General features: G+C 42.1%; 95 protein-coding genes (2 of these 95 only partly in view). 51 read left to right on the forward strand and 44 right to left on the reverse strand.

The features are described 5' to 3' along the window. Nucleotides 1–1,467 carry the 5' portion of an alpha-ketoacid dehydrogenase subunit alpha/beta gene (locus tag N6H18_RS08090; RefSeq protein WP_262311329.1) on the reverse strand. It extends 513 nt beyond the left edge of the window, so the window shows 1,467 of its 1,980 coding nt (coding positions 1–1,467); its start codon is at nt 1,465–1,467; the stop codon falls past the left edge of the window. 249 nt (nt 1,468–1,716) lie between these two features. Between N6H18_RS08090 and N6H18_RS08095 the strand changes: the two genes are divergently transcribed. Continuing rightward, nucleotides 1,717–2,958, forward strand: coding sequence for a M16 family metallopeptidase (locus tag N6H18_RS08095; RefSeq protein WP_262311330.1), 1,242 nt, complete (start codon nt 1,717–1,719; stop codon nt 2,956–2,958). On the opposite strand, the gene N6H18_RS08100 is transcribed toward N6H18_RS08095, so the two are convergent. The 4 genes from N6H18_RS08100 to N6H18_RS08115 all read right to left on the reverse strand — a co-directional run bounded on the left by N6H18_RS08100 (nt 2,955) and on the right by N6H18_RS08115 (nt 7,942). Next, nucleotides 2,955–3,590: a thioredoxin family protein gene (locus N6H18_RS08100; RefSeq protein ID WP_262311331.1), complete on the reverse strand. Its 636-nt coding sequence runs from the start codon at nt 3,588–3,590 to the stop codon at nt 2,955–2,957. The two genes, N6H18_RS08095 and N6H18_RS08100, sit on opposite strands and share 4 nt — an antisense overlap. 14 nt (nt 3,591–3,604) lie before the next feature. Then, complete coding sequence (locus N6H18_RS08105; protein WP_262311332.1) at nt 3,605–4,117, reverse strand: TlpA disulfide reductase family protein; 513 nt, start codon at nt 4,115–4,117, stop codon at nt 3,605–3,607. Nucleotides 4,118–4,385: 268 nt separating this feature from the next. Then, complete coding sequence (locus N6H18_RS08110) at nt 4,386–6,161, reverse strand: chloride channel protein (protein ID WP_262311333.1); 1,776 nt, start codon at nt 6,159–6,161, stop codon at nt 4,386–4,388. 98 nt (nt 6,162–6,259) lie between these two features. Continuing rightward, nucleotides 6,260–7,942, reverse strand: coding sequence for a M61 family metallopeptidase (locus N6H18_RS08115; protein WP_262311334.1), 1,683 nt, complete (start codon nt 7,940–7,942; stop codon nt 6,260–6,262). A 251-nt stretch (nt 7,943–8,193) separates the two neighbouring features. On the opposite strand from N6H18_RS08115, the gene rpmH reads away from it, so the two are divergent. The 7 genes from rpmH (at nt 8,194) to N6H18_RS08150 (ending at nt 13,519) form a co-directional block, all read left to right on the forward strand. Then, the gene (rpmH, locus tag N6H18_RS08120; protein WP_262311335.1) at nt 8,194–8,352 is read left to right on the forward strand and encodes a 50S ribosomal protein L34; all 159 of its coding nucleotides are present in this window, start codon (nt 8,194–8,196) and stop codon (nt 8,350–8,352) included. A gap of 30 nt (nt 8,353–8,382) precedes the next feature. After that, complete coding sequence (gene rnpA / locus N6H18_RS08125) at nt 8,383–8,781, forward strand: ribonuclease P protein component (protein ID WP_262311336.1); 399 nt, start codon at nt 8,383–8,385, stop codon at nt 8,779–8,781. After that, nucleotides 8,782–10,425, forward strand: coding sequence for a S41 family peptidase (locus tag N6H18_RS08130; RefSeq protein ID WP_262311337.1), 1,644 nt, complete (start codon nt 8,782–8,784; stop codon nt 10,423–10,425). Nucleotides 10,426–10,437: 12 nt separating this feature from the next. After that, nucleotides 10,438–11,115, forward strand: coding sequence for a tRNA (adenosine(37)-N6)-threonylcarbamoyltransferase complex dimerization subunit type 1 TsaB (tsaB, locus tag N6H18_RS08135; RefSeq protein ID WP_262311338.1), 678 nt, complete (start codon nt 10,438–10,440; stop codon nt 11,113–11,115). Then, nucleotides 11,115–11,633 (forward strand): DUF2480 family protein, encoded by a 519-nt coding sequence (locus N6H18_RS08140; protein ID WP_262311339.1) that lies wholly within the window; start codon nt 11,115–11,117, stop codon nt 11,631–11,633. Before tsaB ends, N6H18_RS08140 begins: the two co-directional genes overlap by 1 nt. Before the next feature lie 72 nt (nt 11,634–11,705). Further along, nucleotides 11,706–12,455, forward strand: coding sequence for a segregation and condensation protein A (locus tag N6H18_RS08145; RefSeq protein ID WP_262311340.1), 750 nt, complete (start codon nt 11,706–11,708; stop codon nt 12,453–12,455). Beyond that, nucleotides 12,419–13,519: a lysylphosphatidylglycerol synthase transmembrane domain-containing protein gene (locus N6H18_RS08150; protein ID WP_316044842.1), complete on the forward strand. Its 1,101-nt coding sequence runs from the start codon at nt 12,419–12,421 to the stop codon at nt 13,517–13,519. Before N6H18_RS08145 ends, N6H18_RS08150 begins: the two co-directional genes overlap by 37 nt. A 219-nt stretch (nt 13,520–13,738) precedes the next feature. Here the strand turns inward: N6H18_RS08150 and N6H18_RS08155 are convergent, their stop codons facing one another. Further along, nucleotides 13,739–14,158 (reverse strand): nucleoside-diphosphate kinase, encoded by a 420-nt coding sequence (locus tag N6H18_RS08155; RefSeq protein ID WP_262311341.1) that lies wholly within the window; start codon nt 14,156–14,158, stop codon nt 13,739–13,741. A 154-nt stretch (nt 14,159–14,312) separates the two neighbouring features. Between N6H18_RS08155 and N6H18_RS08160 the strand changes: the two genes are divergently transcribed. Genes N6H18_RS08160 through N6H18_RS08180 form a run of 5 tightly spaced genes read left to right on the forward strand, consistent with a single transcriptional unit; the run spans nt 14,313 to nt 18,376 of the window. After that, entirely contained in the window at nt 14,313–15,326 is a 1,014-nt protein-coding gene (locus N6H18_RS08160; protein WP_262311342.1) for a DHH family phosphoesterase, read from the forward strand. Next, on the forward strand, nt 15,316–16,209 hold the full coding sequence (locus N6H18_RS08165; protein ID WP_262311343.1) for an FKBP-type peptidyl-prolyl cis-trans isomerase: 894 nt from the start codon (nt 15,316–15,318) through the stop codon (nt 16,207–16,209). Before N6H18_RS08160 ends, N6H18_RS08165 begins: the two co-directional genes overlap by 11 nt. A gap of 5 nt (nt 16,210–16,214) precedes the next feature. Continuing rightward, nucleotides 16,215–17,078 (forward strand): FKBP-type peptidyl-prolyl cis-trans isomerase, encoded by an 864-nt coding sequence (locus N6H18_RS08170; RefSeq protein WP_262311344.1) that lies wholly within the window; start codon nt 16,215–16,217, stop codon nt 17,076–17,078. Next, entirely contained in the window at nt 17,078–17,794 is a 717-nt protein-coding gene (locus tag N6H18_RS08175) for an FKBP-type peptidyl-prolyl cis-trans isomerase (RefSeq protein ID WP_262311345.1), read from the forward strand. Before N6H18_RS08170 ends, N6H18_RS08175 begins: the two co-directional genes overlap by 1 nt. Nucleotides 17,795–17,797: 3 nt before the next feature. Further along, complete coding sequence (locus N6H18_RS08180; protein ID WP_262311346.1) at nt 17,798–18,376, forward strand: non-canonical purine NTP diphosphatase; 579 nt, start codon at nt 17,798–17,800, stop codon at nt 18,374–18,376. On the opposite strand, the gene N6H18_RS08185 is transcribed toward N6H18_RS08180, so the two are convergent. From N6H18_RS08185 to N6H18_RS18745, 4 genes are all read right to left on the reverse strand, one after another. Beyond that, complete coding sequence (locus N6H18_RS08185) at nt 18,373–18,843, reverse strand: nucleoside deaminase (RefSeq protein WP_262311347.1); 471 nt, start codon at nt 18,841–18,843, stop codon at nt 18,373–18,375. The two genes, N6H18_RS08180 and N6H18_RS08185, sit on opposite strands and share 4 nt — an antisense overlap. A 66-nt stretch (nt 18,844–18,909) precedes the next feature. After that, a complete protein-coding gene (locus N6H18_RS08190) occupies nt 18,910–19,650 on the reverse strand; it encodes an EcsC family protein (protein ID WP_262311348.1) in 741 nt (246 codons plus the stop codon). Between the two features lie 174 nt (nt 19,651–19,824). Continuing rightward, on the reverse strand, nt 19,825–20,331 hold the full coding sequence (locus tag N6H18_RS08195; protein ID WP_262311349.1) for a cupin domain-containing protein: 507 nt from the start codon (nt 20,329–20,331) through the stop codon (nt 19,825–19,827). 110 nt (nt 20,332–20,441) lie between these two features. Continuing rightward, nucleotides 20,442–20,633 (reverse strand): DUF4372 domain-containing protein, encoded by a 192-nt coding sequence (locus tag N6H18_RS18745; RefSeq protein ID WP_262311350.1) that lies wholly within the window; start codon nt 20,631–20,633, stop codon nt 20,442–20,444. 122 nt (nt 20,634–20,755) lie between these two features. Here N6H18_RS18745 and N6H18_RS08205 point away from each other — a divergent pair, with 122 nt between their 5' ends. Continuing rightward, nucleotides 20,756–21,124, forward strand: a complete 369-nt coding sequence (locus N6H18_RS08205) for a hypothetical protein (protein WP_262311351.1) — start codon at nt 20,756–20,758, stop codon at nt 21,122–21,124. A 381-nt stretch (nt 21,125–21,505) separates the two neighbouring features. Here the strand turns inward: N6H18_RS08205 and lysS are convergent, their stop codons facing one another. Next, nucleotides 21,506–23,251, reverse strand: a complete 1,746-nt coding sequence (gene lysS / locus N6H18_RS08210) for a lysine--tRNA ligase (RefSeq protein ID WP_262311352.1) — start codon at nt 23,249–23,251, stop codon at nt 21,506–21,508. Nucleotides 23,252–23,719: 468 nt separating this feature from the next. Between lysS and N6H18_RS08215 the strand changes: the two genes are divergently transcribed. The 3 genes from N6H18_RS08215 (at nt 23,720) to N6H18_RS08225 (ending at nt 28,688) form a co-directional block, all read left to right on the forward strand. Next, nucleotides 23,720–24,247, forward strand: coding sequence for a DUF1697 domain-containing protein (locus N6H18_RS08215; RefSeq protein ID WP_262311353.1), 528 nt, complete (start codon nt 23,720–23,722; stop codon nt 24,245–24,247). Nucleotides 24,248–24,377: 130 nt separating this feature from the next. After that, nucleotides 24,378–27,374: an amidohydrolase family protein gene (locus tag N6H18_RS08220; RefSeq protein ID WP_262311354.1), complete on the forward strand. Its 2,997-nt coding sequence runs from the start codon at nt 24,378–24,380 to the stop codon at nt 27,372–27,374. A gap of 27 nt (nt 27,375–27,401) precedes the next feature. Continuing rightward, nucleotides 27,402–28,688: an amidohydrolase family protein gene (locus N6H18_RS08225; RefSeq protein WP_262311355.1), complete on the forward strand. Its 1,287-nt coding sequence runs from the start codon at nt 27,402–27,404 to the stop codon at nt 28,686–28,688. Nucleotides 28,689–28,761: 73 nt separating this feature from the next. On the opposite strand, the gene N6H18_RS08230 is transcribed toward N6H18_RS08225, so the two are convergent. The 5 genes from N6H18_RS08230 to N6H18_RS08250 all read right to left on the reverse strand — a co-directional run bounded on the left by N6H18_RS08230 (nt 28,762) and on the right by N6H18_RS08250 (nt 33,805). Continuing rightward, nucleotides 28,762–29,475, reverse strand: coding sequence for a LytR/AlgR family response regulator transcription factor (locus N6H18_RS08230; protein WP_262311356.1), 714 nt, complete (start codon nt 29,473–29,475; stop codon nt 28,762–28,764). Continuing rightward, entirely contained in the window at nt 29,472–30,521 is a 1,050-nt protein-coding gene (locus tag N6H18_RS08235; RefSeq protein ID WP_262311357.1) for a sensor histidine kinase, read from the reverse strand. Before N6H18_RS08235 ends, N6H18_RS08230 begins: the two co-directional genes overlap by 4 nt. Nucleotides 30,522–30,550: 29 nt before the next feature. Then, a complete protein-coding gene (locus N6H18_RS08240) occupies nt 30,551–31,099 on the reverse strand; it encodes a DUF7010 family protein (protein ID WP_262311358.1) in 549 nt (182 codons plus the stop codon). Between the two features lie 47 nt (nt 31,100–31,146). After that, entirely contained in the window at nt 31,147–32,055 is a 909-nt protein-coding gene (locus tag N6H18_RS08245) for an alpha/beta fold hydrolase (protein WP_262311359.1), read from the reverse strand. Between the two features lie 94 nt (nt 32,056–32,149). Continuing rightward, nucleotides 32,150–33,805 carry a VRR-NUC domain-containing protein gene (locus N6H18_RS08250; protein WP_262311360.1) on the reverse strand — a complete coding sequence of 552 codons (1,656 nt, stop codon included), beginning with the start codon at nt 33,803–33,805 and terminating at the stop codon, nt 32,150–32,152. A 92-nt stretch (nt 33,806–33,897) separates the two neighbouring features. Here N6H18_RS08250 and N6H18_RS08255 point away from each other — a divergent pair, with 92 nt between their 5' ends. The 4 genes from N6H18_RS08255 to N6H18_RS08270 all read left to right on the forward strand — a co-directional run bounded on the left by N6H18_RS08255 (nt 33,898) and on the right by N6H18_RS08270 (nt 40,076). Beyond that, on the forward strand, nt 33,898–35,052 hold the full coding sequence (locus tag N6H18_RS08255; RefSeq protein WP_262311361.1) for a J domain-containing protein: 1,155 nt from the start codon (nt 33,898–33,900) through the stop codon (nt 35,050–35,052). A 62-nt stretch (nt 35,053–35,114) separates the two neighbouring features. Further along, the gene (locus N6H18_RS08260) at nt 35,115–36,686 is read left to right on the forward strand and encodes a M1 family metallopeptidase (RefSeq protein WP_262311362.1); all 1,572 of its coding nucleotides are present in this window, start codon (nt 35,115–35,117) and stop codon (nt 36,684–36,686) included. A 112-nt stretch (nt 36,687–36,798) separates the two neighbouring features. After that, entirely contained in the window at nt 36,799–38,634 is a 1,836-nt protein-coding gene (locus tag N6H18_RS08265; RefSeq protein WP_262311363.1) for a M61 family metallopeptidase, read from the forward strand. Between the two features lie 95 nt (nt 38,635–38,729). Further along, nucleotides 38,730–40,076, forward strand: coding sequence for a PhoH family protein (locus tag N6H18_RS08270; protein WP_262311364.1), 1,347 nt, complete (start codon nt 38,730–38,732; stop codon nt 40,074–40,076). Here the strand turns inward: N6H18_RS08270 and N6H18_RS08275 are convergent. Continuing rightward, on the reverse strand, nt 40,018–40,263 hold the full coding sequence (locus N6H18_RS08275) for a hypothetical protein (protein WP_262311365.1): 246 nt from the start codon (nt 40,261–40,263) through the stop codon (nt 40,018–40,020). The genes N6H18_RS08270 and N6H18_RS08275 overlap by 59 nt on opposite strands. Before the next feature lie 112 nt (nt 40,264–40,375). Then, nucleotides 40,376–42,154 (reverse strand): 7TM diverse intracellular signaling domain-containing protein, encoded by a 1,779-nt coding sequence (locus N6H18_RS08280; RefSeq protein ID WP_262311366.1) that lies wholly within the window; start codon nt 42,152–42,154, stop codon nt 40,376–40,378. Between the two features lie 411 nt (nt 42,155–42,565). On the opposite strand from N6H18_RS08280, the gene N6H18_RS08285 reads away from it, so the two are divergent. The 5 genes from N6H18_RS08285 (at nt 42,566) to N6H18_RS08305 (ending at nt 56,887) form a co-directional block, all read left to right on the forward strand. Then, nucleotides 42,566–53,218, forward strand: a complete 10,653-nt coding sequence (locus N6H18_RS08285; protein WP_262311367.1) for a LamG-like jellyroll fold domain-containing protein — start codon at nt 42,566–42,568, stop codon at nt 53,216–53,218. Between the two features lie 3 nt (nt 53,219–53,221). Beyond that, nucleotides 53,222–54,517 (forward strand): T9SS type B sorting domain-containing protein, encoded by a 1,296-nt coding sequence (locus N6H18_RS08290; protein ID WP_262311368.1) that lies wholly within the window; start codon nt 53,222–53,224, stop codon nt 54,515–54,517. 3 nt (nt 54,518–54,520) lie between these two features. Then, nucleotides 54,521–55,432, forward strand: coding sequence for a type IX secretion system membrane protein PorP/SprF (locus tag N6H18_RS08295; protein WP_262311369.1), 912 nt, complete (start codon nt 54,521–54,523; stop codon nt 55,430–55,432). Nucleotides 55,433–55,640: 208 nt separating this feature from the next. Beyond that, entirely contained in the window at nt 55,641–56,057 is a 417-nt protein-coding gene (locus tag N6H18_RS08300; protein ID WP_262311370.1) for a DUF1330 domain-containing protein, read from the forward strand. Between the two features lie 179 nt (nt 56,058–56,236). Then, nucleotides 56,237–56,887: a peroxiredoxin-like family protein gene (locus tag N6H18_RS08305; protein ID WP_262311371.1), complete on the forward strand. Its 651-nt coding sequence runs from the start codon at nt 56,237–56,239 to the stop codon at nt 56,885–56,887. Between the two features lie 151 nt (nt 56,888–57,038). Here the strand turns inward: N6H18_RS08305 and N6H18_RS08310 are convergent, their stop codons facing one another. Then, on the reverse strand, nt 57,039–57,974 hold the full coding sequence (locus N6H18_RS08310) for an ABC transporter ATP-binding protein (RefSeq protein ID WP_262311372.1): 936 nt from the start codon (nt 57,972–57,974) through the stop codon (nt 57,039–57,041). Between the two features lie 85 nt (nt 57,975–58,059). On the opposite strand from N6H18_RS08310, the gene N6H18_RS08315 reads away from it, so the two are divergent. The 3 genes from N6H18_RS08315 (at nt 58,060) to N6H18_RS08325 (ending at nt 59,540) form a co-directional block, all read left to right on the forward strand. Further along, on the forward strand, nt 58,060–58,575 hold the full coding sequence (locus N6H18_RS08315; protein WP_262311373.1) for a hypothetical protein: 516 nt from the start codon (nt 58,060–58,062) through the stop codon (nt 58,573–58,575). Between the two features lie 83 nt (nt 58,576–58,658). After that, nucleotides 58,659–59,111 (forward strand): hypothetical protein, encoded by a 453-nt coding sequence (locus tag N6H18_RS08320; RefSeq protein ID WP_262311374.1) that lies wholly within the window; start codon nt 58,659–58,661, stop codon nt 59,109–59,111. An 18-nt stretch (nt 59,112–59,129) separates the two neighbouring features. Further along, a complete protein-coding gene (locus N6H18_RS08325) occupies nt 59,130–59,540 on the forward strand; it encodes a GNAT family N-acetyltransferase (RefSeq protein ID WP_262311375.1) in 411 nt (136 codons plus the stop codon). 26 nt (nt 59,541–59,566) lie between these two features. On the opposite strand, the gene N6H18_RS08330 is transcribed toward N6H18_RS08325, so the two are convergent. Next, nucleotides 59,567–62,251, reverse strand: a complete 2,685-nt coding sequence (locus N6H18_RS08330; RefSeq protein ID WP_262311376.1) for a triple tyrosine motif-containing protein — start codon at nt 62,249–62,251, stop codon at nt 59,567–59,569. 288 nt (nt 62,252–62,539) lie between these two features. Here N6H18_RS08330 and N6H18_RS08335 point away from each other — a divergent pair, with 288 nt between their 5' ends. Beyond that, a complete protein-coding gene (locus N6H18_RS08335) occupies nt 62,540–63,397 on the forward strand; it encodes a bestrophin family protein (protein ID WP_262311377.1) in 858 nt (285 codons plus the stop codon). A gap of 146 nt (nt 63,398–63,543) precedes the next feature. Here N6H18_RS08335 and N6H18_RS08340 read toward each other — a convergent pair whose 3' ends face one another. From N6H18_RS08340 to N6H18_RS08360, 5 genes are all read right to left on the reverse strand, one after another. Beyond that, nucleotides 63,544–64,011 carry a Spy/CpxP family protein refolding chaperone gene (locus N6H18_RS08340; RefSeq protein WP_262311378.1) on the reverse strand — a complete coding sequence of 156 codons (468 nt, stop codon included), beginning with the start codon at nt 64,009–64,011 and terminating at the stop codon, nt 63,544–63,546. A 12-nt stretch (nt 64,012–64,023) separates the two neighbouring features. Next, nucleotides 64,024–64,317: a hypothetical protein gene (locus tag N6H18_RS08345; protein ID WP_262311379.1), complete on the reverse strand. Its 294-nt coding sequence runs from the start codon at nt 64,315–64,317 to the stop codon at nt 64,024–64,026. Next, entirely contained in the window at nt 64,314–64,877 is a 564-nt protein-coding gene (locus N6H18_RS08350; protein WP_262311380.1) for an RNA polymerase sigma factor, read from the reverse strand. Before N6H18_RS08350 ends, N6H18_RS08345 begins: the two co-directional genes overlap by 4 nt. Nucleotides 64,878–64,941: 64 nt before the next feature. Next, nucleotides 64,942–65,409: a Spy/CpxP family protein refolding chaperone gene (locus N6H18_RS08355; protein WP_262311381.1), complete on the reverse strand. Its 468-nt coding sequence runs from the start codon at nt 65,407–65,409 to the stop codon at nt 64,942–64,944. A 70-nt stretch (nt 65,410–65,479) separates the two neighbouring features. Beyond that, on the reverse strand, nt 65,480–66,679 hold the full coding sequence (locus N6H18_RS08360) for an S-adenosylmethionine:tRNA ribosyltransferase-isomerase (protein WP_262311382.1): 1,200 nt from the start codon (nt 66,677–66,679) through the stop codon (nt 65,480–65,482). Nucleotides 66,680–66,774: 95 nt separating this feature from the next. Here N6H18_RS08360 and N6H18_RS08365 point away from each other — a divergent pair, with 95 nt between their 5' ends. Further along, on the forward strand, nt 66,775–67,863 hold the full coding sequence (locus tag N6H18_RS08365) for an o-succinylbenzoate synthase (RefSeq protein ID WP_262311383.1): 1,089 nt from the start codon (nt 66,775–66,777) through the stop codon (nt 67,861–67,863). Between the two features lie 113 nt (nt 67,864–67,976). Here N6H18_RS08365 and N6H18_RS08370 read toward each other — a convergent pair whose 3' ends face one another. From N6H18_RS08370 to N6H18_RS08385, 4 genes are read right to left on the reverse strand one after another with little or no spacing between them, the layout of a single operon-like run. Continuing rightward, nucleotides 67,977–68,774, reverse strand: a complete 798-nt coding sequence (locus N6H18_RS08370) for a queuosine precursor transporter (RefSeq protein WP_262311384.1) — start codon at nt 68,772–68,774, stop codon at nt 67,977–67,979. Nucleotide 68,775: 1 nt separating this feature from the next. After that, nucleotides 68,776–69,690 carry a ribonuclease Z gene (locus N6H18_RS08375; protein WP_262311385.1) on the reverse strand — a complete coding sequence of 305 codons (915 nt, stop codon included), beginning with the start codon at nt 69,688–69,690 and terminating at the stop codon, nt 68,776–68,778. Between the two features lie 29 nt (nt 69,691–69,719). After that, nucleotides 69,720–70,094 (reverse strand): STAS domain-containing protein, encoded by a 375-nt coding sequence (locus N6H18_RS08380; protein ID WP_262311386.1) that lies wholly within the window; start codon nt 70,092–70,094, stop codon nt 69,720–69,722. 20 nt (nt 70,095–70,114) lie between these two features. After that, the gene (locus tag N6H18_RS08385; protein ID WP_262311387.1) at nt 70,115–71,059 is read right to left on the reverse strand and encodes a phosphoribosylaminoimidazolesuccinocarboxamide synthase; all 945 of its coding nucleotides are present in this window, start codon (nt 71,057–71,059) and stop codon (nt 70,115–70,117) included. A 198-nt stretch (nt 71,060–71,257) separates the two neighbouring features. Here N6H18_RS08385 and N6H18_RS08390 point away from each other — a divergent pair, with 198 nt between their 5' ends. Further along, a complete protein-coding gene (locus N6H18_RS08390) occupies nt 71,258–71,884 on the forward strand; it encodes a carbonic anhydrase (RefSeq protein WP_262311388.1) in 627 nt (208 codons plus the stop codon). A 317-nt stretch (nt 71,885–72,201) separates the two neighbouring features. Here N6H18_RS08390 and N6H18_RS08395 read toward each other — a convergent pair whose 3' ends face one another. From N6H18_RS08395 to N6H18_RS08425, 7 genes are all read right to left on the reverse strand, one after another. After that, nucleotides 72,202–72,600, reverse strand: coding sequence for a hypothetical protein (locus N6H18_RS08395; protein WP_262311389.1), 399 nt, complete (start codon nt 72,598–72,600; stop codon nt 72,202–72,204). 143 nt (nt 72,601–72,743) lie between these two features. Next, complete coding sequence (locus N6H18_RS08400) at nt 72,744–74,006, reverse strand: sensor histidine kinase (RefSeq protein WP_262311390.1); 1,263 nt, start codon at nt 74,004–74,006, stop codon at nt 72,744–72,746. Continuing rightward, on the reverse strand, nt 74,003–74,680 hold the full coding sequence (locus tag N6H18_RS08405; RefSeq protein ID WP_262311391.1) for a response regulator transcription factor: 678 nt from the start codon (nt 74,678–74,680) through the stop codon (nt 74,003–74,005). Before N6H18_RS08405 ends, N6H18_RS08400 begins: the two co-directional genes overlap by 4 nt. A gap of 19 nt (nt 74,681–74,699) precedes the next feature. Then, nucleotides 74,700–75,434, reverse strand: a complete 735-nt coding sequence (locus N6H18_RS08410; protein WP_262311392.1) for a hypothetical protein — start codon at nt 75,432–75,434, stop codon at nt 74,700–74,702. Between the two features lie 79 nt (nt 75,435–75,513). Further along, a complete protein-coding gene (locus tag N6H18_RS08415) occupies nt 75,514–76,827 on the reverse strand; it encodes a toxin-antitoxin system YwqK family antitoxin (protein ID WP_262311393.1) in 1,314 nt (437 codons plus the stop codon). 105 nt (nt 76,828–76,932) lie between these two features. Further along, nucleotides 76,933–78,111 (reverse strand): acetyl-CoA C-acyltransferase, encoded by a 1,179-nt coding sequence (locus tag N6H18_RS08420; protein WP_262311394.1) that lies wholly within the window; start codon nt 78,109–78,111, stop codon nt 76,933–76,935. A 45-nt stretch (nt 78,112–78,156) separates the two neighbouring features. After that, on the reverse strand, nt 78,157–79,701 hold the full coding sequence (locus N6H18_RS08425) for a hypothetical protein (RefSeq protein ID WP_262311395.1): 1,545 nt from the start codon (nt 79,699–79,701) through the stop codon (nt 78,157–78,159). A 146-nt stretch (nt 79,702–79,847) separates the two neighbouring features. Between N6H18_RS08425 and N6H18_RS08430 the strand changes: the two genes are divergently transcribed. From N6H18_RS08430 to N6H18_RS08485, 12 genes are all read left to right on the forward strand, one after another. Further along, entirely contained in the window at nt 79,848–81,005 is a 1,158-nt protein-coding gene (locus N6H18_RS08430) for a 2-isopropylmalate synthase (protein WP_262311396.1), read from the forward strand. Nucleotides 81,006–81,013: 8 nt separating this feature from the next. Further along, nucleotides 81,014–81,178, forward strand: coding sequence for a hypothetical protein (locus N6H18_RS08435; protein ID WP_262311397.1), 165 nt, complete (start codon nt 81,014–81,016; stop codon nt 81,176–81,178). 508 nt (nt 81,179–81,686) lie between these two features. Continuing rightward, a complete protein-coding gene (locus N6H18_RS08440; protein WP_262311398.1) occupies nt 81,687–82,577 on the forward strand; it encodes a branched-chain amino acid transaminase in 891 nt (296 codons plus the stop codon). 33 nt (nt 82,578–82,610) lie between these two features. Further along, nucleotides 82,611–84,281 (forward strand): dihydroxy-acid dehydratase, encoded by a 1,671-nt coding sequence (gene ilvD, locus N6H18_RS08445; RefSeq protein WP_262311399.1) that lies wholly within the window; start codon nt 82,611–82,613, stop codon nt 84,279–84,281. A gap of 10 nt (nt 84,282–84,291) precedes the next feature. Further along, nucleotides 84,292–86,025, forward strand: a complete 1,734-nt coding sequence (ilvB, locus tag N6H18_RS08450; protein ID WP_262311400.1) for a biosynthetic-type acetolactate synthase large subunit — start codon at nt 84,292–84,294, stop codon at nt 86,023–86,025. Between the two features lie 14 nt (nt 86,026–86,039). Then, nucleotides 86,040–86,594 (forward strand): acetolactate synthase small subunit, encoded by a 555-nt coding sequence (gene ilvN, locus N6H18_RS08455; RefSeq protein WP_262311401.1) that lies wholly within the window; start codon nt 86,040–86,042, stop codon nt 86,592–86,594. A gap of 79 nt (nt 86,595–86,673) precedes the next feature. Then, nucleotides 86,674–88,008: a pyridoxal phosphate-dependent aminotransferase gene (locus N6H18_RS08460; protein ID WP_262311402.1), complete on the forward strand. Its 1,335-nt coding sequence runs from the start codon at nt 86,674–86,676 to the stop codon at nt 88,006–88,008. Then, entirely contained in the window at nt 88,008–89,276 is a 1,269-nt protein-coding gene (gene ilvA / locus N6H18_RS08465) for a threonine ammonia-lyase IlvA (protein WP_262311403.1), read from the forward strand. The genes N6H18_RS08460 and ilvA overlap by 1 nt, the downstream gene beginning before the upstream one ends. Nucleotides 89,277–89,534: 258 nt before the next feature. Beyond that, complete coding sequence (gene thrA / locus N6H18_RS08470) at nt 89,535–91,979, forward strand: bifunctional aspartate kinase/homoserine dehydrogenase I (protein ID WP_262311404.1); 2,445 nt, start codon at nt 89,535–89,537, stop codon at nt 91,977–91,979. Between the two features lie 17 nt (nt 91,980–91,996). Beyond that, nucleotides 91,997–92,920, forward strand: coding sequence for a homoserine kinase (locus tag N6H18_RS08475; protein WP_262311405.1), 924 nt, complete (start codon nt 91,997–91,999; stop codon nt 92,918–92,920). Nucleotides 92,921–93,050: 130 nt separating this feature from the next. After that, nucleotides 93,051–94,346 carry a threonine synthase gene (thrC, locus tag N6H18_RS08480; protein ID WP_262311406.1) on the forward strand — a complete coding sequence of 432 codons (1,296 nt, stop codon included), beginning with the start codon at nt 93,051–93,053 and terminating at the stop codon, nt 94,344–94,346. 413 nt (nt 94,347–94,759) lie between these two features. Continuing rightward, entirely contained in the window at nt 94,760–95,245 is a 486-nt protein-coding gene (locus N6H18_RS08485; protein WP_262311407.1) for a hypothetical protein, read from the forward strand. Nucleotides 95,246–95,514: 269 nt separating this feature from the next. Here N6H18_RS08485 and N6H18_RS08490 read toward each other — a convergent pair whose 3' ends face one another. Together N6H18_RS08490 and N6H18_RS08495 are read right to left on the reverse strand one after the other, a co-directional pair. After that, complete coding sequence (locus N6H18_RS08490) at nt 95,515–99,090, reverse strand: M1 family aminopeptidase (protein ID WP_262311408.1); 3,576 nt, start codon at nt 99,088–99,090, stop codon at nt 95,515–95,517. Between the two features lie 12 nt (nt 99,091–99,102). Then, a complete protein-coding gene (locus N6H18_RS08495; protein ID WP_262311409.1) occupies nt 99,103–99,987 on the reverse strand; it encodes an ABC transporter ATP-binding protein in 885 nt (294 codons plus the stop codon). A gap of 89 nt (nt 99,988–100,076) precedes the next feature. Here N6H18_RS08495 and N6H18_RS08500 point away from each other — a divergent pair, with 89 nt between their 5' ends. Continuing rightward, nucleotides 100,077–100,262 (forward strand): hypothetical protein, encoded by a 186-nt coding sequence (locus N6H18_RS08500; RefSeq protein WP_262311410.1) that lies wholly within the window; start codon nt 100,077–100,079, stop codon nt 100,260–100,262. Nucleotides 100,263–100,441: 179 nt separating this feature from the next. On the opposite strand, the gene N6H18_RS08505 is transcribed toward N6H18_RS08500, so the two are convergent. After that, on the reverse strand, nt 100,442–102,349 hold the full coding sequence (locus N6H18_RS08505) for an ATP-binding protein (protein WP_262311411.1): 1,908 nt from the start codon (nt 102,347–102,349) through the stop codon (nt 100,442–100,444). Between the two features lie 14 nt (nt 102,350–102,363). Then, nucleotides 102,364–102,741, reverse strand: a complete 378-nt coding sequence (locus N6H18_RS08510; RefSeq protein WP_262311412.1) for a hypothetical protein — start codon at nt 102,739–102,741, stop codon at nt 102,364–102,366. 389 nt (nt 102,742–103,130) lie between these two features. Here N6H18_RS08510 and N6H18_RS08515 point away from each other — a divergent pair, with 389 nt between their 5' ends. Together N6H18_RS08515 and N6H18_RS08520 are read left to right on the forward strand one after the other, a co-directional pair. Further along, complete coding sequence (locus N6H18_RS08515) at nt 103,131–103,421, forward strand: FtsB family cell division protein (protein ID WP_262311413.1); 291 nt, start codon at nt 103,131–103,133, stop codon at nt 103,419–103,421. 29 nt (nt 103,422–103,450) lie between these two features. After that, entirely contained in the window at nt 103,451–104,008 is a 558-nt protein-coding gene (locus N6H18_RS08520; protein WP_262311414.1) for a hypothetical protein, read from the forward strand. A 5-nt stretch (nt 104,009–104,013) separates the two neighbouring features. On the opposite strand, the gene N6H18_RS08525 is transcribed toward N6H18_RS08520, so the two are convergent. The 4 genes from N6H18_RS08525 to N6H18_RS08540 form a co-directional block, all read right to left on the reverse strand. After that, a complete protein-coding gene (locus N6H18_RS08525; protein ID WP_262311415.1) occupies nt 104,014–104,775 on the reverse strand; it encodes an NRDE family protein in 762 nt (253 codons plus the stop codon). A 173-nt stretch (nt 104,776–104,948) separates the two neighbouring features. Next, nucleotides 104,949–105,587 (reverse strand): LolA family protein, encoded by a 639-nt coding sequence (locus N6H18_RS08530; protein WP_262311416.1) that lies wholly within the window; start codon nt 105,585–105,587, stop codon nt 104,949–104,951. A gap of 25 nt (nt 105,588–105,612) precedes the next feature. After that, on the reverse strand, nt 105,613–108,150 hold the full coding sequence (locus N6H18_RS08535) for an FtsK/SpoIIIE family DNA translocase (protein WP_262311417.1): 2,538 nt from the start codon (nt 108,148–108,150) through the stop codon (nt 105,613–105,615). 77 nt (nt 108,151–108,227) lie between these two features. Next, nucleotides 108,228–109,250: a quinone-dependent dihydroorotate dehydrogenase gene (locus tag N6H18_RS08540; RefSeq protein ID WP_262311418.1), complete on the reverse strand. Its 1,023-nt coding sequence runs from the start codon at nt 109,248–109,250 to the stop codon at nt 108,228–108,230. A 131-nt stretch (nt 109,251–109,381) separates the two neighbouring features. Here N6H18_RS08540 and N6H18_RS08545 point away from each other — a divergent pair, with 131 nt between their 5' ends. The 4 genes from N6H18_RS08545 to N6H18_RS08560 all read left to right on the forward strand — a co-directional run. After that, a complete protein-coding gene (locus N6H18_RS08545; protein ID WP_262311419.1) occupies nt 109,382–112,528 on the forward strand; it encodes a PAS domain-containing protein in 3,147 nt (1,048 codons plus the stop codon). Between the two features lie 174 nt (nt 112,529–112,702). After that, nucleotides 112,703–114,040 carry a hypothetical protein gene (locus N6H18_RS08550; RefSeq protein ID WP_262311420.1) on the forward strand — a complete coding sequence of 446 codons (1,338 nt, stop codon included), beginning with the start codon at nt 112,703–112,705 and terminating at the stop codon, nt 114,038–114,040. A 148-nt stretch (nt 114,041–114,188) separates the two neighbouring features. Then, the gene (locus tag N6H18_RS08555) at nt 114,189–114,890 is read left to right on the forward strand and encodes a LytR/AlgR family response regulator transcription factor (RefSeq protein WP_262311421.1); all 702 of its coding nucleotides are present in this window, start codon (nt 114,189–114,191) and stop codon (nt 114,888–114,890) included. A 258-nt stretch (nt 114,891–115,148) separates the two neighbouring features. Continuing rightward, a protein-coding gene (locus N6H18_RS08560; RefSeq protein ID WP_262311422.1) for a choice-of-anchor L domain-containing protein crosses the window boundary here: on the forward strand, nt 115,149–115,343 show its 5' end (the start). Its footprint extends 7,728 nt past the window's final position; 195 of the gene's 7,923 nt are visible here — the first part of the coding sequence; the start codon lies at nt 115,149–115,151; the stop codon falls past the right edge of the window.

Consider the following 115,343-nt stretch of genomic DNA (forward strand, 5'->3'; position numbering starts at 1 on the left):
ATCATAAGGAGTCGAAGGATAGACAATTTTGAGCCCAGGAGTGTGAAAGAACCATGCTTCGTTGGACTGGGAGTGAAAGGGGCCAGCACCGACACCTGCTCCCGTGGGCATTCGGATCACGACATCTGCGTGTTGTTCCCAGCGGTAGTGACTCTTGGCTAGATTGTTGACGATTTGGTTGAAGCCACAGGTGACAAAGTCTGCAAACTGCATCTCTACCACACTTTTCATTCCATGTATGGACAAGCCCAAAGCTGTGCCGATGATGGCAGACTCCGAAATTGGTGTATTGCGGATACGGTCTTTGCCAAACTCAGCGACCATGCCTTCTGTGACCTTGAAAACTCCCCCATATTCTGCGATGTCTTGGCCCATGATGATGAGTTCGGGGAATTTGTGCATAGACTGGCGCAGAGACTCAGAGATAGCATCCACAAACCTCAAGGTGTTTTTTCTTCGAGACTTAGGGATAGTAATTTTTTGTTTGAAAGGGGCATACACATCATGTGTCTCTACTGAAACATGCGCGTGGATGGCTTCTTCATTTTCTGCTATTTTTAGTCCTTCGTTGATTTGCTGATTGAGCTCACTGTGGATGTTTTCCCTCGTTTCGTCATCGAGTATTTTGTTTACCCTTAGGAAAGTTTCATAGCAGCTGATGGGGTCTTTCTTTTGCCACTCCTCGATGATGCCTTCTGGATAATATTTGGTGCCGCTGGCTTCTTCATGCCCCCTGATTCTAAAAGTCATGCACTCGATCAGGATTGGTTGGTTTTCTTTTTTGATGAGTTCAGAGGCCTTTTGTACGGCATGATAGACTTCTAGGATGTTGTTGCCATCGACTTGCATGGTTTGTATACCATAGCCAGGTCCCTTGAGTGTGAAGGAATCAAAATTGAATTGCTCATTGCTAGGTGTAGACAGTCCCCAACAATTGTTTTCAATCATAAAGATGACTGGCAATTTCCATACTGAGGCGACATTGAGCGCTTCATGAAAGTCCCCCTCACTGGCCCCACCGTCTCCAGTGAAAACCATCGTCACTTTGTTTTCTTTTTTTAGCTGATGGGCAAGAGCAATGCCGTCTGCTACCCCGAGTTGTGGGCCGAGATGAGAAATCATTCCCACGATGTGGTGCGCTTTGGATCCGAAATGAAAAGACCTGTCTCTGCCTTTGGTGAATCCCCCTGCTTTGCCTTGGAACTGTGCAAATAGGCGATGAAGCGGAATGCGCCGAGTAGTGAATATCCCTAAGTTGCGGTGCATGGGCAGGATGTATTCGTCATCATCCATCGCAAGTGCGGCACCTACCGAAATAGCCTCCTGACCATAGCCCGAAAACCACTTGCTGATTTTACCTTGGCGCAGGAGGATGAGCATTTTGTCTTCTATGAGTCGTGGCAATAGCAGCCAAGTGTACATAGCAAGCAAATCGGATGGCTTTAGTTTTTTGATGTCAAATTTCATCAGAATCTTGTCGAAGCGGTTGGGGTGTCAGACAGCAAATCTAATGAGAGCATCTTGAAATATACGTTTTGCTCCCTGCATGTTGATCACCGTTTTTTCACAGAAGACGCTTTTTTGTGTGTAGTATTTAGCGTTTAGTTTGTATAATCATTCAAAAAGTTAGCTATTTCCAAGAGTTTTTATCATAAAATATAGAATGATGCCGATTACTCAAAATGGCTTCTATTTTTGTAGCTATAAGATTGATTTATGGAATACCAGAGTTTTGTACTTGAGAATGGATTAAAGGTGATTGTGCATGAGGATCACGCGACGAAAATTGCTGTGTTGAACCTGATGTATGATGTGGGATCGAGAGATGAGACTCCAGACAAAACTGGCTTTGCTCATTTGTTTGAACATTTGATGTTTGGCGGGTCAAAACATATCGGGTCTTTTGACGAGCCTTTGCAAAAAGTCGGTGGCACGAACAATGCCTTCACCAGTCCAGATATGACCAACTACTATATGACGGTACCATCCAACAACCTGGAGACTGCGTTTTGGTTGGAGTCTGATCGCATGAATGCCCTGTCTTTTGATCCTCATGTCCTAGAAGTACAGCGCAAAGTCGTGATTGAGGAATTTAATCAGCGCTACCTCAATCAGCCCTATGGCGATGTGTGGTTGAAACTGAGACCTTTGGTCTATGAGCAGCATCCATACCGCTGGGCTACAATTGGGAAAGAAATTTCTCACATCGAAAATGCTACCATGGAGGATGTAAAAGCCTTCTTTTATAAATATTACATCCCCAATAATGCGATTTTGGTGGTGGCTGGTGATGTGACACTACAGCAGGTTCGAGAACTCGCAGAAAAATGGTTTGGCCCTATTCCTGCAGGCAAGCCATACAGGAGAGACTTGCCATTGGAATCCCAGCAGAATACGGAAAAGACTTTACATGTCGAGGGGAATGTGCCTTTGGATGTTTTTTATCGCGCCTACCACATGGATGATCGTTTGGGGGCAGATTACTACAGTACCGATCTGTTGGGGGATGTATTGAGTAGGGGCAAATCCTCACGCTTGTACAATTCCTTGGTGAAGGAAAAACAGCTGCTCAGCTCTGTGTCTGGTCATATCACAGGTTCAATAGATGCAGGATTGTTGGTGTTGTCGGGTAAATTGAAGGAGGGCGTGACCTTTGAAGAAGTAGATGCGCAATTGGATTTGGAAATCGACAAAATACAGAAAGAAGGAGTGACAGAAGAGGAACTTATGAGAGTGAAAATGCACGCAGAGTCTTCGCATGTGTTTTCAGAGGTAGAGTTACTCAATAGGGCAATTAATCTGGCGTTTTTTACGATGCTGGGAGACACCCGTCTCATGGATCAGGAACTGCCAAAGCTCAATGCAGTGACTAGAGAACATGTAATGGCTGTGTCAAAAAAAGTGTTGAACAAATCCAATTGCTCAACACTTTATTATCATGCGAAAGCTAAGAATTAGGCTTGTTTCCACTTGATGGTACAACCTATTGCCTTGGTTGTGGTTGTTTTGACAGGTTTGCCCTCAAGCAAACTGTTGACCGCATCTTCGACATAGAACACGTCAGCACTTTTTGCTTCTCTGGGATTGTTGTCTATCGCACCGATGTAGGCCACTTTAAGATCCGCACCTTGCTTTTCTAATACATAGACGTGAGGAGTTTTTGTTGCGCCATAGCTTTTGGCAATCTCTTGCGAGGTGTCTTGCAGGTATGGAAATGAATACTTGCTGGACTTGGCCAGTTTGACCATTTCATCATAAGAGTCCCCAGGTTGTACCACAGGATCGTTGGAATTGATGGCAAGTACTGGATAACCTTTGTCAGCATACTTCAAATTCAATGCGTCAATTCTGCTTTCATACAATTTTGAATAAGGGCAAGTGTTGCAAGTAAATACCACAATGAAACCTTTTGCAGATTTGTAATCTGCGGGGCTTACAAATTTGCCGTCTACATTCTTGAGTTTAAACGAGGTGGCAGTATCGCCTACTTTGTACCCCTCATCTGATGACTTGGGAGCAAAGGCTGTGCTGACCATAATCATGAAGAGCATGGTCAGCTCAATGGTGATGATTGATAGGATTTTTTTCATGTTTACTGGTTTGATTATTTAATAAAATTAAGGTAAGAATTTTCTAATTCACCTTCCTTAAACTCTTTCTCAAAAAATATTCTTTTGTTTTTGCGCGAGTCAACAATCAGTGTAGCTGGTATGGCACCACTCCAAGTGGGATCTATCTTGTCGATAAAGGAATTGTAGTCCGTTTCGTTGAGTAAATAGAGTTTGGATTTTAGGGACTTTTTGAGGGCGAATTTCTTCACTTTATCGTCCAGATTCTCTACAAAATCCATACTGACCAAGATCACTTCCATATTTTGGCTTTTGTACTTTTCGTATAATGCTTCAAACTGAGGGAGCTCTTTGATGCAGGGTGCACACCATGTTGCCCAAAAGTTGATCACTCGTATAGGTGCGTCCTTTTCGGTGATGATGGTGTTGAGTTGATCGAATTGAATCACTTCAACCTTTTGAGCACTGACTGTGGATAACTTTGCTCCAAGAATCAAGAAGAGTGTTAAGGCTAAGGTTTTCTGATAGTTAAGGCTTGATACTTTCATAGTAGCTATAAAGTTAATTCCTTTTGTGGATAATTCCATTTAGGGTTAAATCAATAAAGTGTAGTTATGGCATGTTTTATAGATATAGTACAATAAAAGTATTTCTATCTATTTGTCCACAATTTTGGAAGTTATCCACATGCTGAGATTTATTATGTTCCTATTTGATTTTTTAGAGCTTGGAACAAAAAATATTTTTTTGAATTTGTGGATAAAATAATTCAATAATGATTTGCTCTAATTAATTTATTAGAAAAATCCTAAAACACTACTCTTTGTCATGAGAGATAAGACGGGTGCGGTAGGCATTGAAAATCCTTGATTTGGACAAGAAACCAATGTATTTTCCGTCTTCAATGACTGGTAGATTCCATGCTTGAGTGATTTCAAACTTGTTCATGACGTCTTCCATGGAGTCACTCGGCTTCACCTTGGCAGGAGGCATCTGCATTACTTGTTTGACGATGATGTTTTTACGCTCCTCTTCGTCGAACATGCGCTCTCTGATATCGTCTAGTGTGACGATACCCTCTAGGCCACCTTCGTAGTTGAGTACGGGAAAAATATTCCGATTGGATTTTTTTACGAGGACGATGAGGTCTTCCAATGTTTCGTCATATTTAATAGTCAGCAAATCAGACTCAATGAGCTTACTCAAATTCATCTCGCTCAAGACCTGCCTGTCTTTGTCATGTTGGATGAGATCTCCTTTTTCTATCAGTGGCTTGGTGTACAAAGAGTACTCTTCAAAATAACTGATGGTGGTAAAGGCAATGGCTGATACGAGCATCAATGGCACAAAGAGTGCATAGCCTCCCGTGATCTCCGCAATCAAAAAGATGGCAGTCAGTGGTGCGTGCATCACGCCACTCATCACCCCACACATGCCTACCAAAGTGAAATGACTGGTATTGATATGGACGGGTAAAATGTAGTTGATTGTGCGAGCAAATAAGTACCCACCGATACCTCCCATAAAAAGTGAGGGAGCGAAGATACCGCCGCTTCCACCTGAACCAATCGTGAGCGCAGACGCAATCGGTTTGATCACCAGTATGGCAAATAGCAAAACGATGACGATCAATGTTTTGTCAGACTCACCATAGATCAGGCTTTGATCAAAAATGATAGAGTCGTTCCCATTCAATAATTGCAGGATCACATTGTAACCCTCGCCATAGATAGGAGGAAAAGCAAAAATAATAATAGCCAGACCCAGTCCTCCCAAGAGTGCTCGATTGATGTCGTTTTTTACTTTCTCGATAGAGTCTTCTATCAGATAGGTCAGTCGGGTAAAATGAACCGAAATAATACCGCAAGCCACCCCTAGCAAAATATAGTAATGAATGTGCTCAGGTTTGAATGCGTCGGTAAGTTTGAAAGAGAAAAGCAACTCCCTACCCAGAAACACATAGGATACCATCGATCCTACGACCGAAGAAATCAAAATAGGGATGAACTTGTTGATAGTGACGTCTGTGAGGATGACCTCTATGGCAAAAATCACACCTGCTATAGGAGAGTTGAATATCGCTGAGATAGCGCCTGAAGCTCCACATGCGATCAATAATGTCCGTTTCTTATAGTTGAGATGCGTGAGCCTGCCTAAGTTTGACCCAATGGCAGATCCAGTCACTACGATAGGTGCCTCTAGTCCTACAGATCCCCCAAATCCTACCGTGATCGCACTAGTAATCATGCGAGAGTAAGTGAGCGTTCGTTTGACCTTGCTCGAATGCTTGGATATATAGTAGAGAATCTGCGTGATACCATGTCCTGGCTTGGATTTCAAGATGTATTTAGAAACGATCACTGTGATTAATATCCCAATGATCGGATAGATCATGTACAAGAAATTATATCCACTGGCTTCTTTGATGTGCAATAACTGATGCTGAATGAAATGAACAGTACTTTTTAGGGTTACCGCCGCAATGCCAGACACAAGGCCAACGATTCCACTCAGAATAAGTATGAAATTGTTGCTACTGATGTGCTTTAGCCTCCAAACCAGAAACTTTACTAACAAGTTTCTAAAATTCATTTCGCATCTTGTTTATTTTCAACATGATTATTTCAGGAGGGGATCAAGTGTGCAAAGCTACTGTTTTAGATGTTTAGCAAGAAAGATAACATTCAAAATTAACAATTGATCCATGCTTTTTTGAATTTGTCTTGATCGGCATTTGTGTTTTGGACGGGTAGCACACGGTAGTAGGAATAATAAGTATGCTCTCCTTTTGAGATCAAGTGTTGTCTTTCTTTCCCGTTTCGGAGGAAAGAAATTTGGTAGGGAGAGGCTATTTCTTTTGTGGAATCATAGTCTTGCCCATTGATTTGTAGGATTTGATCTCCGATCGAAAAATATTGAGAACTGGGGCTATTGGGGGCTAGATCCATGATTTGGTTGCCATCTAGTAGCAATCCCGTGTCAGAGGTGAGTTGATTGCAATGCTCAGTTACTTCTAGTTGACAACCGACTATTGCTAGGGTTTCTTTCAATATTGGGTCTAGCGGAGCGGTTGTTTCTACCAACACCCGAGCCAGATCTACCATTTTGATTCCTCCGATACTTTCTATGATGTGATAGATATCCTGAGTAGAATATCCACCTAGTGAGTAGGTATGTTTTTCATAGAGTTGTTTGATGACATCAATCAAGGCATGTTGATTGTTTGATTGTTTTCGCAATTGAATATCCAGAATCAGAGATACCAGAGCTCCCTTGATATAGATAGAGACTTTTTTGGAGGGCAAGCTGTTGTGGTAGCCATCCACCCATAGATTTAGGGACGATTGGATCAAACTGCTTTCGAATCGTCCATAGTTCTGAAAATGCCTCTGCAATAGCGTATTGATCTCATTGTAATACTCTTGCTCGGACAATACGCCCGATGTTTTGAGAAACAAATCGCCATAGTAGGTGGTGAATCCCTCTGCTACAAAACCAGTTTCAAAAAGCGTTTCCTTAGCAAAATCATAGGGAGACATTTCATTGGGTCTGATTCTGCACACGTTCCAAGCGTGGAATAGTTCATGCGATGCTACGCCGAGCAGCATCTCTCTGTATTTTTCTTGATTATCGGTATCGTTTGGGCCCAGCACTAGTACAGTTGAATTTTGGTGTTCTACACCATGGTAGTGTTTGTAATGCAACGATTGAATCAGGAAATAATAGTCTTTACAGGGAAAGGAGCCCATGGTATCTACTTGCGCACGGGTAAACTTTTCGAAATCTGCTAATATCAATTTTTCATCCAAGGGATGCTTGCCCATGAATACAAGATGAAAGTTGTGGTCACCTACTTGATAGGAGATGGTGTTCAATATTCCAGAGGCGATCAGCGGAGAATCGACTAATTGATAGTAATCTTCGCTCTCAATACTGGAAGTATTGCCTAGCGCACAAGCTATGGTGTAATCGGAGGGGATATCAAGTTTGAGTTGATGTGGGCTGCCCAAAGAAGAAGAGTGGAAGAAAAGGCAATTGATAAAGTTGATGTAAATCTGCTCTTCATCCACCAGAGAATTGCCCGCATCCATTTTGTACGCATAGTACTCGTACCTCAGAGTGATGTCTTGTGTCTTGGGGTTATCGATGGACCAGACATTGGGCGCTGATTTTTTCCAGTTTATCTGTTGATCGTTGGAACTAAACGCTTGAAAATCATAAATATTGTTAGCGAAAGGTGCAAGCTCGTAGCGTCCTGGTCTCCACGCTGGCAAAGTGAAATTTTGTGTCCCGACGGAGAGTGAGGAGAAGGTCATCGTGACATGGATTCGGTGGTTGAGTGGATTAGGGAATTGGAGTAGACAGGAAACCATAAGTGTTCGTTTGGGCAAATATTAGTTGAGAACAGGCAAATAATCAATGAAATCAGCGTTAATCCTTTATTTTTAATGACTTGGAGCAATAAAGAATGAAATACTTATTTGCTTTTAGATAAAAGCTACTTATTTTTGCACTCCATTTTTCAGAGAGGCTCTGCGTGAGCACTTTGGTGGAAATGAAGAAATTGCCAAAAGAAGGGACAGAATAGTTGTCTGATTCCTATTCAAGATAAAAAAGAAAAAAAATGAAAAGAACGTTTCAACCTTCGCAGAGAAAAAGAAAAAACAAGCACGGTTTCAAAGCTAGAATGGCAGATGCTAATGGTAGAGCTGTACTTGCAAGAAGAAGAGCAAAAGGCAGAAAAAAATTGACTGTATCTGACGAAAGAGCAGGTAAGAAGTAAGATTCTGGCTAATTTTGTTCCTTCAAGTATATGAAGGAAGTTACAAACTCGCAGAAATTGCACGGTTTTTCCAAAGAGGAGAGACTTCATAGCAAAAAAGAAATTGATGCTCTTTTTACAAAGGGAGCATCTTTTTATTTATACCCGTTTAGTGTCAGGTTTCTACCTCGCGAATCTGCCCCTTCCTGTCACCAGGTGCTTATATCTGTGTCCAAGCGCAATTTCAAACGAGCTGTAGATAGAAACCGCATCAAGCGTCTCATCCGAGAATCATATCGACTCAACAAGCAACTACTCTCAGATGTCGATCCATATTTATCAATTGCTTATATTTACACTGCAAAAGACATTCTTACCTTTGCCTTGATTGAGAAAAAACTAATTGCCTCCCTCAAGCGTTTATTGTCCGAGAAAGAAAAACTAGTGTAAATGAAAAGATTCATCATAGGAATAGTAGGTGGCGCGGTGCTCGTTGGGATGTTTTCTTTTACGCTTCTCGATGACCACTACTTCGAGATCACCAGAAACCTCAACATCTTCGCGACTCTTTATAGAGAACTCAATACGCACTATGTGGACCAACTCCACGATGAAGAAATGGTGACCAAAGGCATAGATGCCATGCTAGAGTCTCTTGATCCATACACTGATTACATTCCAGAAAGTGAATTGGAGAGTTACCGCACCAGCACCACTGGTGAGTATGGCGGTATCGGTGCTATCGTTGGGAAAAGAAATGGAGTCAATACCGTACTCATGCCATATACAGGCTTCCCTGCCTACAAAGCTGGATTACAAATCGGTGATCAAATCACGCATATAGATGGCAAGCAACTCAAGGATCTTCCTTCGGATGAAATCAGCGAAATGCTCAAAGGCCTACCCGGTACCGAGCTTCACCTCATTGTCAACCGATATGGCAAAACCGACCCAATTCTCATCACCATCATTCGTGACAAAATTGTCATTAGCAATGTGGCTTATCATGGGATGATCCAAAAGGACATCGGTTACATCTTGTTGAGTGACTTTACAACGCATGCTAGCGAGGAGACCAAACAGGCACTGAATGCATTGAAAGCCAAGGGGGCAAAAAAAATTGTACTGGATTTGCGCGACAATCCTGGGGGACTCCTAGACGAAGCAGTCAAAGTAGCCAACGTGTTTATTCCTAAAGGAAAAGAAGTAGTACATACCAAAGGAAAAAAGGAGTCTTGGAACAAAACCTATACAGCACCCAACCAGAGTACAGATGAGCAAATACCGCTTGTTGTATTGACTAGCAGTGGCACGGCCTCTGCGGCGGAGATTGTGTCTGGTGTGATCCAAGATTATGACAGAGGGGTGTTGATTGGAAAGAAAACCTATGGAAAAGGATTGGTACAAGCGACACGACCTTTGCCCTACAATGCCCAATTGAAAATCACTACAGCCAAGTATTACATTCCAAGTGGACGTTGCATTCAGGCCATAGACTATTCTCACCGCAACGCTGATGGCAGTGTGGGCAAAATACCAGACTCTCTCAAGGTGGCTTTCAAAACCAGCAAAGGTAGAGTAGTCTATGACGGAGGAGGAATCGATCCTGATATAGATGTAGATGCCAAAAAATATTCACACCTACTGTTCAACATTGTCAACAACAATTTTATGTTTGACTATGCGACCATGTACCATGCAGAGCATCCAGAGATCACAGCCCCCAGAGAGTTTGAACTCTCAGATGCGGAGTACAACAAGTTTGTGAAATGGATCGAATCCAAAGATTTGAGTTTCTCATCACAAATAGATGAGGCGATAGAGGGATTAGTTGCCATGTCCAAAGAAGAAAAATACTATGAAGATCTCAAGCCGTTGATTCAAGAGTTGAAAAACAAAGTCTCTGCGATCAAAAAAAATTATCTCGTGGATTACAAATCAGAAGTGAGGTTTATGTTGGAGGAAGAGATTATCAGTCGATATTATCTTCAGGACGGTATGATCGAAGCAGCTTTGGATCATGATCCAGTGATACTCAAAGCACAAGAGGTGCTCAACAACCCTACTCGATACAACAAAATTTTATCAAACTAAACGAATTGTAGTTTGGCTATTATCTTAAGCATAGACACATCGACCAAAAGTGGGTCGGTAGCGCTGGTGCAAAATCAGCAAGTCATAGGTTCACAACAATACAATATAGACAAGTCTCATTCATCTCTCTTGCATGTGATGATCGATCAATTGATGACCAATACTGGCATCAGTCTCAAGGAAGTGGATGCGATTGCGATTTCAGAAGGACCCGGTTCCTATACGGGTTTGCGGATTGGTACATCAGCAGCCAAGGGGTTGTGCTATTCGTTGGATATTCCGCTGGTTGCAGTCAACACGCTGGAGGGCATGGCGTATCAGGTGCATAAGTATGCGCCACAAGTGGATATGTATGCGCCGATGATAGATGCCAGACGGATGGAAGTCTACACCGCGCTGTTCAATGCGAAATTTGAATGCGTGAGTGAAACCGAACCCATGATCATCAATGAGACTTCTTTTGCCAAGGAATTGGAAGGAAATAAGATCTTGTTTTTTGGAGATGGGGCAGCCAAGTGTCAAGCGTCGATCCAGCATCCCAATGCACTATTTATTGGAGATGTACATCCTTGTGCTGTGGATATGGGGATATTGGGAGAGCGAAAGTACGACCAATCTTTGTTTGAAAACGTAGTAAGTTTTGAGCCTTTTTATTTGAAGGAGTTTAGGTTGGCTACAGCTAAGAAATAATGGAAGGAGAAATCATCAATAAGGTTGCGGAAAGTTCTTTGATCAATTTTGATCTAGAAAAGTACTACGACCAATCACCACGGGTTCAGTTCGATATCAAAGACAACTTGTTCAACGAATTGGTCTTGAAGGAAAAGGATTTTAGGGAGTTTGTCAAGACCCATGACTGGGCGCAGTATGCGGGCAAGCATGTCGCAATATTTTGTAGTGTAGATGCCATTGTACCGACCTGGGCGTACATGTTGCTTTCTTCGGTGCTGGAGCCAGTTGCCAAGACGGTTGTCTTTGGCGACCTGAGTCATTTAGAAAATTATTTGTTCCAGTCTGCATTGAATCGCGTCAATTTGGAGGATTTCCGTGACGGCAAGGTAATCATCAAAGGGTGCGGTAGATTTCCTGTGCCTGAGTTTGCATATGTAGAGATTACCAAATTGCTCAGACCAGTAGTGGCGAGCCTGATGTATGGCGAGGCATGCAGTGCTGTTCCTATCTACAAGCGACCAAAGGTGAATTCTTAAAGAAACATATATGATTCTGATTTTGCCAAAAGCAGGAATCATATACCTTTGAGTGCTTAACACACAGACAATTTGAAATTTGAAGTAAAACTTCCGCTTTTTGAAGGTCCTTTTGACCTTTTGCTCTTTTTCATCGAAAGAGACGAGTTGGATATTTACGACATTCCTATTTTTCAAATCACCGAAAACTTCTTAGAGTACGTTCATCAGCTCGAAAAGCTCAATATAGAGGTGGCAAGCGAGTTTATTTTGGTAGCTGCGACACTCATGCGGATCAAAGCAAAGATGCTGTTGCCAAGGCCTGTGATCGATGAGGAGGGCAATGAACTCGACCCGCGGGAGGAATTGATCCGTCACCTGCTAGAGTACAAGCGCTACAAGTCTGTGATTGCTGAACTTGTACAATTAGAAACGGACCGCCTGGATCGAGAGCGACGAGGCAACATAGCCAAGGAGATCAAGCATCTGGCCGAGACGACCAATGTAGAGGCCGAATTGCAAAACTTAGATTTATTCAAACTCCTAAAAGTCTATCAGAAAGTCATGAGCCGATATGAGCTCGAAAAAAATAAAGTAGTACATCAGGTAGTCCAATACCCATATACTATATCCAACCAAAAATCGTACATTCTTGATAGTCTACAGTCTACTGGCCGCATGGCTTTTACGGATTTGATTCAGGAAAAACCTGAGAAAATCTACGTCATATTCAATTTCTTGGCCATTTTGGAGCTTTTGCAGTTGCAGTTAATTAGACTACATCTAGGTGAGGGGTATAATAATTTTTGGATCGAAAGACAGGAGGAAGTAGCCGTAGATTGATGGATATAGACAAGAAGAAAATTTTTAAAGTACTAGACCCTAACAGGATATGGATTCCTATTTTGCTGGGGTTGGGAATAGTTTTTTACCTCTTTTATAGCGATCCCAACATTACTGCTGACAATCTCCATCTCATTTTTGATGCCAAGCTTTCCTCTGTATTGGTGGCTTTTTTGGTGTTGCTGGCGAGAGACGCAGGCTATGCCTATCGGATCAGGGTGCTATCTGATCATGAATTGAATTGGTCAAAAAGTATCGTTATCATCATTCTGTGGGAGTTCTCTTCGGCAGTGACGCCTTCTGTCGTGGGAGGTACTGCAGTGGCAGTGTTTATATTCATGGCGGAGGGAATCAATGTAGGCAAGTCCTTGGCATACGTGATGTTGACTGCCATCATGGACAATCTGTTTTTCGTGATAGCAGCGCCGCTGGTCATGTTGTTTACCCATGGGTTGATATTTCCTGAAGTCAGTGCCATGGATATTCAGTATGGCTCTAGTTTGCAATTTTTCTTCTTTCTGAGTTATGCCTTGATTGCGGTTTACACATTGATCATGTCTTATGCACTTTTTGTGAGGCCTAGGGCATTCAAGTGGTTTCTGCTCAAAATGACTAGTCTGAAGTATTTGAAAAAATGGAAGGAAAAGGCCAATCAATATGGAGATGAAATCATACTGGCGTCTAGCGGGCTGAAAGGAAAGGCCACATCCTATTGGGTGAAAATATCTGCTGCAACAGTATTTATTTGGAGCGCACGATACCTGATGCTCAACAGTCTCGTAGAGGCCTATCACACCTTGACAATATCAGAGCATATGGTCGTGTTCTCACGGCAGGTGATCATGTGGATCGTGATGCTGATATCTCCCACTCCTGGTAGCTCAGGTACAGCAGAGTATTTCTTCAACCAGTTTTTTTATGAATATTTGGGAGACTACACCTTTGTGTCCAGTATCTTTTGGAGGTTGATGTCTTACTATCCCTATTTGATCTTGGGAGCGATTTTTCTTCCTCGTTGGGTGAGGAGCAAGTTCTTTAAGAAAGATAAAAAAGCCACTTCTTAAAGAGAGTAGTCAGGGGTCATTTTTTACTTTCTCAGCTTCTTACTGGTTTTAGCGTCTGCTATTTGTATTCGAACCGAGGTTTTTATCTACATGAATGGAGTCTAGCTGACTACACCATGATTGTTGAGGCAATTCTGTGAGATCTATTGTTACAAAAAGTACGGTCTACTTTAAGAAACAGACCGTATTTTTTTGAGAAAAAGTACGGTCTGTTTGTTATTATATTTTTTCTAGCTCAGAGAAGTAAAAAGAGCCTTCGATGGCTGCATTTTCATCAGAGTCTGATCCGTGTACTGCATTTGCTTCGAGAGATTTGGCAAACAATTTTCTGATTGTACCTTCAGCTGCGTCAGCAGGGTTGGTGGCGCCTATAAGCGTTCTGAAGTCCGCCACTGCATTGTCTTTTTCCAAAATCGCTGCGACGATAGGTCCTTTGGACATGTAGGCACACAATTCACCATAAAATGGCCTGGCACTGTGTACTGCATAAAACTTGCCTGCATCTTCTGCAGATAGTTTTACGGTCTTTATTGCTTTGATTTTGAATCCTGCTTCTTCGATCATTTTTAGGATTGCTCCTGTATGCCCATCTGCAAATGCATCTGGTTTTATCATTGTAAAGGTTTTATTGTTTGCCATTACCGTTATTAATATTTGAAATTTTAAAAGTCCCGCAAAGCTACGTGTATTGGCTAGGATATAAAAGCAAACTTTTTGATTGATAAGGAGATATGCAGATGCTTTTGGTTTTAATCTAAAATTTGTCAATTTTGCACACTCTTTATCAATGTAAATGCAGAATCTAGCAGCTTTAAAAGAAAAACTAAACCTTCCTAAGCGCATAGTAATCACCACACACATCAAACCAGATGCCGATGCATTGGGTTCGTCGTTGGGTTTGGCGGGTTATCTGTTGAAGCTGGGTCACCAAGTATGTGTGATCACACCGACAGATTATCCTGATTTTCTTGCGTGGATGGATGGTAATGAAGATGTGATGGTTTTTGAGGGAAACGAAGAAAAGGCACAATATCTAGTAGAAAATGCAGATTTGGTCTTTTGTTTGGATTTTTCAAGCCTGTCACGCATCGGCGAGCTAGGTGAAATGGTGAGAAAGTCAGAAGCTGAAAAGGTACTCATCGACCACCATTTGAATCCAGAGACATTTGCCCAGTATGTATTGTGGAGTACAGAAGCTGCTGCGACAGCAGAGTTAGTTTTTGACCTCATAGAGATGTTGGGTGATGTCGACAAAATCACCAAGGCAATGGCTGAAGCCCTGTATGCGGGGCTCATGACTGATACCGGCAATTTCAAGCTACCCTCGACGACTCCTCATGTACACAACATCGTGGCGGCACTCATGGAGCTCGGAGCTGATGTATCCAAAGTGAGCCACTATGTATATGACGACAACTCATTGGATAGAATGAAAATGCTTGGGTTTGTCTTGTTGGAGAGGCTAGAAGTAATAGAAGGCAGCAGTGTCGCATTCTTTTATCTGACACTCGAAGACAAAAAGCGATTCAATTACCAGACGGGTGATTCTGAGGGATTGGTCAACTATGGCTTGGCAGTCAAGGGGGTCAATGTTTCTGCCATTTTTATTGAAGAAGAAGACAAAGTAAAGATTTCATTTCGTTCGTTTGGAGACATTCCAATCAACGAGCTTTCAAGAAAATATTTCAACGGTGGAGGACATAAAAACGCGGCGGGCGGTACTTCATTTGATGATCTCAAAACCACAATAAACAAATTTAAAGAATTGGTTCAAGGCCAAATTAAAGAATTAAACTATGAAGCTTAACACCCTAATGTTATTGTCCCTCGTCGTATTGACGACCCTATTCTGTTCATGTGAAGATACCGTTACAACCAAATCGGGTACTGTAGTGTCTTATCAAAAGCGTGGAAACGAAGCGTTCAAGGATAGCAGTGTTTTATTGATCAACATGAAGTATGTGACCGAAGCTGGAGCAGACTTGTTCAACTCTGACGAAAGAGGTGGGCCAATCACTCTTCCATACTATGCATCGCAGTGGGATACTGCCAGAGTATTTTATGAAGTATTGAGCACTTGCAAGGTGGGTGATAGCATCAGCTTCAAAATCAATGCGACAGAGCTTTATTTGAAAACATTTGGCACTCCTGTTCCAGATTCTATCGGAGCTGAGTCCAATATTCAGTTCTATGTAGGAGTTCAGGATCAAATGACCTTTGATGAGTTCCAAGATTACAGAGTAGCAAGAATGGAAAAAGAACAAGCCAAAATGATGGAAGAGGAAAAAGAAAGAACAACTGAACAAGGTGTTGAGATCGACGCTTTTCTATCTGAAAATGGAATCGAAGAAGTAGTCGTGACTGAGTCTGGGTTGAGATATGTAGTGACCCAAGAGGGTGACGGCCCAAAACCTACTACAGGTGATGTCGTGATTGTACACTACAATGGCACACTTATGGATAGCACAAAATTTGATTCTTCTTACGACAGAAATCAGCCTTTCGAATTCCCATTGGGCCAAGGAAGAGTAATTCCAGGATGGGACGAAGGTATTGCTTTGTTGAACGTAGGATCTAAAGCTACTCTTTTTGTACCTAGTGCACTGGCATATGGCCCTAGAGGTGCTGGAGGAATCATCAAACCAAACGCTATCCTAAAATTCGAAGTTGAATTGATAGGTATTAAATAAGAAATATGAAAAACAACATGATCGCCTCGGCGATGTTGGTACTTGCCGTCATCTTTACATCTTGTAAAGATGACGATGGTGTACCGGCCCCAAGAGGAACAATAGAGGAGTATGTAGTAGCCAACGATGTGTCAGAGTTTACCCAAAAAGATTCGGGCATTTATTTTCGATTGGATACTGATGTGGAGGGAGATTTGTTAGCAGGCGATGATGTTGTCAGATTTTATACGTCGATCTATTCGATGGAGGATGATTTGCTCTATGATGGTTTTACCAATTCGGACGAATGGATTACCTCTCTTGACTCACTGTCCATAGTAGTGTCAGGAATGAAAGAGGCGCTCCAAATGATGAGTTTAGGAGATGTAGCCACTGTCTTAATACCGAATGAATTGGCCTATGGAGGCTATGGCGTCTTAGATGGGAAAAAATATGTCATTAATCCATACGAAGATATAAAAGTGGTGATCAAACCAGTCAAGGTTGAAATGACAGTTCAAGAGTATGTGGATTCACTGGGCATTCAAGATTATCAAACTGGGGACGATGGATTGATCTATACGATTGAAGATGGAGAAGGTACTGGTGATTTACCTGTCAATGGTCAGACGATGTCTGTTCACTACACGGGAATGACTTTCGAAAGAGATACATTCGATACTTCATTGGACAATAATGTGCCGCTGACATTCACTGTTGGGGCAGGTTACTATATTAAAGGATGGGAATCAGGCTTGATGCACTTTAAGAAAGGGCAGAAAGGAACTTTGTATCTTCCTTATTATTTGGCGTATGGCAATCAGTCCAATGGTAGTCTCGCTCCATATGAAAATTTAATTTTTGACATAGAGGTCATAGATATTAAGTGATGATAGATAAGAAAGTAAGGGCGTTTGTTTTTTGGTCGGTTTTGGTCATGGTAGGTTTGATGGCCTCATGTAGTAACCCTGTCAAGGACGAAGAGGAGGAGATCGAAAGGGCATACCAGGATTCACTTGCTCAGGCAGCAATCGATGACGAGATCATCGAAAATTATCTTGACGCACAAGGCTACTCTGGAGTAGAATCTACTGATGATGGCATCAGGTATGTAGTTACACAGTCTGGCAATGGCTCTTTTCCTAAGATCAACGACATAGTTTCTGTGGACTTTGTAGGGAAGTTGCCCAATGGTGACGTATTTGACACTACTGTGAAAGAGGTAGCCATTACAACGGACAGTGCTGCTTGGGTAGCGGCTGGGGTGGATGTGAGTGGATTGATGACTGATACTGGACAATCCATAGATGTTCTGATCGATTCTCTGCAATACTATGATGGGTCATTGGATTACAATGTCTTTTCTATCCTTAAAAATTATGTGCCACTTACCTATAACTATACTTCAAGTGGGAGCGGCATACCGTCTGGTTATATTACAGGGTTTAAAACAGGATTACGTTTGCTTACACCCCAGATTGATAAGGAATCAGAATCTATGACTATTTTTCCTTCTGCGGTGGGGTATGCCACAGTAGATAATGTTCGCATACCTGCCAACAGCGTATTGATATTTGAGTTTACCTTGACCAATATCCGTCCATAATTCATGAAGATTTGCTTCGCTACCCACAACGAAAATAAACTCAGAGAAGTCAGACAGATATTGGGAGATCAGTATGAGGTCGTAGGTCTCAACGATATCGGATGTCTGGAGGAAATTCCAGAAGACGGTTTGACTTTGGACGAAAACTCAAAAATCAAAGCGGATTTTGTTGCCAATAATTACCATATTTCATGTTTTGCGGATGATACAGGCTTGGAGGTAGATGCTTTGAATGGAGAGCCTGGAGTTTATTCAGCTCGTTATGCGGGAGACCAAAAAGACAATCAGGACAATATTGCCTTACTCTTGGAGAAAATGGAGGGTAAAACGAACAGAAAGGCTCGTTTTAGAACTGTAATTACATTGATTTTGGAGGGTGCTGTGCATCAATTTGAGGGAGAGGTAAAGGGACAAATTATTGCTGACTTGAAAGGCTCTGAAGGTTTTGGATACGACCCGGTCTTTGTGCCAGAGGGTTATGAGGAGACCTTTGCAGAGATGGATGCCGCACTAAAAAACAGTATTTCTCACCGTGGACGAGCCGTAGCGGCATTGGTGGCTTTCCTACAAGCCAGCAATTAATATTCTGTCTTATCTTCTTTATTAGTCCAAGTTTGGAAAATGGATAGTGCCTGATCTTGCATGTGCTGCGTACTGGGTATTTTCCTTTCTGCTGGGGCAATATCTAACTCGTCGTAAATGAACTGGTCATCAAATCCAGCATTGGCAGCATCTTGCTTAGAACAACCATAGTAGATCGCTTTGGGTCTCGCCCAATAGATTGCACCTAGGCACATAGGGCAAGGTTCACAACTCGTATAGATTTCACAGTCGCTAAGTTGAAAAGCTTGCAGATGGTTGCAGGCATCTCTGATGGCATTGACCTCAGCGTGAGCAGTGGGATCAAAAGAGGAGGTGACGGTGTTATGTCCTCGACCGACAATGCGTCCATTTCTTACGATCACAGCAGCAAAGGGACCACCATTGTTTTGAATCGATTCGAGCGCTAAATCAATCGCCATTTGCATGTGTTTTGGATCAAAAGCCATGATGCTAATTTAGGGTCTTTACGCTGAACACAAACTGCTGAGTGTAAAACGAATTGTTTTTTATACTTAATTAGCGATGGCTAGACCTTGTTCATTCATAATCCTGAGGCGGTAAGCGTTCATCGCTGTTTTGCCGAGTCGGTAGGTGAGTTTGTGGTTGATGCATGCACCTACGACTGCACCGATACCAGGGATGAGTTGAAATATTTTGATCAGATCTACATCATCTCTGTACTCCATTTGAAATTTTTTCCAATCAAATGAGTGTATGTCATTTGGTAGGCTAGCAGATTGCTCATCCCAATGTTCTATCACATGATAAATTTTTGCTCTCCGAGTAGGGTTGGCAAAGGCCAGTTGAAAGACATGAAGAATAAACAATCGCTCTTTGAAATCCCTGGTATCAAATCCATAGTGGCCAGCGATTTCGAATAGCATTTTCATTTTGATGCTCAGCCATAGAGGAAAGTCCGCAATGCTGCTGAATATACCGCCTAAGCCCGTAAATGCCCCTTGAGCCGCTGCAGAAGAAGCATAAAACCAAATTGTTTCGTGGATCATTTCTTCAGCATTGTGGATTTCTAATTTAAAATCCCGTTTGGGTGTGGTGTATTCTGCCCCAAACAGTGCTGCACGAGTCGTCTCTTTGATTGCTTTGGTGATCAACGCATGAACCCGACAGGGAATCATACGGTTGATTCTGCGTTGAAAACGCTTGATGGTTCTGTGCTTGGGCTGGATAGGTGTGTCAATAGCAACCTTCCACTGCGCCAACTCAGAGTTAATTTTATCTTGATACAAATTCATCCAAATGCTGCTTTATGTCCAGGGTAGGTTGGAGATAAAATAGGATGTTTGGTTCTTATAGTTTAGACGGGGTTGATTGGTACAGGAGGGATATTCGTTTTTCTCGAATACAAAGAAAGGTATTGCAACACGAGTATCTGTGAGTGACTACACCTAAATCACTAGGGAAAACGCTTAAATTCGTGTAAATGCAGAGATTAATTCTGCATGCAGCGTAAATTTATCTTGTAATTCTTGCCGTTTTCCTAATTCAAAATCCATAAAATCAAAACCTGGTGAGACCGTGCAACCTGCCAAACTGTACACGCCAGATTTAGAAACTTTGGCGGCAAACCATACTCCTCCAGGTACTACATACTGAGGAACTTGGCCAGCAGCTATATCCGACCCTATCTGAATCAATGTATGTACACCAGCCTCGTCAATTGTATGCAGGTCGATGGGGTCTCCTTGATAGAAATGCCATATTTCGTCCTGTTTGATTCTATGAAAAGCAGAGAAGGTGTCCGCTGTGAGTAGATAATAAATCGCCGTGCTCTGGTTGCGATTTCCTTCATAGGGCTGTCCTAGCTCGGTTTGGCTAATTAAGCCTGCGCTTCTGTAGGTTTCTTTGAAGTAGCCACCTTCGGGGTGAGGGGCTAGGTCTAGTGAGGTGATGAGGGATTGAATCTTGTCGGTCATTATTCTTTGAGTTTTGGCGGCTATATCTCAAGATACTGTCTTTGATCAATACCGCATTTACAAAATGCTTTCTGCTTCTAAATGATAAGAAGGCGTAGTGAATACTACGCCTAGTGGAGTCCGTTGGAAATATCCCTTACCGAAGTGCTTTTGGCAAAATGGCAGAACAACATAGAAACCAAATGTGTCCAACTGTCAAATCCCTTACAGCCTTTGTCGGTTTGCTTTTCTTCGACCAGCTTCTTGAAAATTGAACGGTCAATCTTTTTAATAATCTGTGATAACAATGTAATATTACTCATGAGAGGTCTGACGTTTTGGTGCAAACCCAAAATAACTATTTTGGGCAAAAAATAGGACCTCTCATTTTCTTATTTAGGACGCTATTGTGGACTTTTTAATTATTCTAACTATGAAATCTAGCATGAACAGTATATTATTTTTTATTCTTCTAATTTTAATACATGTGGGCTTTTCTAGTTGTGTTAGTAAGCAATCGTTATGTGATGAAACTAGAGAAGCGTTGAATGAAAAGATAGAGGGGGTGGTAATTGAGGCATACTTGAATGAATTCAATCATGCGAAGACAATTTTGTATTGTAGTGGGTATGATACGTTGAGTTCGTTATTTTTTGTAAATGAAAGATCGCACGTGTTTAGCCAATTACAAGCTGGTGATAGTATTCTAAAAATAAAAGGGACCTTGGATTTTTATTGGATTAGAGATGGTAATAAGAGTTATGAAAGGTTGGATTATGGATGCAATGACAATGTAAAAAAAAGAGAGGAGTAGATTACTAGATTTCATACGATGCAGTCGCAATGCAATTGCGACTGCATCGTATGAGGTATATAATATGCCTAATCCAATAAATCAATACTCATCGCACTTTTTTGTCCTGCGTAATTCCTGGTACTGCTATAGAGAAAATCTTCAGGACTGCTCACAAACGCATGAACGATCAAGCCCTTTTCTTTTTGACAATACTGTAGTGAATCAATGATGCAATCGCGATAGGCATTGCGAACAAACAAATCCACCCAGCCTATAACTGTGAAAGTAACAAAATACAGTAGAAGGGTCTTTTTTTTGCTTTGAACTTCTTTTGGAAAGGTATAAAAAAGCGACAAACCTCTCGGCTGTCGCTTTGCTTTGTCTTGATGAAATACTGGATTAAGCTTCGGTTGCTTTTGCTATCCAGCCTTGTACTTCTTCCAAACTTGGATTTTTCACCTCGTTGAGTTTCATCTTTTTCTTGTTGCCGCATACGTCTTGGTGTAGTTTGGCGTCTTTTGCTTCTGCAAACTGTTGCTTGGTCACCATGCCGATCTTTTGCAGGATCTGAACGAGGTCTTTGGCTACTCCTAATTCCTCGTACTGCGCAGCGGTCAATGCCACGATTTTCTTCTCAGGCTTCATCTGTGGGAAGAACAGTACATCTTGGATCGAATTGGAGTTGGTCATCATCATCGATAATCGATCGATACCGACTCCCAAACCAGCCGTCGGAGGCATGCCGTACTCTAGCGCTCTGAGGAAGTCCTCGTCTAGCACCATCGCTTCGTCATCACCGCGCTTGCCTAGCTCCAACTGCTCCTCGAATCTTGCACGTTGATCAACTGGGTCATTCAGCTCAGAGAATGCATTACAGATTTCTTTGCCGTTGGCTATCGCTTCGAAACGCTCCACCAATCCTGGCTTGTTTTTGTGCTTCTTGGCCAATGGAGACATCTCCACCGGATAGTCAGTAATGAAAGTAGGCTGGATCAATTGACCTTCACATTTCTCTCCGAATATCTCGTCGATGAGTTTACCCTTGCCCATGGTTTCGTCTATTGGCACATTTAGTTTTTTGGCAGTCTCACGCAAGCCTGCCTCGTCCATTTCTGAGATGTCGACGCCTGTGAAGTGCTCGATTGCCTCAAACATCGTGTATCGCTTCCATGGACGCTGGAAGTTGATGATGTTTTTGCCCACTTGTACTTCGGTGGTGCCGTGTAGATCCATGGCGACTTTCTCGACCATTTCTTCTACGAGGTTCATCATCCATTCGTAATCTTTGTAGGCCACATAGAGCTCTACTTGGGTGAACTCAGGATTGTGAAAACGAGACATGCCTTCGTTACGAAAATCCTTTGAGAATTCGAATACGCCATCGTATCCACCTACGATCAATCTCTTGAGATACAGTTCATTGGCGATACGCAGGTACAGTGTCATGTCTAGCGTATTGTGGTGAGTCTTGAACGGACGGGCTGCCGCTCCACCATAAATTGGCTGTAGGATTGGCGTTTCTACTTCGAGGTAGCCTCTGTCTGCCAAATAGCCTCTCATCGAGTTGACAAGTTGTGTTCTTTTGACGAATGTCTCTCTGACCTCTGGGTTGACGATCATGTCCACATAACGCTGTCTGTATCTCATCTCTGGATCGGTGAAGGCGTCAAAAGTCTTCATGTTGCCATCGGCATCTTTTGCTTCCTTCACGATAGGCAAAGGTTTGAGCGACTTAGTCAATAGCTTGAGGGAAGTCACGTGGATAGAGATCTCGCCGACTTCTGTGGTGAATACATAGCCTTTGATACCGATGATGTCACCGATATCCATCATTTTTTTGAAGACGTTGTTGTAGAGGCTCTTGTCCTCGCCAGGGCAAAGGTCGTCTCTTCTCAGATAGATTTGGATACGGCCTGAGGCATCTTGTAACTCTGCGAAAGATGCCGATCCCATGATTCTACGGCTCATGAGTCTACCAGCGATGGAAATGTCCTTGTAATCTGTCTTTCGTTTCTCATAGTTTTGGTGAATATCTTTTGTAGATACGTTCACCTCGAAAGTGTCAGATGGATAAGGGTCAATACCTGATTGGATCAATTGCTCTCTGGTTTGACGTCTAATTATTTCCTGTTCGCTTAGAATCATTGTATTAAGTAAAAAAATTGAGCGGCAAAATTAATTTATTCAGGGGATTGTGGGTAGGGAATGTGGAATAATATTAACCCGAGTTCGATTCTTAAAGAGGGCTGATCCACAATAGGGCAAAATTAAAATAACCTTTGATAAAAGGTGCAGAAAACCCTTCAAGGGTTCTCTTCCTAGGTCATGGACAAAACGAATGGTACACTATATCCTCCAAAAAGACTCTTGACGGGATATTCAAAATCAAACTCTGGTTATAGGGAGGGTAGATTTGTTCTTGATGTAATTGGCTAATTAGAGGAAAATGGGTCTTGTTGGTACGAATAACCTGAGCGATCAACAGAAGGGGATAGATGTTTCGGAATTGATTGTCGTTTTGTCTAGTGCTCCGAAGGCATGAATAAGAGCCTGCCTACAATTTTTTTGATTTTCTGCTTGGTTCTCCTTGCCACTAATCCATATCTTCATCGGATGAAAAAATACGTAGCACTTCTGAGGGGAATCAATGTGAGTGGACAAAAGAAGATCAAAATGACCGAGCTCAAGTCTGCATTGGTGGCTGCTGGATTGACGACTGTGGAGACTTATATCCAAAGTGGTAATCTAGTTTTTGAGACGGAATTGAGTGAAGAGGAGAGTACACAGTTGATAGAAAGAGTGATTCTTGAGGATTTTGGTTTTGAAGTGCCGACCTTGGTGTTGGAGCAATCGTATTTTCGTTTTGTGCTAGACAACAATCCTTTTTTGCAGCGTGGTGAGGACAACAAAAAACTCTATGTATGCTTTATGATGGACATACCCACCGAAGAGAGCAAGTTGACACTGGCAGAGACAGATCTCAAAGGAGATGAATACCATATCATAGATCAGCTGATCTATACTTGCTATCATCAGGGTGCGGGGAAGACCAAAATGGACAACAATCTACTAGAGCGCAAGCTGAAAGTCAGAGCGACCTCTAGGAATTGGAATACAGTTGGCAAGTTGGGGGAGATGTAGCTCAGTAATTTTAACCCCAACCATTCATCCCATTTATACACCAAGCGTGTAATTTGCATTTAGTCATGGGTGTCGTCTTTTTCGTTTTCCTAATTTTAGTCTCGAAAATTGAATGCATAACCCAAAAATCATGATGAAACGCGTGAAGCTGCTGGTACTGATAGGTCTAGCAACAGCAAGAATCTCTTTTGCACAAGAGACATTTCCTATCAATGGAATCAAAGACGAGAGGAGTGATATATATGCGCTGATTGGTGCTAAAGTACATGTGTCCTGGGATCAAAGTATAGAAGGAGCAACTCTCCTGATTAAGAAGGATAAAGTTTTGGCAGTGGGTAAGAATATTAGCATTCCTGCCAATGCTATTCGCATGGATGTGAGTGGTATGGATATTTATCCATCCTTTTTGGATCCCTACTCGGATTATGGTATGCCAGAGGTAAAAAAGGCCAGTTCATTTGATCCACAGGCCGAGTCTAATACGAAAGGAGCATACAACTGGAATCAAGCGATTAAAGCAGAGTTTAGTGCAGCAAAGACGTTTCGGGTGGATAAGGAAAAAGCCAAATCTTTGAGAAAGGAAGGTTTTGGAGCATTGGTTATTTTGCATAAGGACGGTATCGTTCGTGGACAATCTGCCTTGGTGAGTTTGGTAGGCAAAAGTGAGCAAGAAGATATACTCGTATCATCGGTATCTATGCAATTGTCCCTTGACAAGGGGTCTTCTACTCAGAACTATCCCACGTCTATGATGGGGGCGATAGCTTTGTTGAGACAGACTTACTTGGATGCCAAATGGTATGCGGATCAAAAAAATCCTGGTTTTGAAGATTTGACTTTGAGAAGTTTTTCTGAGGGTTTGAAATTGCCTCAGGTGATAGAATCAACAGATAAGCTCACTTCTTTGCGAGTGGATCATATCGGCGATGAGCTGGGTTATCAATACATCATCATGGGTTCGGGGGATGAATATCAGCGATTAGATGAGATTGCTGCTACTGCTGCGGATTTCATCCTTCCAGTCAGTTTTCCCAAGCCGTATGATGTGGAAGACCCATATGCAGCTTTAGATATTGATTTAGAAGACTTAAGACATTGGGAGCGAGCACCAGCCAATGCAGGGATGTTGGCCAGCAAAGGGATAGATTTTGCTTTTACTCCAGCAGGTTTGAAGGATGCTTCGGAATTCCTCCCCAATATTCGCAAAGCTATAAAGTATGGTTTGACCAAAGAGATCGCTCTGAAGGCACTGACCTCAGCTCCTGCCAAAATGCTAGGACTGGATGGTCAGATTGGTTCTCTTAATAAAGACAAGTATGCCAATTTCTTGATTGTAAAGGGAGATTTGTTTGAGGAGGATGCCGTGATTCTGGAGAACTGGATAGGAGGCAATCGTTTTGTAATTCAAGACAAAGAAACTGTTGCTTTGAATGGACAATATGAGCTGAATGTGAATAATGAGGATTACGGAATCATGAATGTCTCAGGACTACCCACAGCACCGAAAATGTCAATCTACGGAAAGGATACGCTCAAAGGGAGTTTAGCATTCAAAGATGGCTTGGTGACTATTCTGGTTCAGAAGGATTCTTTGACCAAGCAACAATTGTCAGGATATGTTGAAGGAAAGAATCTATCAGGTATGTTAAGCAAAGCAGATGGGGATAGACAAAAGTGGACAGCTATATATAAGGGTGATACTACGACCAGTAAGCAAAAGAAAAAAGAAGAGGAAATAGAATTTTCTTCTAAAATGACCTATCCTTTTGTTGCGTTTGGTTGGGAAGAAAAGCCCACGACCCAAGCGATGCTTTTTACCCACGTAACACTTTGGACCAATGATGATGAAGGCATTTTGGAGAATTACGATGTGCGGATAGAAAATGGGAAGATTGTTGCCATCGGACAAGGTCTTTCTGCAGATGGAGCAGTAGTAATAGACGGTAGTGGCAAGCATTTGACCAGTGGTATCATAGATGAGCATTCGCACATAGCTATTAGCAAGGGCGTAAATGAGGCGGGTCAGGCAGTATCTGCTGAAGTGAGGGTGGAAGATGTGATTAACTCTGAAGACATCAATATCTATCGTCAGTTGGCTGGAGGAGTGACTGCCTCTCAACTACTTCATGGTTCGGCCAATCCGATTGGTGGACAATCTGCATTAGTCAAACTTCGATGGGGTCAAGATCCCGAATCGATGAAAATTAAAGACGCTGATGGATTTATCAAATTTGCATTGGGTGAAAATGTGAAACAATCTAATTGGGGAGATAGATTTAAAGAAAGATTTCCACAGACGAGGATGGGAGTCGAGCAAGTGTTTCGAGATGGATTCAACAGAGCACTGGAATATCAGGAAAGCTGGAAAACCTATGATGGACTGACCGGCAAAGCCAAACGAAATACAACAGCCCCTCGACGTGATTTAGAACTAGAAACGCTATTGGAGATTATCAACTCGCAGCGTTTTGTGACTTGCCATTCTTACATTCAATCCGAAATAAATATGCTGATGCATGTCGCAGAGGACTATGACTTTAGAATCAATACATTCACTCACATCCTCGAAGGGTATAAAGTAGCAGACAAGATGAAGGCTCACGGGGTGGGCGCTTCTACCTTTTCAGATTGGTGGGCATACAAATTCGAAGTGAGGGAAGCAATACCCTACAATGCCACACTGATGAGTGGTCAAGGAGTTGTGACTGCCATCAATTCTGATGATGCAGAGATGGGGAGAAGATTGAATCAGGAGGCTGCCAAGTCTTTGAAGTATGGAGGAATGTCCGAAGAGGATGCTTGGAAAATGGTGACTTTAAATCCCGCCAAACTCTTGCATCTAGATGATAAAATGGGATCAGTAACTGTGGGCAAGGATGCGGATTTGGTCTTGTGGTCAGGACACCCTCTGTCGATCTATTCCAAGGCAGAAAAAACCATGGTAGATGGAATTGTCTATTTTGATATCGAAAAGGACAAAGAACTGCAACAGGAGATTCAATTAGAACGTGCCGCATTGATTCAAAAACTGTTGGCCGAGAAAAAATCAGGAGCTAAAACAGTGCCCGTTTCTAAAAAGGAGGAGAAGCTCTATCACTGTGATGACATAGACTTTCATTTCAATTAATCCATGAGAATCCTAAAGAAAAATAACATGAAAACTGTATATAAAATATCTCTTGCCGTGTGTATGATGATGGTAAGTTTAGGCATTCATGCACAATTAATTACTCCAGCACCAGCTCAATCTAGTCCAATAGCTTTGGTCAAAGGTACTGCACACCTAGGCAATGGTGAGGTGATTCACGAAGCATTGATCACCTTCGTGGAAGGAAAAATAGAAAAGGTGATGAGCTATGATGCAGCTCCATCCTTGTCAGGATATGACGTGATTGATGTCAGTGGCCAGCATATTTATCCAGGGTTGATCTTGCCCAACACAGATTTGGGGCTGACCGAGGTGGCAGCAGTGCGCGCTACTAACGATAATGATGAGGTTGGGACGATCAATCCCAGTGTGCGCTCCTTGGTTGCTTTTAATACAGAGTCTGATTTGATCCCACCAGTGAGATTCAACGGGGTATTATTGGCGCAAGTCACGCCACAAGGAGGATTGGTGTCAGGGACATCATCTGTGGTGCAGCTGGACGCATGGAATTGGGAGGATGCCGCCTACAGCATAGATGATGCTGTACACTTCAATTGGCCGTCTAAGATGCTCAAGACAGGATGGTGGGCAGAGCCTGGCAAACCGAAAGCGAATGAAAAGTATGATGCGCAAGTTCAAGAAATCAAGAAACTGTTACAAGACGCTAAGTTTGATAAGGCAGAAAAAAACCTGAAACTGAAAGCGATGAAAGGTGTATTTGATGGGACTAGAAGTATTCATGTACATGTCGACGGTGCGCAAGAAATGATGACCGCAGTATTGGCTATGAAACAGGCAGGCGTAGCAAAAATTGTAATTGTGGGTGGTGAAGATGCATGGCTGATCAAAGACTTTTTGAAAGAGCACCAGATAGCAGTGATTTTATCTAATGTTCACCGTCTGCCCAATCGCAAGCATGAGGACATCGATATGCCATACAAATTGGCGGCTATGTTACAAGCAGAAGGAGTATTAGTTGGACTTAGTTACTCGGATGCGAGTAATGCACGTAACCTGCCCTTTTTCGCAGGAACCAATGCGGCCTATGGTTTGAATCCTGAGACTGCATTGAAACTAGTGACTAGCAATACAGCCGAAATCCTTGGAATAGCAGATAAAACGGGGATGCTAAAGGTCGGGCTAGATGCCAATATTGTCGTGTCCGAAGGTGATATCTTGGATATGAGAAGCAATCAAATTAGCTATGCTTACATTCAAGGACGACTCTTGGAGATGAAAGGAAAGCAACAACAGCTTTACGAAAAGTACAAGGCAAAGTATGAAGTAAAATAGATAGCTCTTGTTTTTTGCTTTTATAACAAATCAGTATCAGCGAGTCTAGTGATACTCGTTGATACGCTACGGCTTAAAAACTCATCAGCTCTTTAAACTTCAGCGTTTGGCGTCTGGAGACTTCTACGATGGTGGTATCTTTGAGGTGAATGCGGATGCTGCCGCTGAACCATGGTTCTACCTTTTGAATCCATTTCATGTTGATAATCTGCTGACGATTGGCTCGAAAAAATATCAAAGGATCGAGTCGCTTTTCCATGTAATTCAGGGTTTTGGGGATCAGCGGAGACTGGTCTTTGAAATGGATTTTGGTATAAGTATCACTGATTTCAAATAGACTGATGTCTTTTAGCTCTACAAACCAGCAGTTTTCGCTTTCTTTCACAAAGACCTGATCATTTTCAGAAAGGAGGTCTCGTTTGGCAGAAGTCTTTTGTAGCAGTCGTTCTCTTACTTTGTGAAGTGCATTGAGCAGACGGTCTTCCTTGAGGGGTTTTTGCAGGTAGTCGAGCGCATTGTAGTCAAATGCTTTGTGAGCGTATTCGTTGTAAGCAGTGATGAAAATAACCTCAGGGAGGTAGTCCAGGCTTTCGAGCAATTCGAATCCATCTTTTCCAGGCATCTGGATGTCCAAAAAAATCAAATCGGGTTGATGGGATTCGATGAGCTCAATTGCTTCTTCGGCATGGGCGGCTTCTGCCACTATTTCTACATCTTCTACACCCCGAAGAAGGTGCTTCAGTTCTTGTCTTGCCAGTCGGGTGTCGTCTATGATGATCGCTTTCATGTCTGCTGAGGGATGGTCAAAGTGGCAACTACAAAGGACTCTTGTTGTTTTAGCTCAAAAGAGGGTTTTGTGTCCAGTAGAATTTCTATGCGTTCCAGTGCATTTTTGATCCCAATTCCAGTACTCTTCGTTCCTTCTTTGATTTGCCCTGTGTTGTTTACTTGGATGATTAGGTTGCTATTTATGATTTGAATCGAGATGGAAATTTCTCCTTTTTGGGTGTACTGTGAGATGCCGTGTTTGATTGCGTTTTCCACTATGGTTTGAACGATCATGGGCGGGATGATACTGTCTTTAGCGTCTGCTTGGATTTGGATGTCATATTCTAGCCGGGAATCATATTGGATGCTTTCTAGTTGCAGATATTGCTCTACGATTTCGATTTCTTCAGCGACTGTCACCTTTTCTTGTTTGTTGAATTCGATGGAGTAGCGCAGTAGGTCTGATAGATTGGTGATCATGGTTCTGGCCAGTGTAGGGTCTTCGAGTACCAGCGCACGAATGTTGTTGAGTGAGTTGAATAGGAAGTGAGGATTGATCTGTGCTTTGAGGGCAACCAGTTCAGCTTCTTTTCTAGATGCATTGGCAGCCAATTGATCGAGTTTTGCCTCTTTGGTACGCTCGCTAGATTGATAACTGATGTAAATGACAGACCAGACACAGAGCAGCACGCACAGGTTAATGGTGTAAATGGGTACTTCTGACCAATCAATCGGACGAACGGTATTTTGCCAATCTAGCATGACGATCATGAGAATATGGATGATGGCAATGGCAGTGATGGCAGCTACAGCAATCAGCACCAACAGTCTGGGAGCCAAACTGCGAATCTCCAAATCCAACCAGTCGTAGCGCCTGATGACTAGGCGAATGGTATGCGAACTCATCATAGCGGTAAACCCGATGATGAATTGAAGTAATATGACTTTGTTTTGAGTCAAAGGAGTAGAAGCGTAGCGGAGGCCAAAAAAAATAAGCACCGCTACGTAAATTCCCCATCCTAGGAATTGACAAGCCCAATAAACATACGACTTAGATATTCTCATCTGAAGGTCAAGTTAATCGTTTTCGAAATTTATGGTAACTTTCTTTTGTGTAAAATGATCAGCGTCAAGATATAAACCACGACGATCGCAAACGGAATAGTAACGAAGCGCAACTCTGGAAAAACATACCAAAGCACGACGATCAATATTGTGCGAAGAATTGCATGAAAGAGCCCCACCCAGTGTTTGATGATCCAAGAGAAGGGAATCCACATCGAGCCAGTTAGGATCCCGACGGTCAGCGGCAGGGAAGTATAATCCTGTAGGAAGAAAGGAATCGCTATCGAATATATCAAAAATGCTTGACCTACCGTGAAGAAGAAGAGGTTGTCAAAGGCATTTTTGGTTTTTTTCTTGTCAATAAAGTTCTCCCCTGTGAACCGAGATAGGAACATAGCAAGATAAACAATACTCCCTGTGCCAATGAAAAGGATCCATACGGCCCAAGTAGGAGGGAGCATCATTCCTCCGATTCCAATGCCCAGCCAGATGATGAGTCCGGCAAGGGGCGTGGCTAAAAATTTGCGTTGCGAAAACGCTATTCTTTGTTCTTCTAGAGATAGTTCGATTTGGTTCATGATTGTAAAGTTACGGATCAGAAAAGTGAAGATTGCTTGATTTCAACTTAGCCTTTTTTGTCCACCAAGAATTCCGTGGTTTGCTTCATGAAAAACTCAGGATCGTCCCACATGATGAAGTGTTTGCCTTTGTCAGATAGGACGATTTTCACTCCGTCTAGATTCTTGAATTGATTTTCAAAGTTGGTCATGGTCATCTCTTTGGTCACGCCATAATCTTTGTAGGCAATATATGCACCTAAGACCAAAACTGGTTTTTTGATCACGGCGATATCATCACGCAGATCCGTAGTGTAGAGTTCATACATGGCCTGGTTGACTGTGGTACGATCGCTTGCCATGCCCCACTCCATCGCTTGGTCGATGTTGGTTTCATCTGTGATCATCGAGTGGAGATACATGCGTTGCTGCTCGGCATATTGCTCGGCTGGGATGTTTTGATTGGCGGCGATCATATTTTTGGCAGCTTCTTTCATGGATTCTTCGGTGGCGTAGGGATTTTGGATCGTTGCGAGGAAAGGTAAGCCATCGACAATAACTGCTTTCGAAAATAGTTCGGGAGCTGTACTCATCAGATCAAGTGCCAAAAATCCTCCCAAACTGTGTCCGATCAGAATCGACTCTTTGAGTTTTTTGTCTTTGACATACTGGATGATTTCGTCTCGCATTTTAGGGGTAAAACCGTCAGTCACATCGATGGGTGTTTGTCCAGCAAAACCAGGTAGTGTGATGACATGACAGGTGTAGTCTTTGTTTAATGAAGCTACTGCGTCATTCCATACAGCACCATCACAGGTAAGTCCCGGGATTAGGATGATACTCTGCTTTCCTTTGCCACTTTGGTCGATTCTGAACGAATAGCTTTGTCCTTTGCTACTTACGCTGATGGCGGTCAAGAGAGCGATTGCGATGGCAATCCAGTTGAGGTTCGAGTTGCAAAATTTTATTCTTTTCATGGTCTTTAGTTTTTGTTATGATTCAAAACTAGCCCATGACATAGTGTTTTCTAAGTCGATTTCAGGGAGCGGCTCTTCAGACCATTGAACGGATTTACCCCCACCTGACTAACACGATCTCAGCATTGATCTTTTGCTGGTCAAAGTGCTCCAGCCAGAAGAGTTGCTTCTCAGAGAGGTGGTCGGTAGGAGACTTGACTTCATAGAAGTGATACTCTGTTTCGTTCCAGACGAAGAGGTCTGGAAATCCCGAAGAGCGAGTTTTGGGGTCAAGGGCTATCACTAGTAAGGTATTTTTGATTTGTTTCAAACTCAAAAATGTCACCAATCTGATGGAGGCTTCCATGATGGCTTCTTCCCAATTGACAAACATGCTGGCGACTCCATGATTCTGATCGTAGTTGGTTTGCATGCACTTTATGATTTGCTTTTTGTTTTTGAGCAGTGTCAGACGCTGATGGAGTGCTTCTTTTCGGTTTTTGTAGAAGTCTCTGCCGTAGAGGTCTGTGGGGTTGCGCTGTAGAGGTTGATGCAGGGTATTGTACTGCGGGTCAAAAATTTCTTCCCAAAACACCAATCCAAATATACTGCGCCAAATGCTGTTCTCTGAATGAACCCCATGATAACCCTGTGCTGAAAAGTATGCCAATGCACCTTCTTCTACCCTGTATTGGTATGCTGGAGAGAGTGAAATCTCAATCCCTGACTTTTGTCTGAGGGTAGTGGACTTTAGTTTTTGACTGGATTTGTTGATGACATCTTGTGCGATGTAGTACTCTTTGTTGTCGTTAGGAGCGAGGAGGATTTCTTGTGCCAATTGCCGTGCTGATGTCAGGTTTTTTTGTTTGTTGTAGATTCTGATCTGTCGTTCGCGCATGGGCGAGGCTGTGCTATGTTGGTAGATGAAAAGTGCCTCGGGATAGTATTTGTTTTTCTCCAAATGATAGCCGACACGATGGATGAGTTTGTCTGCATTGCTTTTAGCTTTTTCGAGAGACAGGAAGTATCGGATGTCAAGGCTTTCAAACCATTGGAGAATCAGGTCTGCCTCACCATTTTCTTCCAGAATCATAAAATCCCTGCTATGGTTGTATAGCTGCATGATGGCCTCTGCTTCTGCTCTGGTATCAAAGGACAGTCCGAGCTTGGACTCATCGATATCTATGAATCTGGCATGCCCGATGTCCCTGATCACAAAGTCCGACATGTCGCCATGGTTGTGTCCAAAGAAAAATAATTTGATCATAGCCCATTCTTCCTCTTTGCCTTGCGTGATGAGATCGTCACCATCATAGAAGTATCCTAGAATAGCCTCTTGCGAAACAGTTTCTATGATCTGTAAGATCAATTCTGTTTTTGGGAGTTTCCAGTCGATAGCAACTGTTTCACCTTTGAGTTTTTGGGTAATTTCTGGTTTGGTGTAGGCATTGATCAACCCGTAGGCCTCTTCGATACTGAGGACATGCGGTACGTGGCAATATCCCGCTGCGAGGAGGTCACTATGAGCGGCAAGCAGGTCGCTTATCTCAGGGTAGTGGAGTTTGGAGCGTCTGAAAAATTTGCCTTTGCGGTTGTTAATTCGGACATAGAGACATTGGGCATCCTCTGATAATTTTTCAAATTCCTCGATAAATTTCGTTTCACGCTCATCTAGGAGTGTAGCGTATTTGCTTTTGACAAAACTTAGAAGGTAGCGGAAGTAGTCCAGATAATACTTTTCGGGCAGTATGATTTTGTCGTGTTCGCTCATCTATGTTGACAAAGTTAAAATCTCTGCATACCAATACTTCTTTGTCTCCGTTTTTAGTTAAAATTATAAAGTCTTACATAAGCCCAATCTCTGTGTTCAACTATTATGATCTTTTGGGAGTACCTGTCCACGCGACCAAAGCGGAGATCAGGGCAGCTTACAAAGCCAAGGCATGGCAGTATCATCCTGATAGACATTTTGGAGATCAAAAGATGGAAGAAATCTTCAAGTTGCTCAACGAGGCTCACCAGACCCTCACGGACGATAAAGCACGATTTCATTATGACGTGATGTTGAGCTACCTGTCTGAAACTACCGCTGAGACAACTCCCGAACCAAGGTATGTCCCACCTCCAGTCTATGCACGACCCAAGACAGTCGCCATGAGCTCTATGGAAAACCTGAGAGCTACTGCCTATGCTTTTCTTTTTGCTTTTGGAATCGCGTTGCTGATCAAACTGAGTATATATTTTTATGAAGACTTCAAAGCCAAAGAATACGCCGAGCTATTGCTGCAAAGGAGAGAGTTGTTTGAAGAAATTCAGTCTAAAACACAATCGGGTGATTTAGAAGGGAGTCTAAAGGGGCTTTTGGAGCTGGGTCACTTCTATGCAGAGGAGAAGGATGTCAAGCAGTACAAAGAAGACCTCTTGTATGAAATCCGCAAACGAGGAGACAACCATTTGAAAGCAGCAGAATATGAGCAGGCATTGTCCATGTACCAGTTGCTCAAGGACGATCCCATCTCTGCCTCGACTTATTTTATGAAGAATATGGCCATGGCCTATAAGGGAGCTGGAGATATCAAGAGCGCAATTGACATCTACAGGACTTTGCACTTGTATGGCTATGAGTCGATGGATTTTTATTGGGAAATGGGACAGCTCTATGAGGAAGGTTTGGAGGATTACGAACAAGCCCTCAGGTACTATCAGATTGGAGCAAGCATGGCCGTGTCTAGCTACGAACAGAGCATAGGCAAGGCTTATTCGATAGTCATCAATGCAGACCTAGTACCCAAAAAGCACTACGACGTTTATATGAAAGTAGCCGAAATGCATTACGCCTCGCAGCATTATACAGAAGCAATCAACTCCATATCTTGGACCAAAGAAATATGGCCTGACAGTATCTTTCAGTACCAAATAGAAGCCAAGAGTCGTCAGCAATTGGGTCAGATAGAAGAAATGAATGCTGTGATCGCATTCGCTAAAACCCTAAATCCTGATTTTACAGTTGAGCAATAATTCCTTAATATTTTGCTAACCATGAAATAAGTTTATTTTTGATAATCACTTAGCCAAAAAAAATGAGATTCTTTTTCTTCCTGCCTTTTTTCATAGTCTTTTTAGGGATTGACCTGTCTTACGCCCAGAGTGGAAAGATGGACGTCCTGCACTACAAGTTTTCCGTCGACCTCAGTGATTCTTCAGATATCGTGATCGGCCAGGCCGACTTGACTATTCAAATACCCAGTCAATTGGATTCGATCGTACTCGATTTTAGTGACCAAATGCACATTCAGCGTGTGTTGATTGGTACCACGCATGTCGCCTTTGTACATGGCAAAGGTTTGATCAGAATCCCCATATTGCCAGCATACCTTGGTCAATCTGTGGCTGTCAACATCAAATACACGGGTATGCCTAGAGATGGCCTGATTATATCTCAGAACAAGTATGGTCAGCGTACTTTTTTCACAGACCACTGGCCTACGAGAGCGAGTGAGTGGCTACCTGTCGTAGATCACCCTACAGACAAGGCGACTTGCGAGTTTGTGGTGACTGCACCAGCTCACTATCAAGTAGTATCTAATGGACACCTCGTGAGTGAGAAAACTTTGGCATCAGGAAAAAAAATGACACATTGGAAAATGGACAAGGTCATCCCTACCAAAGTGATGGCCATGGGTGCCGCCGAATTTCATGTGACCAAATTGGACAGTATGTCTCATGTATGGTTGTACAAGCACCATGCCCAGCATGGACATAGGGATTTTGGTGATGCTCCTGAGATTCTTCGGTTTATGGAGGAGAAAATCGGACCTTATCCTTTTGAAAAACTCGATCATGTTGAGTCCACTACGGTATTTGGCGGGATGGAAAATGCCAGCTGTATCTTCTACAGTGAGCGGGCGATAGCTGGCAAGAAAAATCTGAACACCTTGATAGCTCATGAGGTTGCGCATCAGTGGTTTGGCAACAGTGCCAGTGAGGCCAAATGGGGTGATGTTTGGTTGAGTGAAGGATTCGCTACCTATTTTGAATTGCTTTACCTCACAGAAAAATATGGATTGGATAGTTTGAAGAAAAATGCTGCGCTAGATGAGAAGAAAATAATTGAGTATGAACAGGCTCACCCACAGACTGCCATTGTGCAAACGGATTCTAGCAACTTGAATGGCTATCTCAATACTTTGACTTATGAAAAGGGAGCCTGGGTGCTGAGATTGCTCAATCAGCGTCTGGGACAGAAAGTTTTTGATCAAATTATCCGAACATACTATGAGCGCTATGCATATTCCAATGCTACATCTGAGGATTTTATAGCTGTGGCACAGGAGATTTCAGGAAAAGATTTGAGTTATTTTTTCAACCAATGGTTGTATGTGCCAGGTAGTCCTAGGATCAACTATTCTTGGAAGTTGAAGAGAAATAGTCTGGAATTGAACTTCGAACAATTGACAGATCATACCTACCAATTGATAATAGACGTACCGATCAAGACAAGCAATAATTCATTCGAGATCAGAAAAGTGATGCTTACCCAAAAGAAGCAACAAATATCTTTGGATAACATCAGGTCAGACCTACAAGGCCACATTGTTTTGGATCCTCTCAATATTATCTGTGGGACATTCAATGCGGTCAAAGCAAAATAATTGAAAACCAAATCCTAACAAGAGCTGTTGGGAGCATTTGACCACTCATCACAATCTCGTTTTGCTGTTGATTGGGAATGATTAGATTGCTCACAACATAGAATTATCAAATATGAAAAAGAATATTCCTGTATTAGTAGCCTGTATGTTTGCGCTGATAGCGCAGACTTTTGCACAAGATAAATATGCTGTCACCATTGATCTCAACCGTGTCGTTGACGACAAGATTCAAGTGACCTACCAGCTTCCTAAAGTGGATCAAGATACGATCGAGTTTCAAATTCCCAAGATCGTACCAGGCACCTACTCCATTTATGATTTTGGTCGTTTTTTGGAGGATTTCAAAGCCTATGATGCTACAGGTAGAGAGCTGTCCGTCAAGCAAATCACCGACAATAGATTCGCTATCGGACAAGCAAGCACTTTGGCATCCCTATCGTATTGGGTAGAAGATACCTATGACACAGACAAAGGCAATGTGATATTTGAGCCTGCTGGCTCAAATATTCAGCAGGATACCAGTTTTGTAGTCAATACATTTACAATGGTTGGCTATTTACAAGGCATGAAAGATTTGCCGTACGAAGTGACGGTCAACAAACCCTCCGCACTCTTTGGTGCATCTGCCCTTGATAAAAAAGCGATCAATGATTCCACGGATTTGTTTACTACGAACAATTATTTTGATTTGGCAGATGGCCCGATTATGTACAGTGTGCCAGATACAGTGACATTCACCGTAGGTGGAGCCAAGATTTTGATTTCAGTTTATTCTCCAGGAGGAATCTTGACGTCTGCTTTTGTCAGAGACCAGATCGAACCTACGCTGGAGGCACAGAAAGCCTACATGGGGGGGCAATTGCCCGTCGACAATTATGCGTTTTTGATTTACCTCTTCCAAGGTGGTAGTTTGTCAGGAGGGTATGGCGCTTTAGAGCACTCCTACTCTTCTATGTATAATTTGCCAGAGGCAGATCCTAATTATCTCGCGCAAGTCATCAGAGATGTGGCAGCACATGAGTTTTTTCATATCGTGACTCCTTTAAATATTCACTCTGAGGAGATTGGCGATTTTGATTTTATCAATCCCAAAATGTCCAAACACCTATGGTTGTATGAGGGGATGACGGAGTATGCTGCTGGTTTGGCACAAGTCAAATACGGAGAGATGAGTACGGAAGAATACCTAAAGGTAATCAATGACAAAATTACTCAGTCTAAGAAATTTCAAGACAACCTACCATTCACGGAGATGAGTGAGAACTGTCTGGACGAAACGAAAGAGCAATACTACAATGTGTATCAAAAGGGAGCATTGATCGGGATGTCACTCGATATCAAACTGCGTCAGTTGTCTGGAGGAGAATATGGTGTGGAGCAGATGATGATTGATTTGTCCAAGGAGTTTGGGAAAGAAAAATCTTTCCAAGATGAAGCACTTTTTGATATCATTACCAAAATGACCTATCCAGAGGTGAGAGGGTTCTTTGCCAAATATGTGGAGGGGACAGAGTCTATTCCCTACGAAGATTTCTTGTATATGGTAGGGGTCAAATACTCGCCAGGCGTGACCAGCAAAGAACTGTCAGTAGGCAATATTAGCTTTGGAGTCAAAGACTCATTGTTGACTATCAACTCTACTGCACAGGTCAACGTCTTTGGAGAAGAGATGGGGTACCAGGATGGAGATGTACTCTATGAGTTTGATAAGAAAATCATAGACATCGGAAATTACAAAGAAGTACTGACCGCATACAAAGAAGGTCATCAAGAAGGTGATATGATCAGCGCCGTAGTCTTGAGAGACAATGGAAAAGGAAAGCTGAAGAAAGTAAAATTGAAGGCCAAAGCCATAGCGGTGGATGTCAAAAAACCAGGAGTGATGGAGCTGATGGAGAATGCCAGTTCGGAGCAGTTGGCACTTCGAAAGTCTTGGATCAACAAATAGCGGACTTTCCGAAAAAAGTGAAAAACCATTGGTGGTTTTTGTTGTAGTTGTACTGATTTTTATACAGTTTAACGAAAGCAAAAACCACCAATTCTATGGCGAAAAAAGGCAGCAAAAAAAAGATCTTTGTTCTTGACACCTCTGTAATTTTGTTCTCTCATGATTCGATCATGAACTTTGCTGAGCATGACGTAGGGATTCCCATTACGGTGCTCGAAGAACTCGACAATTTTAAGAAAGGAAACGACACCCTCAATTTTGAAGCACGAGAATTTGCTCGTCTGCTCGATAATTTGGCGGAGGATCATATGCTCCAAGATTGGATCCCACTACCAGGCAAAGGTCGTGGAAAACTCAAGGTACTGATGTACTCTGATACCAAGACGGAGTTTGATGCGGAGAAGATTTTTGGAGACAAGAAAAATGATCACAAGATCATCAACTCTGCACTCAAGCTACAAAAAGAAGAACCAGACAAGAAGGTCGTATTGGTATCCAAAGACATCAATCTTCGACTCAAGGCCAAGTCCCTAGAACTATCTGCTGAGGATTATGAGACTGGCAAAATCAAGAACGTGGACTCAATGGCAACTCTGGGCAAGAGCGAGATCAACAGAGTGCCAGCTACCACCATCGACGATCTATACAAGAATGGCGAGGTAGATGCCAAAAAAGCACTGGGCAAGATAGAGCCTATCAACAATTGCTACTACATCCTCAAGAGCACCAAGAGCTCGGCACTTTCGTTTTACAATCCTGTCACCAAAAATATTGGTCATGTCGAGAAGCGTGCGGTCTATGGGATCAAACCTAAAAATGCCGAGCAAGCCTTTGCCATCCATGCAATGATGAATCCTGAGGTCAAACTGGTAGCGATCACTGGCGTAGCTGGCACGGGAAAAACATTGATGGCGCTGGCGTCAGCATTGCAGCAGCGACGTGATTTCAAGCAGATCTACATTGCTCGACCTATCGTGCCATTGAGCAACAAAGACATAGGTTACTTGCCTGGAGATATCAAGTCTAAACTGAACCCCTACATGGAGCCACTGTGGGACAACTTAAAGTTCATCCAAAATCAATGGAAGGAAACAGAGAAGGAGCACAGCGTGCTGACCGAGATGGTCGCGCAGGAAAAGGTACTGATCACACCATTGGCATATATCAGGGGTAGGAGTTTGTCCAATATTTATTTTATCGTGGATGAGGCACAAAACTTGACACCACATGAGGTCAAGACCATCATCACCCGGGCAGGAGAAAATTGCAAGATTGTCTTCACTGGAGATGTCAATCAGATCGATACACCCTATTTGGATTCACAGAGTAATGGACTTTCTTATCTAGTAGATAGGCTACAAGGGCAATCGATTTTTGCACACATCACCCTGGAAAAAGGTGAGAGATCTGAATTGGCAAATATTGCCAACGAACTGTTGTAATGCGGTTGCTAGGAGTGCCTGAAGTGACGATGATACAGGTTTGGATATCATCAATAAACCAAGCTGGATCGGTGTGTTGCACACTTTGATAAGTGGTTTTTGTTTCAGGATTGAGCCAGTTGGTCTGCAAGTAGGCCAACTGGATAGTCAGCAGGAGCAGCACAAAGGCAGCGAATAGCTTTTTCATGGTTTGTTAGTTTTAGATGTCAGCTATAAGATTCACCTCGACTTCATTTGGTTGCACATCATGGCGATTTTTTTTCTTTGGGGGGAATATTTACTAGAAGCAAGTGTTGTACTTAAATTTCCATAAGATTCTTTTGCAGCGTGTCTTGCAGATATTCTAGTAAATCATCGTCAGTCTCTAAACCAATCTTTTTTCGCATTCTGCGTTTGCTTTGTTCTACGGCTTTTTTAGTAACATTTAGGATTTGAGCTATTTCCTTGTTAGAAAGTTTCATTTTCATGAAAGCACAAATTTTCAGATCATTTTGTGATAAAATTGGAAATCTACTTTCTATTTTCTCAAAAAAGCCCTTGTGCACATTCTCAAAGTGAATTTTGAAAGAAGACCACTGATTCTCAAAATTTTCGATGTCTTCTATTTGTCGGATGATTTCTTTATAAAGTGGTTTGTCTTTTTCCTTTAATCCTTCCTTTACTTTTTTCTTTAGCACGATGAGTTGTTCGGTAAGGTTGAGCCATTGTACCGAAGAGGAAGTAAGTGTACGGGACTTTTTTTCTATTTCTATCTCCAATTTGGCCTTGAGATCTAGTTCATATTCTATTCTCTCTCGCTGGAGTTGGTTCTTGACTCGCATGAGATAGAGTTCTTTCTTGGTTACTTTTTGCTTGATAGCCACCGCAAATGAAAACAGGATGACTTCCAGCATCAAAGCCAAAATACAGAGAGAGGACATCTTGACCAAAGCAATGAATCCAAGTAAAGACATGAGTTGAAGTAGACCTACTGAGATGAGTAAAACATTGCCCGCCAAAAAATACCTGACATAGGTGTGCTCACGTGCTCTGATCCATGAGGCATAGAGTATAGTGATAAATATAGGAGGCATCAGTAAGGTAAAAATGACAAATACCAGATCGAAGTAGGAGCATAATATCCCCACCAGCATAAGTGGAAACGCCCATAATATATAGCGGAGAAATTTATACAAGCCTAGGTTTAGCTTTTTTAAATCAAGAAAGGAGATGGCAAAAAGCATGTAGACTGCAATGCCAATAATTGCAGGGACGAATCTTAAATTTCTTTCAAAATCAAAAGGCGTCACCCAGCCTAGTTCAATATGTAGATTAGATAAATTGAGCCCCAACGAAACAAAACAAAAATTGTACATCGAAAAAAGGATGTACTCTCGATAATGTGTGCTGACGGCTATGCCTAGGTTATAAAAAGACATCATAAGTACTCCTCCAAAGAAAAAGAAGAGTAATGATTTGGGTAGGCGGTATTCAGTTTTGAAGCTCTCACTTGAGTACACTTTTTCACAGTTCGTCATGAAATAACTAGACAGTTTTTGTGAGTTTCTGGTATGAGAAATCAGCCCTAGTAAATAGGTTTTATGTGATAGAGGAGGTTGGTAAAATGGGATGGTAGCATTCCATTTTTTTGCTTGATAGTATTGAGGAAGATAACCCGTCGAGTTGATCAGTTGTGAGTTGGCTTCTTCATCTATTTCATATAGTCTCACTTCATCATAAAATTTGCAGTTGATATGAAGTGAGTCACCATTTGTTTGATTGTTGACTATGGAAAACATGATCCAGATGCCCTTTGTGTCCGAATTGGGAGATGATAGCTCATAAGTTTTGAATTGACCATCTGACAGGATACGGGCAACATCTGTGACTGTATCTGCTCTGAGTTGGTACAAACTAGTGTTCTCTAGGCAAGCCCAATCATCGATGCTGTCCAGTTGAATTGGAGTAATGGAGTCTAGACTAAAACATGGGTTGGAGAGGAGTAAAAACAGGTATAGTCTCTTTCTGAAAAATGCACTGATCATCTCAATATTAGGTTGCTGATTGTCTCCTGTTAGGTTCTGCGAAACTAGGGTCACGAGAAGAAGAAATGTTGTTCTCTGAGTTAAGTTACCATTAAATAATAGCTGATAACCTTTGATTTGAAACATAGTAAAGCATTAGCAGAGATAGGGCGCTTATGGTGGAGTTTTGTACCCATGCGGAGGTGGCCTTGAGGTATAGCCTACTCTAGCGTATGTCATTGTCTGCCCATACGTATGGCATTGCTCACCCATACGTATGGGTGCTACTAGCACAGGGTATTGGACAAATAGGGGAGTAAATGAGACGCTACTAGAGGGGTGGTGATCTAGAAGGTAAAGCAGAATGTAGGGTGTTTGAAGCTACGTGCAGCACCTACTGTAGGGTGTTTGTAGTGTGGTAGGTTGGTGTATGGGGTAGAGGTGCGGTCTACATTTGCGCCCTCAACTAATCAGTATAATTATACTATGGACACTTTACTCACCAAACTAAAGATAGCTTTAGTAGGACTATTTTTTCTTGTGTTTGTTTCCAATCTAAAAGCGCAAGATGGAAGTGAATTTTCTTATGATGATTGTAAGAATCAAATAACCTTTAGACTTCAAATTGCCCATCAAGAGGAAGAAAATGGAGTCGGTAGTTGTGCAAGTGATTTTGCAAACAATTATCATGATGGAACTGTCGAAATACGACAAGGATCAGAAAGTAAGAAAATATTTGATCTGTCATATGAAGCTGGACACCATACCAAGTCTGGTTGGCAGCACTTCCACATAAATGGTCAGAAGAGTGATAGGACTATATACTTTAAAAAGTCGGAGGGTATTTCTGCAACTGTAGGTGGCTATGATACAGACAAAAATGACTTTAAATGTACTGGTCTCAATGCTCAAACGAATCATGAATGGAAGACCTATGTAGATATAACTATCGATGTTCCTAGTGATATGACAGGTGAGGGACAAAAGATTAAAGCTTTCGTAGGTGGAAACTGGGATTCAAACAGTAATTACCGATCATGGAGTTCTAGCGAGGTGACTACTCCAGATATTCCACGGATAGTTGGGCCACTAGAGTTAGAACCACTGTGTGATGGAGTAGAGTTGGAATGGGGTAAACCGAGTTTCTTTTGTACTAATGCGTCGTTTGTTATATATCGTGATGGAGTCTATATAACGGCTGTATCCTTCAATACTCTAAAATGGAAAGATACTAATGTAACGTATGATAATGCTTCGGATCATAAATATGAAGTACTAGTACGTCATAATTCAGAAGTCAGTGATTTGGGGTTGCCGATTTCTGTGGAGGGTAACCCCGTCAAAAATTTCAACAGTTCTGATTACTTTGAATCCGTTTCCCTCAATACAACCAATTTTTGTAACCAAGCCGTTCGTTTGCAGTGGGAGATAGATGATCAGGTAGATATAGATTATTTCGAAGTAGAGCGAGATGTCACGGATCAATTCCTTAGCCCAATTGTGAATACTGTGACGCAGACATTTGGTACAATCTCATATGATGAAACTGGTGTACCTGTCAATCAAGATTTTTACTACAGAATCAAAGCCTATGATGATTGTAATAATGAAACCTATATTGATGAGGCGGATATTCAACACGTGATGTTTGAGGGACCTCCCTCCAAGCCAATAATCACCAAGATAGAACCAGCTACCGACGGCACAGATCAGGCTACCATTACCTGGAGCTATCCGGATGATGGTACAAGTGTCAATTCCTATCGTGTCTATCGTGATGGGTCTGATCGATCAGGTAAGCTACCTGCTGGCACGACTTCTTTTGTAGATGAGGGCTTGAGCAACTGTTTGGAGTATGAATACATGGTAATAGCAGAGAAGGATTGCTTCGATGACGCCAATTCTATGAGGGTACAACAAATGATCTCTTTCAATACAGATCTAAATGGCTTTGATGATTTTTCTGCATCCAAATACTATTATAATGATCGTGTAAGCCTGAAATGGGCTGTGAGTGAAAACAATGGAGCTAGTGAGATTGTCGTGTACAGGAAAAGAGATGGGTCTGAAGATAACCCTGAAATTGTCAAAAGGTTTGATATCAATTCATCAACTTTTGATGATTATGACACGGAACCAGGAGTACTATATGAATATGGAATTCTAGCCATATCATGTTCGGAATACAAGCCGTCCAAAGATGAGATAGCACTGATGACTAAAGATGTAGGAGTAAGATCCGAAACGGGTATTATCAATGGGAAGATTACTTATCAAGGAGGCAATGCTGTGAAAGGTGTACGTGTACTCGCTACTCCTTCGGATGGAGAAAACAGAGGGGTCAGCTTGAATATGGCAGGAAATCAATTGACTATTCCTTTAGAAAAGAATGAAGAGAATTGGTTTCCTGATAGCTGGACTCTTTCCTTTTGGTTTAGAATGAATGACAATTCGGCTGGGTCGTCCATATTGGAAGTGACCGATGCTGGAGATTATTTAAAGATCAATTCTAATTCAGAGGGACAGACCGAGTTTTATGAAATAGACTATAGAGAAGAGTCCGCTATCGTGGGTATTGAGGACGAGCTAGTCGGCTACCAAGATGCCAATGGAGAGGTACTGTCGCTAAAAGATAAAACAATCCTTGGGAGAATTGATGGCGAGAATTTTACAGAGTATCAGAAGGTTGAAATTGCAGGCTTGGCTTCAGGCGATACTCTTTATGATTTTGCTTCACACAAACCATGGTTGCTCAAGCAGGGGAATGAATGGTTTGAATTGACTAAAAACACCACTTCAATAGCTATAGCAGATTCGTTGTTTGGTTATTTGCAAGGGGATACTGTATATGAGGCTTTTGACAGTGACTTTGTATTGGCATTCATAGACAGTGATCAGCTGCGATTAGCCAATCATTTTAACATCTCTTACCAGTTGGGAGTAGCATATGCCAGTATCAAGAACAACGAGATGATCTTTGCGGATGATACTACGGTCAGGGCAGACATTATAGATGACATCATTTATTCTGAAGAAGGGGAACCCATACATATGATCGTAGGTAGTAATCTGTACTATGTATACAAGGATGAGCTCAACGGCAAATTGGTCAGAGGAAAGAGATTTGCTCGGAAAATGCCCAATGAAACCGATCCAAATGTCAGTTTTGATATCTTTCTTCTTGAAAAAACGATCACTGAGGAAATACAAAAAGGAGAGCTATTGGGGATAGTCAGTACGGATCGTACCAAGGTGTTTGAGGCTGGAGGAATGGGGTTGACCAAGTATCTGATAGATACCAAGGGTGTAATTCATTCTGCAGTATATACAGAGGCCGAGATTTATGAACCTGCGATTTCCTACAGTTATGGTACAGAAGGACATACCTTGGTAGATGCCTCTTCAAGTCGGGAAGAGTATTTATTCAATGGCGAAGAGGATACACTCTATCGTATCAGTATAAGACAGGGTGTCATCGATGAATCGGGATTTGTACAGGATCCATTGACGGATGAATATCTTTTCTTCTTGGGGAGTGAATTGGACGAAGAACGTCAGGTCTTTAAGGCCATTGGCGAGCAGGTCGATTACATACAGCAAGATACGCTCAGTACCTATACGAAAGAAGCCTATCAAGCACAGCTGAGGATAAAAGCAGGAGATTTGTCTAGTGAGCAACTCTTGGTGACTCCAGAACTCTACATGGGAGAGTTCAATAACATACTGATGACCTATGATGGGAGTCAGCTGATCTACTATATAAATGGAAAAAGCATAGACACGTTGCAAGTCACCGGGCTCACCAATCTTTTCAAAGCAGATGATCAGGAAATCCGTTTTGGGGGGTACAATGGTGTACAGGATGAAACACTCTTGTGGTCGGAAGCCAAAGATTCTACTAAGGTTAAACAGGACTTTAATCGGTATCTCTCAGGAGGAGAATCCAACTTGATGGGTTATTGGAGATTGGATGAAAAAGTCTCAACCAATTCCTTCGATGCTTCATACTCACTGGACAATACAGGTAAGAAAGTGTTCAATGCCCACCATGCTCAGGTTGATCAGGCTCTTTGGTCTAATATCGTGCCAGAGCAGGAGGATCTTTCTTTTACGGCTTTTACAGACGGTGATGGCAATTACTCTATTCAGTCAATCATATACTCTGGCAGCGGAAATAATTTCAAACTAGTTCCTATTTTAGGGACACATGGATTTGAACCTTCCAATAAGATTTTATTTGTGGGGCCATCGCAACAGATTCAGAATGACAAAAATTTTACAGATAATTCTGCATTCAGGGTGACTGGGACTGTAAAGTATGATCCTAGAATCTTGGGATTTGAGACAACAGATGATCCAGATGCTCCGAATTGCTACGTAGAGGGAGTCAAACTGTATGTTGATGATCAACCAGTTGTCGAAGGGACGAATTTTGTCACAACAGATAAGAATGGGCGCTTTGAAATAGACGTCCCTATCGGAAAACACCAAATCAAGGTTGCCAAAGATAACCATACCTATGCAATGGCTACATGGCCTCCTGAAGGGACATACAATTTCCAAGATGGAGTAAACGACTTGGTGTTTTATGACAATACAACCAGAAAACTGATAGGTAAAGTTGTGGGAGGTACAACAGAAGCCTCGAAAGTATCTGGCAGTGCTGAGTCAATCAATAATATCGGTGTAGCAGAGATTACGCTCAAGTCTATCGGTAAAACTTGCTACGAAACAGTAATCAGTACCAACCCCACAACAGGTGAATTTCAGGTTGACCTGCCTCCTTTCAGATACAATGTCGTCGATCTGAGGATCCCTTCACAAACGACTAATTTTAATCGAAACCTTAAGAAGTTAGCAGAATCCTCCATTGACCTATCTAGAGATGATCTTGAATTGGATGCTGTGGCATGTACAGGTTCTACCTGTGGTATGGATTCGACTTTTTTCCATTTGAATAGAGATTTTATTTATCGTACACCAGCACAGTTTACAGTCAAGCAGTATCGAGAACTATCTGGTGAGTTAATAGAGGTACCAGCATTATTGGGTGCGGAGAGCTATCAGGTGGGAGAGATGACATTGGATTTTAGGAATTCACCATTTCAATATGAAGTATTCACGCCTGGTGATTATATATGGGGTATTACGCTTTCCGAAGAATATGAAAATCATGATGAGTATATTTTAGATCCGATTCACAATGAGATTTTCTATTACAACGATACGATTAGATCGGGAGAAATATTGATTGACAATGAGATTGCCGATCACACTGTAAGCATGAGTTTAGGCAATGGAGAAGTCATTTATAAATTTTTGACTGGTGAGCCATCATTATTAATGGATCGGCAGAATCCCGAACAGAGTTTTACAAAGACGGTTCAAATCATTGGTTCGACAACCTCATGGAGGGATACTGACCTATTTAGAGGGATTTTATTAGGTACATCAAAAGATGACTCTCAGAAGAGCTTTTATACTGTCTCTCAAGAGCAATATCAGGTAGTGGATATGGTATTGAGAGATCCCCCAGGTAGTCAGAGTTACACAGAGTTTTTGCAAAAATCTAAGTTTACCAAAGTTAGATCCTCTTCTTATAAAAGAGGCGTACAGCAACAGGGGTCTTTGAAGGTAGGAACATTTATTAAATGGACAAACCCCTTCACCGGAATAGAAGAGATAAACCTAAAGAATACGATTGGGTTTGTAGAAAATACCAATCAATATAGAGAAGCAAAAGAGACCTCTGTTATTTCATTCACAGAAGGGATCAAATTGACTACTTCTAAGGAAAATAAGAATACAGGAGCTGGTAGTGACATCTTTGTAGGAAATGCCCTTAATATATTTTATTCTCCAAGCTACAATTTGGATATTGTACCAATTGATTCTTGTGGTGGAGCCAACGAGTGTTATGCAAGTAGTTTTTTCTCAGAAGGGAAAGAATATGCTTTTTCTAGATCTCAGTCTATTTCTTTTGGACTTCAAGAGGCAACACTTTTCTATTATACCCAGAGACAAATTGAACAGCTTATTGCTGATTTAGAGAAGAACTTAGCGTCAGTTTCAGATCCTATTGATCAAAATAAACTCAGAAATCAGATCAGAATATGGAAGTCTGCCATTGCTCAGAATGAGTATGATAAACTTATGGCGAAGCATGCTGTTTCTAGAAACGAGACAGGCTATAGGACTGAAAATATTACGTTTGGTTACGGTACGGAGGTAGAAAGGTCTTATGAATTAGGCGTGACTAATGATTTTCAATACAGCCAACAATATAGCTGGTACACCGCTTTGGATATACATATTGAGACGGCTTTTAAAGGGTTTTATCAAAACTTTGATTTTCAAATAGGTAATGCAGTGTATGTAGATCAGGCAGATAAAGCAGAAGGAAGTGATAATCAATCAACCACAATACATTTTCAAGATAATAATCCAGGAGATCAGTATGCTGTAGATTTGATTCTAAGTGGTGCCAATTACGCTACAGACAGTGCTGTGATCAGTATGAATGATCTATATACTCAATTCGATCAAGGTTTAGCTGCCATACCCGCTAGTGCTGGTAGTATCAAAGATGCCGACACGAATTTCAAGTATCAAATACCAGCTAAGACTGATTATATCAATCCTGTTTTTATAACCAAAGGAGGACGTACATCATGCCCCTACGAGCCAGAGGAAAAGGCAAAGTATCTTGAATTCTTGCATCCCAATTTACTAGAGGAGCTGAAATCAAAGAGTATTATATCAGATTATTCGCCACACTCTCTAGACCAATATAGGTACGTGATTGCACAAAGCTCCAATCAAGACTATGTGCTTAATTATGGAACTTTCCAGCGAGATCAGCCTGGGTTCAGGATTGAGCCTCGTGTGCTGCGGGACATTCCATGGGATCAAAACAACCGAGCCACTTTCGATCTCATCTTGGAGAATCACAATGCTGAAGATACTATCCGTACATACAATCTAGTAGTAGATCAGCGTACAACTGGCGCAGGACCTACGATGAGACTGGACGGAGAGCGATTCATCAAAGGGACCGATATTCCACTCTATGGCGGAGAGCAACTCCAAAAAAAGATCACAATCAGACCCGTAGAGAATGTCTATGATTATGAAAACATTGTTGTCTACTTAGTGGCTGGTTGCCAGTTTGACTTTGGTCAGGATCTGGATTTTCAAGAGGACATCTATGCACGAGATACATTATCGGTGTATTTCACTCCCGCCTGTCCACAGGCTACTGTGATCACGCCGACAGAAGGATGGATTATCAATAACCAAACCGAGACAAAACTGTCGGTAGAAATCCAAGAGCAGAGTTATTACTTTGTGAATCACAACAAGGTCAAGCTCCAATTTAAAGCAACTTACCAAACCGATGAGGATTGGGTAGATGCGGCAGTTTGGAGTCGGGACTCTACAGAAGTAGACGAACAGGTCGCCATCGGAGAAGATTATTTCTATTTCCCTGTAGACAACAATTACATTGTGTACGATTTGGATATAGAGGGCTATAATTTGCCTGATGGTACTTATCAAATTCGGTGGGTATATTATTGTACCAATGGTCTGGAATCATTCTCTGCCCCAGTGTCAGGGGTTATCGACCGAACCAGTCCGCATGCCTTTGGTCGACCTTCACCTGCAGATGGAGTGCTGTCTCCCAATGATGAAATTGTCCTTACGCTGAACGAGCCTATTGAAGCAGGCTTGGTGGATAGGGATTTTATCTCAGTCAAAGGAAAAATCAACGGAACAACACTTGTTCACCCTACCAGCGTCAGGTTCTCAGACAGCAAGACGGACCAGGTGGTCATAGATCATGTCCAGCTCAAGAATACAGCCATCACGGTAGAAATGTGGGTCAGGATGGATCAGGAATTTGCGAATCGAGAGCAGGTCATATTCTCTCATGCAGAGTCAGGAGGTACGACTTTGAGGCTGGGCTTGCAGTCTGATGGACGGTTGAAGCTTTCTCTCAACGATCAAGAGCTGGTGTCTGATCAGACAGTGTCTTTGGATACATGGTCACATCTTGCCTTTAGCCTTGATCCTAGTGAAAACAAAGCCTCGCTGTATCACAATGGGTCCTTAATTGGTTTCAATGAGACTTTTGCTGCTCTGCATTATGCGAATGCATCGATTGTCATAGGAGGCGAAAATGAGCAATCATTCACTGGCAATATCCATGAATTCAGACTCTGGGGCAAATATATGAACGCTGCGGATCTGGTGGAGAATTATTATACAGACCTGACGGGTCGTGAGATTGGATTGCTAGGATATTGGCCATTAAACGAAGGACGTGGTACGATATCACAGGATGTCGTGCAGGGACGAAATGCTCAGGTCAATGCTAATTGGTGGTCCGAACCTTCATCGCTTTCTTTTGATTTTGATGGCAGCAACTATGTAGAGCTACCTTCTCAGGCTTTTGATGATGACGCGGACTTTACGATTGAGTTTTGGTTCAAGGCTGCAGGGACAAGTATTGCAGATACAATGACGCTGGTGAGTACAGGGAATATAGATGGGTTGGATTGGGAAATCAATATCAATCTCATGGGACAAATTACCCTTGTTCATAATGGGCAGAATTTCATACTGGTCAGTCAAAGCGTCTTGGATCAGAAATGGCACCACTTGGCTTTGGTAGTCAATCGTGTCGGATATACTACGACTTATTATGACACAGTACTCAAGTCGACGCATTCTTCAGAATTGTTTGCAGGATTGGGAGGTCCAAATGTGCTGCTTGGAGCTAGGTTGGTGATGAGTCCATCCGTTCCAAAATCTATTCATGACCTTTTTGTGGGTCAAATGGATGAATTTAGGATATGGCGCATGGCCAAACGTGCGGAGCAGATCGGTCGCATGGCCAATTACAAACTAGAAGGTACTGAGTTTGGCATGGTTTGTTATCTGCCATTTGAAACCTACGATGATTTCCTGCGAATCTCGACTGGATCAATACAGATTTGGGACGAATACGCATCTGGTATGGTGGCAACATCTGCTCTGTCGCAGTATTCTCTCGAGCAGCCAGGGATTTCACTCAAACCTTACGAAACGCCAGTTTTCTTTAACTATTCGGTGAGTGGGGACAAGATGATCATCACGCTAGATGATGAGAATCCTGCCTCAGTAGAAAATTGCACGCTGGATATCTCTGTAAGAAATCTAGTAGACAAAAATGGAAACGTCATGAAGTCTCCCGTGACTTGGTCGGTCTATGTAGATCGCAATCAGGTGAAGTGGAAGGACAGGAAAGTGGCCTTCGAGAAATTCGTCAACGAACCTTTGAGCTTTACGAGAAGTATTGTGAATGAAGGGGGGGAGAACCAAAATTTCATCATAGACAATCTGCCTACTTGGCTCAGTGCCAATCCATCATCTGGGGTGATTGGGCCAGGCAACGAGGAAGATATCACCTTTGTCGTCAATACGGGATTGAATATTGGGGAATACCAAGAACCACTCCATCTCAGAACCAGCTTTGGTTTTGACGAGACTTTGTTGTTGTCTCTCAAAGTCTCTCAACAACTCCCTGCTGATTGGACATTTGTACCAGAGGATTTTCAGTATTCTATGAGTTTTATCGGTCAGATCATGATCTCCGATGAGTATTCGACGGATGAGGAAGATGTTATTGCCGTATTTGTCAATGACTCTTTGCGTGGCATGGCCAGCCTAGGTTACCAAGAAGTATATGACAATTACCAAGCTTTCATGTCGGTATATAGTAACAGGCTCTCTGGAGAAACATTGGAGTTTAGGATTTGGGATGCAAGCAAAGGGAAAGTGCTCAATGATATCGATATACCAGAGATAGCACAGAGTCCAATTGGTTTCGTTCAGAACCAAATCTATGGAAGACCTTCTGCGCCTGTTTCTTTCCGTTCTGACAATCATGTCATCTCCAAGTTTGACATTCCTAAGGGTTGGAAGTGGGTGTCGTTTAATCTTGAGTCTGATGATTTGCTAAGAACCAGAAATATATTCCAAGCTGGGATGAACGTAGACGGAGATCGCATTATCTCTATGGATGCCATAGATATCTACGATCAAGACAATGGTCTCTGGATAGGTAGTTTGGCAGGAGATAATTTGCCTCCCAATACAGGAGGGTTACTAGTAGAAAACTCCTACAGGATCCATTCTTCCCAAGCTCAGGAGCTGACCATATCAGGTCTGCCTGTGGAAACCCAAAGCCGACCTGTGTCTCTCTACTCTCCGACTAGTGCGATACGTCCAAAAATGTGGAACTGGATAGGATTCAGTGCGCAGGACAATATGGAGGTCAACGAGGCACTTTCGTCTCTCAATCCAAGTGACGGAGATATCATCAAGAGTCAGTATGCCTTTGCGATATACGATCCAGTACTCAAGTGGGTAGGCAACTTGGAATACATGTCTCCAGGGCAAGGATACATGATCCAAGTAGCCAATGACCAGCAGCTGACTTTCCCTCGATCGGGTCTGATCAACGCATCTTCTAGGAGGAATGAAGTATTGGATACCTATAGCCAAACCAATTTCAATCCCCACCTCTACTTGGACAACATGTCTATGGTCGTCAGGGTGATAGGCTTGGATTTGGGAGCAGAGACACCATATCTGGAGGTGTATCACGAAGACCAGCTCAGAGGTGTCTCATCAGCCAGAGAGGTGGATGGTCAAAGTCTCTACTATCTGTCAGCTTTTGGCAATGCAGATGAAGAGCTTGTGTTTAAACTCCGATTCGAAAATGCTGCTTATCCTTTAGATGAAAGTCGACAGTTTTTGGTATCAGCCATAGAGGGTAGTATCAATGATCCCGTGATTTTCAACTTCCAGCTTGATGAAGATGTTCATCTGGGATCTAATGTTTTCCCTAATCCATTCGAAGATGAAGTGACCTTTGTGTTTGCACTGGACGAAAGAGGGTTCTCCCAGCTGAGAGTTATCTCTATGGATGGCAGGATTTTGATCGATCGTGAGTTCATCGGAGATCGAGAAGAGGTTATCAAGTTTGAATGGAACGGAATGGATGACCATGGGCAGATGCTCAAACCTGGTATTTATCTATTTGATATCCAATCGTCCAACTACCAGAAGCAACAACTACTGATTAAAGAATAAGAAGTGAAGAGAATAGGAAAGTTAATTGTAGGGTTGTACATCATGTCTGTGTGTCAGGTGGTAAAGGGACAAGACCCTGAATGGAGTGTGGACTATAGTCAGTTTCAGTTCAGGATGTCTGTGAGTGCCATGCTGGAGTTGGAGGGTATTTTTCTCCAGCAGGGAGAAAACAAAGTCGCGGCATTTGTAGGAGGAGAAATCAGAGGTTTAGGGTATGCCAATTTGTTTCATGAGCCGACAGGTAGATATTTGGCTGTGTTTCAGATTGGTAGCAATCTACCGACAGGTGAAGAGGTAGTATTTCAACTCTATGGAGAGGTTGACGCTACTGTAGTAGAGGCTAGGAAGAAAATCAGTTTTGAAGCAGACAAACTACTTGGGAGTATTGGGACTCCCTATATCATCTCTGACAACAGACATCCCACTGCTGTCAGTGTATCTTCTACCACTTTGGAGGAGGAAATGAGGACAGGACAAATCATTTCGGAGATATCAGTGGCAGATGAGGATGACGATGCGCATGTTTTTACTTTGTCAGGTTTTGAACCCGAGGAGGCAGCGGCTTTGATTCAAATAGATGGCTCAAATATAGTGGTAGCGCAAGCGGCCAATTATGAGGAGCTAAACAGTTTTGCCGTGGTACTGACTGCCACCGACCCCTTGGGGGCGGTGTTCTCTTCCGAGATTGATTTTACGATCACGGAGAGGTTCGAAGTACCCAACGTGACTCCTGTTCTGGATGATCACACATTTAAGGTACATGAGGACGCAACAGAAGGTACGGTGCTAGGGAAAGTAGTCGCATATGATGAAGACGTAGACCAGCATCTAAGCTACGAGATCATTGATCACGAAGAGCAAATTTTCACCATCTCTGCGTCGGACGGAGAGATGGTGCTGAATCATTCGGACGTGCTGGATTATGAGCAGACTGCCTTCTACCTGCTCAAGGTGGTGGTCAGTGATGATGGCGTGCCCAGTCTTAGCGACACGGCCATGGTGCAGATTGCAGTGCAAGATGTACAGGACAAGGAGCTATTGATCCGCAACTACATCTCTCCCAATGGTGATGGCTTCAATGACTTTCTGACCATAGAGAATGTAGAAATCTATCCAGGTTTTGAGCTGAAAATCCTCAATAGCCGTGGTGTCACTCTGTATCACAGAGTAAATTATGACAATACTTGGGATGGGTACTACAGAGGAGATGTATTGCCCACAGGAGTATATTATTACCTATTCGAAAACTCAGAAAGCCACGTGCAGTACGCAGGGAAACTTTACATTAAAGACAGATAATAGATGAAAAGATCGCTACTCATAATACTGATTTTGTGTGGATATGTACTTGCTGGTAGGGCACAGCAGTATCCCGAGACGAGTTTGTACAGCATCAATCCCTACTTGATCAACCCTGGTTTTACAGGATACTTGTCCGATTTGTCTGGCTATGTCAGTGCCAGGAGTCCACTGTCTGTACAGGAGAATGAGATCAGGAGCTATCGCGTCGGTCTCAATCAAGCCATAGAGAAATCAAACATTGGCATAGGAGGCAAACTGACCTATGACCAGCGGGACTTCTTCGAATCGGTGTACGTCGACTTTAGCTTTGCCTACAAAATAGTAATGGGGAACAAGCGAGTCTTTAGCTTAGGTACTGATATTGGGATCGTCAACCGTAGTTATAATTTGGATAATCTATCTTCTACTGTGGATTTGACTGATCCTACCTTGTCTTCAGATTATTATTACAAGACCAATTTCAAAATGGGAATAGGACTAGCGTATTACTCGACGCACATAGAGGCAGGTATAGCTATGCCCTATATGCTGGAGGGCTCAGAGAATCTGACTACCTATTTCAATGCCTACTTGGCGTACAAACATTACTTTTCACATGACGAATGGCTACTCAAACCCAATCTCTATTGGGTGACTTATCCTGATGCCACCGATATGTTGAACGTGAGTCTGATGGTAGAGCGCCGAGACAAGTTTTGGGGACAACTGGGAGCAACTACGACCAAAGAGCTGCTGTTTGCGATGGGGTTCAAATTCCAGATCTACGAACTGTCATATAGTTATGCACACAACATCGAGGGCAATCAACCGCCCTACAAGAGCAGTAACGAGATCATGCTGAGAATTCACTATGGGAAGTCCAACAAGGTGATCGCTCACATCGCCACCAAGCAAAATCGCAAGGGGTATTAGAATGATGTATTGAAGACCTCATAGGATTGATGTAAGCTGATTATTACATAAGTGCTCTAAACTTGAACTTTTAGTTTCTCATCTTAGAATCTCAGAGCGAAGAGAAAGATGAAAAAACAGAGTGTTTGATCCACTCTATAGATTTGGCTATCTTGTAGTCCAAACTTAAACCAAATCATGCGCTATATAGGGGCATGGACAATTCAAAATGGGTAAATACATTGAAGCAACTGCTGAAGCAGGAAAGGAATTTTATCAGAATTTCCATGACAAAGGAAAGGTGGTAATGTTGAACTTGCTGAAGTTTAGAGCAACAGCTGACTACACCAACCTAGAAGAATTAAAACCTGGAAATGAAATCAGTGGTGAAGAGGCTTACCAATTGTATATGGACAACACATTACCAGAATTAAAGAAAGCAGGAAGCCGAATTATCTATTTTGGAAAGGCTCGAAATTTTCTTATTGGCCCCAACTCAGAAAAGTGGGATGCAGTTTTGTTGGTAGAACACGAGTCCGTGTTGAAGTTTATGGAATTTGCCCAAAACCCAGAATATCTAAAAAGAGCAGGGCACCGAATAGCCGCATTAGAAGATTCTAGATTATTACCAACCTATGAAATATAAAACCATCCCTAATAGCGCCTACAATAGGATAGTTGAACGGCAGGTAGCCAGATTTTTTAAACAGGGGAGACAGAAATACGTCTATAAATAGGATACTGCTTTCAAATAATAATCTCAGACGTCGAAATTTGTGGGAGATATAAAAAACCTAAGCTAAACACTATAGTATAACTAAGGGTATGAAGAAATTAAAGGAATTGACTGATGCTAAAATTGAATCAGGAAGACAAGCCAATCCTGAGTTTATGCGTAGGGTTGATGAAATTATTAAAAAGGAAAAGGAATTTGAGCAAGGGAAAAATGCAATTAAAATTGGACAAAAGGCTCCTAGCTTTGAACTTCCAAACCCTGAAGGAAAACCAATCTCATTAGATGTTTTGTTAGAGAATGGACCTGTTGTTGTTACTTTTTATAGAGGTAGTTGGTGTCCATACTGCAATCTTCAACTACGAGCTTTGCAGGCTAAACTAGATGACATCCATGCATTAGGAGCTACATTGGTTGCCATTAGTCCACAAGTGCCAGATGGATCATTGACAAAAGATGAAATTAGCAATATGGACTTTACGGTGTTGTCTGACCAAGATGCAAAAGTTGCTCAGCAATATGGGGTTGCATGGGAAGTGCCAGCATTTTTAGCAGAACATATGCGGGTAGATCGCAATCTTGATTTGGAAAAAATTAATAATGGTAACGGGGATATATTGCCGATCCCAGCTACTTTCATATTAGGACAGGACGGAGTAGTCAAATGGAGCTATGTCAATGTGGACTATAGAACTCGCTCAGAGCCTGATGAGATTATTGAAGCCTTGAAAAATCTGTCTTAAGAAAGTATAGTCTATCTTCATTTCAGAAGCTGAATTTTGTTTGCCACAAACAAAATTCAATAAGATGTAAACAATCGACTCTGTGTTGGTTCAGGGAGATAGCATCTTTTACATGCTACGTTTCTATGCCAAGCGTTCTTGATTGCGATTTTCAAACATGCTCAAATTGTATGCTATCTCCAATCGGGTAGCTACATGAGCTGTACAATAGAATGACCCTATCTGATGCAGCACAATCTACACTCACATGGTAGTGCATCCCCATAAATATGGATTTGATCACTGTGCCAGCAAATTGTCCATTGGGAGTGATTCGTAGTTTTTCTGGACGGATGCCTAGGGTTTCTTTCCCTACCTTTAGATAATTCATCGGGCCAAGAAATTTAGCAGCATAGGGGGAACTAGGATTTTCGTAGAGGACTTGTGGCGTATCGATTTGAGAGATTTGGCCGCTTTCTAAGATGATCACACGGTCTGCGATGGACATGGCGTCAATGGGATCATGACTCACCAGTATGACCGTGACTTCTGCCTTTCGCAGTATCTCCACGATCTCTTCGCGGATCTGGGTCTTCATGTTGACATCCAAGTTGCTGAATGGCTCATCCATCAGGAGGAGGAAGGGGTCATCGGCGAGTGCCATCGCAATGGCAACTCGCTGTTGCTGTCCACCTGAGAGTTCTCTAGGGTAAGCTTTCGATTTGTCGGTCAACTTGCAGAGTACCAGCAAGTCATTGACCTTGGTTTCTCTCTCTTGATCTGGCAGGTAGGAGATCACCGATGAGATGTTGTCCCAAACGGTACGAAATGGTTCTAGTCTGAAACTCTGGGATACAAAATTGATGAAATCAAATCCAGGGACTAGGTTATGGGCAGGTCCTGTGATTTCTTCTTCCTCGACTACAATGGAGCCCTCATCCGCATCTTCCAAGCCACCGATCATCCGCAGCAGAGTACTCTTGCCCGAGCCACTCTCTCCCAAGATACAAATGATCTCGCCTTCTTCTACACTGAATGAGACGCCTTTGATGACGGGATTGTCTAGAAATGATTTGCTGACTTGACTGACTTGAACTAGTGTACTCATAAACAAGGCGAAATTAATCTTATTTTTTTGCCTCGGTCGGTTGATTGCCTTATTTTGAATAAACTTGCCAAAATTCAGATTCCTTATGACTCGTATTCTTCTAGTCTTTTTTTTGTTTGTGTTTTCATCTGTCTGCTGCTTTGCCCAAAAAAAGTTGGTTTTTCAAAATGACCAATTACATGAGACCATTGAGATCAAAGAAGGTGACTATGTCAAACTGCGCTACAAGGGCTATCTCAATCAAGAAGCAGAGGTGGAAAATTTCGTTCTTGAAATCAACGATGCGACGATCAATTTTCATTATGCTGGTAAGAAGAATCGTTACCGTGATGATAGGATGGTTTTGCTCTCTGATGTGACTGGTTTTAGACGTATGTCGAAGATGAAGCCTTTTTTGGCTCCTTTGACCAGTATTGGAGTAGGTGTGGGGATATACTATGCTTTTGGTAATGATGAGGTGTTTAACAATACACAGCAATTATTTTATTCATTGGGAGCGTCCCTAGGCACCTCCTTGTTGATCAATTGGGTTTTCAAGTCCGAAATCAAGCTCAAGATGTCGGATGGTTGGTACATACGGGTGGTAAGTCCTTCTTTTTAGCTGGGTAATTCTGCGATTGAGCTTATTATTTAGGTTCTGAATAGTCTTTGGATTTGATTTACGGATCTAAAAACAATGTATCTATGAAAACTAAATTATCCTTATTGAGCCTAGCATGGGTGTGTAGCCTGCTGTCATGTGAGTCAACTGTCAACAATCCTCTTACGGGTACTTGGGTGTTGCAAAGTGGCATGGTTGTCCGTGGCAATGACACGACCTTCACCGACTATACCCAAGACTTGAGGTTCATCAAAATCATCAATGCCACCCATTTTGCCTTCTTGAAGCATGATCTAAACGGAGGAAAGGATTCGACCACAGCTACGTACGTAGCAGGTGGAGGTACCTATCAACTGATCGATGATCAGTACACAGAGCACTTGGAGTTTTTGAACTACCGAGAGTGGGAGGGAAATGATTTTGAGTTTACGGTTTCATTTGTCGGGGACACCATGGTACAGCAAGGAATTGAGAAAATTGAATCCCTAGGCATTGAACAATTCAATATAGAAAAGTACATTCGCAGCGTTGATTGATCAACGAAATTACTTTCTATGAAAATAGCTACTGTGCCCCTCGCTACTGTATGGGATATGCGCCATCAAATTATGTATCCAGCAGAGCCTTTTGATTTTGTGAAGGTGGAAAATGACACTGAGGGAGAGCATTATGGTATCTATGATGGAGATCAAGTGATCTCTGTTATTTCCCTTTTTTTTGATGGGAGTCGAATGCAGTTTAGGAAATTTTGTACTCATATAGCCTACCAAGGTCAAGGTCATGGGAGTCAATTGCTTAAGTATATCTTTGAATTAGCCGAATTGAGGAAGGTGGACTTGGTTTGGTGCAATGCCAGGGTAAACGCCAGTGCATTGTATGAGCGCTTTGGAATGTACAAAACAGACAAGGTCAGTTACATGGCTGGTTTTGATTTTGTAATCATGGAAAAACCTCTCCCTAGCTAAGACAGTAGTTGTTGATAGACTTGTGTTTAAGCTTTGACTGTTTTGTTCTTTTTTTTGAATGGAGCCTTGAATAAATCCGTGATTCCCATACCTGACAGCCCGGGCCCTTTCTGCTCCGCTTTCATGTATTTTTTGAGGAATTGCTCTAGCGGAAATACACAGAGTGCTATCCCGACATTGATTCCAAAATCTACCACAGGAGAACTTTCGATACTCAAATAACCTGAGGCAACAGACTGCAAAAACTCAATAACCAAGACGATAGTAAGGATCGTGAGCCCCTCGGTCAGTATGATGTTTTTGGTCTTGGAGCGTCTATTCATGATCACAGACCCTACCACCAACAGTGACATGATTAGAATTTGTAACGCACCGAACCACCAAGTCTGCCAGTACGGGGGGTGGATCACGAAACGGATGTCTTGCGACTCTTGAATGTTGTCAAAGGAGTCACGAGATCTTACCTTGAGTTCGTAGATGCCTGGTTGTAGGTAATTGAAATCTATGCGGTTATTTTCTCTCCACATCGACCAGTCGTTGTTGAGGCCCTTGAGTCGGTACTGGTATTCTGCCTTCAATAGCCCGCGATAGTCAGGTCGAGACATTTCTATGTGCAGGGTGTTTTCGTTGTATTCAAACGCCATATTTTCTCGGATTTTGACATCCCCCATGTTGGAAGTGACTTTTCTGAAAAACATCTTGTTGCTGGTAATGAGCGAATCTGAAATGGCAGGCTCATATTGCAGGATTTCCTCTGAGTCATTGAGCAACCACAACCTGTCTCCGTAGGTAGAGATATAATTCATGTCAGGGAATAGACGGAATTTGTCATGCTTGTCTAGTGTTTTATCCTTGTTGATGCGGTACCAGTTTTCTCCATTGTACACCCAAATCGTTCCATTTCTCTCCTGTAGATGTTTGACCGCTAGGCCGATTTGATTGGTAATAGTCGTATCAGAGACTATCTTTTTCAATGTCGTGTTCAGGTAGTAGTAGCCCTGACTGTTGATAAGATAAAGCTGCTTGTCTATATAGGTTAGTTTGACTTTGTCCACAAAGGGGTTGTTGAACTCATAGGTATGGTAATCTGGGTTTTCGGAACTGAGTACGTTGAACTCATACAGTGATCCCGCTGTAATAAACCACGTACGACCACTCGCATCGTTGAGTGTGTTGAGTATGATATTGCCATGGAGATCGATTTCATCCGAAATCACCCATATATCGTCTTCTAGTTCGTAGAGTTTGATTTCGTTGAAGTGGGTACCGATAATCAAGCGGTTGGTTTTACGCTCTTGTTCGATCAGTCTGACAGGTTCGTGAATGACTAATTCTCCTGCACCGTCTTTGATCTCATACACGCCGTTGGTGCCCGCTGCGAGAAGCTTCCCTTTGTAGACTATGAATTTTTCTATTTTAGCATGAATGCCTTCGACTGGTTTGAATAAGTATTTTGAGTGAAGAAATTCCTTTCTGATTCTTTTTTCGTACTGTTTTTTGTCTGACTTCTGTATGTGTTGAGGATTGGTATAGCGCTCATTATTGCCAAAGAGTGACCATTTCTTTTTCTTCTCTTGCACTGGTGATGAGTTGGTGGATTTACTTGATTTTTTTTCCACATAGTAGACCGTGTTTTTAAATACATCTTCTTTGTCTAGGTAGTAGACTCCTTCACTGGTAGCGGCATAGAGTGTCCTTTCGTAGAAATATACCTCGGAGATATTACCATGTAGTCCCTGAAAATTGGAGAAACTTCTGAAGGGTATACTGATTTCCATTCTGCTCAACCCATAGGCGTGAGAGATCCATAGTCCTTCTTCTTTGTCTGCTCCCAAGGTGTAGATTTGGTTGTCGGGGAGTCCTTTGCTCTGGTTGATGATTTCTTTGATTTCGGACTTTTTATTATCATAGAGGATGCAGCCATCTTCTAGCGTACTGAGGGCGAAATAGCGGTCATTCACCCATTTCCCATCCTTGACAAAGGACTCATGCTCCTCCAGAAATTCTGAAATTTTACATTCGTAGAAATGAGGTGCTCTGTATATGAACGTGCGGTTGTCTGTGGTACCGATCACGTACTTGTCTTCTTTAGGATGCTTGTCTACAAAAAGAAATTTGGCATGAGGAGGGACATTCCAATCGTGGTAAGAAAGGGAGTCATTGTCATAGCGCAAAAGCGTATCATTGGTTTGGATCAAAATGTTCCCATCGATTTCAAACATGTTGGTGAAGTAATCAGCCTCATCCTTGAGATAGATGAGGTTGGATTTTTTTTGCACAGTATGGTAGCGCTGTACGTTGTTTTCACTCATGAAGTAGACAGAGGAATCCTTGTAGAGGGTTTGGTTATAGAGTCCATGATCACGTTTGTTGGGATTGAGAGAGATGAATTGATATTCATTGTCTTGGTAATCTACAGTCCCAAAGTCCCCTACACAGCCTACATACAGGTTGTCATGGAGGTCAAAAGTAATGGACAGTGCAGTGCTAGGGGTAGAGACAAAGTCCCATTTTTGTCCGTCATAAAATAAAATACCCGATCTATTGGCGATACAGAGCTGCCCTTTGCTGTTGGAGGCAATGTCAAAGTTGAGATTGTCCATCCCATCAATGTCCAAAGTGTGATGAGTCAAGAACAAATCCCCTTGTTGTGCAAAAGAATTAAAACCGACGAAGTAGGTAACTAGAGCAGCTAAAATGTACTTTATCATGATAGGTTTTCACTTATAGGGGATGAGTCAAATTGTCAGACGAAAGATAGCAAGAAGTTGTATTTTGATCTACTATAGAGCTGTGAAAAGTAATTTTTGATCCGTATTAATACTGATTTGCTCCATGGCTAGAAATATAAAATAGGGGTATTTTTTTTTATTATTGTTCTTTGAGCAATCTTTGGCGAACGACAGGATTGGTAGCTAATTGGCTTTGCTTCTGAGATCATAAAAGGTGGTCATAGCGACCTGATACCAAACCTAAAAAAAGAATCGAATCCACTTACTATGATAAAATATAACCCCAAAAATTGGCTTGTTTTTAATTTTTATAGCCGTTTTGTATTTAGAAGGTTGCTCCCTATGCTGATAGGAATGTCTGCCTTTACAGTATTGTTGGAATATGTGGTCTTGGACATATTCAAGTTGCATTATCCTGGGATTTTGGCGTTTCATTCTATTTTGGGGATTTTCTTGGGTTTGTTTTTGGTATTGCGCACCAATACAGCCTACGATCGATGGTGGGAAGGCCGAAAACTCTGGGGACAATTGGTCAATGATACGCGTAACCTGGCTATTAAGATCAATACATTCACCAACAACAAAGAAACCAAAGCATTTTTCGCAGAAATGATCCCGAATATCACGATTGCGATGAAAGAACAGCTGAGAGACAGTCACATCATTGGAGAAATGGAGTTTAGTGATGAGAAGGTCAAAGATGCCGTGATCAAAAGTCATCACAGAACCAACTACATCAACGGTCTACTGTATGCAAAGGCACAGGAAATGAACAAAGGGGGTGAGATAACGGATTTTGAGTACATGATGATGGACAAAGAACTAAAGGGCTTTACCGATATCATAGGTGCTTGTGAGAGAATCCATACTACCCCAATCCCTCACTCATACAGTACCTTTATCAAGAAATTTGTCTTCTTCTACATCTTTACTTTACCCTTTGGTTTGGTATGGCAGTTTGGCTATTGGACGACATTGATTGTGCTGCCTGTCTATTATTTTCTGTTGAGTTTGGAGTTTATAGCTGAGGAGATAGAGGATCCTTTTGGCAAGGATATCAATGACTTGCCGCTGGATGGCCTGACTACTAAGATCAAGGCCAATGTTTCTGAGATTCTTGCTTGAAGACTGATGGCTGTGCCGATGATAGAGTGATCTATGTCTGCACTATATGGTAGCAGTGTTTCGGGACAACCATGATACTTTCGGATCCTCACGGAACTCACCTGAAATGATGGTTTGCTACGTGAGTTGAGTACAGCGTATAGATTTTATTTGTCTAATTTCTTCTTTGGGTTTTTAAGAAACATCTCTTTCATGGTTTTGTCAAAGGATTCGTATTGATCTGGACGACAAATGGACTTGAGTTCACGAAAATGCTCAAAGGCCATTTTGTCCAGTTCTTTTTGTATGCTGGCCGTTTTTTGACTGTATGCATCTATGTCAAAGGTATCATTGTCGAGGTTGTCCAATATTCCTTTTCTCATCTCGTGCATTTCTTTCATTTTGGAACGCAATTCTTTTTGATGACTCTCTTTTAGAGATTTGAATGCTTCAATTTGTTGCTGATCCAACCCGATTTTTTTCTCCAAAAGATGCCCAGCAAACATACCGTTGCGGTCATTATGTTTGTCACGAAAATCAGGCTTGCTGAATATGATCCAGATACATCCAATGTTCAGCAAAACGAGCAAAACTAGGGTGATGTTCTTTAGTTGGTCGTATGTTGTAGGTTTCATAGTTCGAAAAATTTAATAGTTGTAGTAGTCGTTGCTATTCCAGTTGTAGTTGCTTGCCATCTCTTCCACAATTGAGGCTTCTGAGGCGACTTGTTCTTGGTTTTTGCTGTATTGATAGACGCCAATCAGGTTGATCAGGAGGATGGCAATTGCTGCGGCATATTGCCATAGAGATAGGGAAGTTTGGGCTTTTTTTGCCTCCATCGCTTTCATCCAGTCGCCAAATAGATGCTCAGGCACCTCTACCTTCTGAGTAGGCTTGATGGCTTCCAGCCAGCTGTCAAATGTTTCTTTGTTCTCTTTCATGATGATATCAGGTTGAGGGTAGAAAGTTTCTTTTTTAAATTGGTCTTGGCTCGGAACATCAGGGACTCTACAGATGATAAACTAAGATCCATGATTTCAGATATTTCTTTATAAGTCAATCCTTCCATGTGATAGAGTGTAAAAGCTGTTCGTTGATTCTCTGCCAGTCCATGAAGTTCCTTTTGAATCAAGGTGGCTTTGTCTAGATTTTCTGCTTCGATCCCTGGATGGTCAATGAGCAAATCTCCTTGTACCTCATGGTCATCCACGGAGACAAAGAAAGCAAATCTCTTTTTGCGTTTGGCTTTTCTAAGGTGTTCCAATGACTTGTTGCATGCGATACGGTAAATCCAAGTTTTGAGAGATGATTTACCTTCAAAATGGTGGATTTGGGCGTTGATCTCCATAAATACATCTTGGGTGACCTCTTCGGCATCTTCCTGTACTTGCAAAAAATTCAAGCAAGTATTGTACACCATCTTGGCGTAGGTATCAAAGAGCACCTTAAACGCCGCAGTGTTTTGCTGTACCAGTTGATCGATGAGCAGTGTGTCTTCCAATTGAGTAGTTAATGATGAAGGAGAACAAATTCGGCGAACCGATATGTTCTCCTAAATATAGTGATTATGATTTGTGCTGCCCTTTGTTTCTGTCTTTGTGCTGTTGCATTCTGTCAAATTTCATTTTTTGCTCGTCATCGAGCAGTGACCTGACTTTTACTTTGCTCATGGTCATGTTGATAAATACCTCACCTTTCAAACTACTGATCTGGTCAGCTACCTTTTTAATTTCTTTGCTGTCAGGCATGTCAGAGGTAGTGAGCGTATTCATTCTTGCATCCAGTTCGTTGATTTTGTTTTGTAGCGGCTGATTCTTTTTTGCCATCTCCAAGTGAATCGCTTTGATCTGTGATTGTTGTGCATCGGTCAGATCGAGTGCTTCACTCATCCTATCGATTGGGTTTTTCATTTCATGGCCTCTTTCTTTTTGACCTCCTCTAGGCTCGTGTCTGTCTGCGGGTGATTGTGCCATGATGCTGCCTGCCACTAGACCTAGTGAGAGAGCTGCTGTTAGAATTGTCTTTTTCATCATTTTTCTGTTTTGTTCTTAAATTTTAATCCTTAGATGTCTTACAAAACAGAAACTTGCGCTGACTTGTCAATTATTTTTGCCTGAGCAAAAATGAAGTGTCACCATAGCTGAGGAAGCGGTAATCTTGCTGCAAGGCTTGATTGTATATTTCTCTCCAATCATCTCCGACAAAGGCAGCTACCAATAGTACCAAGGTAGAACTAGGCATGTGAAAATTGGTGAATAAGCCCTCAACCACTCTAAATTCATAACTAGGATAGATGAAAATTTCGGTCTCCCCATGCAAGTTATCGACCTGCTCTTGATCCATTTTGTGTAGAATGGCCTGTATTGAGTCGTGGAGTGAGATACCAGACAATGCTGGGTTGTAGGCTGTGTCTTTAAGGATATGAAAGTTGGAATGGGGGTTTTGGGTCAACATGGTACCATACCAATAGGTGCTCTCTAGGGTGCGCATGGCCGTGGTTCCTACGGCAATGATTGGTCCTGAGCTGTGGAGGATATTCGTCAGATTGTGACGGTGGATGATGATGCGCTCATTGTGCATGTCATGCTCCCGAAAATCTTCGGTTTTGATGGGACGAAAAGTTCCCGCACTGACATGCAGCGTCAGTCGATCTATCGTGTGTCCATGATCTGTCAGAGAATCCAAAGTGGCTTGTGTAAAATGCAGTCCTGCAGTAGGAGCCGCTACAGCGCCTTCTTTCTCAGAGAAGACGGTTTGGTAGCGTTCTTTGTCCGCAGCTATCTCCTCACGGTTGAGATAGGGAGGTAGTGGGACATGACCTGCTGCCTCGATGATGCTCAAAAATTCATCTTCTGTGTTCCAAGCAAATTCCACCAATCCAGCAATGCGATCTATCAGTTTGGCATGGAGTGAAATATGATCAAGCTGTAGATGAATGGAAGTATCTTCTTTCCATTTTTTGAGATTGCCAATCATACATTTCCAAGTACAGCGATTTTTTACTTTCAGTGCTTGTTGGAATTCTGTTTCTGGTGAGTTGGGTTCAGTCAAGAACACTTCTATTTTGGCTCCTGTGTCTTTTTGGAAGTAAAGTCTGGCCGCTATGACCTTGGTATTGTTGAGGAAAATGGTCGAATGAGCCGGGATGTGATCCAGTAGGTTTTTGAAATAATCGTGTTGGATTTTATTTTGCTTGTAGACCAGCAATTTGGACGCATCTCTGTTTTCGAGTGGATGTTTGGCAATCTTTTCGTCTGGCAACTCAAAAAGATATTTCTCCAGCTTTGTATTTTCGTTTGACATGTTCATTTCAACTTCACTGCCAAAATTCTTCTTTTATCCTTATAATCTCATGTGATTCTCCGATTTTATTGTAAAATTAGAGTCAACATATCTCTATGATTTTAGATTTTAAGAAACACACCTTAGACTTCAAATTTGAAGCAGGAACCTCCCGGGGAGTCCTCAAAACCAAAGACGCTTGGATCCTTAGAATGATGGATAAAAGTAATCCAATAATACATGGATATGGTGAGGTCAGTACAATTGAGCGATTAAGTTATGACTACCATTTGGAATTTGAAAAGGAACTGGAGCATCTGGCCAAGGAACTCAAGCATTACCATCTCCCTGCTACAGAAGAGGGGATTTACAAGCTGGTGGTAGAGCTGGTAGAGGTGACCAAACCAGCTCTTAGGTTTGGTTTGGAGACTGCTATGTTAGACCTGTTTCATGGAGGAGGATTCAAGATTTTTGACAATTCATTTTACAATGATCAACAGCCTATTCCGATCAATGGCTTGATTTGGATGGGTGAGGAGGACTTTATGTTGAATCAAATCGAGGAGAAGATCAAGTTGGGATTCAAATGCCTCAAAATGAAAATTGGCGCCATTGATTTTGATACCGAATTGAGGATATTGCAATCGATCAGAGATAGATTTGATGCGGAACAGTTGATTTTGAGGGTTGATGCCAATGGTGCTTTCAAAACACAAGATGTACTTGTCAAGCTAGATACCTTGTCACAGTTTGATCTGCACTCTATCGAGCAGCCCATCATGCCGAGACAGTTTCATGCGATGCAGCTTACTTGCAAGCGCTCTCCTGTGCCTGTCGCTTTGGACGAGGAGTTGATTGGGGTTTTTGATCTGAAAGACAAAAGAGACTTGCTCAAGGGGATCCAGCCACCGTACATTATTCTCAAACCATCTCTTTTGGGTGGATTCAAGGCTACCGCAGAGTGGATTAGATTGGCCGAAGAATTAAAAATTGGATGGTGGATCACCTCTGCATTGGAGAGCAATATTGGACTGAATGCCATTTGTCAGTTCACGGCGCAATATCCAAACCTGTCCTACCAAGGGTTGGGGACGGGACAATTGTATGACAATAATTTTTATTCTCCATTGACCTTAGATGCTGATCGCATTAGCTATCATCCTAACCTGTCGTGGGATCTTTCCCACCTCAAATTTGGGCAGTAGTCTAGTGATCAAGCACATTGATCGAAAAATATTGAAGACAGGTGATTTTTGAAACAGTTTTACCTCAAGTAAAGCGAATAAAGATTCGTTATTACTCTTTTCAAAATTGTCAATTACAATAAGTTTTTGCTGGACTCTGCGGCTTCCTCAGCCAAGAGTTCAGCATTTTTTTTGCCTAGATACAGGTCAATGCCCATGTGTCCGACATAGAGTAGGGGTGTCAGTACGATGGCAATGCTGAATTTATAGATGTAGTTGATTACCCCCACTGCCAAGACTTGCTGGATGGGCCAGTTGCCCCAGAAATAAAAAGCGATGAATAGTACGACAAAACTGTCTATGAATTGCGAAACTAGAGTGCTGCCAGTTGCTCTGAGCCAAATCATTTTTTGCCCCGTGATCTTCCTTAGTTTTTGAAAGACAAACACATCTAAAAGTTGGCCAACGAGAAATGCGAATAAAGAACCCACCATAATCCCCAAACCTTGCTGAAAGATAAGGTTGTAGGCATAATCAATGTTGAACGGATTACCTTTAGCATCTTGATTATTGTAATCTAGCCAAAAGTCGGCAGGCGGGAGAATCGTGATCACGTAGATCAACAGGAATGCAAAGGCGATGAGTCCTACGGTGATAAAACTGATTTTTCTTACCCCTTTTTTGCCGAAATACTCATTGATAATGTCGGTCGTCAGAAAGACTGCTGGCCATAGAATCACTCCAGCGGTGAGGTTGAAGTCTAAGGTCAGTTGTCCAAAAAAGCTGATTTGCGCAGGAGGTATTTGCAGCAGTTTTTCCAAAGAGAAAATCTTCACACCTAAAATTTCAGCGAGTAGGGCATTCATGATGAAGAACCCCGCCAAAACAAGGAAAAGGTTGTTCTTTTTCTCTTGATAGTTTGACGCTGACATCTTACTCTTCTTTGTATTCGTGTCCTTCTAGTGCCAACTCGGTGTTTTCAAAAATGCTTTTAGATTCAGCCAGCATTGGGAGCAATTCCTTGTAGCGAGTAGAAAAATGTCCAATCAGCAGTCTTTTTACCTCCGCTTTTAGTGCAATAGTTGCTGCGTCCAGAGTAGTCGAGTGGAAGGTCTGGGCTGCTCGCTCTTTCATATCCTCCATGAAGGTTGCCTCATGATAGAGAATGTCTACATTTTTGATGTAGGGCAGGATGTTTTCATCATACTTGGTGTCCGAGCAAAAAGCATAAGACCTGCTCTCTGCTGGAGGTAAGGTGAGTTCATCGTTTTGGTAAGAAATTTTGGTGCGCTCGTCAAATATATCTTCTCCATTCTTGAGCTGAATGATCTTGGAAGGCGGGAGATCAAATGTCAGCCTGCGTTTGTCAATTCTGCGTTTTTTTGGTCTTTCTCTGAATACAAACCCCGAACAAGGAATGCGATGATTGAGAGGGAAAGAGTGTACGGTCAGGTTCTGGTTCTCAAACAACAGCTGATGGCGACCATACTCCCACTCAGTGAGGTTGATTTGATAGTTGAGGTGAGTTTGAGAATGTTTTAAATTGATAGAGATGATTTCCTTGAGCCCTGGAGGGCCGTAGATATTCAAGTCTTTTTTCCTCCCATAGAGATGGAGAGACGATATCAGTCCAATCAGACCATAATAGTGATCTCCATGTAGATGGCTGATAAAAATATGATCAATTTTTTGCGCCTTGACTTTGTTTTTTTTGAGTTGTAGCTGCGTGCCTTCGCCACAGTCGATCAAAAATGGAATCTGCATCATCGTGAGCAATTGCGACGTTTGGTTCCTGTTGTGTGCAGGAACAGATGCATTGGATCCGAGTATTATGACGCTAAATGGCAAATGAAATGATCAAAATGAGATGATGGTGATTAAGACTCCTCTTCGAATCCGCGCTCTAGTTCGTTCATGAATACTAGGTCGACAGCTTCTTCTACTGTAGGTAGGATTTCTAGCACCTTGTCTAGTTGAGATATTTTGATGAGTTTCATCGCATGATCTGATACACCACTTAGGATAAATGAGCCACCAGCGTCGTTGAATACTCGGTTGCCTACCAATAGTGCGCTGAGCCCTGATGAGTCGATGTACTTGACGTCAGAGAGGTCGACGATCATATTGCCCACACCTTGACCTTGAAAAGCCAAAAACTCAGTTTTTAATTCTGCTGAAATCGTAGAGTCAAGTTTTTCTTCGTTGAACTTGATGATGTTGTATTTTTCTTGTCTGTCTAGTGTGAATTTCATAGTGTCTTTTTCTCCTCTTCTTATTGTAAAGTAATCGATTTCTCGATGTTTTCTTTGATTCTATTGTAAATATCTGAAGTATCAACACGATCGAATCTGTCACCAGTGATCTTTTCGTATAGCTCGATGTAGCGTTCCGAAATCGAGTTGACTTTTTCTGGGGACATGTCTGGAATCTTCTGTCCATCCTTGCCTTGGAAACCCTCAGAGATTAACCATTGACGTACAAACTCTTTGGAAAGTTGTCTTTGGGCTTCTCCTTTTTGTTGCAATTCGGCGTAAGTGTCAGAGTAGAAGTATCTTGACGAATCAGGCGTATGAATTTCATCAATGAGGATGACTTTGCCCTCGTATAGACCAAATTCATATTTGGTATCTACTAGGATCAATCCTCTGTCGGCAGCCATCTCTGTACCTCGCTGAAAGAGTCTACGGGTGTAGTCTTCTAGTTGGAGGTAAAGTGATTCTTCTACTATGCCCTGTTTTAGGATTTCCTCTCTAGAGATATCTTCATCATGACCTTCGGCAGCTTTGGTGGTAGGCGTGATGATAGGTGTAGGGAGTTTGTCATTTTCTTTGAGACCTTCTGGCAGTGCAACCCCACAGAGGAGTCTCTTGCCTGCCTTGTACTCTCTGGCAGCATGACCTGCTAGATAGCCTCTGATTACCATTTCTACCTTGAATGGTTCACATTTTTTGCCAATGGTGACGTTGGGGTCAGGCACTGATTCTACCCAGTTGGGGACGATGTCTGAGGTAGCTTCCAAAAATCTCGATGCAATTTGGTTCAAAACCTGCCCTTTATAGGGGATTGCTTCTGGTAGGACTACATCAAAGGCAGAGATCCTATCACTGGCGACCATAGCGAGGAGATTTTCAAACTCATAAACATCACGAACTTTGCCGGTGTACTTTTTAGTCTGTCCCGGAAAGTGGTAATCGGTAGATTTTAGACCTGTATTCATGGCGCAAATCTAAGCGATTGTTCGAAAATACAGGGAACTAGGCTTGATAATTAGACAAGTAGTTTGAGTCAGACCATACCAGAAAATTAAATAGGTATAAGTATCAGGAAAGTTTCGATATTTAAGCTTTGTTACCGAGATGAATTTCTACTTACATAGTAAGGAAGCATCAACGATTAGCCTAAAACAAAATATAGTATGGAAATAGAACAGATTTTTAAAAACAATAAAAACTGGGTTCAAGAAAAATTGAGTCGCGATTCAAACTATTTTAAGAACCTTTCAGAAGGGCAAAATCCAAGTATTCTTTACATTGGATGCTCGGATAGTCGCGTGACAGCAGAGGAGCTCATGGGGATTTCACCTGGAGAAGCTTTCGTGCATAGAAATATAGCCAACATGGTTCCGAATACTGATTTGAGTTCCATGTCTGTCATAGATTATGCTGTACTGCACCTCAAGGTGGATCACGTCGTAGTTTGCGGTCATTATTATTGTGGTGGAGTCAAAGCTGCCATGCAATCCAAGGACTTAGGGATATTGAATCCTTGGTTGAGAAACATTCGCGATGTTTATCGAATCCATAAGAATGAATTGGATGGAATCAAAGATGAAGAGGCACGCTACAAGAGACTCGTCGAATTGAACGTGCAAGAACAATGCATCAATGTAATCAAGACCGCAGAAGTACAGAGGGCCTATCGAGAACGTGGGATGACAGTACATGGCTGGGTGTTTGACGTTCACTCTGGTCAGCTCATTGATTTGAAAATAGACTTTTCAAAAATCTTGAAAAACGTCATGGAGATTTACAGACTGGATTGATGGTCAAAAATAGTATTTGATGGATGAAATTTGGAAGGTAAGAAGGGATCGAATGTATCCAAATGAAAAGGTGCCATTCTCAACTTTATGAGAATGACACCCGATACAGGTAAATAAGGGTTGTCTTAGTTAAAGCCGCGAGTCGATCCGTTGCTTTAATGGGTTACCCCTGAATTTTGTAGCGGCGAACAGCTCACCCTGCCAGATATGAAGAAACATACTCTCTTGTCATCTTGATAGCATCCGACTGCTACCTGATCGACAAGAGGTTCCAAAAAGAATCACTGAATCTGAATTAAATCTGTACATCATTGAGTTTATGAGATTTTCTTTTCGGAGACTAGATTGCCCGTTTTATCATAGATGGCTCGCATCAGGATGCTTTGTCTTCTAAACAAAATATAGTAGGTGGCTTTGGGATTTGTGATGGAATGATAGATGGAAACGATCGAGCAACCCGTGTGATTTTTGGAGATTTGATGGCGGATGTTGGGAGAGAGTGAGCTTGACAAGAGACTTTCTAGTTTGTTGAGGATTTTTCCACTCCATAGAGACAAGACCAAAAAATCTTTCTGATCCTGATCAAAGTAAATGGAGATGTTTTCTCTGGAAAGAATGCAATATTTCAGTTTGAGATGATCAAAATGTTTGGAGATCTCTCTGAGATATTGTTTGGGGATGTCTTCTTTTTTGACGGCTATCTCGTGATTTCCCATCCAAACTAATAGCAAGTTTTTCCACCAGTTGAGCAATCTCAGGTGATGCAAAGAGGGGGATACAATCTCTATGGTAGCTGGTATGGACACAGCACAAACCAAGGTGTAAAATCTGAAGAAATTCTGAATAAGAAAGTGATTGCTCAGAATTTGAGTTCTATTCTGTGCAGGTTGCCAGGATTGGAGTATTTGATTTCTATATGATAGATGTCACAGATTTTTTTGATTAGTGCCAGTCCGAGTCCTGACGAATCCATGGCATTGCTGTCTTTTTTGAATCGCCGAAAATAATTTTCAGGACTGTGTTCCAGTGTATTGCCGCTGTTTTCGAAAATGATAAAGTCAACATCTACGGTGATTTGTAAAAAGCCTCCTTGGATATTGTGCTTGATGGCATTGCTGATCAGGTTATTGATCAAAATGTAGGTCAGCGTATTGTTGAGAATTAGGGTTGGTTTGTTTCTAAAGGTTTTGTTGATTTTAATTTTTTTCAGTTTGATCAGCTCCATGAAATAGCTGAGTGTTTTCTCTATGAATGGCACTATTTGGATAGGTTCTACCTCATTGAACTGATTGTTTTCCATTTTGGACAACATAGAAAGCCCATTTTTTAATTTGGACAAGCGAGTAGTAGCATCATAGATTTTGCTGATATCTTCTATTTGTCCCTGATCTAGACGGCTGTCTTGGAGGAGGTTTTCTGCCCTAGACTTGATGATGGCGAGTGGTGTTTGGATTTCGTGAGAGGCGTTTTCGGTAAATTCCTTGAGGTTCTTGTAGTCGTTCTTGCTTTTGATAATCATGGACATGATCACTCGATTGAGTTCGTTGAACTCATAGATTTTAACTTGATCAAAGAATACTTCTGCATCTTGGGTGATTTCGTATTTCTCTAGCTTGGAGATTGTGTAGTAGAATGGTGCCCATAGTTTTTTGGATATCTGTCTGGTGACAAAGGACAAGGCAATGATCAAGAAAATCGTCAATAGGAGCATGATTTCACCTATTCCGGTGATCAGGTCTTCGGTGGGTAGGAGAGATTTGGTGATGACGATTTTGTAGTTGACTTGGTTGAGCTGATCCGAAAATGAAAGTGTCCTAAAGGGCAGTATCCTGTTTTCATAATTGTCCCACATCAGTGTATCGCTCAGTACGGTCGGTATGAAAATGCCCTGCTCTATGGAGTCAATTTTGATCCTGTCGCCTACATTGAGATAAAAGACATCTTGCAGGTTGTCAAAGTTGTGCCATTCAAATAGAAATTGTTCTTTGTCAGCAAACAACTTTTCATTGAACTCGTGATTGATGATGTTTTTGAGAATGTAGTAGCTCACAAAACCACCAATAATCAAGATGAGAATGATGGCGGCAAAGTTGTAGCGGCTAGTGAGACTGAGTAATTTCAAAACTGAGTAAATTTATATCCAACGCCATAGACAGTTTGAATATAATCATTGCCTCCCAGTTTTATGATTTTCTTTCTCAGGTTTTTGAGGTGAGCATAGATGAAGTCGTAGGAGTCTGCCATGTCCATGTAGTCGCCCCAGAGATGCTCGGCAATCGAATTTTTGGTAATGACTCTGTTTTGGTTGGAGATAAAGTAGATGAGCAAGTCGTACTCTTTTTTAGTCAGACTCAAAGGTGCTCCATTGATTTTTACTAGTCTTTCTTCCGTACAAACTGTGATTTCTTTGAATATTATTTCGTTGTTACCGTCAAAATTTCTGCGTCTGATGACGGACTTAATTCTGGCGTTGAGTTCAGAGAGGTCAAAGGGTTTGGCAAGGTAGTCGTCAGCGCCCACGTCTAGCCCTTTGATCTTGTCGTCCACCGAATTTTTGGCTGAGATAATGATGATGCCAGAGGTGGATTTTACTTTTTTGAGCTGTTCTACTATGTTCATACCACTACCATCTGGTAGGGTGATGTCTACCAAGATACAATCATAGGTGTAGAGGTGTGTTTTTTCGGAAGCCTCCTTGTAGCTGTTGGCCCACTCACAGTGATATCCTTCTTGATTGAGGTATTTTATGACTGATTCTGCTAGATCTTTCTCGTCTTCAATAATTAATAAATTCATCTACACACTTTTTGACAGCCTAATTGGATGATAAAGGTGCAATGTTTTTTTCTTTTTCTTGGTAATGCCCACAGTAGGAACATTCATAGTGCTTCCTTAGTTTTCCAGATTGTGTATCTGTAGGTTCAGCAATGATGGATTCGTTGATTTCTTTGAGTGTTCTAAAGTTGCAGTTCTCGCAGATCAGCAGATGGATATTGCCTTTGTATTTTTCAATCTTTTTGTATCCTGACTCATCGTCTATCCACACATCATACTCATAGGCAGAGATGTGCTCATGGTGAATCATCTCCTCTGTGAGGTGTAGATCTTCTTCGTGTTCGGTGAGCAGTCTCATTTCATTGCCTGTAGGAGATAGTCTTTTTTGGAACCGTATGTCGTGCAGTTTTTTCTCCATCTTGGATGGATAGAATACAGTGAGGTATTGATTGATGGTATAGCCAATGGCAAAACCTATGATCAGCGATACAAAAGTCTTGGCTATGAGGACAAAATCAGAAGTGGTCGAGTGCGTACTGATCATCAGGGAGTTGATGAAGAAGGTAATACTGATGCACAAGGCCAATGCAGTGTACCAGAAGTATTTGATCTCATGTGTGATGATGAACTCATACTTGTCTGTTGGACTTTTTCGGGTGGTCAGCAGCAGTAGGTAATAGAAAAAAAGCAATCCAGCACAGGCAAGTGCTATTTGGGACCACACCATGGCAATCTGATGCCAGTAATCCACGAAGGTTTCGAATGGCTTATTCATGTCGGTTTTTTGAAAACAAGCTTAGGATTGAATTCTGAATAAATTCCGAATTTCTGGATTTTTTCGAAAAAACTGGGGCTTATTGTTGCATTTGCCCCATTTTATAAGTTTCGGTTTTGGTCAATTCTCCCTTTTTGTCGTAGTATTTCCAATCACCACTTTTTTTATTTCGAGTGTAATAGCCTTCGATTTCTATGTCTCCAGATTTGCTGTATTTGACATAGTTTCCATCCAGTCTGTCAAACTTATAATCCTTCTTTTCTTGGATCTTTCCATTCGGGTAATAGGCAATTTCTTCTCCATGTTTTTTGCCTTTTTCATAATTTTCCTTACGTAGCACTTTGCCTTTTTCGTTGTAGAGGATTCTGCTACCTTCTAGTTTGCCCAAATCGTATTTTTCTTCGATATCAAGTTCACCTTTTTGTGTGTAGTATTTCCATGTGCCAGTTTTGAACTCGTCTTTAAATTTTCGGGTAGCGATGAGTGTACCATGCTCGTTGTATTCTTCTTCACTATTGTCTTTCTCCAAGTTGCTGTAGTTGCTCTTGACTTTAATCTGTCCATTAGGGAAATAGACGAGGTTGACTCCAGCTCTTTTGCCGTTGCTTAGGTTGAGCTCTTGCTTGATACTGCCGTTTGGATAGTAGGAGGTGATTTTGCCATTGAGCTGTCCATTGACGTAGGTGCCAGAGGTTTCTAACTGCCCATTTTCATAGTATTTTTTGTAACTACCTTCAGTTGAGCCGTTTTTTTGATAGGTTTCGGTACTGATTTGTCCATTAGGAAAATACCCGAGCACTTGACCGTCAATCACGCCGTTTTTGTAGTTGGTCTTGGACTTGATGACTCCCGTGTCGTAGTAGGTGGTGTTGAGTCCATGTTGCTTGCCTCCTAGGTAGGTAATCTCCTCTTTCAATTGTCCGTTGGGCCAATACTCTTTGACCAGTCCGTCTGGCTTTCCTTTTTTAAACTCCGTTTCATTCTTGATTTTCCCGTCTGGATAGTAGGAATTTAATACGCCCACAAGGGTGTCATTTTTGAAGGTGCCTGATTGGAGTAGGTTGCCAGCTTCATCAAAAACCTCGGTTGTGCCTTGTCTCATTCCTTGGTCGTAGGTAGTGGTTCGCTGAATCTGCCCATTCTCGTAGTAGTTGATGAACTCCCCGTTTCTCTTGCCTTTGTCATAGTGGCCAGTGATGAATACATACCCCTCAAAACCATACATTCTGTAGGGTCCGTCGACCACTGTGGTGTCCAGCTCTATGGTGTAATATTCTTCTTTGATCGGGTATTTTCCATCTATTTCATAATCGTATCGTGTGGTGACTTTGGTCTGTCCCAGGAGTGATAGGACGGGAAACAAAAGGAGTGCAACGATGAATATTTTTCTCATATACTGTAGTAAAAAAGACTTTACACTTGTCTCAATATGCAAATGTAAAGTCTTTGAAGAAATTACGGTTGATCCTCCAATTCGTTGGGTGAATAGATCAATATTTTAACATCTCTGGATTACTATCGCCGAAGCGCCACCTCCACCATTGCAGATGCCTGCTACACCGATTTTTCCTTTTTTCTGATCCAAAACAGAGGTCAAGGTCGTGATGATTCGAGCTCCAGAGGCTCCTAGTGGATGTCCCAGTGAGACTGCACCTCCGAGCACGTTGACAGTGTCGGCTTTCAGTCCGAGTTCTTTGATATTAGCCAGTGCCACCACCGAAAATGCTTCGTTGATCTCATAGTAATCTACTTCGGAAGCTGTGATTCCAGCATTTTTGATCGCTTTTGGGATGGCCAAAGCTGGTGCTGTAGTAAACCATATCGGTTCTCTAGCGGCATCCGCAAAACCGAGTATTTTGGCGATGGGTTTGAGTCCCAACTCCTCCATTTTTTCCTTGCTCATGATGATGAGAGCAGAGGCACCATCATTGATGGTAGAGGCATTGGCAGCTGTCACAGTGCCATCTGGATTGAATACCGGTCTCAGAGAAGGGATCTTCTCAAAGGCTACTTTTTTGTATTCTTCATCCTCTGAGATGAGGATGGGGTCTCCTTTTCGTTGAGGGACTTCTACAGGCACGATTTCATGCTTGAATGCTCCGTTTGTGGAGGAAGCTGTGGTTTTTTTGTAGGATGAGATGGCGTATTCATCCTGCTCCTCACGGCTGATTTTCATTTCTTTGGCGGTGTTGTCCGCACAACTGCCCATTGGGAATTTGTGATAGGGTTCCCATAGTCCATCGTGCAAGAGTCCATCGAGCATTTGTCCATGACCATAGCCATAGCCATAACGCGCTTTTGGGACATAGTATGGGATGTTGGACATGCTTTCCATGCCACCTGCGACGATTACATCTGCTTGTCCTAGCATGATGGATTGGGCTGCTAGCATGACGGCTTTCATACCTGATGCACAGACTTTATTGACTGTCGTGCAAGGCACGTTGTACCCGATACCTGCACCTATCGAGGCTTGGCGTGCGGGAGCTTGTCCTAGGCCAGCCGAGATGACATTGCCTATGAATACCTCGTCCACTAGTTCTGCTTTGATACCAGCCCTGTCCAAGGCTCCTTTGGTAGCTGCGGAACCTAGTTGGGTGGCAGACAGTGAAGACAGGCTACCTCCAAAACTCCCGATGGGTGTTCGGACGGCGGATATGATATATGCTTCTTTCATTATCGTGTTTTTTTGGGTTGTTTGAGATCAAATGTAATCAATGCCTTAGTCCATAGTTAAACGAACAGAGGCTTTTTCTTGGATGATATCTTGTACAGGACGATTTTCTATTTTGGATTCTAGCCAAGAGATAATGTCAAAATAGAGGAAGGCACGTTTCTCATAGGGATCCTTGGACAGCATCAGTAGGTTGTCTCGCAATGTTTCGAAGCGTTTTTTCAGTTCCTGCTCGGTGATGTTGGTTTTCAATCTTACGAGGAAGTTGAGGATGTATTTTTGAAACTGGTGTAGGTCTTCTTTTTTCAAGAGAAATCGATAAGTCGATCTGACGTAGTATTCGATCAGCTCCATGTTGCCTAGTTCATAATGGCTGATCAGGTTGACAATCCGTGCAAACCCGTGAATGTCCTCTCTTACATCCACTTCGTGAGAGTTGATGATTTTGTTGAGCCAGATGATTGCAGTTTTAAAGTCGTTGTTTCCAAAATATAGACAGGCGGTTTTGAAATACATGATCACCCTAGAGTGAGGGTCTAGCTGCAAGGCAAAGTGCTCGATACCTGGCATGATTCGATCCATCAAATCCACACCTCTTTGGAAGTCACCCTTCATAAATAGCCGGTTAAACTCATGCACAAAGGTGTACTTCTGCAATTTCAGCCTGATGTTTTCATTGAGATAGGCGGAGGGAAGGTTGTTGAGGGCTCGGAGTTCTCTGGTGGTGTTTTGAAACTCACGGTACCTCAATAGCTTGTTTTGAGCAATCAATAAGTGGTTGAGACTAGAAATATAGGTTTCCAATCTAGACTGAATCAGTGTTTTGTTACCTGTGAAAAGTGCAACGAGCTTGTTGGCATACTCATAGCCTCGTTCAAAATCTTGGATAAAAAAGTAATATCCTATGTAGAGATTGTAAAGGCTTATTTTTTCACTGACAGAAAACGTTGATTTATCGAATTGGGGAAGATTGGCAGTGAATACAGCATTGATTTCGTTGAAGTCATTTTCGTGTCGGATGAATCCGATTTTCTTGTACATCGCTTGCAGCTTGTACTGTAGGTTGGAAAACGAATTGATGTGGTTGATGCGGGTAGTCGTTTCTTCTGTTTCTCTAATGATTTTGTTGGTGCGTTCGAGCCCTCCTTTGGTAGAATGGGTGAGCATCTGTTTTTCCCATTTCAGTATCTCTAGTTGCATCTCCAAGTTGTCACTTTTGATGGCCAATTTCTTGGCTTTTTTGATGATGTCAGCACATTGGGTGTATAAGCTTTTGTTGAATAAAATCTCAGCATGATCTACCATGTCACGGATGCGGATATTAGGCAAAGTACTTGAGTTATAATCTCTTAAAGTGTCAAGTATTTTGGTGTACAAATGCGCCTTGAGGTTGGACAACTGCTGTGGTTTGAGTTCTGGGTCTTTGGTCAAAATCTCTTCATCATCAAAGTGTTTTTGTTGGTCAATGATGCTAAACAATCTGGAATATTTGGCATCATCGGTACCTTCGTTGGAAAGTTTGAAGTAGCGTTTCTCACTTTTTTTGAGAGACTTGATGAGAAGAAATAATGAGTCAGATCTTTCTTTAGACATTGTAATTAAAATTTACTCTAACAACGTGATATGACGTATTATGTTTGTTTTATTCAGTTTAGAGATCGTAATTAAATGAAACAAAGGTATTTTTTAGCGATAATTCGCTAATTAATTTTGGAGGATTACAATTTTAAAGTACAACTATGGACAATCGCATTTACATATTCGATACGACGCTAAGAGATGGAGAACAAGTGCCTGGCTGCAGACTAGACACCAGAGACAAGTTGCTGATAGCTGAAGAATTGGAGTTGTTGGGTGTTGATGTCATAGAAGCAGGATTCCCTATCTCAAGCCCAGGTGACTTTGAGTCCGTATCTGAGATTGCAAAGCTAGTCAAAAATGTGACGGTTTGTGGATTGACCAGAGCGGTACAAAAGGATATCGAAGTAGCAGCTGAGGCTTTGAAGCATGCCAAGTTTCCTAGAATCCACACTGGAATCGGGACTTCTGATCAGCATGTATTCACTAAAATCAAAACTACCCGTGAAGATATCCTAGAGAGAAGCAAGCAAGCTGTCAAATGGGCTAAGAAATATGTAGAGGATGTAGAATTCTACGCTGAGGATGCAGGACGCACAGACAATGTCTTCTTGGCACAGGTGGTAGAAGCAGTGATCGCTGCTGGAGCTACTGTAGTCAATATTCCTGACACAACAGGCTACTGCCTTCCAGAAGAATACGGTGCTAAAATCAAGTACCTCAAAGAAAATGTCAAAGGCATAGAGAAGGCCATCTTGTCAACACATTGTCACAATGATCTCGGTTTGGCGACTGCCAACTCAATAGCAGGTGTGCAAAATGGTGCCAGACAAATCGAATGTACCATCAATGGTATCGGAGAGAGAGCAGGTAATACCTCTCTCGAAGAAGTCGTGATGATCATGCGCAAGCACAACTGGATGAAGTGTGATACCAAAATCGATGCAAAGAGACTCAATGCCATGAGTAGATTGGTCTCCGAAAAAATGAGAATGCCAGTGCAGCCCAACAAAGCGATCGTAGGATCCAATGCGTTTGCTCACTCATCGGGGATTCATCAGGATGGTGTGATCAAGAATAGAGACAATTATGAGATCATCGACCCAGCAGAAGTGGGAGTGAATGAGTCTTCGATCATCCTGACTGCCAGAAGCGGTCGTGCAGCCTTGAACTATAGATTGGAAAACATTGGGGTGAAGTTGTCCAAAGAGGAATTGGAAATAGCTTACAATGCTTTCTTGACTGTAGCAGATACACACAACGTCGTAGATGAAACCTTGCTAAGAGAACTGGTCAGTAGTTTGGCCATCAATGCATAAGCATGAATATGAAAGACAAAATAAATGATACTAAGTCTAGCGTTTTGACTCAGAAGAGTAAGAACAAAGACAATGTACGTCAGGAATTGGAATTGACCAGTCGGGTGTTTTTGGCTTCAAGCCATTGCCGTGGCACCAGTGACAATTACCTGTTTGCATTTGGGGCAGAGTAATACTCTGCTATGAGGATTGACGAAATCGCAGAAGGTGATTTTTGGAGGATGATGAGAGAGTGTCAAAGCTTGATTCATCTTAGGTTGCATTTTGTTAGCATGTAGAGTAGGTAGAGGATGAGCTTCTATTTTTTTAAAAAGCGTACATTTTTTTTGGATGTGAATTTTAAAATGATCTACTTTGGCAATAATTGATAGAAATGAAAAGAATTATTGTCATAGCATTAACGATTGTAGCGGTGGTCACAGTGGCCATGGATCGGGAATGATATATCAATAATTTTAAAAATATTTGAAGCGTCATTCCCACAAAGAATGACGCTTTTTTATTGCCCAAACAACAAAGACATCAAAGTGATAACAATTATTGACATATTAACTATTGTCACTGTGGCTGTGCTATACAGTTGCTGAGAGAGGTATATAGATGAAAAATCAGAAGCCTTTCTCTTTGCAGTGAAAGGCTTTTTTGTGATCAAAGGGATTTAAAATAAAACTGAAATAGACAATGTATTACAACGAAAATTCGATTCTTTACCTAGATGGCAAATGGGTAAAAGCTGCTGAAGCAAAGGTCGATTTGTACAGCCAAACCATGCACCATGGCAATGGCGTATTCGAAGGGATACGGTCTTATGGCAGTGCTGCTGGACCCAACATTTTTCGTGCAAAACAACACTTCGAAAGATTGAAGTATTCGGCAGAAAGAATGGCTATCAAGTTTCCCTACTCAGTGGACGAACTCGTAAAAATTGCCTACGAGTTGATAGAAAAAAATAACATAGACAATGCCTACATCCGCCCGTTGATTTATCTCGGAGCAAACATGAAGTTGATCACCTGCGGTGAGACGCACATCATGATGGCAGCATGGGAGTGGCCCCCCTATTTGGGAGATGAAGCACTCAAAGTCATGATTAGCTCATACCAAAGGCCCAACCCGAAATCTATTCCGATAGACGCCAAGGTGACGGGTAACTATACCAACTCGATCCTCGCAACCAATGAGGCTAAGAAAAATGGTTTTGACGAAGCATTGCTTTTGGATTCGGATGGTTATGTATCTGAAGGTTCGGGACAAAACTTCTTTTATGTAAAGGATGGAGTGATTTACACCCCGCCGCTGGGAAATATCCTACCCGGAATCACCAGAGCTACTATCATCGAGTATGCGATGGAGCTAGGTTACCCTGTGGTAGAAAAGCTTTTTGTCCCAGAAGATATGAGAGGTGCCGAAGTAGCATTTTTCACAGGCACCGCGACGGAGATCGCAAGCATTGCTTCCATTGACGACATGGAGTTCAAAAAAGATTGGAAAGAAACGATAGCCTACGAGTTGTTTCAGATGTACAGGGCGAGAGTCACCAATGAGGAGTTGAGTGAGTCAGCAGTAGGATAAATTAGAACTAGGATTAGAAATTAGATTATATAAATGGAACTTAACAAACACAGTAAGACGATCACGCAAGATCCTTCGCAGCCTGGCTCTCAGGCACAATTGTATGCGACAGGACTGACTGAAGCTGACATGAGCAAAGCTCAAGTGGGTATAGTCAGTACCGGTTTTGAAGGAAACCCATGTAACATGCACCTCAATATTTTGGCTCACCAAGTCAAAAAGGGTGTCAAGGAAGCTGATCTTGTCGGTTTGATATTCCATACCATAGGTGTCAGTGATGGTATATCCAATGGTACAGTTGGGATGAAATATTCTTTGGTATCAAGAGACATCATCGCAGACTCTATCGAAACGGTGGTCAATGCTCAGTTTTATGATGCAGTGGTTCCAGTCGTGGGGTGTGACAAAAATATGCCCGGTGCTATCATGGCTTTGGGTCGATTGAATAGACCAGGATTGATGGTTTATGGTGGGTCGGTCAAGCCTGGCAAATGGAAAGGAGAAGACCTTAATATTGTGTCAGCATTCGAAGCTTATGGACAGAAACTGGGTAACAACATCTCAGATGAGGACTTCAAAGGAATCATCAAAAATGCGATCCCAGGACCGGGTGCTTGCGGAGGAATGTACACCGCTAATACCTTGGCATCAGCAATCGAAGCTATGGGAATGAGTCTGCCTGCTTCGTCTTCCAACCCTGCCGAAAGTGAGGATAAAAAACAAGAGACTTTTAGAGTAGGGCAGGCTGTGCGACACTTGCTGGTCGAAGACATACGTCCGAGTGATATCATGACCAAAAAAGCATTTGAGAATGCAATTCGATTGGTGATGATTACTGGAGGATCTACCAATGCAGTACTACACCTGATAGCTATGGCCAAGTCGGTAGATGTTCCCTTGGATTTGCAAGACTTCCAAAGATTGTCTGACTCTACGCCATTTTTGGCGGATTTGAAACCAAGTGGTAAGTACCTCATGGAAGACCTTCATAATGTAGGAGGTATCCCAGGCGTAATGAAAGTCTTGTTGAAAGAAGGATACCTACATGGAGATTGTATGACTGTGACAGGAAAGACCCTAGCAGAAAATATCGAAATGGGTCCATCCTTGAAAGCAGATCAGAAGGTGATTCACTCCTTTGGTGATCCCATCAAGAAGTCAGGTCACTTGCAAATCTTGTATGGCAACTTAGCTCCGACAGGTGCTGTTGCTAAAATCACAGGAAAAGAAGGAGAGTATTTCGAGGGACCAGCGAGATGCTATGACGATGAGTTTGCAGCGATCAAGGGTATCGGAGAAGAAGTACAAAAAGGAGAAGTGATTGTCATCAGGTACTCAGGACCAAAAGGCGGACCTGGTATGCCAGAAATGCTAAAGCCAACAGGAGCCGTGATGGGTGCTGGATTGGGCAAAGATGTGGCATTGATCACAGATGGTCGATTCTCAGGTGGATCACATGGTTTCGTGGTGGGACATATCACGCCAGAAGCACAAGAAGGAGGACCCTTGGCGATGGTTCAGGACGGAGATATCATTGCTATCGATGCGGTCAACAATAAGCTGGAACTGAAAATCTCTGACGAAGAGATGGAAAAAAGAAGAAAGGCTTGGGTGCAGCCTCCATACAAGGCGACCAAAGGAATATTGAAAAAATACATTAATCAAGTAAAGTCTGCATCTGAAGGGTGCGTTACAGACGAATAAAATAGGGGATATGGAAACTTCCACATTAGAACAAGAACAGAAGACGATGGCGACAACTGAACGTATGACAGGCTCTGAGGCCTTGTTGAAATGCCTTTTAGAAGAAGGTGTCGAGACGATTTTCGGTTATCCCGGAGGGGCTATCATGCCTATCTATGACTTGCTATACAAGTACATGGACAGACTAGATCACATCTTAGTGAGACACGAGCAAGGTGCATCGCACGCTGCACAAGGCTATGCACGTGTCACAGGCAAAACGGGTGTCTGCTTCGCTACATCAGGCCCAGGCGCAACCAACTTGATTACAGGTATTGCTGATGCACAGATAGATTCTACACCTATGGTTTGCATCACAGGGCAGGTGGCGTCTCATCTACTAGGCACAGATGCATTTCAGGAAACTGACGTGGTAGGAATCTCCATGCCAGTGACCAAATGGAATATTCAGGTGACCAAAGCATCTGAAATCCCAGAAGCAGTAGCCAAGGCATTTTATATCGCGAATACAGGCCGTCCAGGTCCTGTATTGATTGACATCACCAAAGACGCGCAGATTGAAGAGTTTGACTATTCTTATCAAAAATGTGAGCGAATCAGAAGTTACCACCCTTACCCAATCTTGGATGAGACCAAGGTGACTGCTGCAGCCAAATTGATAGATGAAGCCAAAAAACCAATGATCTTGGTAGGACATGGTGTCATCATCTCCAAGGCGCAAAGTGAATTGTTGGCATTGGCTGAGAAGACTGGGATTCCAATGGCTTCTACCCTATTAGGACTGTCGGCAGTACCTACAGCCCACCCTTTGTATGTCGGATATTTGGGTATGCACGGCAACTATGGGCCGAATGTCAAGACCAATGAGTGTGATCTATTGATTGCGATTGGGATGAGATTCGATGACCGTGTGACTGGAGATTTGAAACGATATGCCAAACAAGCCAAGGTTATTCATATCGAAATCGACCCAGCAGAGATTGATAAGAATGTGAAGACCAATGTAGCAATTGTTTCTGATGCCAAGGCGGCTCTGTTGAACTTGCTTCCTAAGGTAAGTGAAAACAAGCACGAAGCTTGGATGCAAGAATTTAAAGATTGTGACAAGATCGAGTACGAAAAGGTGATCAAGGATGATTTTTTCCCGAAAGGGGAAGAGCTCAAAATGTCTGAGGTGATCAAAGCAATATCTGACAAAACGGAAGGAAAGGCGATATTGGTCACTGACGTAGGGCAGCACCAGATGATCGCGACGAGATATTATGAGTTTTCAGAGACTCGTCTCAACGTAACCTCTGGCGGCTTGGGTACCATGGGATTTGCATTGCCTGCCGCAATGGGAGCCAAAAAAGGTCGTCCAGAGAAAGAGGTAATCGCGGTGATCGGTGACGGTGGTTTTCAGATGACGATCCAAGAGCTGGGTACCATTTTCCAAAGTAAGATTGGTGTCAAAATATTGATTTTGAATAACAATTTCCTAGGCATGGTTCGTCAGTGGCAACAACTCTTTTTTGACAGCAGGTATTCATTTACAGAGATGATCAACCCAGATTTTCAGAAGATATCCGAGGGTTATGGCATTCCGTGTAGCCGATTGGAAAAGAGAGAAAATTTGGAAGAGGCTTTGAATACATTCTTGAATCACGAAGGGCCATACCTCCTAGAAGTAATGGTTGAAAAAGAGGGAAATGTATTCCCGATGGTTCCAACTGGGGCTTCTGTTTCTGAAATGAGGTTGGACTAAAAACTAGATTGAAAGTGGAAAAACAACATACACTGTCAGTATTGACAGAAGATAAGGCAGGTTTACTGAACCAAATCACGATCATCTTCACGAGAAGAAAGATCAATATTGAGAGTTTGAATGTCTCTGCTACGGAGGTGCCAGGCATTAGTCGTTTTACGATTGTGATCACTTCTACACAGGACATTGCAGAGAAGACTGTCAAGCAGATTCGCAAGATCGTGGATGTATTGGGTGCTTTTTTATATGAAGAAGACCAAATTTATTATCAGGAGATTGCGCTATACAAAGTGCCAACCAAAATATTCTTGAATGGACAGAGTATTGAGAAACTGGTCCGTGAAAATGGAGCAAGAATTCTCGTCATCGAGGAAGATCATATCATCCTTGAAAAAACTGGATTGAAAGACGAGACACATGCTCTCTATCAAAAACTTGTTCCTCTGGGACTCTTAGAGTTTGTGAGGTCAGGGAGAGTGGCTCTTTCTAAATCCAAGCGAAGAACCGAAGACTATATCAAGGAGTTGGAAAATTCGAAGGAAAATTTATTGACTATAAAGGATTTTTAATATCAGACACTAGATCACGGACGCTAGATTTTAGACTTATTGTCTAATGTCTAACGTCTAAAATCTAACTTCTAAAAAAATGAGACAAGTACTACTACATGAGGGTTCGCGACAGCTTGACTATGAGATCAGAGATATCGTCAAGAAAGCAGAGGCTTTACAGAGTCACGGACAAAAAATTTTTTGGGAAAATATCGGTGATCCGATTCTCAAGCATGCCGTAGTACCTGCCTGGATCAAGGAGATTTTGACCGAATTGGTCAATGAGAATGCTACCTATGGCTACTGCCATTCTAAAGGGGTTTTGGAGACCAGGCAATATGTGGCACAGAAAAACAATGCCCGTGGTGGTGTGCAAATCACCGCTGATGACGTGTTGTTTTTCAATGGTTTGGGAGATGCGATTGGCAAATTGTACCAATTTTTGAATCCCTACTCTAGGGTGATTGGTCCATCACCAGCCTACTCTACACACTCCGCGTTGGAGGCGGCACATTCCAACAAAGAGCCACTAACTTACAATCTAGACCCGGAAAATTTCTGGTATCCAGATTTGGCTGATTTACGACTCAAGGTGAAATACAATCCCAACATTGTAGGGATTTTGATCATCAATCCAGACAATCCGACAGGGATGGTTTATCCTGTGGAGATTTTGGAACAGATCGTACAGATCGCCAAGGAATTCAATCTGTTTTTGATTAGCGATGAAATTTATACCAACATCATTTACAATGGTGTAACCACCAAATCATTGTCCGAAGTATTGGGCGATGTACCGGGTATCGCGATGAAGGGAATTTCTAAGGATACCCCATGGCCAGGATCGCGCTGTGGCTGGATGGAGTTTTACAACCGCAAGGCAGATCCGCAGTTTGATGCTTATTGTTCGACTTTGGAAAATGCCAAAATGGTAGAGGTATGCTCCACGACTTTGCCTCAGAAGGCATTGCCGAGAATCCAAGAGCACCCAAAGTTTAAAGAATATTTGGCGGAGCGAAGACAAGAAATTGCCGATAGAAGTGAAATTATCTCAAAGTTATTGAGTGGCATCCCATATATCACGTTCAACAAAACAAATGGTGCATTTTACAATACCATCGTATTCAAAGACGGAGCGATCAATGACAAGCAATCACTAAAAATAGCAGATGCAAAGATCAAACAGTTGGCTGAAGAATGGGTGGAAAAAGTAGATGCTCCCGACAAACGTTTCGTCTATTATCTCTTGGCTGCCAAGGGAGTTTGTGTAGTGCCTTTGTCTTCCTTTCAGTCCGAATTAAGAGGATTTAGAATTACGCTACTCGAAGAAAACAAGGAAGTATTGCAAGAGACCTTTGGCAAAATAGCCGATGCAATCAATGAATTTTGTACTTCAGATGTCAATGAAGAAGTAGAAGCCCACATCTCTTGATGGAGTCTGAATTGAAAGAAATGGATCAGCCCACTCTGGTAGGAGTGATGAAGGCCAGCAAGGGGTTGGAAGGGATTGCTTTCCATACACCATTGATGCCGAATGTCAATTACTCTGATAAATATGGTGCTGATGTTCATTTCAAGCGAGAAGACTTGCAAGTCGTCAGATCTTACAAACTCCGTGGAGCTTATAATAAAATAGTGAGCTTGAATCCTGCCGAGCAAGCCAAGGGAATCGTCTGCGCCAGTGCTGGGAATCACGCACAGGGTGTAGCTTATTCTTGTCAGAAACTGAGCATCAAAGGGACGATCTTCATGCCAAGTGTGACCCCCAAACAAAAGATCAAGCAGGTCAAAATGTTTGGGAAGGATATGGTGGAGGTTGTACTCACCGGAGATACTTTTGACGATGCTTACCAAGCAGCGATGGCATATTGCGAGGAACATCAGGCGACTTTCGTACATCCATTCAACGATCCCAAGATCATAGAGGGTCAAGGAACGGTTGGACTGGAAATCATCAACGATACTACAGCTCCCATTGATTACCTCTTTGTACCGATTGGAGGTGGTGGATTGGCTGCCGGGATTATCACGGTATTCAAAGAACTTTCGCCTCAGACCCAAATCATAGGAGTCGAGCCTGCAGGAGCACCTGCCATGCGTGATTCTATCCAAGCAGGTAAAAATATTGTACTAGAAGAAATCGATACTTTCGTCGATGGAGCTGCGGTGCGAGCAGTTGGGACAGAAACATTGAAGATTTGTAAGGATTATTTGTCCGATATTATCTTGGTACCTGAGGGTAAAATTTGCACAACGATACTACAACTCTACAACGAGGAGGCCATTGTGGTAGAGCCAGCTGGTGCATTGACTTTGTCTGCATTGGACTTTTACAAAGAGCAGATCAAAGGAAAAAATGTAGTCTGTGTAGTGAGTGGTAGCAACAATGACATCACCAGGACAGAGGAAATGAAGGAACGTTCGTTGTTGTACGAAGGCTTGAAGCATTATTTTATGCTCAGATTTCCACAGCGCGCTGGGGCTTTGCGAGAGTTTGTTTCGGATGTATTGGGGCCAGGTGACGATATCGTGCACTTCGAGTATTCTAAAAAGCACAGCAGAGAAAAAGGGCCTGCGCTGATCGGGATAGAATTACAAAGCAAGGACAATCTTCAGCAGTTGCTGGACAAGATGACCGAAAAGAATTTTGTCTATGAGTATCTCAATGACAAACCAGATTTGTTGCAGTATCTGGTATAATGATAATAAGGTTCTGCCAAAAGATGAATGGGAGAATCTAAAGTAGAAAACACCACTAGCTCTAAAGGAGAGCGTTTTCCCCCTTTGGAGGGGGTAGGGGGAGGAAATGATCAGGAGTTGAGAAGTCTCATCTCGTAAATCAAGGAGTTTCCATAAAAGCGAGAGGAGTAGAATAGAAAATTTAGTCGTCATGGGATGACTTGAATTGAGTGTTTCAGAAAGTGTTTTGAAACATTAAACTTTGAACTAAAAGTACACATGAAAGTATTAAAATTTGGAGGTACATCCGTAGGTACCCCAGACAATCTGAAGAAGGTAAAGGAGATTTTGGCAGCAGCTCAGCCAGAGAAAACCGTTTGTGTGGTTTCAGCTTTTGGCGGTGTGACCAATCTGCTGCATGCTTGCAGCGAGTTGGCAGCCTCAGGTGACGAGAGTTACGAGGAGTTGACGGAGCAAATCGAAGCAAGACATCTCGACACAATCAAGGAATTGCTACCTGTACAGTCTCAGTCCATTACTTTCAGTAAAATCAAGATTCTACTCAATGAGCTGGAAGACTTGATGAAGGGTATTTACCTCATCAGAGAACTTTCTCCGAAGACTTTGGACAAAGTACTCAGCTTTGGAGAGACACTGTCATCTAATATCATCGTAGATTATCTGAACGCCGAAGGTTTGCCAACCGATCTGGGAGATTCAAAGGCCTTGATCAAAACTGACAGCACGCACAACAATGCCATCGTAGACTTTGCGGTGACTGATAAAAACATAAAGCACTATATTTCATCCGCAGCGAATCTGGTTGTATGTCCTGGATTCGTATCGTCGGATGCAGATGGAGTGACTACTACGCTAGGACGTGGAGGTTCTGACTATACAGCGGCTATTTTTGCAGCAGCCTTGGATGCCGATTCTTGTGAGATATGGACGGACGTGAGCGGGATGATGACCTCTGATCCTAGACAGGTAGCTGCTGCGCATCCGATCGAGAAGCTCTCTTTTCAGGAGGCATTGGAGTTGTCGCATTTCGGAGCGAAAGTCATTTATCCTCCGACGATCCAGCCTGTATTGGACAAGAAGATTCCGATCAAAATCAAGAATACCTTTGCTCCGGAAGACCCAGGAACTACGATCTGTGATGATGCCAATGGTGACAAGCAGTTCGTCAAAGGACTGTCTAGTGTCAAAGACATTGCCTTGCTTAACCTGACGGGTAGCGGCATGGTGGGTGTCCCTAAGTTCTCGTTCCGATTGTTCAAAGCCCTGTCTGAGGCCAAGGTGAATGTAATCATCATCACACAAGCTTCTTCTGAGCATTCGATTTGTGTTGGGATCGACCAAAAAGATGTGGAGGTATCCAAAACAGCTATTGCTCAGGAGTTTCAACTGGAGTTGTCATTGAGGAAAATCGATCCATTAGAAGTAGAGGAAAAGATGGCCATCGTGGCATTGGTTGGAGACAAAATGCGCGAGCATGTAGGTATCGGCGGGCAGATGTTTTCTGCTTTGGGAGAGAATGGTATTAGCATCAAAGCCATTGCACAAGGTTCGTCTGAGCGAAACATCACTGTGGTGTTGGATCAAAAGAATCTAAGTAAAGCACTCAACGTATTGCACGAAAGCTTCTTCCTATCTCAGCGCAAGCGAATGAACTTGTTTATGATCGGGATCGGCAATGTGGGCGGCACTTTCATCAATCAGATCAAGGCGCAGTACGATTACCTCAACGAATTCGAAAATGTGGATCTCCGAGTGGTAGGTATTGCCAACAGTCGCCAAATGCATTTCGATGAGGATGGGATAAACTTGTCAGACTGGAAAGGCGCATTGGAGCGAAAGGGAGAGAAAATGTCATCCACTGCATTTGTGCAAAAGATGGTGGATGCCAACCTGAGAAACTCAGTGTTTGTGGACAATACAGCCAATGCAGAGATTGCATCTCTGTACGAAAACATCCTGACCAAAAGTATCTCGGTCGTGACACCTAATAAGATTGCTTGTGCGTCGGACTATGACAATTATTTGAATCTCAAAAGCACGGCTCGTGAGTACCAGTCCAAGTTCTACTACGAAACGAATGTAGGAGCAGGACTGCCAGTATTGACCACTTTGGGTGATTTGATCAAGAGTGGAGACAAAATCAAGAAGATACAAGCAGTCCTCTCGGGGAGTTTGAACTTCATCTTCAATACCTTCAAGCCAGGAGTCAAATTCGTAGATGTGGTGAGACAGGCAGGCATAGAAGGTTACACAGAGCCCGATCCAAAAATTGACCTCAGTGGAGTCGATGTAATGCGAAAAATATTGATTTTGATCCGTGAGAGTGGATTGAGATTTGAATTGTCAGACATTGGGAGTGAGTCTTTCATCCCCGCGGCTTGTATGGATACAGCCAACAACGAAGAATTCTATGCCAGCCTGGAGAAACACGATGCGGATTTTCAGAAGTTGGTGACGGATGCAGAGGCTAAAAATTGTCGCCTCAAGTTCGTAGCGACCTTTGATGAGGGCAAAGCCTCGGTCGGTTTGCAGGAAATTCCTAAGGAGCATCCTTTTTATATATTGGAGGGAAAAGACAACATCGTCTTGTTCTATACCAACCGATACAAGGATCAACCACTCGTGATAAAAGGCGCTGGAGCAGGGGCAGAAGTGACAGCTTCGGGTATATTTGCAGACGTAATGCGCATTGCAAATAGCTAATAAAATTGAAGTGAGTCATGTCTAATTCTATCAAAGTTTTTTCTCCATCTACTGTGGCCAATGTTGGTTGTGGTTATGACGTTTTGGGATTTGCCCTCGATGGCATTGGTGAAGAAATGATTGTGACCGAATTGTCAGACGACAAGATGGTCATCATCGAAAACGAGAAATTTGATCTCCCATTGAATCCCGACAAAAATGTCGCAAGTGTGGCAGCCAAAGCTTTGCTAGAAGCCGCAGGAATCAAAAAAGGCTACAGCTTTGCCTTCAACAAAACCATCCATCCGGGCAGTGGCATGGGCACGAGCGCATCGAGTTCGGCAGGAGCCGTGTTTGCAGTCAACGAACTCATCGGTCGTCCATTCAATACCCACCAACTGGTGGAGTTTGCCATGGAAGGTGAGAAGATGCTTTCTGGCAAAGCACATGCCGACAATGTCGCACCCAATCTTTTGGGTGGATTCACTTTGGTACGCGCTTACGGTCCATTGGATGTACTGAAATTGCCCACACCAGAAAACTTGTATGTCGCCATCGTGCACCCACAGGTAGTGGTCAAAACCTCTGATGCCAAGCGCATGCTCAAGCAGACCGTCAAGCTCGAAAAAGCAGTCGCACAATGGGGCAATGTCGGCGGTTTGGTGTCAGGATTGTACGAGTCAGACTACAGTTTGATCGGTCGCTCGATGGAGGATCATATTGTAGAGCCAATCAGAAAATTGTTGATTCCACTCTATGACGAAGTGAAAGCCAAGGCGGTCGAAGTAGGTGCTATCGGATGCAGCATCGCAGGATCTGGCCCATCTATTTTCGCTTTTGCGGAAGGGAAAGAAACCGCAGAAAAAGTCAAAGCCAGCATGCAGGAAATCTACGATGAAGTCGGCATCCTAGCCTATACCTATTTATCCAAAATCGGAACAGAGGGAGTCAGGGTTTTGTAGAGTTGAAAGTGAAAAGTTGAAAGTTTAAAAATTGATAGGCGGATCGCATGAACATGCACTTTTCCTGTTCTGAAGCAGACCCAAAGTATTAAGTCTAAAATCTAGAATCTAGTTTCTAATATCTAATCAAATGAAGTACTACAGCACCAACAAACAAGTCCCAGAGGTAAGCTACGAAGAGGCGATTTTCAGAGGATTGCCTGATGACAATGGTTTGTACATGCCCACGACGATACCTACACTACCCGCCTCCTTTTTTGAGGAGATTGAGGATATGAAATTGCATGATATCGCGTATGAGGTAGCGAGTAGATTCATCGGAGACGAGATTCCTGAGCGTGATTTGCGCAAGTTGGTCTCGGATACTTTGAACTTTGACTTGCCGATCGTGGAGGTGGAGCAGAATGTCTATTCGCTGGAACTGTACCATGGACCGACCTGTGCGTTCAAGGACGTAGGAGCTAGATTTCTTGCCAGATGCCTGAGCTACTTCTCTGCCCAGAGTGACAAGAAGTCAACCATCCTCGTGGCGACTTCTGGTGATACGGGTGCAGCAGTTGGGAGTGGGTTTCTCGGTGTGAAGAACATCAACGTGATCATTCTCTACCCCAAAGGAAAGATCTCCAAAATACAAGAGCAGCAGCTCACCACGCTAGGAGACAACATCCAGGCACTGGAAGTACGTGGGGCTTTTGACGACTGTCAAAAAATGGTCAAGGATGCTTTCCTGAACTTGGAACTCAAAGCAAAATACAACCTGACCTCAGCCAACTCCATCAACATGGCGAGGCTGATTCCACAGTCCTTTTATTACTTCTGGGCATATGCGATGCTCAAGGACCTAGGTGACTTGGTCGTGTCTGTGCCTAGCGGCAACTTTGGCAACCTGACTGCAGGTCTGCTGGCGCAAAAGATGGGCTTGCCGATCAAGCAATTCATCGCCTCGACCAATGCCAACGATGTAGTACCGACCTATTTGAAGACGGGAGTGTTTACGCCCAAGCCATCGACAGCCACCATCTCCAATGCCATGGATGTGGGCAACCCGAGCAATTTTTACCGCATGAAAGAAGTCTTTGGTTCGTCGTGGGAAGACATGAAAGTAGGCGTGATAGGTTATGCCTACGACGATGCACAAACTGCAGAGACAGTCAGACAAGTCTATCAGGCTACAGAATACCTACTTGATCCACACGGTGCGGTAGGGTACTTGGGACTGAAAGAATACATGAAGGAGCACCCCAAATCAGTCGGGGTATTCTTGGAGACGGCACACCCAGCCAAGTTTGGCGATGTGGTGGAGCCGATCATCAAGCAGCCTATAGAGATGCCAGAGCGATTGGCAGAGTACGCCAAACGTACCAAAGTAGCCACAGAGGTAGACACCACCCAAGAGGAATTGATCAAGGTCTTGGAGAAGATGTGATACTAAACCTATAAGGTTTCAAAAACCTTATAGGTTTGATACAGATCAATCATTAGCTCTTCTCTGATGTTGCGCAAGGTTCAAGTTCATGTTGCGCAACCCTAAACCTGAACTTTAATTTCTTCCGCAAAGCGTCCTGAAATATGAAAAGGTAGAGTCTTGGATCAGCTTCTTAGATTTGGGAGTTATTCATATAGTTTTTGATTTTCGAGATCGTGATGTTTGCTGCTGTCAGGTGAAAGAGGTATTCTTGGTTTGCGGGATAAAAGGAAAGAGGGAAATGATCTGCATGTCGAGAGAATGCCGCAGCGGACACTTCGACTATGGCACTAAGCGAATTCAATAAATGGCTTGGAGCAACTCACCTCTACTCAATTCCGTTTGAAACCTTCAAAACAAAAATTATCGTGATCATGATCAAATCCCTATTTGTAGTTGTATTAGTTAGCATCTCCTTGAATACCGACCTCCCAGAGCTCAATCAGAAGGTCGTCGAATATGTAGACAGTGTGATGGGGACGAAGGTCGACCGTGGCGAATGCTGGGATTTGGCAGCAGGAGCTTTGAAGTATTCTGGGGCGTACTTTGACCGCAGCTCGTTGAAGACAATCAGCATCTATGGTCGCTTGTTGAATCCCAAGAAAGAAGAAGTGCTTCCAGGAGACCTGATCCAGTTCGAAAATGTCGAGCTCAACTGGAAGGATGGCAATATGACTTACAAAGCAACCATGGCACAGCACACCGCCATTGTTTACAAAGTCAATGAGGCCATGAACTACGAAATCGCCCACCAAAATACGGGCGAATGGGGTAAAATAGTAGGCGTCAGTAATTTTCGTCTCGACCAAGTCACCAAAGGCAAAGTCATGATCTACCGACCTATCAAGGAAAAGGGTTGAGCCTGAATTGAATAATTCAGGGGTTAATAGTTAATTGATACAAGTTTATTAGGTTTGAAATCAATAGGTTATGCTATATCAGTGGCCGTTATCAAGAAAACCATTTTGGTTGGAGCAGAATCCAACCATTTTTACACAAATAATAGCCCTAATAATTTATTAACCTATTTTTATTAACTCCTGTACTTGCTAATGCAAGTTGAAAGAACAAAGAAAAAGCCTCCGTCATTATCTGAACGGAGGCTTTGATTTTTTAGCGGTACGAGTGATTATTGCTCAGATAGCGTTTTGATGTTGTCCTTGTACACTCTGTCGATCAATAAATGCCTTGGGTCGATGGCTGCTTTGGCAGGGAGTGAGTCCAAGTCAAAAGAGAAGTTTATCGATGCTTGATCAAACTTCATTCTCTTTTCGAAGTATAGATTTTCTTCGTCGCTATCCATAAAGAAACCTATGTCAATCCAATCATTGATGGCGACATTGGATTCTACACCGATGGAGTCGGCCTTGAGTTTCTCAGACTCTACGAGCAGATTCACTCTATACTTTCCATTGTCTAACGTCTCATAAGTTGCTTCTTTGAGACGGTTGTCATAGAGGGTAATCTCTTTGAACCAATCATCGATCAAATAATGCAACGAATCGGGGACTTCTGGCTCTAGGTAACTGAGGAAATCCAAAGAAGTAGGGTAGGGTGCTTGATAGCGATAGGCTTCTAGGAAGTTTTTCATGGCACGGTTCACTTTCTCTTCTCCAATATAGTCTTGCAGCGCATACAAGATCACACTGCCCTTGCCATAGTGGATGTACATCTGATTTTCCACTTTGTAGAGAGGCATTTCTTTGACCAACTCTTGACTTCTACCTCTTAAGTAGCGGTCATGGTCATATTTCAAGAATTCTCTCATCTTCATGGGAGTCTTGCTGATGGTTTTCATAGTCATGAGAGAAGAGTATTCAGAAAAACTTTCACTCATCATAGTGGCACCTTGCATGTTGGCACCTACCACTTGGTGTGCCCACCACTGGTGCGCCATCTCGTGCGCAATGACTGCATCGACGACATTGTTTTCGTTTTCATCTTCCAAATTGATGATAAAACCAAAGGCTTCTGAGTAGGGCATAGAACCAGGGAATGCTTGGGCAAACGTAGCGTAACGAGGGAACTCAATAATTCGACATTGCTTATGGTAATAAGGGCCGAAATTTTCGATGTAATACCCAAGAGACCGCTCGATTGCATCCAGCATGATAGGGACATTGATCTCATGTTTTTTATCATAATACACTTCCAGACTTATACCATTCCACTGTCTTGTGGCTACTTCAAATTCGGCAGAGATGAAAGAGTAGAAATTTTGTGAAGTATGATCCACTTTGTAGTGATAGTAGTTCCTATCATTTTCTGTCCATTGTTTGATGAGTGATCCCGGAGCAATAGCCGTTTGATCCATTACGGTAGAAATGATCGTTTCGGATGGAATGTAATCAGAAGTGCCATTGCTCAAATAGTTGATTTTGCAAGCGTCATCACAATCGGCCTGTAACTCTGGCATCCTATCTTTGGGCTCTAGACCATACTTTTTCCTAGTATTTTTATCACTCAACTCTACCGATGATTGATAGCCAAAAGCCGGTAGGAAGTCAAAGTTGTTTAGGAATGTCCCATTTTTGACGACTTTGCTGTTTTCTCTTTTATTGGAAAACCCTTGGCTTATGAATTTTGCCTCCACCTCTATGTTCATAGTGTCTCCTTGAGGAAGTGGTTGGTCTAAAACGTAAATCAAGTAGCCATAATCCTTGTCTTCAAATGCCAGCGTAGAGTTGGGTATCTCAAAGCTAGTATCCCAGTCTTCTCCCACATTGAAATGGATAGAGTCCAACGCACTGCTATGTTCATTGATAATCTGCACCTTTACCTTGGTATAGACGTCTCTTTCATGTGGGAAAATATCTACGAAATATTGAATATTGATGATTTTAGGATGATCTACATGTTCATACTTCTTGTACAGTTTTTCATAGTTTGCCTGAGACTCCTCTTGCTCGTCGGAAGTACGGTAATGGTTGAGGACTTGAGTATTGTAATACACGAATCCTGCAACGCTTGCCCAGACAACGAAGGATGTCACAATTAGGAGTTTATAACTTTTTGATAGCAGAGACAGAGCTGCAAGGATTCGCTCTTTCAATGAACCTACCACTCCTCTCGTCCATATAGCACCAGCAATCAGCAAGCAAAAGAAGGAAAAGAGTAACCAATAGAAGTTGAGCCAAAATGAACCCAATAACTCTGGACCAAAACGGTTCATATCAGAATAGGTAAGACTCGGAGAATCTCCTATGAGCATCATGGTGCTTTCTACGTCGAAGATGAGTAAAATCAACTCCCATGCAAATATGAAAAGGATAGAGACAAAATACCCGATGTATTTGTGATTGATGATGACCTGTATGCTAATCAGTACACCAGTCCAGATGACGTAGTAGGGCAAGTTCTTATATAAGAAAGACAAAAAGTATACATCCAATTCCAGAATAGTGTAGCCTTTGGCCAATTGAGCGATGATACCGGTTAGCACCAAAGCAAAATGTAAAATGCAAGTAATGGCAATCAGTGATAGTGCTTTGGCAGACAAGGATATCAGTGAGGTGTGAGGAGTCGCATCGATCACTTCATTGATTTTGCTCTCACGATCTCTCCAGATCAATTCTCCACTAAAAAACACCAAGATGATAATGATGAATAGGAAAGAGACATTGTCAATGAGGTCGATGATTTTGTAGGTTCTTGGGTAGGATTGAAGACCAAAGTATTCAAAGCCATTGACCAAATTGGAGATCAAAAGTATCAAGCCAAATATGATGAGGATTTTGAAAGTCACACTTTTGGAGATGCTTAGGAAATTGGTATAGAAGAAGCTTCTGAATTGAACCCAGCTAGTACCAGTAGTATAAGAGGGGTGAAGAATAGGTTCTGTGAAAGCGATGGACTCCTTCTTGTTGACGGACTTTTCTTTTTTGACTCTTTTATTTTTTTCTTTGAAAGAAAAAGTAAAATAGGTCGTGATCAAGATTATGACACCAGCACCTACCCATATCAGTCTGTTCCATAGCAGTAGTCCATCAAAGCCAGGATTTAATGTATTTTTTTCGATTGGCGTATAGTATTTAGAATAGAATCTATAGGCATTGAGTCCAAATACATCTACCAAGGCGGCTAGAGTTTCATTGTCCAGATCGGACAGCAACGAACCAGAAATGATGTAGCCCATCATGATGATGATAGAGCCAATGAAGGAAATAACAGTGCTTTTCCATTTGTTAGCCAGTGTAAAAATGATCGTGCCAGTAAAAAACATATTAGGAAGAATGAACAACAGGTAATTGTTGATAAAAGTACTAAGATGCAGTTCACCATATCTCTCCGCTTCGATCCACCCAAAAGCGGGTCCTAAAATAGTACCTAGGACAGTTCCCAAAAAGATACCCATCAGAGGGATAGTAGATAAAAATAGTGCTCCAAAAAACCTCCCAAAGAAATATCCAGCTTTGCTGATAGGAGTACTAAATAGGATTTCATGAAAATCATTGTTATGATCCCTAAGTGCGGCATTGTTGTAGAATGCTGTAGCTACTAGTAGGCCAAATATGGACATGATAATAGTCCATGTAGTGACGATATGGGGAGCGTTTTTGTATATGTTTCCCACTGATCCACCAATTTGTACGTTTTCACTAGAAGCAGCACCAAAAACCATTAAAGCAAACAAGCCCAGAAAAATATAAACCATGGGTTGTTTGAGCGAGTATTTCAACTCGGAAAAAAAGAAAGTCTTAAACATGTTCAACCGGGCTTAAACTAATTGGTGAGAAGTATTGATTTTAGAGAAGAATACGTCTTCCAGATTAGGTGAAATCGCTTCGAAACCATCACCAGGATTATTTTCACTCAACACATGAATGAGCGGTTGTCCACCCACCATTTTGTTAGAAATAATGGAATAGTCATTGGCATAGGAGGCAAGTTGCTCTCTACTCACGATTTTTTGATAGACTCTGCCTTCTAAGGAATTGATGGCATTTTGAGGAGAACCTTGGTAGACGATCTGACCCAGATTCATGATAGCCATATTGGTGCATAATTCGCGTACATCATCCACGATGTGCGTAGAGAGTATGACAATCACTTCATTGCCTAGGTCTGCCAACAAGTTGTAAAAACGATTTCTTTCTCCCGGATCAAGACCAGCCGTAGGTTCATCTACGATGATCAATTTGGGATTTCCTATCAGGGCTTGAGCAATACCCACTCTTTGTTTCATTCCTCCTGAAAATCCTTTGACACTTTTGTTTCGCTTATCATACAGGTTGACTTTGTCTAGCAGGTATTTGACAAGTTCCTTTCGCTCTTTGGATTTAGTGATGCCTTTCAATATGGCCAAATGATCCAACAATTGTTCTGCAGTGATTCTGGGGTACACCCCAAACTCTTGTGGAAGATAACCTAAAATTTTTCTAGCCATTTCTGGATTTTGAAGTAGGTCAATATTATCTAGCGTCGCAGTGCCTTGATCAGCTTCTTGGAGGGTAGCAAGGGTTCGCATGAGTGAGGATTTACCTGCACCATTTGGACCTAAGAGGCCAAACATGCCATTTGTGATTTCAATATTAACATTGTCTAGTGCTTTTGCACCATTCGAGTAGGTTTTGGATAGGCCTTGTATAGTGAGTTTGTTCATTTGATAAGTTTTTGAGATAGGTTGTAATTTGTATTAAAAGCTTACAAAAAAGTATGATTTTTTACTGAAGCTATAAAAAATAGGTGGCTGTGCAAAATAATATTTTTAATATGGCCACCGCCATTGTTTACAAAGTCAATGAGACCATGAACTACGAAATAGCCCACCAAAATACGGGTGAATGGGGTAAAATAGTAGGCGTCAGTAACTTTCGTCTCGACCAAGTCACCAAAGGCAAAGTCATGATCTACCGACCTATCAAGGAGAAGGGCTGATAACCATGAATGATGGCCTATTGCTCTGATGCTCTAGTCGCCTTGAGGGACCCTCATCTTGTCACCCAGAAGCACAGTCCTTGTGAGGACTCGCAAGTAGCTTTGCAGCATCAGCACTGCCTATCTGATGCTTCGAATCCAGAACATGATGGGGGGAGATTCGCTCTTTTAAACTTGTTTTAATTTGATAAGGGTAAATAAATCTGGAAGGTAGTACCGACTCCTTCCTCGCTATCAACTTCGATCTTGCCGTGGTTGAGCAGGATGAACTCATGGACGAGGTTGAGACCTAGACCGACACCTTTTTCTCCTTTTGTGCCCCATTGCTTGCGGTTGCCATGGAATCCGAACAAGGTCTGCATTTTGTCTTTGGCTATCCCGATACCCGTGTCCTGTACTGTGAAGACTGCAAAGTTCTCTGATTGTGCAACTGATAAGGTTACTTTTCCACCTTCTGACGTGAATTTCAGGGCATTGTTGAGCAGGTTGCGGATGATGGTGGAGGCAGAGTTGATATCTACTTGTAGCATCAGGTCGGAGATAATTTCTTCCGTCATGGTGATTTGCTTCGCTTTTGCAGAGTTGCGAAGTACTCTGAGCGAGGGGTTGCAAATATCCTCGGCACTGACCTCTTCGGGCTTGTAGGGGAAGTGTCCTTGCTGGCTCATCGCCCAATCTAGCAAGTTGTCCAATAGGGCAGAAATCTCGAAGGACGAATCCTCCAAAATCAGACCTATGCGTCTGAGTTCGTCGTAATCCTGATTGGCGATCTGTTGTTGGATCAACTGAACCACTCCCGTAAAGTTGCTGATCGGGCCACGGAGGTCATGTGAGATCAGAGAGAAGAACTTGTCCTTGGTCTTGTTGAGTGCATCGAGATCGTTTTTTTGTTGCTCGATCACCTCTCTTCTTTCTCGGACGATTCTGACCGTCTTTATTTTGAGTCGGTAGAGTTTGTAGAGCACGATTGACAGTCCGATCAGCAGTGTCATCACGATCAAACCTGCCCAGAGCATGAGACGGTTGACTTTGGCCTCTTCTTCCAGCAGCTCTACTTCGGCTTGTTTGAGGTCGATTTCTGTTTGTTTTTGACCTACCTCGTACTCGGTACGGAGATCGGCCATTTGGCGGATTACTTCTTCGTTGTTGATGCTGTCTCTGTAGATCAGGTATTGACTTTGGTGGTGGTAGGCCTTTTCGTAGCTCTTGGTGGCTTTGTAGAGATCAGAGAGGGTCAGACTGGCATCTCTGATTTGTTCCTTGAGCCCTTCTTCTTGCCCAATAGAGAGGGCATGTTCAGCATACAGTAGGGCTTTCTTGACATTGCCGCGCTTGGCATAGATTTCGGCTAGCGAGGTCTCATATACAGCGATGGGATAGCGATCACCCATTTTTTCCAGAATCTGGATCGCTTCGTTCATGTTTTGTTCTGCTAGGTCGTATTTGCCTTGTTCTGCATATACTAGCCCGATATTGCCCATAGTATAGGCTGTACCATAATTATAATGCTGCAGATTAAAAATCAATTTTGACTCCTGATAGAAATTCAGAGCAGAATCATACATATCTAAATCCCGAAATACTTCTCCAGTATTCAATAATGTAACAGCTAGATTAATAGAATCTTTCTCATTTCTATATATTATCAAAGCATCAGAGTAGTACAATAGTGAGAGGTCTAGATTCTTTTGTTGTATGTATACAGCACCAAGACTTGACAATGTAGCTGCTTCACCTAATAAGTTTCCTTTATTTTTATAGATTCTAAGTGACTTCAAATAGTAAGAAGTTGAAATAGACAACTCACCTTTGAGTCTGTGTGCATCACCCAATGCATAAAATGCCCTATTACGTTGTTGATCTGTTTTTGCGAGTTGTAAAGCTTGATTGGCATATTTTATAATCGTATCGGGATTAGTAACTGATGGGTGGGTTGATATTTTTAGAAAAAGGTTGAGTTTAATAGAATCATTCAGATTTTTTTGTTCAAGTGCATGACGCAAGCTGTCAAGTGTATCCATTCCCGTTACTGACAGACAAAAAAGAAATGAGCCTGTGAATGCACAGGCTCTCAATAAATTCTTCATCAACTTATGTATTCTCATTCAGTTGGAGGAGGAGTGACCTTCATTTGAGGGTCAATGGTTATAGTCTCCCCATTATAATTCACGAATGTTACATCATATTTACTCTCTCCTTCTAGACACGCTTTGATTTTTGCCTTCCAATAAGTGCCCTTTCTCTTTGACTGAAGATCATAGACAATGTCTCCTGATACTATTTTGATTTCGGTGATTTTTTTGACACCTGCTCCTGCAAACCATCTAATCTCACCATCACCGTTACCATCTACCAAGGTAGTAAATGCCTCTGGGTTGTTTGGATCGCTTCTGTTTCCTTCACTATCCAAAAAAAAAGGCTCATCTTGAGAGTCCATGACAAAGATGACTGCATCTTCATACGTTTGTTTGTTGCTCATTGATTTTGATTGTTATGTTTAACACTATGTTAGAAATAGATTAGCTGGCGAGATGCTAATATTAGATAAAGCAGAGATGATATAAAAGTGTTTCAAATGAACTTTCTTTTACTTTGATCAAGTTGTTTAGAGCTTGATAGAATAGTGAAATTTTAACTTGTTTAAATTCTATTAATTGAGCATTGTATTCATTTCTTTTCCAAACTGACTAATTTGAGAAAACAGCGATTATTCAGAATAAATGGGAGTGGCTTGTATTGTAAAAGATATCTTGAGGTTAATGGCTTTGAACTAATATCATGTTTGTTGTTAGCCTCAAGATTAACTAGTACCCAGTATTTTGTGATTGATTAATTCAGGGTTAATTTAGTGGTGTAAAACATTTGCTCATGAAACACTCATATAAGTTTACCAAGAACTTTTACTTCATTGCCACGGTAGTGTTTGTGGTGTGGATGTTGTTTTTTGATTCCAATGACTTTTACTCTCAGTATCAGTTGAAGGCCAAAGTAGAGGAACTAGAAGACCAAAAGGTCTATTATGAGAAAAAGATTGAGGCAACCGAGGCTGATCGTGAGGCACTATTGAAAGACTCCGAATTGCTAGAAAAGTTTGCCCGAGAGAAGTATTTTATGAAAAAAGACGGCGAAGATATTTTTGTAGTCGTAGAGGAAGATTGATTTACAATTTAGGTGTATCCCATAAAAATATGAAAACAACCCTGTTTACTCTGTTATTGATTTTGACAACCCAGTTAGTATTTGCTCAATCTTCAGCGGGGTATACCATCGAGGGAGATCGTCCGGGTAAGAAGGAAAGAAACACCGACTGGACAGAAAAAATTTATATAGGTGGAGGATTGGCAGGATTGTCATTCAGTGATCGTATCACTAGTGTTGGGTTTTCTGTTTTGGGAGGTTATAGATGGACCGATAGATTAAATACGGGTTTGGGAATGAGTTACCAGTATTTTGAGGACAAATACTATGATGATAAATATAACGTCTTTGGTCCGCAAATCTTCGCACAATATCTCATCTATGGTCCTATCTTTGGAATGGCACAGTATGAGTATAATATACTGAACTACAATGGTCGCAATTATAATTATGACGGCTTGTTTTTAGGGGCAGGATATAGCCAAAGCGTGGGGAAAGTTTCAATCAACTTTTACTTGCTATACAACGTCCTCTATGAAGAAAACAACCGAGAAGATGGCTATTCCTCGCCTTATTCTATTGGAGCCAACTTTATGGTGGGATTTTGATCTGTTTAGATGATGGGAAATTTCTCCACAGTCAAATGCGCTTGCTGCTCTTCGAGTGGGTAGGTTTTTTCTAAAAAATGTAATTCTTTTTCCTTTCTGAGGATGATAGTGGAGCAGCGGGTGCCATATCCAGGAAGCTCAATAAAAAGTGCAGATAGCCCTTTTTCCATCCCATAGGGAACACCCGTATGTGGTAAGTCTGCGTCTGCGGCCAATTCTTTGTTTTGAAGAAAATCCAGAAATGTTTCAGGTTGATCTACTCTATTAGTGATTAACTGAGACAATGTTAGTTTACCCTTTTGCACCTTGGGCCATGACTCATCGAAGAGACCGTTGCTGAGGCCATAAATCCCTGGAGCGATGGCTATGATCTCCTGACTGACATTGCTGTAATAGTACAGTTCATTCATGTCTCCGACTAAAAGATTGAAGGGGTTGTATGGAATTTTTGAGTACTGGATTTGAGTCAAATATTCTTTTGGGGAAATGTGACTGGTCAAAAAATCGGTTGTGAGTTTGCCTCTGCTCGGGGCATCTGAATCAATACCTTCTATATCCCTGAAGTTCGTCAGTGCGGCAAAACGACCATTTTTGCTGACGCCCATCCAAGTACCGCCACCTATCAAATCCTTGCCTGCTAGTATGTCAGGTTGATCCTCCCAATAATGTGCAGGAGTCGTAGGTCTTCTGTAGAATTCGTCACGATTGGACGCCAAAATCAGATTATAGTCTGGATGATTCTTCCAACTGAATAGGATGGTGCACATGATTCAAAGTTCAAGGGTAGAAATTCAAAGTTATACGAAGGGAAACCAAATATTAGGTAGATTGGATGCTGAATTCGGTCCATTGAGTACAAAATCCACAAGTCTTGATCACACTCAATTAATCGAAAAAAGCTCTACGTTTTTCGTAGAGCTTTGTAAGAATATCTAATGGCTTATCTGAAGTCAATTACTTCTACACCTGGATTGGCTTTGGTGTTGAAGGTGAAGTCAGCATCTTTGATTGTGTCATCTTTGGTAAATGTGAGGATGGTGTATACGTATTTGCTACCTGATTTGTCGAACACTCTAAATGTTTTGAGTTCTTTGTTAGCTGAATTGATCTCCATTCTGATTTTGAAATAACTTTTGTTCAAATCCTCTGGAACCAAGTCTACTACGTCTGTTTTTCCTCCATCTCTAGATTCTAGGTAGAGATATTTGAATCCACTTTGGTAGAGTGTGAAAATGTTGGATAGAGAGATGTCATCGCTGTTTTCTTCATAAGGAGCTACAGTCACTTCTTTGTCTTCTTTGAGGTAGGTCCATACATTGACACCATCAAACATGATTTCCTGTCCTTCCATTTTGAGCTTGTATTTGTCACCTTTGACACTGACAGCTCCTTTGAATCCCTCGTTGATATCTTCTTCGGGATTTTCCATGTTGTACGTGAACGTTGCTTTGAACGAGGGTATAGTCTTATACTTATTGCTCATCGCGTCCAATATGGCTTTTGCCTTCGGGTCTTTTTGTGCCAATGCTTGGTTGAATACCAGTGCGATCAACAGTAAGCTTGTGGTTAGAAATTTCATTGCTATGTATTTTTATTTGTATTTTTTACGATTGTCCGTTCAGATTATTCAATAACTGTTCCAAACTATATTCGTCCGAAACGAGTACCTCTCTTGCTTTGCTTCCCTCGAATGGGCCGACGATTCCTGCGGCCTCCAATTGATCGATGAGTCTCCCAGCTCGGTTGTATCCCAATTTGAGTTTTCTTTGGATGAGAGAGGTGCTGCCTTGCTGGTGCATGACGATGAGTCTGGCGGCATCATCAAACAATTGATCCCTGTCTTTGAGATCTACTTCACCCACACTGCTTTCTCCTTCTTCTCCGACAAATTCTGGGAGCAGGTACGCGCTAGGATATCCTTGTTGACTCCCGATAAACTCACAGACACGCTCTACCTCAGGTGTATCCACAAACCCGCATTGGAGTCGGATGATCTCTGAACCCATCGACAGTAGCATGTCACCCATACCGATCAACTGATCTGCACCTCCAGCATCCAATATGGTTCTGGAGTCAATTTTAGACGTGACCTTGAATGACAACCTGGCTGGGAAGTTGGCTTTGATGATACCTGTGATGACGTTGACTGAGGGTCGCTGTGTCGCTACTACTAAGTGAATGCCGATTGCTCTGGCAAGTTGTGCTAGTCGCGCAATGGGGGTCTCTACTTCCTTGCCAGCTGTCATCATCAAATCCGCCAACTCGTCAATCACCAAGACAATGTAGGGCAAGAATCTGTGACCTTTTTTTGGATTGAGTCTTCTCTCGACGAATTTATGGTTGTATTCTTTGAGGTTTCTGCATCCAGCGTCTTTGAGTAGATCATACCGGTTGTCCATCTCAATACACAAAGAATTGAGCGTATGAATTACCTTTTTGGTATCAGTGATAATCGCCTCTTCGCTGTCTGGGAGCTTAGCCAAGAAATGTCTTTCTATTTTGTTGAAAAGGGTCAATTCTACTTTTTTGGGATCGACCAAAACAAATTTCAACTGCGAAGGGTGTTTTTTGTAAACCAAAGAAGTCAAGAGGATGTTGAGACCTACTGACTTACCTTGCCCAGTAGCTCCTGCCATGAGTAAGTGTGGCATCTTCGCCAAATCGGTTACAAATACCTCGTTAGAAATCGTCTTACCCAATACAATTGGTAGCTCAGCCCGACTTTTCATGAACTTTTCTGTACAGAGTACAGATTTGACGTCCACCATTTCACGGTTTTTGTTTGGGACTTCTATACCGATGGTTCCTTTGCCAGGGATAGGTGCAATGATCCTGATACCCAATGCCGCCAAGCTCAGTGCAATGTCATCTTCTAGATTCTTGATTTTGGAGATTTTGACACCTGCATCTGGGATGATTTCATACAAAGTGACTGTAGGCCCGATGGTGGCTTTGATACTTGAGATGCCGATCTTGAAATTGATCAGTGTTTCTACAATCTTGTCTTTGTTTTGCTCTAGTTCTTCCTTGGTGACTTGTACCTCTTTGTTTGGATAGTCGTTGAGTAGTTCTGGTGTTGGGTATTTGTAATTGCTCAGATCCAAAGTAGGGTCGTAGTTTTCCAAGGTACCGACAACTTTGTCCGGTGTCTTGTTGATCTCTGCTTCAAACGCTATGTCGTCGTCTTCTTCGATTTCTTCTTTTGGAGCAATTTCTTTGGGTTTTACATCCAGTACTAATTCTGGCTTTTCTTCTGGTTTTTTGGCTGTTTTTGGGACGTTCAATTCCCAGATATCTTTGGTTTCTTTGTTGAGCAGTGCTTCTTCTTCGGCGACTTCTTCTTTGATGGAGGCGACCACAGCAGCTATGGCAGCTGAGTCATCATCTTCAGCTTCTTTGGTCACCAAGACCATGTCATCATCACCTTCATATTCCTCATATTCTTCTTCACCGTCTTGATCCACTGATTCTAGTGAGTTTTCACTGTTTTCGTCAATAGAATGATCCTTTGGGAATGAAATGCTGGACAGACCAGTCATGTGGGTGATGTTGAGGAAATAGATCGCGAATACAACAAAGGTGAAAATGAGGAATAGCAGTGTGCCCCATCCCATCATGCTGTCAAGCAAGGCTGCCAATTCAAATCCAGTACCACCGCCCAAGAAGCCCCATTCGTAGATCGATTCTGAGTTGATCATGAAGTAGCCGATCAGAATACTGACCCATAGTAGAAAGAAAACCACTACATAGAATGATTTGGAAATGGGTAATATTTCTCTCCTAAATACGATTTTGTATCCAATCAAGAACAGAAAAGGAGGAATCAAGAAGGAAGCAATCCCAAAGTACTGATAGATGAAATAGTGTGAGGCGTAAGCACCAAACAATCCCAGCCAGTTTTCGGCTTCTACACCTGATGCTTTGACACCAGTATCTATGACATTGCCGATGATGCTCTGGTCAGCTTTGCCTGTGAACAAGTAGGAGAAAAATGCAGTGAATAGGAATAGACTGGATATCAAAGCCAAAAAACCCAAAGACAGATGTAGTCTCCTGTCCTTTAAAAACCCGATTGAAATTGTCGGGAGTTTAAATGCTTTCTTTTCTTCCTTGGTTTGATTCTTAAAAGTGTTCTTGGCCATTCAATCGAAATTCAGATCGTAAAATAAACAATTTGTGAGCAAATAGTCATGATCATTTGCTCCGCTTAGCGTCCAGATCAGCCCATTTTGTTGTTTATTTTTTGGATCAACCGAGGGCCTTCATAGATGAAGCCACTGTAGAGCTGGATCATGCTGGCACCAGCTTCGATTTTGTCTAGGGCACGTTGGGCAGAATTGATACCTCCTACACCTATGATGGGAAATGAACCGTTGGATTTTTCGTGAAGGAAACGGATGACGTCTGTGGATCTCTGGTGAACTGGGGCGCCACTCAGGCCGCCATTGCCGATGGACTCTACCTCCGAGGGGCTGGTTGTGAGACTAGTGCGGTCAATGGTCGTGTTGGTCGCGATCACACCTGCGATTTTGGTTTCGTTGACGATATCCACTATGTCATTTAGCTGAACATCTGTCAAGTCTGGGGCTATTTTGAGTAGAATGGGTTTTTGCAGTTTTTTCTTTCGGTTTTCTTCCATCAGTCGAGAGAGCAGGTCTGTTAATGGCTTTTTTTCTTGCAATTCTCTAAGTCCTGGGGTGTTGGGAGAGCTGACGTTGACGACAAAATAATCCACGACACTGTATAGTTCTTTGAAGCAAATCAAATAATCATTGACTGCCTCTTCGTTAGGTGTGATTTTGTTTTTGCCAATATTGCCTCCTACGATGACTGAGGATTTTCTCCTCTTGAGCCTTTCTTTGATCACATCCACACCATCGTTGTTGAAACCCATGCGGTTGATCAGTGCTTCGTCTTGTTTGAGTCTAAACAGCCTAGGTTTGGGATTGCCAGATTGTGGTTTTGGGGTGACTGTACCAATCTCTACGAAACCAAAACCCATGGCAGCAAAAGCATCAATGGCTTCAGCATTTTTATCCAAACCTGCAGCCAACCCGATTATATTAGGGAATTTGAGCCCCCATAATTCTTTAGGCTGGCTCGATACTTTTGGGCTAAAGAGCTTGATAATGGCTACACCAAAGGGAAGAAAACAAGCTAGTTTCAGAAAGAAAAAGGTGATGTGGTGTGCCTTTTCAGGATTGAATTGAAAAAGTAAGGGGCGAAAAATGCTCTTGTACATAGTTGTGAATATTCGATCGCAAAACTAATTATTATTAGTTAAATTGGAGTAAGATCAACCCAATGCCATCTATGACTGAGCCTAAAATAAATTCTCAATTAGAAAATCAAAATTCTTTTAATTCAAGACGATTGTCACTAATAATATCCTATCTCACTTTTGTGATGGGCGCATTTGTGATATTAGGATGGATATTTGATCTTGAGATTCTGAAACGCCCCATTTCAGGATTGGTCGCTATGAATCCACTGACTGCTGTTTGTTTTATGTTGTCTGGAATGGGACTGTATCGTCTGAGCAAACAGTCTGTGACTGGCTCCAAAGATATATTGATGGTGTTCAGTTTGAGTCTGATTATTTTGATCAGCATAGTGAGGTTGGTCAATGAGTTTTTTGATTCTTCCTATCAGATAGACCAAGTGTTGTTTAGCCGGGTGTTGTTGGATGATAGGATTGGTAATGTTTCCAACAGAATGGCTCCCAATACTGCTTTTGGATTCTTTCTACTTGGAGTTTCTATGTATCTATCGATAAATGATCGCCAGAAGGGTTTGGCCAATGCCTTGGTTCTAGGAGTTTTTATAGTGGGTTTTTTCTCTGTACTAGGGTATTTGTATGGCGTAGGAGAGTTTTTTGGTGTGCTGGCCGAATTGCCTATGTCTTTGCATACAGCGGTGGGTTTTATGCTCGCTGCAGTGGGAATACTCATGTGCAATGCTGAAAGTGGATTTATGACGACTATTGTGAACCGATACTCAGGAGGGAGAGTGGCCAAGATTATGATTCCTCTGGTTATCATTATTCCAGTATTGTTTGGTTATTTCCGTCTAATTCTTTCTCCAAGAACATCTATGAGTTCTGAGTTAGGAATTTCTATTCTTATTACTGGTATCATCATCGCCTTTTTGACTACTACTTGGTTTTTGGTTCGTACCCTAAATAGAAATGATGAAGTAAAAGAGCGTTTGGATCAAAGTCAGGTGCAATTTCAAAGTGCATTTGAATATTCTGCCATCGGAATGGCATTGGTTTCCACCACAGGAAAGTGGTTAAATACCAATCGACAACTGTGTGAAATGCTAGGTTATAATAAGGAGGAATTGGAACAAATGACCTTTCAGGAAATCACTCACCCAGACGATCTAGAAACAGATATCAAGCAGGTGTACCAACTCCTAGAAGGAAAGATAGATAGCTACCAGATGGAAAAAAGGTACTTTCATAGAAATGGAGATATTGTATGGGCATTATTGAGTGTGTCGCTAGTCAAAGGGCGTGATGGGAGACCACTACATTTTGTCTCTCAAATTGAGAATGTTACGCAGAGAAAACAAGTCGAGGAGGCCTTGAAAAGAACATCGGATAGACTTACTCTCGCGACTCAAGCTGCCAAAGTAGGGATATGGCAATATGAAATTGCCAATGATGAGTTAATCTGGGACGATATAATGTATGAATTGTATGGTTTAGAAAAGGGGCAATTTTCAGGAGAGATTGAAGGATGGAGACAAGGGATGCATCCTGCAGATGTAGAGCGTGGAGATCAAGAGATTGCAGATGCACTTGCAGGGAAGAAAAAATTTGATACTGAATTTAGGGTTATATGGCCTGATCAATCCGTTCACTATATTAAAGCGTTGGCTTTGGTAGAGCGTGATGAAAAGGGGCAGCCACTACGAATGGTTGGAACCAATTGGGATATAACAGCGGATAAAAATTACGAAGAAGCACTTCGGAAATCCACCGCACTGGCTGAGATGGCAAAAAAGGAGGCGATTGATTCTGCAAAGGCCAAAGAAAATTTCCTTTCAACGATGAGTCACGAGATCAGAACACCTCTCAATGCTATTCTGGGAGTAACCAATTTATTGCTTTCAGAAGAGATGAAGCCTGAACAATTGGAGCATCTAGGTTTATTGAAGTTTTCTGGAGAAAATCTCTTGACACTTGTCAATGATATTTTGGATTACAACAAGATAGATGCAGGAAAAATAGAGTTTGAACAGGTAGATTTTGACCTCAAGGAGCTGTTGATACGAATCCAGCAGACGCTATCACCTAAAATAAAAGAAAAAGGGCTAGAGTTCGTGTTTAGGTATGACGAGGCATTGCCGTATATTTTTGTAGGCGACTCAGTTAGGATTTCTCAAATCATTAATAACCTACTGAGTAATGCCATAAAGTTTACTGAGGAGGGCTTTGTCAAACTGGATGTATCACTGGTGTCGATGGATGATAAACAAGTTAAAATCCATTTTAGTGTAAATGATACTGGGATAGGGATTCATAAAGATAATCAATGTATGATTTTTGAGAATTTCTCACAAGCTAGTGAAGATACGACTAGAAAATTCGGAGGTACGGGATTGGGATTGGCTATTACCAAAAAACTACTCGAATTAATGGGAAGTGAGATTCGATTGGATAGTGACTTAGGATTGGGGTCTGTCTTTTCATTTGATGTGACTTTACCTAAAGGGGACAATTCGTCTATTGCGAGCAAAATGATACCAAGTGAAACAGTATTTGCTAATGTAGCAAACAAGAATATCAAAATACTAGTAGCAGAGGACAATCGGGCTAATCAGATTGTTTTGGGAAAATTTTTGGATAAATGGGGTATCAACACAGATTTTGTTGAAAATGGTATTGAAGCTGTGGAAAAGGCCAAATCCGAAATGCATCATATGATTTTGATGGACCTGCAGATGCCAGAAATGGATGGGTATGAGGCTACACAGAAGATAAGAGAGGCAGACACAGTCTATGGGAAACAGGTACCTATTGTTGCCTTGACAGCTTCTGCCATGCTTGATGTAAGGAGAAAGGTTAAGACACTTGGAATGACAGATTTTATTACCAAGCCGTTTAGTCCTGAAGAACTCTACAAGAAGATAATCAAATATCACCTTACTGTGAATGTCAAGAATCCGATAGGTCTACCCAACAACCCAGTTTATCAGAAGTTGAGTAATTATGCTGATGGAGAGGTGGGTTTCATTATCGAACTGGTTGATCATTATTTAGGGAATTATGAGGAGTTTTATAACCTATTGTCAGAAGTACAGAGACAAGGTGATATTATGATGCTAAAAGAAGCATGTGATAAAATAAGTAAGAGCAACGAGGCCTTGTCCATCGTTCATATGGATCAGGCATTCAATATTGTCAGGACTTTGGCTACTCTCAACACAAGTGACGATATATTGGAAGACATCAAACTAGCGTGTGATCATGTCATTGAAGAATTGAAAACGATAAGGGCAGCTTTAGTTTGAGGTAAACTTATCGTGTGTATGTATGCACTCAACCTCAAAGTGAGGGATTTGACCGAGAAAAATTATATAGAATATGTTTAACCAATAACTTGTCTTCTAAATGGATTATGAAAAGGAATTCAAAAGCCACGAAACACAGGTCGCATGAGGTACAATCAATATAAATCAGAACTTATGGCTAATAGGACGCAACTGGTGATCCTAGACCATGAAGGAAGCTATATTGATTCTTGTCAGACCTTGAAAAATGTGTCTGGTTTCGAAGGATCAATTTTCATGAACAGCTTTATTATCAATAAGTACAAAGAGCAAATTTTGAATTTGTCAGAGGGTCAAGAGATAGAATGTTTCTGTATCTCAGACCCGTTTTTTAGACAAGATCTCATTTGTGACTACCAGATAAGGAAAGTAAGAATAGAAGGACAAATTCAACTGCATTGGCTCATACATGATCGCACACAGTCATATATGAGAGGGAACGAACGGGAAATGAACGAAGTAGAGGTAAGAGAAGAAAATAATGAGTTGCGTCAATTGGTAAGAAAATTGGAACAAGAAAAGTATATAAATCTAGCTGTCTATGGCAAGCTGTACCATGAGATGAAAGCACCTATTTCAGGGCTGAAATTTTTGTCTACATCTATCAGTAGATACTTGGAACCAGAGTTAAAAAAGAGATTTCAGTTGAGTTGTGGGATTATTTCTGGTTATTTGGAGCATGCTGTCAATCAGCTAGGAAACACAGAACTCAAAGAAACCAATTCGCCATTCAAAATAGACCAAATCATCGCAGCGGTAGAAGATACTTTTCTTGGGGAAAAGGATGTTCATTTACTATTTGACAAGGAGTTTGAATCATCCATCGTGATTGGAAACAAATATAAGCTCTATACAGGGATAGTTCGTTTACTGAGTATAATCAACGATAGTCGTCCAGATGGTCGTGTACGAATAGTTTTCTCTTATGATATGGCGACTCATTCCCTGTTGTTGACTTTTAGACCCAACTTGCTCCCAGATGCACAGCATCGAGTTGTACTCAAATACTTGGAGGTAAGAGGAGTATTGGATCTCAAGGTGGAAATGGGGACATTGGTGATGATGTGTCCAGTAGACGATATAAAAATCATTAAAACTATCCCTGTCCAGAAAAAAACTAATTCTGAGGTAAGGGAAATAACCCAAGCACATTTCCCTTATCTGTATCAGATTACTAACCAAGATGATGATATGGTAAGAGATATTATTGAAGGGGTGTTGGATGTAGTCCCCTTTGAGCTAGAAAAAATGTTGCAGCAATATGAGGAGAGAGATTTTAATGCACTTGCTCGTACTACGCACAAGGTTAAGCCCAATTTTGAAAATCTAGAACAAAAACAGTTTATGTCCAGAATATTTGAAATAGAAGCTGCAGCACTCAACAAAGATGATAGTTATCTTAAACAGCACCTAGAGTCATTTGTCCGGGAGGCAAGTGCCAGAATTGATGAACTAAAAGGAATTTATACTTAATGAAATACCTCGAATAGAGGTGTTTTTTTCTATATGTCACGAGAATCAGATTTTATATCAGAGTAAATTTTTGTAACTTTTAGTGCAATATCCAATGAGGGTTTGAAATTACGATCAAAAGAAGATTTTCAATTAACCAACTACCACCATGCCGAAGAAATTAACTTGTATAGCCATCGATGATGAGTTTATTGCTTTAAAGATTATTACATCCCTTATAGATCAGACAGGTTTTTTAACGTTGCTAGGGTCATATCAGAATGCTGTGGAAGGCACCAATGCAATCATTGAAATGGAGCCAGATATTGTGTTTCTGGATGTGCAAATGCCAGAGATCAATGGTTTGGATATTATCAAATCATTGAATCATAAGCCTGAAATCATACTTATTACTTCTCAGGTCAAGTATGCGGTAGAGGCGTTTCAATTTGATGTGACCGATTATTTGGTAAAACCCATAGAAAGTTATACGCGGTTTATAAAAGCCGTGACAAAGGCTAAAGACAATCTTGCATTGAAGGAGCAAAAACTCACTGGTAGTGATGCGGTGTTTATGAAGATAGATTTTTTACTCACCAAAGTACAATTCGAGTCCATTTTGTATGTGGAAGGCTATGGTGATTATATCAAAGTACACACAGCCTATCAGACCCATGTGGTGTACTACAAGTTGAGCAATATCGAAGAAAAATTACCTAAGGATATGTTTTTGCGGGTACATCGATCATATATTGTTCAGGTCAATAAAATTGACAACATAGATCAAAATAGTCTGCTCATAGGAGAGTCAATTGTGCCTGTGAGTGCTACATACAAACCAGAGCTACTGGATAGAATCCAAATGCTCTAGTCTGTACATATACTCCCTGAGATGCTTGGGTAGGGTAAGGTAAATACTGTTTAGGCTCATTCATTCATCCTCATAGAACCTTCTGTTGTCCTATTTCCATGCCACAAATCCAGAGTGTCAGGGGATTTAATTGATTGTATTCATTTGGTTCAACCCAGTTTGTATTTCAGCTCACCGAGTAATCTTGGACTTTCAACGAGTCGCCTCATATAGGGGGTAGTTCTCCTTTAATATTGAGTATTCATAAAAAGACAGACTATGAAAACTCACAAAGCTACCTACTCAAATCATTCAAAAAAATTCAACAAGGCATTTATGGCTAAATGGTCATTTTGCTTATTTCTGCTCTATGCTGGCCTCAGACTCAATGTCATGGCACAGGCGACCATAGACAATGGAAGTGCAGGAGCCAATGCATTGATGACACGCATAGAAGGAACAGGAGTCACACTT

Source organism: Reichenbachiella agarivorans (assembly GCF_025502585.1).
Classification (GTDB): Bacteria; Bacteroidota; Bacteroidia; order Cytophagales; family Cyclobacteriaceae; genus Reichenbachiella; species Reichenbachiella agarivorans.

Excerpts from the sequence above, each read along its gene's own strand:
- N6H18_RS08095 (WP_262311330.1), top strand. The coding sequence starts at position 1,717 with ATGGAATACCAGAGTTTTGTACTTGAGAATGGATTAAAGGTGATTGTG.
- N6H18_RS08100 (WP_262311331.1), bottom strand. The coding sequence starts at position 3,590 with ATGAAAAAAATCCTATCAATCATCACCATTGAGCTGACCATGCTCTTC.
- N6H18_RS08105 (WP_262311332.1), bottom strand. The coding sequence starts at position 4,117 with ATGAAAGTATCAAGCCTTAACTATCAGAAAACCTTAGCCTTAACACTC.
- N6H18_RS08110 (WP_262311333.1), bottom strand. The coding sequence starts at position 6,161 with ATGAATTTTAGAAACTTGTTAGTAAAGTTTCTGGTTTGGAGGCTAAAG.
- N6H18_RS08115 (WP_262311334.1), bottom strand. The coding sequence starts at position 7,942 with ATGGTTTCCTGTCTACTCCAATTCCCTAATCCACTCAACCACCGAATC.
- rpmH (WP_262311335.1), top strand. The coding sequence starts at position 8,194 with ATGAAAAGAACGTTTCAACCTTCGCAGAGAAAAAGAAAAAACAAGCAC.
- rnpA (WP_262311336.1), top strand. The coding sequence starts at position 8,383 with ATGAAGGAAGTTACAAACTCGCAGAAATTGCACGGTTTTTCCAAAGAG.
- N6H18_RS08130 (WP_262311337.1), top strand. The coding sequence starts at position 8,782 with ATGAAAAGATTCATCATAGGAATAGTAGGTGGCGCGGTGCTCGTTGGG.
- N6H18_RS08140 (WP_262311339.1), top strand. The coding sequence starts at position 11,115 with ATGGAAGGAGAAATCATCAATAAGGTTGCGGAAAGTTCTTTGATCAAT.
- N6H18_RS08155 (WP_262311341.1), bottom strand. The coding sequence starts at position 14,158 with ATGGCAAACAATAAAACCTTTACAATGATAAAACCAGATGCATTTGCA.
- N6H18_RS08160 (WP_262311342.1), top strand. The coding sequence starts at position 14,313 with ATGCAGAATCTAGCAGCTTTAAAAGAAAAACTAAACCTTCCTAAGCGC.
- N6H18_RS08165 (WP_262311343.1), top strand. The coding sequence starts at position 15,316 with ATGAAGCTTAACACCCTAATGTTATTGTCCCTCGTCGTATTGACGACC.
- N6H18_RS08170 (WP_262311344.1), top strand. The coding sequence starts at position 16,215 with ATGAAAAACAACATGATCGCCTCGGCGATGTTGGTACTTGCCGTCATC.
- N6H18_RS08175 (WP_262311345.1), top strand. The coding sequence starts at position 17,078 with ATGATAGATAAGAAAGTAAGGGCGTTTGTTTTTTGGTCGGTTTTGGTC.
- N6H18_RS08180 (WP_262311346.1), top strand. The coding sequence starts at position 17,798 with ATGAAGATTTGCTTCGCTACCCACAACGAAAATAAACTCAGAGAAGTC.
- N6H18_RS08185 (WP_262311347.1), bottom strand. The coding sequence starts at position 18,843 with ATGGCTTTTGATCCAAAACACATGCAAATGGCGATTGATTTAGCGCTC.
- N6H18_RS08190 (WP_262311348.1), bottom strand. The coding sequence starts at position 19,650 with ATGAATTTGTATCAAGATAAAATTAACTCTGAGTTGGCGCAGTGGAAG.
- N6H18_RS08195 (WP_262311349.1), bottom strand. The coding sequence starts at position 20,331 with ATGACCGACAAGATTCAATCCCTCATCACCTCACTAGACCTAGCCCCT.
- N6H18_RS18745 (WP_262311350.1), bottom strand. The coding sequence starts at position 20,633 with ATGAGTAATATTACATTGTTATCACAGATTATTAAAAAGATTGACCGT.
- N6H18_RS08205 (WP_262311351.1), top strand. The coding sequence starts at position 20,756 with ATGAACAGTATATTATTTTTTATTCTTCTAATTTTAATACATGTGGGC.
- lysS (WP_262311352.1), bottom strand. The coding sequence starts at position 23,251 with ATGATTCTAAGCGAACAGGAAATAATTAGACGTCAAACCAGAGAGCAA.
- N6H18_RS08215 (WP_262311353.1), top strand. The coding sequence starts at position 23,720 with ATGAAAAAATACGTAGCACTTCTGAGGGGAATCAATGTGAGTGGACAA.
- N6H18_RS08220 (WP_262311354.1), top strand. The coding sequence starts at position 24,378 with ATGATGAAACGCGTGAAGCTGCTGGTACTGATAGGTCTAGCAACAGCA.
- N6H18_RS08225 (WP_262311355.1), top strand. The coding sequence starts at position 27,402 with ATGAAAACTGTATATAAAATATCTCTTGCCGTGTGTATGATGATGGTA.
- N6H18_RS08230 (WP_262311356.1), bottom strand. The coding sequence starts at position 29,475 with ATGAAAGCGATCATCATAGACGACACCCGACTGGCAAGACAAGAACTG.
- N6H18_RS08235 (WP_262311357.1), bottom strand. The coding sequence starts at position 30,521 with ATGAGAATATCTAAGTCGTATGTTTATTGGGCTTGTCAATTCCTAGGA.
- N6H18_RS08240 (WP_262311358.1), bottom strand. The coding sequence starts at position 31,099 with ATGAACCAAATCGAACTATCTCTAGAAGAACAAAGAATAGCGTTTTCG.
- N6H18_RS08245 (WP_262311359.1), bottom strand. The coding sequence starts at position 32,055 with ATGAAAAGAATAAAATTTTGCAACTCGAACCTCAACTGGATTGCCATC.
- N6H18_RS08250 (WP_262311360.1), bottom strand. The coding sequence starts at position 33,805 with ATGAGCGAACACGACAAAATCATACTGCCCGAAAAGTATTATCTGGAC.
- N6H18_RS08260 (WP_262311362.1), top strand. The coding sequence starts at position 35,115 with ATGAGATTCTTTTTCTTCCTGCCTTTTTTCATAGTCTTTTTAGGGATT.
- N6H18_RS08265 (WP_262311363.1), top strand. The coding sequence starts at position 36,799 with ATGAAAAAGAATATTCCTGTATTAGTAGCCTGTATGTTTGCGCTGATA.
- N6H18_RS08270 (WP_262311364.1), top strand. The coding sequence starts at position 38,730 with ATGGCGAAAAAAGGCAGCAAAAAAAAGATCTTTGTTCTTGACACCTCT.
- N6H18_RS08275 (WP_262311365.1), bottom strand. The coding sequence starts at position 40,263 with ATGAAAAAGCTATTCGCTGCCTTTGTGCTGCTCCTGCTGACTATCCAG.
- N6H18_RS08285 (WP_262311367.1), top strand. The coding sequence starts at position 42,566 with ATGGACACTTTACTCACCAAACTAAAGATAGCTTTAGTAGGACTATTT.
- N6H18_RS08295 (WP_262311369.1), top strand. The coding sequence starts at position 54,521 with ATGAAAAGATCGCTACTCATAATACTGATTTTGTGTGGATATGTACTT.
- N6H18_RS08300 (WP_262311370.1), top strand. The coding sequence starts at position 55,641 with ATGGGTAAATACATTGAAGCAACTGCTGAAGCAGGAAAGGAATTTTAT.
- N6H18_RS08305 (WP_262311371.1), top strand. The coding sequence starts at position 56,237 with ATGAAGAAATTAAAGGAATTGACTGATGCTAAAATTGAATCAGGAAGA.
- N6H18_RS08310 (WP_262311372.1), bottom strand. The coding sequence starts at position 57,974 with ATGAGTACACTAGTTCAAGTCAGTCAAGTCAGCAAATCATTTCTAGAC.
- N6H18_RS08315 (WP_262311373.1), top strand. The coding sequence starts at position 58,060 with ATGACTCGTATTCTTCTAGTCTTTTTTTTGTTTGTGTTTTCATCTGTC.
- N6H18_RS08320 (WP_262311374.1), top strand. The coding sequence starts at position 58,659 with ATGAAAACTAAATTATCCTTATTGAGCCTAGCATGGGTGTGTAGCCTG.
- N6H18_RS08325 (WP_262311375.1), top strand. The coding sequence starts at position 59,130 with ATGAAAATAGCTACTGTGCCCCTCGCTACTGTATGGGATATGCGCCAT.
- N6H18_RS08330 (WP_262311376.1), bottom strand. The coding sequence starts at position 62,251 with ATGATAAAGTACATTTTAGCTGCTCTAGTTACCTACTTCGTCGGTTTT.
- N6H18_RS08335 (WP_262311377.1), top strand. The coding sequence starts at position 62,540 with ATGATAAAATATAACCCCAAAAATTGGCTTGTTTTTAATTTTTATAGC.
- N6H18_RS08340 (WP_262311378.1), bottom strand. The coding sequence starts at position 64,011 with ATGAAACCTACAACATACGACCAACTAAAGAACATCACCCTAGTTTTG.
- N6H18_RS08345 (WP_262311379.1), bottom strand. The coding sequence starts at position 64,317 with ATGAAAGAGAACAAAGAAACATTTGACAGCTGGCTGGAAGCCATCAAG.
- N6H18_RS08355 (WP_262311381.1), bottom strand. The coding sequence starts at position 65,409 with ATGATGAAAAAGACAATTCTAACAGCAGCTCTCTCACTAGGTCTAGTG.
- N6H18_RS08360 (WP_262311382.1), bottom strand. The coding sequence starts at position 66,679 with ATGTCAAACGAAAATACAAAGCTGGAGAAATATCTTTTTGAGTTGCCA.
- N6H18_RS08365 (WP_262311383.1), top strand. The coding sequence starts at position 66,775 with ATGATTTTAGATTTTAAGAAACACACCTTAGACTTCAAATTTGAAGCA.
- N6H18_RS08370 (WP_262311384.1), bottom strand. The coding sequence starts at position 68,774 with ATGTCAGCGTCAAACTATCAAGAGAAAAAGAACAACCTTTTCCTTGTT.
- N6H18_RS08380 (WP_262311386.1), bottom strand. The coding sequence starts at position 70,094 with ATGAAATTCACACTAGACAGACAAGAAAAATACAACATCATCAAGTTC.
- N6H18_RS08385 (WP_262311387.1), bottom strand. The coding sequence starts at position 71,059 with ATGAATACAGGTCTAAAATCTACCGATTACCACTTTCCGGGACAGACT.
- N6H18_RS08390 (WP_262311388.1), top strand. The coding sequence starts at position 71,258 with ATGGAAATAGAACAGATTTTTAAAAACAATAAAAACTGGGTTCAAGAA.
- N6H18_RS08395 (WP_262311389.1), bottom strand. The coding sequence starts at position 72,600 with ATGGGAAATCACGAGATAGCCGTCAAAAAAGAAGACATCCCCAAACAA.
- N6H18_RS08405 (WP_262311391.1), bottom strand. The coding sequence starts at position 74,680 with ATGAATTTATTAATTATTGAAGACGAGAAAGATCTAGCAGAATCAGTC.
- N6H18_RS08410 (WP_262311392.1), bottom strand. The coding sequence starts at position 75,434 with ATGAATAAGCCATTCGAAACCTTCGTGGATTACTGGCATCAGATTGCC.
- N6H18_RS08415 (WP_262311393.1), bottom strand. The coding sequence starts at position 76,827 with ATGAGAAAAATATTCATCGTTGCACTCCTTTTGTTTCCCGTCCTATCA.
- N6H18_RS08420 (WP_262311394.1), bottom strand. The coding sequence starts at position 78,111 with ATGAAAGAAGCATATATCATATCCGCCGTCCGAACACCCATCGGGAGT.
- N6H18_RS08425 (WP_262311395.1), bottom strand. The coding sequence starts at position 79,701 with ATGTCTAAAGAAAGATCTGACTCATTATTTCTTCTCATCAAGTCTCTC.
- N6H18_RS08430 (WP_262311396.1), top strand. The coding sequence starts at position 79,848 with ATGGACAATCGCATTTACATATTCGATACGACGCTAAGAGATGGAGAA.
- N6H18_RS08435 (WP_262311397.1), top strand. The coding sequence starts at position 81,014 with ATGAAAGACAAAATAAATGATACTAAGTCTAGCGTTTTGACTCAGAAG.
- N6H18_RS08440 (WP_262311398.1), top strand. The coding sequence starts at position 81,687 with ATGTATTACAACGAAAATTCGATTCTTTACCTAGATGGCAAATGGGTA.
- ilvD (WP_262311399.1), top strand. The coding sequence starts at position 82,611 with ATGGAACTTAACAAACACAGTAAGACGATCACGCAAGATCCTTCGCAG.
- ilvB (WP_262311400.1), top strand. The coding sequence starts at position 84,292 with ATGGAAACTTCCACATTAGAACAAGAACAGAAGACGATGGCGACAACT.
- N6H18_RS08460 (WP_262311402.1), top strand. The coding sequence starts at position 86,674 with ATGAGACAAGTACTACTACATGAGGGTTCGCGACAGCTTGACTATGAG.
- ilvA (WP_262311403.1), top strand. The coding sequence starts at position 88,008 with ATGGAGTCTGAATTGAAAGAAATGGATCAGCCCACTCTGGTAGGAGTG.
- thrA (WP_262311404.1), top strand. The coding sequence starts at position 89,535 with ATGAAAGTATTAAAATTTGGAGGTACATCCGTAGGTACCCCAGACAAT.
- N6H18_RS08475 (WP_262311405.1), top strand. The coding sequence starts at position 91,997 with ATGTCTAATTCTATCAAAGTTTTTTCTCCATCTACTGTGGCCAATGTT.
- thrC (WP_262311406.1), top strand. The coding sequence starts at position 93,051 with ATGAAGTACTACAGCACCAACAAACAAGTCCCAGAGGTAAGCTACGAA.
- N6H18_RS08485 (WP_262311407.1), top strand. The coding sequence starts at position 94,760 with ATGATCAAATCCCTATTTGTAGTTGTATTAGTTAGCATCTCCTTGAAT.
- N6H18_RS08490 (WP_262311408.1), bottom strand. The coding sequence starts at position 99,090 with ATGTTTAAGACTTTCTTTTTTTCCGAGTTGAAATACTCGCTCAAACAA.
- N6H18_RS08495 (WP_262311409.1), bottom strand. The coding sequence starts at position 99,987 with ATGAACAAACTCACTATACAAGGCCTATCCAAAACCTACTCGAATGGT.
- N6H18_RS08505 (WP_262311411.1), bottom strand. The coding sequence starts at position 102,349 with ATGAAGAATTTATTGAGAGCCTGTGCATTCACAGGCTCATTTCTTTTT.
- N6H18_RS08510 (WP_262311412.1), bottom strand. The coding sequence starts at position 102,741 with ATGAGCAACAAACAAACGTATGAAGATGCAGTCATCTTTGTCATGGAC.
- N6H18_RS08515 (WP_262311413.1), top strand. The coding sequence starts at position 103,131 with ATGAAACACTCATATAAGTTTACCAAGAACTTTTACTTCATTGCCACG.
- N6H18_RS08520 (WP_262311414.1), top strand. The coding sequence starts at position 103,451 with ATGAAAACAACCCTGTTTACTCTGTTATTGATTTTGACAACCCAGTTA.
- N6H18_RS08525 (WP_262311415.1), bottom strand. The coding sequence starts at position 104,775 with ATGTGCACCATCCTATTCAGTTGGAAGAATCATCCAGACTATAATCTG.
- N6H18_RS08530 (WP_262311416.1), bottom strand. The coding sequence starts at position 105,587 with ATGAAATTTCTAACCACAAGCTTACTGTTGATCGCACTGGTATTCAAC.
- N6H18_RS08535 (WP_262311417.1), bottom strand. The coding sequence starts at position 108,150 with ATGGCCAAGAACACTTTTAAGAATCAAACCAAGGAAGAAAAGAAAGCA.
- N6H18_RS08540 (WP_262311418.1), bottom strand. The coding sequence starts at position 109,250 with ATGTACAAGAGCATTTTTCGCCCCTTACTTTTTCAATTCAATCCTGAA.
- N6H18_RS08550 (WP_262311420.1), top strand. The coding sequence starts at position 112,703 with ATGGCTAATAGGACGCAACTGGTGATCCTAGACCATGAAGGAAGCTAT.
- N6H18_RS08555 (WP_262311421.1), top strand. The coding sequence starts at position 114,189 with ATGCCGAAGAAATTAACTTGTATAGCCATCGATGATGAGTTTATTGCT.